Source organism: Mycolicibacterium arcueilense (assembly GCF_058536225.1).
In genome coordinates this window covers 1,636,278-1,749,886 of the sequence record NZ_JBZTYL010000007.1, presented here as the reverse complement: position 1 = coordinate 1,749,886, position 113,609 = coordinate 1,636,278, and the positions used below count along the sequence as shown (strand labels likewise).

The following is a 113,609-nucleotide window of genomic DNA, read 5'->3' as shown; positions in this document are numbered from 1 at the left end:
CGGCGATCTCGTCGAGGTCACTGTCGGCGGCGAGCGAGCCTACGACGGTCGCCCCACGACCCGAATGCAGACGGGCTATGCCGCCGGCGTTGAAGTTGATCTACCTGACGCCGAGGAGTCGGTGTCTGTCGAGGTACGTCTTCCTGAGCGCGGCATAGTCGCCCGCCACGAGGTGAGCACCCGACATGAGACATGGATCGGCCTGAACCTGGAGGGCGATGTCGTGCGGGTACGTGAACAGCCCAATCAGTTCGGATACGTCTGAATCGATCACCGGCCGGTGGTGCCGTCGATCAGTTCGCGAAGGATATCCGCGTGACCGGCATGGCGGCCGGTCTCTTCGATCATGTGAGTCAGGGCCCAGCGGACGCTGGCCGAGGGGCGCCCGGGCCGGGATCTCGGAAGCGGTGCCGCGAGATCGGTGCAGTCGTCGAGCACCTCATTGGCCCGCTCGACGGCGTTCCGGTAGCGGGCGACGATGTCGGCGGCGCGGTCCGACCGTTCGACAGCGAACGTCGCCTGCCAGTCAGTGACGTCGTCCCCGAGAAAAATCCACCGTTCGACGTAGGTCAGATGATTCAGGAGGCCGAGCAGCGTGGTCCCCGACGGCACCGGCGACGTACGCGCCATCGGTTCCGGCGCGCCGTCGACCTTCGCAGCGATCGACGCGCGCAGATAGTCGAGAAACCCCCGCAATACCTCGGATTCGCTGTTCGCGGTCCGTGGCGGCGGATTGTCGTGCCTGCGGCGCTGGCTTGTATCCACCATGCCCAGTATCTGCACGGCGGCGCCCGATGGCACGGATCTTGCCGTTCCGGCAAGCGAGGAACGAACTTCCTCGCATGCGGGCAGTTCGGGAACTTTTCACCGCAGGCACGGAGAAACCTCTTTACCCGTCCCACTTACGCGCATAAGCTCACGGTGGTTTGTCCGCGGCCTCGCGCGCAGACCGACAGTTTTCGTAATCGACGTGCCAGGCCTGCCCCGCAGAGCGACTCGGCGAAAGGACGGACCAAGTGAGCAGCTCCATCCCGGTGTTCAACCCCTCCAACGAGGAGCAGATCGCGGAGGTCCCCGATTCGGATCAGATCGCAGTCGACGCCGCGGTGGCCCGGGCACGAGAGACGTTCGAATCAGGGGTGTGGCGCAAGCTGCCCGCGGCCCACCGGGCCGAGGTACTTTTCCGCGCCGCCGAGATCATCAAGGCGCGCACCGAGGAGCTCGCGGAGATCGAGGCGCGGGACAACGGTATGAACGCGATGGCTGCGCAGCAGATCATCAAGGTCGCCAACGAGATGCTGATCTACTACGCAGGTTGGGTTGGCAAGATCCACGGCGAGTCGGCCAATCTCATCTCCGACGGCCTGCTCGGCCACTTCGAGGAGTATCACACCTTTACCCAGCTCGAGCCGGTCGGCGTCGTCGGCCTCATCATCCCTTGGAACGGACCGTTTTTCGTCGCCATGCTCAAGGTTGCCCCGGCCCTGGCGGCCGGATGCAGCGCAGTGCTCAAGCCGGCTGAGGAGACCCCGCTGTCCGCGCTGAAGCTCGAAGAGATCTTCCGCGAGGCAGGATTGCCCGACGGTGTGCTCAATGTCATCACTGGGTACGGCGAGACCACCGGCGCGGCGCTCACCGCGCACCCGGACGTAGACAAGATCGCGTTCACCGGGTCGACGGAGGTTGGGCGTCTGATCGTCAAGGCCGCCGCAGGCAACCTCAAGCGCCTGACGCTGGAACTCGGTGGGAAATCGCCGCTGATCATGTTCGACGACGCCAATCTCGACAAGGCGATCATGGGTGCCGGCATGGGGTTGCTCGCCGGTTCCGGCCAGAACTGTTCCTGCACATCCCGTATCTATGTCCAACGCAAGATCTACGACCAGGTCGTAGAAGGGCTGGCGGGCTTTGCGCAGATGCTGCCGATGGGCGGCTACGAGGACCCCACGTCGGTTCTCGGCCCGCTGATCAGCGAGAAGCAGCGCAAGCGCGTGGAGGGCATCGTCAGCGACGGTGTGGCAGGCGGCGCCGAGGTGATCACAGGCGGCAAGCCGATGGATCGCAAGGGCTACTTCTACGAGGCGACCATCGTCACCAACACCACCCCCGACATGCGGCTGATCACTGAGGAGATCTTCGGCCCGGTCGGCTCGGTGATCCCCTTCGACGAAGAAGAAGAGGCGATCTCCGCCGCCAACGACACCGAGTACGGCCTGGCCGGCGCGATCTGGACCGAGAACCTCAGCCGCGCCCATCGCGTCGCGAATTCCCTTCGGGGTGGCCAGATCTGGGTGAACTCCGCGTTGGCGGCGGACCCCTCCATGCCGATCTGTGGCCACAAGCAGTCCGGTTGGGGCGGTGAGCGCGGCAAGAAGGGACTAGAGGCCTACTTCAACACCAAGTCGGTCTACATCGGACTATGACCGCTCAGCCAGCGAGCGCCTGACGCGCGTACGCCCGCACATCGGCGTCACTGTCGTCCAACGCCACGGTCAGCGCCTGACGCGCCGTCTCCGAATCCGCCCACCGGCTCAGGCTCAGCACCGCGGCCTTGCGGACATCGAGATGCTGATCGTCCAGCGCCCGCGACAGGGTGGGTACCGCCACCTCCGGCACGGCCCCGGCCAACGCCCGGGCCGCGCCCTGACGAATCTGCCAGGCCGACTCGGTGAAGGCCTTCTCGACGCTGACCACGTCGTCGCCGGTGCAGCCGACCGCGCCGAGGGAGGCCAGGGCCGCCGCCCGGACGAGCGGATCCGGGTCGTCGAGTGCCACGCGCACCGCATCGGCACCGGCCCGCAGGGTCGCCAGGCCGCCCACCGCGGCGATCCGCACCTCCCGGTTCTCGTCGGTCGTGGCTGCCGCGACGCCGGTGTGGTCGTCGACCGACACCAGAGCGCGCACGGCTTCGATCCGAACCCGGTGATCGATGTCGGTCGACGCAGCCCGGTACGCCTCGGCGCTACCGGCGCGCCGGGAACTCAGCAGGTACACCGTCACGGCACGGACCACCGGGTCTGCGGACTCGAGTCGGTCGACGAAGGCGCCCGGGTCCGGCAGGACCTCGACGAGTTCACGGACCGCGTCGGCGGTCTCGCGCCGCACCCCGGCGTCGTCGTCTGCCAGCGCGGCCACCAACGCAGGCTGGTACCCGTCGGGCAGATACTCGACGAGGGTGGCGACCGCGGTACGGCGCACGCCGGCGTCCGCGTCGGTCAGGTAGCCGCTCAGATCCTCCAGCGTGGGCTCCTCCAAGGCCAGCACCGCGGCGATGCGTGGCGACGGCGGCTGCCCGGAATCGGTGGTCCGGACGCGGGACCGCTCGACAGCCGGAGCCCGGCCGCCGTGCAGGTGTGGCTGTTCGACCGCCGTCACCGGGTCCTGCGAGGTCAGGTGGTCCAACTCGGGGACCGCGACGAAATACGGTGCCACCGGCCGCTTCACGAACTGCATGGAGCCGTCGTCGCCCTTGTACAGGTTCAGGTGGTAACGCCACTGCTGGTCGTCCCGCTCGGGCAGGTCTGCCCGCTCATGGTAAAGACCCCAACGCGATTCGGTCCGGGTCAACGACGAACGCGCCGCCATCTCCGCGCAGTCGCGGATGAAGGACACCTCGGCGGCACGCATCAACTCATGCGGCGTGCGGGCTCCGATCCCCTCGACCTCGGCCTCCATCCGCTCGAAGGTCTGCACCGCGATCGACAGCTTGGTCGCGGTCTTCGGCGGCGCCACATAGTCGTTGACGAACCGGCGCAGCTTGAACTCGACCTGCGGCTGCGGCGGACCGTCCGGGTGACGCAGCGGACGGTAGATGAGCTCATGAGCCTCGGCCACCTGATCGGCCGGAAGCTGACCCGGCACAGCCACTTCCGACAATGTGGAGGCCGCGTGCTCACCGGCCAGGTCGCCGTAGACGAAAGCGCCGATCATGTAGTTGTGCGGCACGCACGCCAGGTCGCCGGCAGCGTACAGGCCCGGGACAGTGGTGCGGGCATGCTCGTCCACCCATACGCCCGATGCGGAATGGCCTGAGCACAAACCTATCTCGGAGATGTGCATCTCGATGTCGTGGGTGCGATAGTCGTGCCCGCGGTTGGCGTGGAACGTTCCGCGGGTCGGCCGCTCGGTGGTGTGCAGGATGTTCTCCAGCGTGGTCAGCGTCTCGTCGGGCAGATGGCTGACCTTGAGGTAGATCGGTCCACGGGCCGATTCGATCTCCTCTTTCACCTCGGACATCATCTGGCCTGACCAGTAGTCGGAGTCGACGAACCGCTCCCCCAGCGCATTGACCTGGTAGCCGCCGAACGGGTTGGCCACATAGGCACAGGCCGGGCCGTTGTAGTCCTTGATCAACGGATTGACCTGGAAGCATTCGATTCCCGAAAGCTCGGCGCCGGCGTGGTAGGCCATCGCGTATCCGTCACCGGCATTGGTGGGATTCTCGTAGGTGCCGTACAGATATCCCGAGGCCGGCAGTCCGAGTCGGCCGCACGCTCCGGTGGACAGAATCACCGCCTTGGCCGCGACAGTGACGAATTCACCGGTGCGGGTGTTGAATGCGACCGCGCCGACCGCCCTGCCCCCGTCGGTGAGCACCCGCACCGGCATGAACCGGTTCTCGATGCGGATCTTCTCGCGCATCGACCGTTGCCGCAGCACTCGGTACAGGGCCTTCTTGACGTCCTTGCCCTCGGGCATCGGCAAGACGTAGGAGCCGGATCGGTGCACGCGCCGCACGGCATACTCGCCGTGCTCGTCCTTCTCGAACTTGACGCCGTACCGCTCGAGCCGCTGCACCATGGCGAAGCCACGGGTGGCGGTCTGATAAACGGTGCGCTGGTTGACGATTCCGTCGTTGGCCCGGGTGATCTCGGCGACGTAGTCCTCCGGCTCGGCCTTGCCGGGGATGACGGCGTTGTTGACGCCGTCCATCCCCATGGCCAACGCACCGGAGTGCCGCACGTGCGCCTTCTCCAACAGCAGCACCTGGGCACCGTTCTCGGCCGCGGTGAGTGCGGCCATGGTGCCGGCGGTGCCCCCGCCGATCACCAGTACGTCGCAGTCGATCCGGATCGCGTCATCGACATCGGGAATCTCGGTCAGTTCGGTCAAGGTTGCTCCAAAGCGGCAATGATCTCGGCGCGCAGCGCCGATCGTTCGGGATGGTCGGTCCGGGGCTGGCCCACCTCGATGAGGGCGCGCAACGGCTGGCCGGCACGACCGAGCACAGCGACCCGGTCACCGAGGATGAGTGCCTCGTCGACGTCGTGAGTGACGAACACGATCGTCGTCGGATGCGCCTTCCAGGTGTCGATCAGCAACCGCTGCATGGCTGCCCGGGTCTGCGTGTCCAGCGCGGCGAACGGCTCGTCCATCATCACCGCGCGGGGTGCGCCGGCCAGGCCTCTGGCGAGCTGGACCCGCTGCCGCATTCCGCCGGAGAGGTTCTTCGGCAGGAAATCGGCGAAACCGGACAGGCCGACTTCGGCGATCCAGCGATCAGCCCGCTCCCGACGATTGGTTTTCGGCTCCCCCCGCAACTGCAGGGCGAGTTCGATGTTGGACCGCACGGTGCGCCACGGCAGCAGGGCGCTGTCCTGGAACACCATTCCGCGGTCCCTCGAGGTGGTGGTGACCGGTTCGCCGTCGGCCAGCACCCGGCCTGCATCGGGCCGCAGCAGCCCGGTGAGCGCACGCAGGACCGTGGACTTACCGCATCCCGAGGGGCCGGTCAGCACCAGGATCTCGCCAGGCTCCACCGTGAGGCTCAGCTCCTCGATCACCGGGGCGCCGGTGTAGGACAACGTGATTCCGTCGAGCTGCAGGCGCAGTCCCGTGCCGGCAAGCGTTGTGGTCATCGCACGCTCTCCTCACCGCGTGGCAGCCAACGGGTGGCCCGACGGCCGATCAGCTCGACCGCCGCGGCGGTCAGGAAGCCGAGCACACCGATCGTGATGATGCCGACGAACACGTCGGGGTAGTTCAGCACCGTGTACGCCTGCCAGGTGCGGTAACCCACACCGAGGCGGCCCGAGATCATCTCGGCCGAGATGACACAGATCCAGGCCACGCCCATACCGACCGAGAGCCCGCCGAACAGTCCCGGCAGGATGCCGGGCAGCACCACCTGGCGGAGCACGTCGAGCCGACCACCACCCAGCGTGCGGACCGAGTCCTCCCAGATGGTCGGAAGCGCACGCACCGCATGCCGGACGCTGACCATGATCGGGAAGTAGGCCGCCAGGAACGTGATGAACACGATCCCCGCCTCATCGCTGGGAAACAACAGGATGGCCACCGGCACAATGGCAATCGCCGGGATCGGCCGGGCCAGTTCCGTGAGCGGACCGAAGATGTCGGCGAACAGGGCGGTGCGCCCCAGCAGGATTCCTGTGATCACCCCGATCACCGCGGCGATTCCGAATCCGGTGAGGATCCGGATCAGCGACTGGCCGAGGTCCAGCCAGTACTCCGGGGTGCCGAGCCGGTTCACCAGGGCCGCAGTGATTTCGGTGACCGTGGGCAGCGTGTCGAACCGCAGCCCGAACCGCACGTCGTTGGCTGTCAACAGCTGCCACAGCACGATGGCCCCCACCACCGACGTCAGGCGGATCAGACGATGCCGCCAGACTGACGGCGGGCGGCGGGTGCTACGGGCTTCCGGCGCGACCGGCGGGTCGCTGACTGCGGCCGGCGCGGCATCGGTGGTGGTCACACCGCACCTGCCAGCGCTTGCCGGTAATCGACGATCGCCGCGCCGGGATGCGCTGCGGCATAACGTTCGGCGCCTGCCTGGGTACCGAAGGGCAGGTAGCCTTCGGCGCCCGACTCCGGCAGGCGCACCCACACCGCCTTGTCGGCGAACCACCGCGTACCCAGTTCGGCGTCGGAGATGTAGGCGGCGCGGACCTTCTTGCCCTCGCCCTCTGCCTGTCGGATCGCCTTGAGCAGGCAGACCGGCGTCGCGGCCGCCGTAGTGGCATCAGACCCGTCGAGCCACAGTTCGCCCGCGGTGGCGGGATTGTCGACAGCGGTGTGGCACACCGGATCGGTGCCGCTCAACGCCGAGGGGTTGACGTTCGACCCCAGCGCCTTGTCGTAGTCCTGACCACGCGTCGCGAACGCCGCCCGCAACGGTGCATCCTGCACGAAACCGGTGACGTCGAGGTCGGCGAAGTTGTCGATCGACTTCAGGTAGGGCACATCGCCTTTGAGTGCGTCGACCAGCGACGGCTTGAGCGTGGTGTCGAACGAGGTTCCGCCCGGCCCGTTGTACAGGTAGACGACCTCCTGCGGCAGCCCACTGCCCTCGGCGACGAGGCGGGCCGCCTCCAAAGGCTTGCTGTTGAGGAAGTCGGTGGCATCCAGTTGTGCCTGCAGGAACGCGTCGAGCACCTCCGGGTGGTCGGCCGCATACGCCCGGCGCACCACCACTCCGTGCAAGGTCGGGTAGTTCAGCTCGGCTCCGTCGTAGAGCAGTTTGGCCTTGCCCTGCTGGACCAACAGCCCGGGCCAGGCGACGAACTGTGAGAGTGCCTGAACCTGACCTGATTCCAGCGAGGAGGCGCCGACCTGAGGCTGCTGGTTGAGCACCTCCACACCGGTCTTGGCGTCGACGCCGGCCTTGCCGAGGGCCTGCACCAACATGCCGTGGCCCGCCGATCCGACGCTGGCCGAGACCTTCTTGCCGGCCAGATCGGTCAACGACTTCGCCGGTGAATCCGGCGCCACCACAACCATGTTCAGCGCACCTTTCGGGTTGTACCCGGTGACCGAGACGATCTCGGTCTTGGCGCGTTCGTTGGCCTGCGTCTTGGACCCGTTGATGAGCATCGGGTAGTCACCCATGGACCCGATGTCGATCTTCTCGGCGACCATCTGCGCGGTGATCGGTGCTCCGGTGTCGTAGTCCTGCCACGTCACGTTGTACTTGGTGCCGGTGCGGGTGGTGATGTCGGCCAACCGACGCTCCAGGTATCCCTGGGCGCGCAACAACGTTCCGGCGGTCACCGTGTTGATGGTCTTGGACTGGTAGCCGACGACGACGTCGACGGTATCGGCCGACTTCGTCGCCGAGTCCAGGGAGCAACCGGCGGTCACGAGCGTGAGGCCGGCAGTGAGGGCGATCAGGGCTGTTTTCACATCGGGTCCTCTAGCGGATGAGATAGGGCATGTTGACGGTGACGGCGCCGGTGGGACAGCGAGCCGCGCAGGGCCCGCAGTACCAGCACTCGTCGACGTGCATGAAGGCCTTGCCGTTCTCGGGATTGATGGCCAGCGAATCCAGCGGACACACGTCGACGCACAATGTGCAGCCCTCGATACACAGGGATTCGTCGATGGTCACCGGGACATCGGCGCGCTGATTGACCAGTGTCATGCGTCTCTCCTAACAAGGTTGCCTCGCATGGTGATTCGGTCACCACGCATCCTGATGTACTCCAGGTCGACGGGTGTGCCGTCATCCAGACTGGTCAGCCGTTCCGACATCAACAGGGCCGATCCGGCGGGCACCTGCAACATCGCGGCCGTGTGTGCGTCAGCCGAAACCGCTTCCAGGGCAAGGCTTGCCCCGCCCAGACGGCGCCCGCTGACTCGTTCGATGAGCGCGAAGATATCGTTGCTCTCCAGCGGATGGTCGATCACCTGCTCACCGATCTCGGGAGCCAGGTAGGTCAGATCCAGCGACACCGGAAGGTCGGCGAGATAGCGCAGGCGCTCGATGAAGACGACCTGGGCACCGGGTTCGAGCGCCAGCTTGCGGGCCACTGCAGGCGGGGCCGACAGCCGCTGAACGGCCCTCACTTCGTTGCGAACGTCGCCGTAGTCCTTGAACGTTTCCTTCAGTCCTACCAACGCGTCGAGGCCGTGATCGTATTTTCTGGCCGCCACATGCGTGCCGACCTTGGTGCCCCGGTCGATCAGGCCCTCGTTCTTGAGGACGGCCAGGGCTTCACGAATGGTGTTGCGGGAAACGAAGAACTCGGCAGCCAGTTCCGCCTCGGACGGCAGCGCCCGGTCGTAGGTGCCTTCGTAGATCTGGTGGCGCAGAACGTCGGCCACCTGGCGGGCCTGATCGGCGCGCGCACGGCGACTCGGCAGCGATACGGGATGGACTTCGGGCTGCGACGACACGCACTCACGGTAAGCGGCGATTCAGGGGTGTCGCAGTGCGGCGAATCTGCCGTTTGCGCAGGTTAACTGATTGCGCCGCCAGCCGACGTCCGGTACCTGGCGAAACCGCCGTCGCGGCTCGCATTGCGCCACCTCGACCGCGAGGAGAATTTACAAATCGCGATGATTGAAACGTCGTTTGGGTCCGCTGGGCCTGTCTGAAAAAACTTTGGTCACTTTGGCCCCGTCCGCCCCAAACAGCGGTTTCTTGTCGGTCACTCGAACTAGTGTTCGAATCATGAAGGTCGGGTTCGCGCAGAACCGGGGCGCGGTACAGACCGCGCTGGCCGACCACCTGGCCGCGACCACGACGCTTGTCGATGTTGATTTCACTGGGTTCGACACTGCGGAGTTACTGGCTATCCAGTCCGAGCGCGAGCGGCAGGCTCGCGCGCAGGCGACGGTCGATCACCGCATCCAGTCGGCGCTGATGGCCCTGACCGGTCCACGGGAGATCGGTGGAAAGTCATGGACTGACGTCCTTGCCACCCGGATGCGGATCAGTCGCAAGGAAGCGTCACGCAGAGTGGCCGCGGCCGCCGACCTCGGGCCGCGATATGGCCTCACCGGCGAGGTGCTGGAGCCGATGCTGCCCGCATGCGCGGAGGCGCTGCGGTCAGGGTCGATCAACACCGAACACGTCACGATCATCAGCCATACGGTGGTGGAAGCGGAAAAGTACGTCGGCCCAGCCGAACTCGCCCAGATCGAGTCGGACCTGGTGGCCACGGCGACCCGTGACACTCCCGAAACCCTGAAGGCCGCTGCCGACAAACTGCTGTATCTGCTCAACCAGGACGGCGATAGTCCCGACGTCGCAGCCCACCTGCGTGGGCTGCGCATCGGCAAACAGGACGCCGACGGGTTGGTTCACGTCCAGGGTTGGCTGGACCCCGAGACCGCTGCCTACCTGACCACGGTCACCGGCGTTTGGGGCGCACCCGGCATCAACAACCCCAATGACCCTGAGCCACTCCACAACCCGTCACCCAACCCGCTCGACATTCCCGACGCCCCTGACGGCGAAGCCGCTGACGTTGAGGCCGGGCCCGAGACGACGGCTACCGAGGCCTCGCCAGCACAGCAACAGGCACAGCAGGAAGCAGCCTGCCGCGACACCCGGACCCAGGCTCAACGCAACCACGACGCACTCAAAGTGGCGCTGCGCGAACTACTGATGTCCAAACGGCTCGGCCAGCACGGCGGACTCCCGGTCACCGTGGTGGTCTCCACGACCCTGGCTGAATTGGAGGCCGGCGCCGGAATCGCCGTCACCGGGGCGGGCATCTGGATGCCGATGACAGAACTCATCCGATTGGCATCGCACAGCTTTCACTACCTCACCGTCTACGAACACCACACCGCAGAGCCCCTGTACATGGCCCGCACGAAACGGTTGGCCACCAAAGCCCAACGCCTTCTGCTCTACAACCGAGACCGCGGATGCACCCGCCCGGGTTGCACCGCCCCGGCGGACTACTGCGAGGCGCACCACGCCAAAGCCGACTGGCAACACGGCGGACGCACCGACGCCCCTGCCCTCGCCCTGACCTGCGGCCCTGACAACCGTCTGGTCGGGCTCGGCTGGACCACCAGCGTCGATCCAGATACCGGTCGCATTCACTGGCATCCCCCGCCCCTGATGGACACGGGGCAAGGCAACCTCAATCACCACTTCCACCCCGAGGAACTATTGGTTCCTCCGGAGCCCTAGCCGTGAACCAGCGTCCGGCTGACTGTCACCGGGATTCCGTTGAGTGCGCCGTTTCCGGACGGCTCGTCGATGAAGTCCGGAAGCGACAGGATGTTGGTGTTCACCCCGGGTGCGGCGTTGGCGACACCGAGCCGGGTGCCGGGCTGGCCGTGTCCCCAACCGTGCGGCATCGACACCACACCGGGTTTGATCGCGTCGGTCACCTCGACGGGCACGACGATCTTGCCTGCGGTCGACGCCACTTCTGCGTCATCGCCGTCGGCGATACCGCGCTCGGCCGCGTCGCGGCTGTGCATCAGCAGGGTGCACCGGTCTCGGCCCTTCATCAGCGAGCCGACGTTGTGCAGCCAGGAATTGTTGGACCGCAGATGCCGCCGGCTGACCAGCACCAGATCATCGGAGCCGCGATCCAGTCGCTCGGCCAGCCGGGGCAGGTCGTCGAGCAGGTACTGCGGCGCGATCCGGATCTTCTTGTCGGAGGTGCCGAGCACCTCGGGCACCCGTGGCACCATCGGGCCGAAGTTGATGCCGTCCGGATGAGCCTTGAGCTTCTCCAATGTCAGGCCGTCCGGGTTCTCGCCGTACCGGTCGCCGAACGCGGCGGTCCGCAGCGTCAGATCGAGCATGCGTTCCGGCCCGCCGTGCTCGTAGTGCTTGCGGACCTCGGCGCCGTCGAGCCCCTGGGTGAAGCACAGGTAGTCGAACCAACCGTCGTCGAGCGCGGCGACGTCGACGTCCTCGGCCGCAGTGCCGGTGCACAACCCGGTCAACCGGATGAGGATCTCCCATTCCTCGGGAGCGTCTGGGTCTTCGCGATGGAACACCGGCGGCGAGTAGCGCGCGAAGCTGTTGATCGCCGCGCCCAGCAGCAGATCGGCGGAATGGGGCTGCTCCAGTGCCGAGGAACCGGGCAGGATGACATCGGCGTGCTTGGTTGTCTCGTTGAGCCACAGATCCACCGAGATCATCGCATCGAGCTGCGGCAGCGCCTCGTCGAGCTTGTCGCCGCCCGGAGTGGACAGCACCGGGTTGCCGGCCACCGTGATCAGCGCCTTGAGTTGCCCTTCGCCGGGAGTGACGATCTCTTCGAGCATGCACGACACCGGCACCTGCCCCATCACCTCTTTGGCCCCGCGTACGCGGGTGCGGTACCGGCCGAAGTTCGGCGCCCCGTCCTCCAGGCCCGGGATCGGCTGGCTGGTGACGGTCCACGCGGTCGGAGTGGCGAACATCGAGCCGCCCGGGGTGTCGAAGTGGCCGGTGACGATGTTGACCACATCCACCAGCCAGCTGGCCAGGCTGCCGAACTCCTGGTTGCAGGTACCGATCCGGCCGTAGACCACCGCGCGCGGTGTGCCGGCCAGTTCCCGGGCCAGACCGCGAATCCGCTCTGCAGCGATACCCGTTGCGGCAGAGACTCTTTCGGGTGACCATGCGGCCACCACCTGTTGCAGCGTCGATACCCCGTCGAGGTGACGCTCCAGGTCGCCGAGGTTGACCAGGCCCTCGTCGAACACGGTGTGGACGATTCCGAGCAGCAGTGCCGCATCGGTGCCGGGCGTGATCGGCAGCCACTCATCGGCCTTGGCGGCAGTGGCGGTGCGCACCGGGTCGATGACGATCACCTTGCCGCGCTTGCGAATACCGCCGATGATGCCCATCACGTCAGGCGCGGCCAGCAACGATCCCTGTGACGCCGCGGGGTTGGCGCCCATGACCACCAGCAGATCGGTGCGCTGGATGTCCGGGGTCGGGAATGCCCACCAGCTGCCGTACATCAGATGCGACGACAGATTCTTCGGCCACTGGTCGATGGTCCCGGGCGAGTAGGTGATCGGCATCCCGGACAGGCCCAGCAGGACCGCCGAGTAGCGCGACAGCGAGAACGAGTGCGCCAGTGGGTTGCCGGTGTAGGCCGCGACCGCGCCGATGCCGTACTTCTCGATCACGGGCGCGAGCAGTTCGGTGCAGCGGCGGAACGCGGTGTCCCAGTCGACCTCGTGCCATTCGCCGTCGACCTTGATCATGGGCCGGCGGATCCGGTCAGGGTCGTCGTGCAGCGCGGCCAGCGACGCGCCTTTCGGGCAGATGTGCCCCGCGCTCCACTGGTCGGCCTTGTTGGGCCGAACGCTCGCCACCTTGCCGTCGGCGACCTGAATCTCCAAGCCGCACATCGCCTCACACAGCGGGCAGGCGTGGAGATGCAGGCCGTCCTCGCCGATATCCGCGATACTTCTCGGCTCGTGTCCCATCAGCGGCCTCCGATGTTGTTACGTGTGACCACACACGTAACAACATCGTGGCACCGAACGACACCGGTATCCCGTTGTTCGGGACAGGTACTACTGGTCGGGGCGATCCTGAGCCGCGCCCTGCACGGCCGCGGCGGCAGCCCGGATCTGCGGGGTCACCAGCATCACCTGGCCCAGAACACCGTTGACGAAGCCAGGTGACTCATCGGTGGACAGCTCTTTGGCGAGCTCGACGGCTTCGTCGACGGCCACCGGCTCGGGAACGTCCTCGGCGTGCAGCAGCTCCCAGACGGCCACCCGCAGGATGGCCCGGTCCACGGCGGGCAGTCGCTCCAACGTCCATCCCTGCAGGTGCGCCGAGATGAGATCGTCGATGTGCGCGGAGTGCTCGGTGACGCCGCGCGCCACCGACACCGTGTAGGGGTTGAGCGGGGTGACGTCGGGCTGGTCCTCGGCCAGCGCGGCACGGCCGTCGGCCACCGCCTCCGGCGTCAGACCGCGGGCCTCGGCCTCGAACAACAGGTCGACGGCGCGCTTGCGGGCCTGGTGACGGCCCCGGTCGCCACGGCGATCAGGCATGCTCAGCCATTCACGCGGCCGAGGTAGCTGCCGTCGCGGGTATCGACCTTCAGCTTGTCGCCGGTGTTGATGAACAGCGGAACCTGGATCTCGGCACCGGTCTCCATGGTGGCGGGCTTGGTGCCTGCGCTCGAGCGGTCACCCTGCAGGCCCGGCTCGGTGTGGGACACCTCGAGCTCGACCGACACCGGAAGCTCCAGGTACAGCGGAACACCATCGTGGAACGCGATCTGCACGGGCAGGCTCTCCAGCAGGAAGTCGGCCAACCGGCCGACGAGCGCCTCGGACAGCGGATGCTGGTTGAAGTCTTCGGAATCCATGAAGACGAAGTCGCTGCCGTCGCGGTACAGGTAGGTGGCGTCGCGCCGGTCCACGGTGGCCGTCTCCACCTTGACGCCGGCGTTGTACGTCTTGTCGACGACCTTGCCGGACACCACGTTCTTCAGCTTCGTCCGCACGAAGGCCGGGCCCTTGCCCGGCTTGACGTGCTGGAATTCGACGATCTGCCACAGCTGTCCGTCGATCTGCAGGACGAGCCCGTTCTTGAAGTCGGCAGTCGATGCCATGAGGGTGTAGCTCCTAAGCTTTTGTCACAAAATGGCCAGTTCCTTGGGGAACCGGGTAAGCAGGTCGGGTGCCGACTCTCCGACGACCAGGGTGTCCTCGATCCGGACACCGCCGCGATCGGGCAAGTAGACACCAGGCTCAACGGTGACCGCAGAGCCAGCAAGCAGTGTACCGGCGGCAGCGGCATTGATTCCGGGCGCTTCGTGGATCTGCAGTCCGACGCCGTGCCCGAGTCCGTGCCCGAAGTTGTCGCCGTAGCCGGCATCGGCGATGACCTGGCGTGATGCCGCATCCACCGAGCTCAGCGAAACCCCAGGAGCAAGTGCCTCGCGGCCGGCCCGCTGCGCGGTGGCCACCAGCTCATAGATGTCGCGCTGCCAGTCCGCGGCTGGGCCCAGGACGAACGTGCGCGTCATATCGGAGTGGTAGCCGGCGACGAGCGCACCGAAATCGATCTTCACGAAGTCGCCCGCAGCCAGCACCGCATCCGTGGGACGGTGGTGCGGGATGGCGGAATTCACGCCCGCCGCCACGATCGTCTCGAACGACGGGCCATCGGCGCCGTGATCGAGCATCAGGGCCTCCAGCTCATTGCGCACCTCGCGCTCGGTGCGGCCGGGACGCAGGCCACCACGCTCCAGTAGGTCCATCAGCGCCGCGTCGGCGGCCTCGCAGGCCAACCGCAGCATCGCAATCTCGCCGGCGTCCTTGACCTCACGCAGCGCCTCCACGGTGCCCGCCGCGCGGATCCACTCGACCGTGTCGCCGGCCGCCTTCTTCAGGGCCGCGTAAGCATCCACCGTCACCACATGGCTCTCGAAACCCAGCCGCAGGGCGCCGGCGCGGGCGGCGCGCCCGGCCAGGTGCGACCCACACGCCCGCTCGATGACCACCTCGGCGTCCGGTGACTGCTGCGCGGCCTGCGTGCGGTAGCGGCCATCGGTGGCCAGCACCGGCACGACATCCTCGGCGAGTATCAGCAGGGCCGCGTTCGAACCGGTGAATCCGGACAGATAACGCACGTTGACCAGGTCAGTTACCAACATCGCGTCCAGACCCGAATCGGCCAGTCGACGCCGCAGCCGGTCCCTGCGCTGGGAAATAGTCACGGTCTGTGACGCTACTCGCTACAGTGTGCCCCCATGAGCAAGTGGTTACTGCGCGGAGTGGTGTTCGCAACAGCGATGGTCATCGTGCGCTTACTGCAAGGAGCACTGATCAACGCCTCGCCGGGTAATGCCACCTGGTGGAGCCTCGCGCTGGTCACGGTGTTCGGAATCGGAGTGCTGATCTGGGGCCTTCTCGACGGCCAGAGTGATGCCCGCGCCAATCCGGATCCGGACCGTCGCGCCGACATGGCGATGACCTGGCTGATCGCCGGCCTGTTCGCCGGCGTCGTCAGCGGCGCCGTGGCGTGGTTCATCGGGCTCTTCTACAAGAGCCTCTACACCGACGCGCTGCTCAACGAGGTGACCACGTTCGCAGCGTTCACCGCCCTGCTGACGTTCCTGCTCGGCGTGGCAGGTGTGACGGTGGGCCGCTGGCTGGTTGACCGCAAGGCGCCGCCGCAGCCCCGCCAGCGTCACCACGGCCTGGCCGCAGACGACCGCGCCGACACCGATGTGTTCGCCGCCGTGAGCGCCAACGGCGCCGCCGAGAGCACCGACGACACCACCCAGGCCATCGAGTACCCCGAGCAGCCCAAGCAGTAGCCGGTCCGCTGCCCGCAAGGGCAGAACGAGAATTCAGTCGCGAGTGGCGCGGGCGATCAGGCCCGCGCCACTTCTGCGTATGCGGCCGCCAACAGTGACGGATCCGGGCCTTCCAGCCGGCCCGGCTTGGCCAGCCCGTCGAGCACGACGAACCGCAGCACTCCCGAGCGGTTCTTCTTGTCGCCCGCCATGTAGTCCATCAGCTGGGGCAGGGCGTCGCCGTCGTAGCTGACGGGCAACCCGAGTGCGGTCAGCACCGAGCGGTGCCGCTCGGCGGTCTTGTCGTCGAGACGGCCGGCCAACCGGCCCAATTCGGCCGCGAACACCAAACCCACCGACACGGCGGCACCGTGACGCCACTTGTACCGCTCACGACGCTCGATGGCGTGTGCAAGGGTGTGGCCGTAGTTGAGGATCTCGCGCAACTGCGATTCGCGTTCGTCCGCAGCAACCACCTCGGCCTTGACCGTGATGGCCCGACGGATCAGTTCGGGCAGGACGGTGCCGGCTGGATCCAGCGCTGCTTCCGGATCGGCCTCGATCAGATCGAGGATCACCGGGTCGGCGATGAAACCGGCCTTCACGATCTCTGCCATTCCGGCGATGATCTCGTTGCGCGGCAAGGTTTCCAGCGTCGCGAGGTCCACCAGGACCGCCGCCGGCTGGTGGAACGCGCCGACGAGGTTCTTGCCGGCGTCGGTGTTGATCCCGGTCTTGCCGCCCACCGCCGCGTCGACCATGCCGAGCAGCGTGGTGGGCACGTGCACGATGTCGACACCGCGCAGCCAGGTGGCCGCAGCAAAGCCCGCGACGTCAGTGGCCGCTCCCCCGCCGAGGCTGACGACGGCGTCCTTACGACCAATACCGATGCGCCCCAGCACTTCCCAGATGTAGCCTACGACCGGCAGCTCCTTGCCCGCCTCGGCATCCGGAATCTCGATGCGGTGCGCATCAATTCCCTTGTCTGCCAAGTGTTGCCGGACAGCTTCGGCGGTCTGGGTCAACACCGGCTGATGCAGGATCGCCACCTTGTGACGGCCCTCGAGCGTGTTTCCCAACTCGCCGAGCAGACCGGTTCCGATGATGACCGGGTAGGGCCGGTCCACCAGTACCTCGACGATTACCGGGTCAGTCATCATGTCGCTCCGCGTTGCGAGCGGCCAGGGCCGCGGGGGTGGGTATGGCTGCAGATTCAGTATTGGAAGAAGTGGCCGGAGGCTTGCCGCCGGTGGCCTCGGAACCGGACGAGGACTGTGCGGATGCCGCACCACGCCGCCACGGCGGACGACGCCTGCGCCGCTTCGCGGTCCGTGCCGAGGGCTGGGACTGCTTCTCGGGCTGTTTCTGGACCGGCGGGTTTTCCAGGCGCGTGACGATGGTGCGCACCACCGCCCCTGGGTTGCGCCGGTTGGTGTTGATCCGCATGGTCGCGACCCGACGGTAGAGCGGCACCCGCTCGGACATCAGGGCGCGGTACTTCTCGGCCCGGTCGGGGCCGGCCAGCAGCGGGCGGACGGTGGAACCACCGGTTCGACGTACCCCCTCCGCGGCGCTGATCTCCAGGTACACGACGGTGTGCCCGGCCAGGGCCGCTCGCACTCCCGAGGTGGTCACCGCGCCGCCGCCCAGGGACAGCACACCATCGTGGGTGGCCAGCGCCGAGCGGATGACCTCTTCCTCGATCCGGCGGAACTCTGCCTCGCCGTCGGTGGCGAAGATGTCGGCGATGGTGCGGCCGGTGGTCTCCTCGATTGCGGCGTCGGTGTCGAGCATCGTGAGGTTCAGCGCCTTGGCCAGCCGGCGGCCGATGGTCGACTTGCCCGAACCTGGCAGGCCGATCAGTACCGCCTTCGGGGCCATCAGCCCAGGGCCTGCGCCGCCGGCTCGCGCTCGGCGACGGCCCGCAGGTAGGCGTCGATGTTGGCGCGGGTCTCGGTCAACGAGTCCCCACCGAACTTCTCCAGCACGGCGCGGGCCACCACAAGCGCGACCATCGTCTCCACCACCACACCGGCGGCCGGCACCGCGCACACGTCGGAACGCTGGTGAATGGCGACGGCCTCTTCACCGGTGGCCATGTCGACGGTGGCCAGTGCCCGCGGGACGGTCGAGATCGGCTTCATCGCTGCGCGTACCCGCAGCGCCTGGCCGTTGGTCATGCCGCCTTCCAGGCCTCCGGCCCGGTTGGTCGAGCGCAAGACCCCGTCGGGGCCGGGGTACATCTCGTCGTGGGCGACGCTGCCTCGCCGGCGCGCAGTCTCGAAGCCGTCGCCGATCTCGACGCCCTTGATCGCCTGGATGCCCATGACTGCGGCGGCCAGTTGACTGTCGAGTCGGTTGTCACCACTGGTGAACGAGCCCAACCCGATCGGCAGACCCGAAACGACGACCTCGACGACGCCGCCGAGGGTGTCGCCGTCCTTCTTGGCGTCCTCGATCTCGGCGATCATCGCGGCCTCGGCGTCCTTGTCGAAGGCTCTGACCGGGCTGTCGTCGATCGCGTCCAGGTCGGAGAACTGCGGCGGCGGTCCGTCGTAGGGCTGTGACGCGCCGATCGAGATGACGTGCGAGACGACTTCCACGCCGAGCGCGGCCCGCAGGAACGCGCGAGCGACGGTGCCTGCCGCCACGCGCGCCGCGGTCTCGCGGGCGCTGGCGCGCTCCAGCACGGGGCGGGCATCCTCGAAGCCGTACTTGAGCATGCCTGCGTAGTCGGCATGGCCCGGTCGCGGACGGGTCAGCGGGGCATTGCGCGCCACGTCGAGTTCAGCGGGATCGACCGGGTCCGGAGACATCACGGTCTCCCATTTGGGCCATTCGGTGTTGCCGATCTCGATGGCGATCGGCCCGCCCAGGGTGGTGCCGTGACGCACCCCGGCCAGCATGGTGACCTGATCCTGTTCGAACTTCATCCGGGCGCCCCGGCCATAGCCGAGGCGACGGCGCTTGAGCTGCGCCCCGATCTCCTCGGAGGTGATGGGCACGCCGGCAACCATCCCTTCGAGCATGGCCACCAGGGCGCGGCCGTGGGATTCACCAGCTGTGGTCCATCGCAACACGGCTGTCATTCTCCCACGTCGGGGTTTGCCTGCTGAAATCCGTGGTCACTCGTGACGCGACCTACCGCTGTTGCGGCTGCTGTGATCCGTTTTGGTGCTGGCCGTACTGGTGCCACCACTGCGCGTAGGCCTGCGCCTGTTCGACTTCCTTGCGCAGCGTGGACCGCGCACCTGCGTTGCTCAGCAACGACAGCCAGTTCATGAAGAGGATCGACAGGAAGCTCCACCAACCCAGGACGAGATTGTGCCGCTGGGCGCTGGTCAACGCGGCCTCGCACCGTTCGGCGGTTCCGGTCACCACACGGGTCTGGTTGAACCACAAGACCAGCAGACCGGTGTGCCGAGTCGTCTCCACTCGGAACACCGGAACCGCGGGCGGCGGCGGATACTGCGGCGCGGCCTGCTGCCAGTGTGGTTGTGACATGCGACCCCCCGGGACGACTGATTACCGGTGATGAGCGTAACTACGGATTTCGCCGGTCATTCGCACCAATTCGGCCGCCGGCTACGCCAGCACCAGGGCGACCGCGACGGCACTCGCCGTGCACATCGACGGTCCGTGCGGCACGGTCCGTTTACCGCGTACGGCCGCACCGAGGGCCAGGACCGAGGTGAGCAGAGGTGCAGCCAGCGCGGCGAGCAGCCACACATCGATACCGAACGCACCGGTCAGCGCGCCCAGTCCGATCGCGAGTTTGACGTCTCCCCCGCCCAGCGACCGGGGCGTCACCAAATGCGCGACCAGGTACAGCACAGACAACGCCAACGCCCCGGTCAGCGCGGCACCACCGCGCCCGGCCGCTGCCGCCACAATCAGGATCAGCACCGCGCCCGGCAGCGTCAGCCAGTTCGGCAGCCGGCGTTCGGCAATGTCGTAGCCACTGAGCGCCAGCAGCCAGGAACCCGCGATGACGGTTACCCCCACCCCCATCCACCGAGGCTAAGGCGCCGACAATGCGTCTCTCATCACCTCTTTGGGAGCGGGCATCCCGGTGAACTGTTCCACCTGGGCGAAGGCCTGGTTCAGCAGCATCTGCAGCCCGTTGATCGCCTCGCCACCCGCGGCGGCGACGGCCTTGGCCAGTGGCGTCGGCCACGGATCGTAGATCGCATCGAGTAGGCGCGGCACCCGAGCCAGCGTGTCCGCGTAGACCGCGGCCGCGTCGGCCGGGATGGTGCTGACTGCCGAGTCCGCGCCGGCCACTGCATCGGTCAGAGCCGCACTGCCAATGTCGCACCAACTGCTGTGCGCCCCACAGCGACCGGCCAGATCCACCAGCCTCGAGGCCTTGGTCTCGTCGCGCGCCACGATGGTGATCTGCTGCACGCCGAGTTCGGCCAGGGCGACCACTGCGGCCGGGGCAGTGCCACCGGAGCCGATGACCAACGCCGAATCGCCGGCCGTGCCGAGCGCTCCGGTGACCCCGTCGACATCGGTGTTGTCGGCGCGCCAGCCACCGGTCGGCGTCCGGACCAGGGTGTTGGCCGATCCCACCAGCTGGGCGCGGTCGGTGCGTTGATCGGCGAATTCCAGGGCGGCGAACTTGCCGGGCATGGTGACCGACAGCCCGACCCATTCCGGGCCGAGCGCGCCGACGAGGCCCGGCAGTTGTTCGGCGGTGCACTCGACGCGCTCGTAGGACCACGACGACAACCCCAGCGCCCGGTAGGCGGCCAGGTGCAGCTGCGGCGAGCGCGAATGGGTGATCGGCGAGCCGAGTACTGCAGCTTTCCGGGCGCTACCTGGCACTGTCGAGGACACCGTTGTGCTGCGCCTGTTCGATGTTGGCCAGGTGCTCGTCGTAGTCACGGGTGAAGAGCGTCGTGCCCTGCAGGTCGATGGTCACGAAGTACAACCAGTCCCCTGCCGCCGGATGCTCGGCCGCGGCCAGGGCGTCAGTGCCCGGCGAACAGATCGGGGTCTGCGGAAGCCCTTGACTCATATAGGTATTCCACGGTGTGGTCTTGGCCCGGTCGTCATCGGTGGTCGCCACTTCCTGGCGGTCCAGCGGGTAGTTCACGGTCGAGTCGAACTCCAGCTTGCGGTGTTCGGCCAGCCGGTTGTAGATCACCCGGGCAACCTTGTCGAAGTCCTGCGGCTTGGCTTCGCGTTGCACCAGGGATCCGACGGTGAGGATCTGATACGGCGACATCTGCATCGCCGCAGCGGTGTCGAGCAGTCCGCTCTGGGTGTAGACCGTCGCGCTGCCGCCGATCAGGGTGGAGAGAATGTCCTGCGGCGTCCCCGCGGGGTCGACATTCCAGGTGCCGGGTGCGATCAGCCCCTCCAGCCGCCGGTGATCGTTGGGCATCGCCGCGACCGGAGCCACCGCCCATTCGGGTACCGCCAAGGCGGCCGCCGGTGCCGATTGCGCAGCTGCCCGAATCTCATCGACCGGCACACACCGCTTCTCGCCGTCGAGTTCGACGCAGGAGGCCTGGGAGATCAGAGTAAAAATGCCTTCAGTGACGGCCTTGGTCTTGACATCGGCGGTGTCGTCGAGCTGGCGCCCCTCCGGGATGGTCAGTTTGCCCACCCGGCTCTCCGGATCGGCCAGGCGTTCAACGGCATTGGCCGCCGGGATCTCGGTGCGCAGCTTGTAGAAGCCGGGTTGAATGGCGGAGATCGCCTCATTCTTGTGGGCTGCCTCGACGAACGCCTTGACCGTGGCGACCACTTTCTTGTCCTGCAGGGTCTTGGCGATGGCTGTCGTGGAATCGCCGTCGTGGACCTGGATGACGACATCGGCGACACCGTCGCCCGCATAGTCGCCGGAGCTGCCGGACATGCCGTGCCACAGCTTGGACCCCAGGAACACCGCACCGATCACCACCATGATGAGCACGGCGAGTGAGAAGCCTCTGGTGGTGCGTCGCTTCCGGTCCTTGCGGGCTTTGCGGGCCCGCTCGGCCTTGCTCAGCCCGCGGCGCGGTGGTCCGACCACCTCGGGCTTGGCCTTGTCGGCACCCCACTTCTCAGCCATCCATGCCCTCTCCGCGCGCAGCCAGAGCCGCACGCCGCTGATCCAGCCAGGTCTGCAGAATGCCAACCGCAGCGGCCTGGTCGATCATCGCTTTCTGTCCCTTTGCCCGAACCCCCGCTTCGCGCAACGACCGTTGCGCCGACACAGTAGTGAGCCGCTCGTCAGCCAACCGCACCGGTATCGGAGCGATCCGGCGAGCCAGCAGATCCGCGAGTTCGATGGCGTCGACGGCTGAACTGCCGGCCCGGTCGGCGAGCGTGCGCGGCAGCCCGACGACGACCTCGACGGCCTCGTACTCGCCGATCAGCGCCACCAGTCTGCGCAGATGCTTGCCCGACCGGTCCCGCTTGTCCCGCTGAACGGTCTCGACCGGGGTCGCCAGTATCCCGTCGGGATCGCAACTGGCCACACCGATCCGCACGGTGCCGACGTCGACGCCGATGCGCCGGCCACGTCCGGGGTCATCGTCCCCTGGGCGGTCCGGTAGCCGGTCGTCGACCGTGTCGGACACGACGCTAGCCCCGGCCGATCTCGGCGCGCAGCGCGGCCAATGCCGCGTCGATACCCGCCGCCCCCTTACCGGAACCTTGTGCCATGTCCGCCTTGCCGCCCCCGCGGCCGTTGACCGCAGCGCCGAACTGCTTCACGAGTTCGTTGGCGCGCAGGCCGAGATCCTGAGCAGCCGGGTTGACCGCCACCACGAACGGCACCGCGTCGTCCTCGCCCTCGGCGATCAGCGCAACCACGCCCGGGTCCGAGCCGAGCTTGCCCTTGATGTCACCGACCAGGCTGCGCAGGTCACCGGCCGACATGCCGCCGGCCATGCGTTGTGCCACCACCCGGACCTTGCCGATGGTCTCGGCGCCCGCGGCGGCATTGGCCGCCGCGGCCCTGGCGTTGGCCAACCGGGCCTTGTCGAGTTCCTTCTCGGCGGCCTTGAGACGTTCCACCAGGTTCGCGACGCGGGCCGGCACCTCGTCGGAGGGCACCTTGAGCGACGAGGCCAGTCCGGCCATCAGGGCGCGTTCCTTGGCCAGGTGGCGGAAGGACTCCAGCCCGACGTACGCCTCGACCCGGCGTACACCCGAGCCGACCGACGATTCACCGAGGATGGTCACCGGTCCGATCTGGGCCGAGTTGTGTACGTGCGTACCACCGCAGAGTTCCAGCGAGAACGGACCGCCGATCTCGACCACCCGGACCTGGTCCGGGTAGTTCTCGCCGAACATCGCCATCGCGCCCATCGCCTTGGCCTTGTCGAGCGCGGTGACGAAGGTATTCACCTGGAAGTCGGCCTCGACGGCCTCGTTCGTGACTTCCTCGATCTGCGACCGCTGATCGTCGGTGAGCGCACCCTGCCAGTTGAAGTCGAACCGCAGGTAGCCGGGCCGGTTCAGCGAACCGGCCTGAACGGCGGTGGGGCCCAACACCTGTCGCAGCGCCGCGTGCACCATGTGAGTGCCGGAGTGTCCCTGCGTGGCACCGCGACGCCACTTCGGATCAACTGCGGCGGTGACGGTGTCACCCTCGACGAACTCTCCGGACTCCACGTTGATCCGGTGCGCCCACAGGGTTTTGGCGATCTTCTGCACGTCCGTGACGGCGGCCTTCGCAGCGCCCGAGGCGCCCGTGCCGGTGATCGCACCCTCGTCGGCGATCTGGCCGCCGGCCTCGGCATAGAACGGGGTGCGGTCCAGGATGAGTTCGACGCGCTCGGCGTCGACGTCCTCGTGCGTCACCACCGGCACCCGCTTGCCGTCCACGAAGATGCCGAGAATTCGTGCCTCGGTGGACAATTCGTCGAATCCGGTGAACTCGGTGGGCCCGGTGTCGACCAGCTCGCGGTAGGCGGAGAGATCGGTGTGGGCCTGTTTGCGCGCGGCGGCGTCGGCCTTGGCGCGCTGACGCTGCTCGGCCATCAACGACCGGAAGCCCTGCTCGTCGACGGACAGGCCTGCCTCGGCGGCCATCTCGAGGGTGAGGTCGATCGGGAAGCCGTAGGTGTCGTGCAAGGTGAATGCGTCGGTGCCGGAGAGCACCGACGCTCCCGACTTCTTGGTCGCCGCGGCGGCGTCGTCGAACAGTCGCGAGCCCGCGGCCAGGGTGCGGTTGAACGCCGTCTCCTCTGCCACCGCGATGCGGTTGATCCGCTCGAAGTCGGTGACCAGTTCCGGGTAGGACGGGCCCATCTCGTCGCGCACGGTCGTCATGAGCCGGCTCATGATCGGCTCCTCGACGCCGAGCAGCTTGGCGGCACGGATGATGCGGCGTAGCAACCTTCGCAGCACGTAGCCACGACCCTCGTTGCCGGGGCTGACACCGTCGCCGATGATGATTGCCGCGGTGCGGCTGTGATCACCGATGATGCGGTACCGGACGTCGTCCTCGTGACTGCCCGCGCCGTAACCGCGCGGGGCGATCCCGGCGACCAGATCGATCACCGGACGCACCAGGTCCGTCTCGTAGACGTTGTCCACGCCCTGCAACAGGCAGGCGATGCGCTCGACGCCCATACCGGTGTCGATGTTCTTGCGCGGCAGCGGCCCGAGGATCTCGAAGTCGTCCTTCGAGGTGCCCTCGCCGCGCTCGTTCTGCATGAACACGAGATTCCAGATCTCGATGTAGCGGTCCTCGTTGGCCTCCGGCCCGCCCTCGATGCCGTATTCGGGCCCGCGGTCGTAGTAGATCTCCGAACACGGTCCGCACGGCCCCGGGATGCCCATCGACCAGTAGTTGTCGGCCATGCCGCGGCGCTGGATGCGCTCGAGCGGCAGCCCGGCGACTTCCTGCCACAGTTGGATCGCCTCGTCGTCGTCCAGATAGACCGTTGCCCACAGCTTTTCCGGGTCGAACCCGTAGCCGCCCTCGCTGACCGGGTTGGTCAGCAGGGTCCAGGCCAGCTCGATGGCGCCCTTCTTGAAGTAGTCGCCGAACGAGAAGTTGCCGGCCATCTGGAAGAACGTGTTGTGCCGGGTGGTGATGCCCACCTCGTCGATGTCCGGGGTCCGGATGCACTTCTGCACGCTGGTGGCGCGGTCCCACGGCGGGGTGCGGGCACCGAGGAAGTAGGGCACGAACTGCACCATGCCGGCGTTGACGAACAGCAGGTTGGGGTCGTCGAGGATCACCGAGGCACTGGGCACCTCCGTGTGGCCTGCCTTCACGAAATGATCGAGGAAGCGCTTCCTGATCTCGTGTGTCTGCACGTTGCTCGTGTCCTCGTGTTCGTGGGTGGCTGGGGTTGCGCAGGCAACTACCAGTTAGACCGCTTTACATTACCGTTCTGCGCGTTCACCCCGAAAAGGCGACGAACGTCACGCCCCCAGGAAGCTCAGCCGCACCTGGCGTTGCGGGTTGTCGCGGTTCAGATCGACCAGCACCACGCTCTGCCAGGTTCCCAGCAGCGGGCGGCCTGCCTGGACCGGCAGCGTCACCGACGGTGACACCAGCGCAGGCAGCACATGATCTGCGCCATGGCCGAACGAGCCGTGACTGTGCCGGTAGCGGTCATCGCGCGGCAACAACCGTTCCAGGGTATCGAGCAGGTCGTCATCCGAGCCGGCACCTGTCTCGATGACGGCCACCCCCGCGGTCGCGTGCGGCACGAACACATTGCACAGGCCGTCACGGTGCGCACCGCAGAACTGCCGTACCGCGTCGGTGAGGTCGACGATGCGACGCCGCGAGGTGTCCACGTCGATCACGTCGGTGTCCATCTGCCCAGCCTACGAGGCACTCGCCGGCCCATTGCCACCTGCGACGCAGCGGAGGATGGTGGTAGTGGAACCGGTGGCGCCACCGGGGCGCCGCCCTGGCAGGAAGGGGTGGATCGTGTTCGCACGTTCAACCACGATCGCGGCGCGCACCAAGGCGATCGACGCCGGCATCACCCATATCCGCGACGAGGTGATGCCGGCCCTCGACGATGTCGACGGCTGCGTCGGCCTGTCCCTGATGGTGGACCGGGAATCAGGCCAGTGTGTCCTCACGACGGCGTGGCGGTCCGAAGAGGCCATGCATGCCAGCGCCGCCGCGGTAGCGCCGATGCGCCATCGGGTGGTGGAGACGTTCGCCGGCACCGCCACGGTCGACGAATGGGAGATTGCGGTGGTTCACCGCGAGCAGTACTCCGGGCCGGGCGCCTGTGTGCGGGCGACATGGCTGCGAACCCGCCCCGAACTGTTCGACCGGGCGGTGGACTTCTACCGGAGCTCGGTGTTGCCTGCGATGGAAGACCTCGAGGGCTTCTGCAGCGCCAGTCTCATGCTTGACCGCGGCTCGGGCCGGGCAGTGTCCTCGGCCACCTTCGACAGTGCCGACGCGATGGACCACAACCGCGATCAGGCCAGGGCGTTGCGCACGGCCCGGCTGCGCGACCTCAGCGCCGATCAGATCGATGTCGGCGAGTTCGAACTCGTGCTGGCTCACCTTCGGGTACCCGAGATGGCCTGACCGAGAACGCGTCCAGAATTGACGGCACCGTTTGGGCGGTGATCGCCCGGGGTATCTCCCCTCCAGCCCAACACAGCTCTGGAGGAGAAATGACCATCACCGGCATCATCAGCGCGATCTTGATCGGCATTGTCGTCGGCCTGATCGGCCGGCTGATCGTCCCCGGCAGACAACCCATCGGCATTCTGCTGACGATCCTGGTCGGCATCGTGTCGGCGTTCATCGGCAGCGCCATCGCCCGTGCACTCGGCATCCCGACGATGACCAACGGCATCGACTGGCTCGAATTGCTCGTCCAGGTCATCGTGGCCACCATCGGCGTGGCACTGGTATCCGCGTTCGTGGGACGCAGAAGGACCGGCATCCTGGGAACGCGACGGTCCGGCCTGCTGCGCTGACCGTCCAGCCCGCACCACGGTCCCGGTTGAATGTTCAACCGGGACCGTGGTTTTCGGTTGCCCCAGCGGTGTCAGCGTCTGCGGCGGATGATGGCCCGCAGCCTGTCCACCCGGGTGACCAGCTCGCGTTCGAAACCACGCCCGGTCGGCTGGTAATAGTCCGTCCCCACCAGCTCGTCGGGTGGATACTGTTGCGGCACAACACCGTCGGGATGATCGTGGGCGTATTTGTAGCCCACGGCGTTGCCGAGCTTCTGTGCCCCCGAGTAGTGGCCGTCCCGCAAGTGCGGAGGCACCAGCCCGGCCTTTCCGGCCCTGATGTCGTTCATCGCCGCACCCAGCGCCGTGGTCACCGCGTTGGACTTGGGCGCGGTGGCCAGGTGCACCGTGGCATGCGCCAGCGTCAGCTGCGCCTCGGGCATGCCGATCAGTTGCACGGTCTGGGCCGCGGCGACGGCGGTCTGCAAGGCGGTCGGGTCGGCCATCCCGATGTCCTCGCTGGCGAGGATCATCAGCCGGCGTGCCACGAAGCGTGGATCCTCCCCCGCCACCAGCATCCGGGCCAGGTAGTGCAACGCCGCGTCGACGTCGGATCCGCGCACCGATTTGATGAAGGCACTGACGACGTCGTAGTGCTGATCCCCGTCGCGGTCGTACCGCACCGCAGCCTTGTCCAACGACTGCTCGATGGTCTCGACGGTCACCCGCTCCCCCGGCTCGGCGGCCACTTCCAGCGCGGTCAGCGCGCGCCGCGCATCACCGGCGGAGAGCTGCACCATGAGGTCGACTGCCTCATCGGTGACCTCGACCGCACCATTCAGACCCCGCGGGTCGGTGATCGCGCGGCGCAGCACGATCTCGACATCCTGCGGGGTCAGCGGTTGCAACTGCAGGATCAGTGACCGCGACAACAGTGGCGCCACCACCGAGAACGACGGGTTCTCCGTGGTGGCCGCCACCAACAGCACGACCCGGTTCTCCACGGCCGCCAGCAGCGCGTCCTGCTGGGTCTTGGAGAAGCGGTGCACCTCGTCGATGAACAGCACGGTCTGTTCGCCGTGGACGGCCGCGCGCCGGGCAACGTCGATCACGGCGCGGACCTCTTTGACCCCGGCGCTGAGCGCCGAGAGTGCCTCGAACCGGCGGCCGGTGGCCTGCGAGATCAGCGAGGCCAGGGTGGTCTTGCCGGTGCCCGGCGGGCCGTAGAGGATGACCGACGCCGCGCCCGACCCCTCCACCAGCCGGCGCAATGGCGATCCGGCCTGCAACAGGTGCGATTGGCCGACGACCTCGTCGAGGCCGGCCGGGCGCATCCGCACCGCAAGCGGAGCCGAGGCAGGGGCCGGCACACCCGGGCCCGCGGGTGCGGGCTCACCGGGCACGTCGAACAAACTGTCGGACACGCCTTCTGCTTACCACGCCGACGCGACGGGCTACGCCGGCGCGGTCACGAAATCGATGAGTTCCTCGACCCGGCCGATCAGTGCGGGCTCCAGGTCGTTCCAGTCGCGCACCTGCCCGCGGATCCGCTGCCAGGCCCGGGCGATGTCGGCCTGGTCCCGGTGTGGCCAGCCCAGCGCCTCGCAGATGCCGTGCTTCCACTCCACACTGCGCGGGATCGTCGGCCAGGCCTTCATCCCGAGCCGGGCCGGTTTGACGGACTGCCAGATGTCGACGAACGGATGCCCGACCACCAGGGTGTGCTCACCGCCGGGACCTCTCCGCACCGCCTCGGCGATGCGCGCCTCCTTGGACCCGGCGACCAGGTGATCGACCAGCACGCCCAGCCGCCGGCCCGGCCCGGGCGCGAACTCCGCCACGATGTCGGTCAGGTCATCGACGCCGCCCAGATACTCGACGACGACGCCCTCGATGCGCAGATCGGCTCCCCACACCTGCTCGACGAGCTCGGCATCGTGCCGGCCTTCCACGTAGATGCGGCTGGCCAGCGCGACGCGGGCCTTGGCGTTCGGCAACGCCACCGAGCCCGACGCCGTACGAGCGGGTGCGGTGGTCCGCTTGGGCACCACAAGGCTCACCGGCTTGCCGTCGATCAGGAAGCCCGGGCCCATCGGAAACGTCCGCACCTTGCCCCTGCGGTCCTCGAGCTCCACCCGACCGCCCTCGATCCGCACGACAGCACCGACGTAACCACTCTGGGCGTCCTCGACGACCAGTCCCTTCTCCGCGGGCTGCTCGGTCGATCGAGTCAGCTTCGGGGTGTGCGGGTTTCGGGACAGGATGTCGGAACCGTAGCGATCAGTCACGCGGCGATCCTAGAAACGTCCGCGGCGACAGCGGGGTTGCGACATACCATCGTGATCGTGCTGTTAACTCGCACGCTCGCTGCGGCATCGGCGCTGATGTTGATGGCTTCGGCGAGCGCGTGCAGTCCGCGAACCGAACCCGACTGCGGGGTCGCGGGAATGACGGTGTGCCCCAAGCCGAGCGATCATGATCTGCCGAACGTCGCGGGCATGCTGACCTGGAATCAATCGGAACGGGTGGTCGGGTTCCGCAACGACTACCGGGCCTACCCCGGTGACCTGTTCCGCCACGGCGACCCGTTCCCGCTGCCCATGGCCGATCGCCGACTGACCGACGCGTCCTACACGATCGGCGGCGTCACCCACGATCTCGACGACTACCTGAACCGGCAGAGTGTCACCGGGATGCTGGTGCTCAAGGACGGCAAGATCGCCTATGAGCACTACGGCGCCGGAAACGCCCCTTCCACGCTGTGGACCTCGCGGTCGGTCGGCAAGTCCGTGGTGTCCACGCTCGTGGGTATCGCGGTGAAAGAAGGCAAGATCGCGTCCCTCGACGAACCCGTGACCAAGTACGAGCCCGATTTCGTCGGCACCGCATTCGACGGCGTCACCGTGCGCCAGCTCATCACGCACACTTCGGGGGTCGCGTGGAACGAGGACTACAACCACCCGAATTCGGATTTCGCCAAACTCACGGCGTGCGAGGCGGCCGACGACACCTACCGGTGCGTGTACTCACTGGTCCACGGGCTCGAACGGAAACCCGGCGTCACACCGGGCGAGGTCTGGTCGTACACCACGGGCGGCGCCTGGTTGCTCGGTGACCTGCTGGAGAAGGCCACCGGCACCAATCTCGCCACGTATCTGCAGGACAAGATCTGGAAACCATTCGGCATGGCCGATGACGGGGTCTGGCATTCCTACGAGCTCGGGCGTCATGACATGGGCGGGCACGGGTTCAACGCCACGTTGACCGACTGGGGACGCTTGGGTCTGTTCGTGATGCGTGACGGTGAACTGCGCGACGGCACGCGGACGCTGCCCGACGGTTGGGTGCGCGACGCACGGACCTGGACGACGGCGCGCGGGTCGGTGACGCCGAGTCATCCTGAGGGCACGTACGGGTACCAGTGGTGGAACAACAGCATCGCGGCCGATGCGGGTGACGTGCGGCCGCCCCGAACTCCCGGCATGGACGAAAATCTCTGGGCACTCGGCATATTCGGACAGGTGATCATGGTCGATCAACGGCAGAACCTCGTGATCGTGCAATGGTCGACCTGGCCGCAGGCCGAACCCGCGTTCAATACCCTGCCGCTGGAGACGTCGCTGATGTTCGGCGCGATCGCAGCCGAACTCAACCGGCCGTGACCTCGTCGATGACGGTGTGAACGAACCGCATCTTCTCCAGGACGGCGGGTGCCAGCACGAACGGGTACAGATCGTCATGGCCCATCGACCGGTTCACCATGTTCAGTGACCACGCCAGCGGCAGCCACATCTCGATGATGGTGTCGAACGCGGCCGGGCCCAACAGACGCCGGCCGAAGATACCGCCGGCCGGAGCGAAACCGAAAGCCGCTGCGGTGTCAAGGGTGTCGCGGATGTGCAGATAGTGGGCGAAGGTTTCGGCCCAGTCCTCGGCAGGGTGCATCGTCGCGTAGGACGACACGAAGTCGTCCTCCCAGCCTGACGGCGGCCCGTCCTCGTAGTGCCGGTCCAAGGCGGCCTGATAGTCGGTGTCCGGGTCTCCGAACAGTTCGGCGAATCGCGCAGCGTAGTCGGGCGACGGCGCCACCAGGCGGTAGAAGTAGTAGTGCCCGATCTCGTGGCGGAAATGGCCGAGCAGCGTCCGGTACGGCTCGTCCATGGCGATCCGCAACTGCTCGCGGTGCACATCGTCGCCCTCGGCCAGGTCCAGGGTGATGACGCCGTTGTGGTGGCCGGTGAACACCTTCTCGAATTCACTGGAGAGCAGGTCGAAGGCCAATCCGAATTCAGGATCCTCGTCGCGGCCGACGATCGGCAGCTTCAGTTCGTGCAGTTCGGCGATCAGCCGACGCTTGGCCTGCTCGGCCTCGGCGAATGACGCCATGGCTGCGGTATCGGCATCTGCGGGACGGGTCCTGGTCAGCCTGCACGACGCACACAACGGATCCTCGCCGATCCGTACCAGCCAATTACATTCGGCCAGATGCAGATTCGCGCACAGCCGGTACTGCTTCTCGTCGACGGCGCCGGCGTGACCGCCCTGTTCGGTATCGGTGATCACCAGCAGCGCCATGTCACCGAGCGAGAAACCGAGTGCACTGCGGCATGACAGGCACAGCGAGTTCTCGAACGCCAGACGCTGGCCGCAGTTCGGACAGTTGAAATCACGCATGCAGCAACCGCTCTCGATCCGGCGGGAACGGCGCCACGTCTACCGACACCTCGATCACGCTGCTGAGGGAATCCGTGTAGATGATGCCGCGGAGCGGGGGGATGTCGGCGTAGTCGCGGCCGAATCCGGTCACGATGTAACGCTCGTCGACCATCTGGTCGTTGGTGGGATCCATTCCCAGCCAGACGTTCTGCGGCGTCCACACCGACGCCCAGGCGTGGGTGGCGTCCACTCCGATCATGCGTTCCTTGCCGGGCGGCGGATCGGTGGCCAGGTAACCCGAGACATAGCTGGCGGCCAGGCCGTTGGCCCGCAGGCAGGCGATGGCCAGACGGGCGAAGTCCTGGCAGACGCCCTCACGAGCCTCCAGCACCTCGGCCACCTGGGTGGACACCGTCGTCGAACCCGACCGGTAGGTGAAGTCGGAGTAGATCCGTGACGTCAGTTCACGAAGCACCTCGATCAACGGTCGTCCGGGCACGAAACTGGGCGCGGCGTACTCCCGCACCGCGTCGGTGATCTCCGGCGGTGAGAGGTCCAGGGTGAACTCCGCGGCCAGCGCCCCATCACCGCCGACCGGGCGGGCCAGCTCCCACGGCGCCCCGGCAGACGCACCTGAATAATGTTCGGGCGCAAACGGGTCCACCTCCACCACGGATTCACCGGTGATACTCAAGGTGCGGTGGCGTTCGGTCACGTGAAAAAACGAGCTGACATTGCCGTAGGCGTCGCGGCTGGTGGAACTGTCCGCCGCCGCCGGCTCGATCGTCAGGTGGTGGGACAGGCAGCGCTGCCAAGGCAGATCACGTGGCGTGAGGAAACCGCGTCCGTAGGAACTGGTGACATCGTCGGAATAGCGATACACGGTGCGGTGGATGATCTCGTAACAGCGGGTTCCCGCCGCGCCGGCAGGTCCGGTCATGGCATCACCCGCCGCTCGTCGGGCCCCCACAGCGGTTGCATCCCACCGGGAACCGACAGGTGCGCCGCGGTGATGACAGCCGAGAGATCGCGCAGGCCGGCGTGCACTCCGTCGAGTAGACCGGCCAGTTCCGCTCGGGTGCCGTCCTCGCTGACCTCCTCGAGGTCTGCCGGGTCCAGGCGGCGCAGTCGGGTGGCAAGTTCGTCGATCAGTCGTTCCGGGCGCGACGACCCCGACGCTCCGGGCAGTGGCCTGAGGTCGGATCGGATGCGTTCCAACTGGTAGATCAACGACCTGGGATTCTCGGCGTCGAACAACAGCAGTTCAGCGATCGCGGCGACGCTGATCAGCCCGGGATTCCGCCGCCGATAGATCACCGACGATTCACAGACCACCAGGGCCGACTCGGCCACGGCGCGTTCGGCTGCCGCACTGCGCACCGCCGTCAAGGTGGCGCGCAGCAGCGCGGTCAGCGCCAGCCCGCGCTCGATGCGCTTGCCGAGATCCATCACCGTCCAGCCGACGTCCTGCACCATCGATTCCGCGGCCACCCCGGACAACGCCAACATCCCGGCCAGGGTCTGGCTGTGCGCGGTGGCGAGGTATCCCTCTGCGACATTGGGCGACTGGGGCGGAACGGCCGACGGCCGCAGCACCGCGCGTTCGACACCGGCCAGCACCATCCAGGTGTCGTTGGACATCTGGTCGCGTACCGCCCGGGCGGCCAACCCGAGCCGTTCCACCGACTGGGCGAGCGATCCCGACCGATGCCGGTCCGCGGTGGCCGACCACACCGTGGTCGGGGCGATCGCGATCATCTCGTGGGCATCGGCGGCGTCACCGGTGTCGGTTCCCGTGATCGACCCGACCGCAGCGAGCAGCACCGGAACACACTGGCTTTCATCGAGATCCAGTCGATAGCGGTACTCGTGGTAGCGCTCCCGGGTGACGGTGAGCAGCCGGGCCATGCCCTCCGCTCGTTCGGCATACCGGCCCATCCAGAACAGGTCGGCGAGCACACGGGGCGAGCTGACCGCCCCGGTCGGACTGGGCACGGCAATCGCGGAGACCAGCTCGACCGAGACCGGCGGGATGCGCTCGGCCGTGACGCGCTGCGGCGCGTTCACCCAAACATCCTTGGCAGCAAGGGTGTTCATCCGGTAGGCGGCGTTCCCGGGAGCGACCACGTAGCCCAGCCCACCGATCATCGGCGCATATCCGCCACGCTGGGCCACGGTGAACAACCGCATTCCGACATTTCCTGCCGACAACCCCTTGGACCGGTAATTGGTTGGCGCGGTGGAGAACTGGGGCAGATCCTGCCCCACCCACCGAGTCGGGTCGGCTTCGATGTGGGTGGCCAGCTCGGCGCGCTCCGCGGCCGCAAGCGTCGGCCCGACAATCGTGGCACCGCCGCTCACCGGCCGGATCAGCAACGACGACAGCTTGGTGAGCAGATGGGAGCGCTCGATGTCGATACCGCCCCAGTACATCGGAGCCGTCGCCAACTGTGGCTTCTCGTCGAGCAACAGCTCGGCCAGCTGCGGCAGAAACCGTGCCAGGCCGGGACTTTCGAGAATTCCGCTGCCCAGGGTATTGACCACCGTCACCGAACCGCGACGCAACGCCTCGACCAGCCCCACCACGCCGAGCCGGGAATCGGGACGAAGATCCAGCGGATCCACATATTCGGCGTCGACTCGGCGCAACACCACGTCGACACGTTTGAGCGTGCCCAGCGACCGCATCCACACCGTGCCGTCGCGGACCACCAGATCGGCACTCTCCACCAGCGGGAAGCCGAGCACCCCAGCCAGGTAGGCCTGGTCGAAGGCGGTCTCGGAATGGATCCCGGGACTGAGCACCACGACCACGGGCTCTTCCGCAGCTTCGGGGGCCGCGTCGAGCAGCGCCAGGCGCAACGCCTGCGCCCACGGCGAGGTGGGGCGCGGACCTACCCGCTCGTAGAGGTCGGGGGCAGCGTGCGCGACGACGCGGCGATCCGCCAGGGCGTAGCCGGCGCCTGAGGGCGCCTGTGTCCAGTCCGCATTCACCATGAAGGCGCCGTCGTCGCCGCGGCTGACGTCGCAGCCGTGGAGGAACAGCTGATGGCGTCCGGGCACCACGATGCCGCGCGCGGCCCGCACATATCCGGGATGGGCGAACAACAACGGCGCCGGCAGCACCCCACTGGTGATCGAGCGGCGGGCGCCGTACAGATCGGTCAATACCGCATCGAGTAGCCGGGACCGCTGCACCAGACCTGATTCCAGGCAGTCCCAGTCCGGCGCCGAGAGCACCAGGGGCAGGGCGTCGAGATGCCAGGGGCCCGGCACCGCGGTGCCGTCGTCATCGGTGACCACCTCCCCCAGGTGATCCATCTGGATGTAGGTGATGCCGTCGTTGTCGACAAGGCCGCGCACCGTGGCACGCAGCCGGTCCAGGCCGTCACGGCCACGCTCGCCGACGCCTGCGGCCAACTCGCGCCAGGCCGGGCGGACATTGCCCGAGGCGTCGATCAACTCGTCGTAGCCGGCACCGACGCCGTCGTCGCGCACCTCGAACAACGCACGCTGGGCCCGGGAACGTCGGTAGGCGGCCAGCACACCGTCGACGTCCATCCCGTCGGCGGCGCCACTCGCACCGGTGTCCAGGGCAACACCGGTGGCCTGAGCGGACTCCGGTGAGCCGTTCGCGCGAAGAACCATCAGTGAAGAACGGTACGCACCCTCCGATGATCCGGGCTTGCTTGGCGCACCGAGGCGCCCAGATGCGGCCGGATTTGCCCGGCGCTGGTTGAATTCAGCGGTGAGGTAACCGAGCGAAGGGATGTGGCCGCCGGCGATGTGGAGCACCGTGCTGGTGATGGCCGTCGTGGCGGCAGTCGATCCGCTCAGAATCGGGGTCGTGGCCTTCATGCTGTCCCGGTCACGGCCGGTGCGGTTGCTGCTCCCGTTCTTCGTGTTCGCCTTCACCGCCAACGTCGCGGTGGGCGCCGCGGTGGTGTTCGTGTTCAAGAACGTCGCCGGCGACGGTGGGAGCAGCATGCCCCCGGGCCTGGAGATCGGCATCGGTGTCGTGGCGCTGGCTATCGGCGTCCTGTCCCTCACGGGCGTGCTCGAACGCCTGGTCACGAGGGTGCGCACGCGCGGGACAGCCCCCGCCGCAGCCTCGGCGGACTCGGTGCCGGGTCTGTCGAAACTGCCGGACGGGATGCAGGCCGCGCTGCGGGGCGAGGCGCCGTGGGCCGCCGGACTGCTGGGCCTGATCAACGGTTTCCCCACCCCGTACTACCTGGCCGCGATGGCTGCCGCCCTGACCTCGGGCGCCGCGGTGACCGAGCAGATGGCCGCGATGGTCGTGTTCAATCTGGTCGGTTTCCTCGCGGCGATCATCCCGATCATCAGTTTCTGGGTGGCTCCGGCCGCCACGAGGTCCGGCGTCGAGCGGATCTATGAGTGGATGGGAATTCACCATCGGCTGGTGGTGGCCGTGATCGCCGGCGCGGTCGGCGTGTACTTCCTGGCCACGGGCATCAGCCACCTGTGACGACGCGGTCCCGTCAGCGGGTCGCGAATCTGCGGTAGATCGCCAGCATCACGACGCCCGCCATGGTGATGCCCACCAGGTTCACGCCCAACTGCAGTACCGACCGGGCCGCGATGTCCCATTCCCCGACCGTCGCGGCGACCACCGCGAAACCGGCGGCAGGAACCGTCGTCACCGATATGAAGACACCCACCAGCGCCGCGGATTTCGCCGACACGAGCGACAACATCCCGGCCGCGCCGGCGAGCAGGGCCACCACCAACGAGAACGGGCCCACCTGGAAGATGAAGTCCACCTGCTGCAGGTCCCGAAAGCTGGTCAACGACACCCATCCCAGGGCTTCAAAGCCCAAGGTGGCAAGGGCGGTAACGGTCATCGCGAAGGGGAAGCCGATCAACAGCGCCGCGCCCGCGCGACGGGCCAGCGACATCCGCCGCTGCACCAGCGCGACTGCGAGTGCCGCCAGAGGCCCGAACTCGGGCCCGACAACCATGGCACCGACCACGGTGACCGCGGAGTCGGTGATGACGCCGATCGCGGCGAGCAGGCACGCGATGCACAGGAACATAAGGTACGTCGCATTGAGGCTGGACTCCTCGCGGGTACGCGACACCAGCTCGTCCCAGATCACCGCATCGGCGCCGTCGCCCTCGGTGGCATCCTCGGCATGAAAGGCCGACGCGGACAGGACGGTGTCGAGAGGCTCGAGCGTGATGGCCCCCAAGTGCGGCACATCAAGGGATTTCAGCCGCTCCACGACATCGTTGGCTGCTTCCCGGACCAGAATGGCCGTGATCTCGTCACCGGCCGGATCCCTCGCATCCCCGGCGTGCACCACCACATTCGTGACGCCGGCTTCCCGGTCGAGGACGTTCAGGATCGGCTGACGCAGATCGGTGGGCGCGATGACGCGTAAGTGCAGCACGGGCCGAGAGTAGCGCTCTCAATCCCACCAGAAGACCCACAGCGGATGCGCCAGCATGCGCGCCAGCGCATCGAGCGAACCGGCCTCGGTGTTGACTGTGTCGTCGCAATACAGATAAGCCTCCAGGGCGACGGTGAGCGCCTCTTGCCGGCTGCGCGGTGGCTGATTGGCCACCAACACCAGGAACTCGGCATCGAGGGCCAACAACTCGGTCCCGTAGTGGGCGGACCAGCGGCGCAGGATCGCCGCGTGTTCGGCACCGAGGACGTCCGAATTGATCGCGCCCGACCACTGCAGCAGTCCGGGAACCAGCCAATCCGCGGGGGTGGGAATCAACGCCAGTCGGGTGTACTTCCCGCGAGAGTCGAAGTCGGCGAACTGCTGCCGCCAGTCCCCCGGGTCGCCGGCATCGAAACCGGACGGATAACGCGGGATGTCGTACTCGGCGGTGCGGATTTCGAACTCGCGTTCCAGCCATCGAGCGCCGTCGAGTTCAGCTGCCAATACCGGTGTTTCGTCGGCCACACCGTCCATCCCGATCCGATGCCAGGCCATGTCGGTGAGCAGCACGGGCCACAATCCCGTCACCGGAAACCGCGTGCGAACGGCAAGCCACGCCTCCGTGGCAGGAACACCCGCCGGCACCGGGACCGTCCACATCGGTGCCCGGTGGGCCAGCAGGTCGTCGTGGCGTTTCAGTTCGCCCAGCACGACCCCGGCCGCAGCAAGAGCAGCGCCGGGATCCCGTGGTGGGGCTACCGCCGGCGGTGGCGCGGTCACCGGATCTGGCGCGAACGGCGGCGCCTCCAGCTCCGGCACCTCCGGCACGGGTGCCGGCGTGGGCAGGAACGGAGGATCGCCGGCAGCTGAGGGCGCCGCCGTAGGCCGACCGGTCAGCAACTGCGCGAGTCCGATCAGGTCCGCGGCCACGGCAGTGACGGTGACTCCCTGGCCGCCGTCCTGGACCGCCCATACCGGGTTGGCACCCGGCCCCTGCTTCAGAAACGCCACCCCGTAGACCGGCACCACCCTGGGTTCCTGGGCGAATTTGGCACTGGCCAGCTTCAGCGCGGCGTCGCCACCCGGGTTGTCGCCCCAGGCGGGGTGCCACAGCCCACCCTCGCGTACGGCATGCAGCAACTCACGCACCGGCCGGCCGATGTGCGCCCGAAGGGTCACGTCGTCGGCGTTGCGCCAGTCGGGCCAGCCGTCCCCCACCGGCAGCCCGGCGGACAGGAAGTCGCGGTGATCATCGTTGAGCCACAGGGAGAATCGCGATTCGAGCGTATTCAGTTCGGCCGCGGTGAGCCCCGGCTCGATACGCCACTGACCGTGTTCGGCCAGGATCTCGACCGCACGTGCGCCTACGGTCACGACGTGGGACGTTCGAAGCGCACGACGAGTTCGTCGGCCGGCACCGGGTGCCCTACGTCGCAGCGGATCTCGACGCCGGCCAGTGCTCCGCATCCGTCGTGTGCGAGGCGCAGGCCCGTGTCACCGAGATGCTTGCGGCCCCACTCGAACATCGCCCACACCACCGGCATGAAGTCGGTTCCGGAGTCGGTGAGCACATACTCGTCGCGTTCCCGCTGACCCGGCTCCCGATACGGCCGCTTCGCCAGTAGTCCGGCGGCCACGAGGTCGGACAACCGCGCCGATGTCGCGGCCTTGGTGATCCCGACTCGGCGGGCAAAATCGTCGAACCTGGTGGTGCCGTAGAAGGCCTCGCGCATGATCAACATCGCCGACTTGGTGCCCGCGAACGCCATCGTCCGCTCGATCGGGCAGTGCCCCACCGCCGACCAGGCGTCACGGTCGGCCAGCTTGCCCTGCAGCATTCCCACGGAATCAAACCCCATCTCTGAGTTGTTCTAACTATACCCAGGTGCTATATCTGGGTACTCATCACAATACTCAGCGTGGAGCATCAGGAGGCCAAGATGACCGGATATGCAGACCGGGACGCAGTCATCGTCGGAGCGGTCCGGACCCCGATCGGCAAAGGCAAAGCCAACGGCGCACTGCACGGCGTGCTGCCTGCGGACCTGCTGGCGCACAGCCTGCGTGAGCTGATCACCCGCACCGGCGTCGACCCGGCACTGGTCGACGACGTGATCGCCGGCGCAGTCACGCAGGTGGGCGACCAGGCGGTGAACATCGCGCGCAACGCACTACTGGGCGCAGGCTTCCCCGAAACCGTTCCGGGGACCACGGTCGACCGCCAGTGCGGCAGCAGCCAGCAGGCGATCAGCTTCGCCGCCCAGGGGGTGCTCGCCGGCGCCTACGACATCGTGATCGCCGCAGGCGTGGAGTCCATGTCGCGGGTACCGATGGGCAGTTCGGTACTGCCGGGCAGCGATGCGTTCGGCCTGGACTTTGCGAAGCGCTACTCCGAAGGCCTGGTACCGCAAGGGATCAGTGCCGAGCTCATCGCTGCCAAATGGGGATTCTCCCGCGCTCAGCTCGACGAGTTCTCGGCAGGCAGCCACGAAAAGGCCGCCCGAGCTACCAAGGACGGACTGTTCGAGGCCGAACTCGCCCCGGTCGCCGGGCTGAGCACCGACGAGATCATCCGGCCGGGAACGACCGTGGAGACCTTGTCCGGTCTGAAGCCCGCGTTCTACAACGAGGCCTACGCCGCGCGCTTCCCCCAGATCAACTGGGAGATCACCCCGGGTAACTCGTCACCACTGTCGGACGGCAGCGCCGCGGTGATGATCACCAGCGGTGCCACGGCCCGGAAGCTCGGACTCAAGCCGCTGGCTCGTATCCACACCACGACCGTGGTGGGATCGGACCCGCTGTACATGTTGACCGGTGTCATCCCCGCCACCGAAAAGGTCTTGGCGCGTGCGGGTTTGACGCTCGCGGACATCGATCTGTTCGAGGTCAACGAGGCGTTCGCTCCGGTGGTGCTGGCCTGGGCTGCGGAACTGGGTGGGGCCACAGGCTCCGATCTGCTCTCCAAGACAAACGTCAACGGCGGGGCCATCGCGATCGGACACCCGCTCGGTGCAAGCGGAGCCCGCATCATGACCACCCTGGTCAACGCGCTCGAACAGCGCGGCGGCCGGTACGGCCTGCAAACGATGTGTGAGGGCGGCGGTATGGCGAACGCCACCATCATCGAGCGGCTGGGCTGATCTCCGCCTAAACCGCATTCCGGCAGAGAAAGTGCGAGTATCCGCCTGCTGGAATGCGGTTTCGGCGAGATGTGACTAGGCGCGGACCAGCTCGAAAAGCGGGATGGCCCGGGCAGTTTTCGACTGGTACTCGGCGAACACGGGGGCGCGCTCGACGATCTTGGGGTAGGCGGCGTCGCGCTCGTCGGCGGGCAACTCCCGCGAGACGACGTCGTAGGCCTCGGAGCCGACTTCGATCCGGGCCTGCGGGTTCGCCCGCAGGTTGTGCACCCATGCCGGGTCCTTGGGCCCACCCGCGTAGGAACCGACGATCAGCATCGAGCCGTCGACGTCCAGATAGGCCAGCGGCGACAGCCGGGGCTGACCGGATTTGGCTCCGGTGGTGTGCAACAGCAGCAGCGTGCCACCCTCGAAGGGACCGCCTACCTTGCCACCATTGGCCCGGAATTCCTCGACGACGTTGCGGTTGAAGTTGTCGAGGGCCGCCACGTCGGCGACCAGTTCGGTCTTGTCGAAATCAGGATCGATATCGCTCATGCCTTCTTGAGCTCCTCGGGCTTGGCGTCTATTCCCGATTCCTTGCGCTGCTGCGGGGTGATCGGCGCCGGGGCGTCGGTCAGCGGGTCGACGCCGCCGCCGGACTTGGGGAACGCGATCACCTCACGGATCGAGTCGACCCCGGCCAGCAGCGCGGTGATACGGTCCCAGCCGAACGCCAGACCACCGTGCGGCGGTGCGCCAAAGGCGAAGGCGTCCAACAGGAATCCGAACTTGTCCTGAGCCTCGGCATGGTCGATGCCCATCATCGCGAACACCCGCTCCTGGATGTCGCGTCGGTGGATACGGATCGAGCCGCCACCGATCTCGTTGCCGTTGCAGACGATGTCGTAGGCATCGGACAGCGCGCTGCCGGGATCGGTGTCGAAGGTGTCCTCCGATTCGACCTTCGGCGCGGTGAATGCGTGGTGCACGGCCGTCCAGGCACCCGAGCCAACGGCCACGTCGCCCGAGGCGGTCGCCACGTCGGCAGGCTCGAACATCGGGAAGTCCACCACCCAGGTGAACGCCCAGGCTGCCGGGTCGATCAGGTCCAGGCGCTTGGCGATCTCGATGCGGGTGGCGCCCAGCAGCGCGCGCGCCGTGCGGGCCGGGCCCGCCGCGAAGAACACGCAGTCACCGGGCTTGGCACCGACGTGGGCGGCCAGACCGTCGCGCTCGGCGTCGGTGAGGTTCTTGGCCACGGGACCGCCCAGCGTGCCGTCCTCGCCCACGAGTACATAGGCCAGGCCCTTGTGGCCGCGCTGCTTGGCGAACTCCTGCCAGCCGTCGAGGGTGCGACGCGGCTGTGACGCTCCGCCCTCCATCACGACCGCGCCCACATACGGGGCCTGGAACACCCGGAACGGGGTGTCCTTGAAGTACTCGGTGCACTCGATGAGTTCGACGCCGAACCGCAGGTCCGGCTTGTCGGAGCCGAACCGACGCATCGCCTCGTCGTAGCTGATCCGCGGCAATGGCAGCGGCAGTTCGTAGCCGATGGTCGACCAGACCGCCCGCAGGACCTGCTCGGCGATTCCCATCACATCGTCGGCGTCGACGAAGCTGAGCTCCATGTCCAGCTGGGTGAACTCCGGCTGGCGGTCCGCGCGGAAGTCCTCGTCACGGTAGCAGCGCGCGATCTGGTAGTAGCGCTCCATGCCCGCGACCATGAGCAGCTGCTTGAACAGCTGCGGGCTCTGCGGCAGCGCGTAGAACGAGCCGGGTTGCAACCGCGCGGGCACCAGGAAGTCGCGCGCGCCCTCCGGAGTGGAGCGGGTCAGGGTCGGGGTCTCGATCTCGACGAAGTCATGCTCGGCCAGCACGTTGCGAGCGGCGGCGTTCACCTTGGAGCGCAACCGGATTGCGTTACCCGGGCCCTCGCGGCGCAGATCCAGGTAGCGGTACTTGAGCCGGGCTTCCTCGCCCGCGGTCTCGTCGAGCTGGAACGGCAGCGGGGCGCTCTCCCCCAGCACTGTCAGCGACGTCGCGTTGACCTCGATCTGCCCGGTGGCGATCTCGGGGTTCTCGTTGCCCTCCGGACGTACCTCGACGACGCCGGTGACGGCGATGCAGAACTCGGCGCGCAACCGGTGGGCGGCGGCGAGCACGTCGCCTTCGCGGAACACCACCTGCGACACGCCGGATGCGTCGCGCAGATCGATGAAGATGACGCCGCCGTGGTCACGGCGGCGCGCCACCCAACCCGCCAGTGTCACGGTCTGACCGGCATCGGTGGCCCGCAACGAACCGGCGGCATGACTGCGCAGCACGAAAACTCCTGAGTGTTGAGTCGAGAAAGACTGGTGGTGACGACTGACCAGTCTAGAGAGTGGCCTGCGACGGTAACTTGGCGACATGACCTCCCCCATCGCAGTTATCGGACCGGGGGCCATCGGGTCCACCGTCGCCGCCCTGCTGCATGCCGCGGGCCGGGCGGTCCTGCTGTGCGGCCGGACCCCGCGCGACGGCATCGAAGTCCGGCCCGACGATGGGGACCCCATCCGGGTACCTGGGCCGGTGCACACCGATCCCGACAGTGTGGAGGGCCCACTGGACGTGGTCTTTCTTGCCGTCAAGGACACCCAGAACGCCCAGGCTGCAGCGTGGCTGGACCGGCTGTGCGACGAGAAGACCGTGGTGTGCGCGCTGCAGAACGGCGTGGAACAGGTCGAGCGCGTGAGCGGGATCAGCCGGCACACCGACAAGTCCCACGTGGTGCCCGCGGCGGTGTGGATCTCCTCGGAGACACAATCCGGCGGTTGGGTGCGGTTGCGCAGCGAGGCCCGGTTGGTGCTGCCCGACACTCCGGCGGCCGAGGTCGTCGCCGAGGCAGTGCGCGACACCGCGATCACCGTCGAACACGATCCCGATTTCCGCAGCGCTGCCTGGCGCAAGCTGCTGGTCAATGCCGTGGTGGGGTTCATGGTGCTGGCCGACCGGCGGGCGGGCATGTTCCGCCGGGACGACGTGGCCGCGCTGGCGCGGCGCTATCTGACCGAATGCCTGGCCGTGGCCCGGGCCGACGGCGCCGGCCTGGGTGACGAGGTCGTCGACGAGATCGTCTCCATGTTGGCCGCCGCGCCCGAGGACCTGACCACCTCGATGCTGACCGACCACCAGGCCGGCCGACCGCTGGAGTGGGATGTCCGCAACGGCGTCATCGTCCGCAAGGCGGCCGCGCACGGCCTGCCCACCCCGATCAGTGACGTGGTGGTCCCGCTGCTGGCGGCGGCCGGCGACGGGCCGGGCTGACCCGCCAGTAGACACTCTCCCCTAGGGTGTCTACCCATGGCCCGGACCTACCAGTGCGAACGCGTCGAGTTGGACTTCATCGACCGTGCGCCGTTCCGCTTCGTCAGCACCGTCGACCTCGCCATCACTCCCGAGCAACTGTTCGAGGTGCTCAGCGACGCGTCCTCATGGCCGCACTGGGCCACCGTGATCACCAATGTGGAATGGACCAGCCCAGAACCCCGCGGCGTCGGCACCACCCGCACCGTCACGATGCGCGGGCACATCACCGGAGATGAGGAATTCCTGGCCTGGGAACCCTTCTCCCACATGGCTTTCCGGTTCAACACCAGCACCTCAAACGCGATCTCGGCCTTCGCCGAGGACTACCGCGTGGTGGAGACGGCCGACGGCTGCCACCTGACCTGGGTGATGGCCATGAAGCCCAGCGGCCTGGCCGGCCGGCTCGGGATGACCATGGGCCAGCCGGTGATGGCGTGGCTGTTCCAGCGCTTCCTGCACAACCTCCGCCGGTATACCGACGAGCGCTACGGCAAGTAGGCCGCTAACCGAGCCCGTCCCACACCTGGCGTCGCACCGCGTCGGGATCGGCCACGGTCTCGTCACGCGTGGACCGGATCACCCGGGTCAACCGGCGGTCGGTGTCGTACTCCGGCCAGTCGGCGACCTCGGCCCGGGCGAAGTCCAGCCAGGTACGTTGCATCCGCCGACCGACCGACGGCTGCACCCGGCGACCCAGCGGGTGCAGCTTGCGACCCAGATATGACCCGTAGCTGTGCTGGATGTGCACGATCTCGCTGCCGTGGGTGGCGCCAAGTCCCAGCACCTTGAGCGTCCACGTGGTGTGGTCGAACCGGTATACGTGAGTCGGCGCGTGTGCACTGTAGGCATCGGCGAACGCCCAGGTCGGTGCACCGAACATGACGTCGGAGCCAAATGCGATCAGCGCCCGGCGGCGCGGAAAACCGGGATACGCGGCCAGCACCCGATCGCGGTCGTCCGGGCCGTGGCGCCGCAGATAGTCCTCGACCCCTGCCAGCGTGGTCGGCAGCATCGGCGGCTTACCCCAGGCGAACATCGACGCCTCGTGGCTGTTGGTGCCGATGATCAACGGCACCGCGGACACCGCACCCGCGCGCGCCGCCTCGGTCGGATGCAACGGCAGTAGATCGACACCGTGGGTCAGCCCGTAGGCCAACGTCGGTGTCTGCTGGGCACTCTCGAGCTGCAGTTGCCCCGCGGCCCGGCGCAGTTGCCGCTGTGGCAGCACTTTGAGCTGCTCGGCCCCCACTCCGAGCAGTTGCATGAAGCGGCGCGACTGACGGGCCCGGTCTTCCCGGTCGGCGATCAGCGGTAACGCCGGACTCTGCGCGATCGCCCGGTCGAACAACCCGTCGGCCACCGGGCTGGCCAGCAGCGCCAACACCGATGTGGCACCGGCCGATTCACCGAACACCGTCACCTGCCGGGGATCGCCGCCGAATGCGGCGATGTTGTCGCGCACCCATTGCAGTGCGGCGATCTGGTCCCTCAGGCACAGATTGTCGTCGAATCCCTCACCGAGGTCACCGAGTTCGAATCCGCCGAACACGCCGAGCCGATAGGTCACGTTGACGACCACCACGTTGCCGTTCTCGGCCAGCCGCGAGCCGTTGTACAGCTGCAACTGGCCCGCACCGTAGACAAAGGCGCCGCCGGGGATCCACACCATCACCGGCAACGAGCCGCCCGTGTCCGGGGACCAGACGGTGACGGTCAGGCAAGCCTCGTCACGCACCTTGGGGTCGTCGCGACCGCCCCCGACGAACGAACGGCCTTGTGGCGGCAACGGGCCGTGCTCCACGGCGTCACGCACTCCGGTCCAGGGCACCACCGGCCGAGGTGCCAGGAAACGCAGTGCGCCGATGGGCTGCTGGGCGTACTCGACACCTCGCCACACGCTGACCCCGCCTTCACGGGTACCGCGTAGCCGCCCCAGCGAGGTGTGGGCAATGGTCGAATGTTCCGCAACGACGGACACGTCTGAATCGTAGTGTGAAAAGCTTAACGGGCTGTTGAGCACGCACCTACCGGCGAATGCGATGGAGTGACGGGATGACCTTCAACGAGGGTATGCAGATCGACACGAGCACCACCTCCAGTTCCGGCGGTGGCCGCGGCCCCGGCCGTGGCATCGCGATCGGTGGAGGTCTCGGTGGTCTGTTGATCGTTGTGCTCGCGATGTTCCTGGGTGTCGACCCGGGCACCGTGATGCCACAACAGCAGCAGCCGATAGACACCAGCAGCGCCGGGGGTGAGGGGTTCGACCTCAGCCAGTGCAAGACCGGCGCCGACGCCAACAGCAAGGTCGAATGCCGGGTGGTCGCCACCGGCAACTCCGTCGACGGCGTGTGGTCCCAGCTGCTGAAGGGATACACCCGTCCGCACGTCCGACTGTTCAAGGGGCAGGTCCAGACCGGGTGCGGTCCGGCCACCAGTGACGTCGGCCCGTTCTACTGCCCCGTCGACAAGACGGCGTACTTCGACACCGACTTCTTCCAGGTGCTCGTCGATCAGTTCGGTTCCAGCGGAGGGCCCCTCGCACAGGAGTACGTCGTCGCCCACGAGTTCGGCCACCACGTGCAGGACCTGCTGGGCGTTCTCGGTCGGGCCCAGCGGGACCCCGAGGGCGCCACCGGTGCGGGCGTGCGCACCGAACTGCAGGCCGACTGCTACGCCGGCGTCTGGGCGCATTACGCGTCGATCACCCGGCAGGAGGGCACCGATGTGCCGTTCCTGCAGCCACTGAGCGACAAGGACATCACCGACGCCCTGTCCGCGGCCTCCTCCGTCGGCGACGACCGCATCCAGAAGCAGGCTACCGGCCGGGTCAACCCCGAAGCGTGGACCCACGGTTCTTCCGAGCAGCGACAGAAGTGGTTCACCATCGGCTACCAGACCGGCGATCCGAACAAGTGCGACACCTTCGCCGCGAACAACCTTGGCTAGGGCCGCCACAGCCGTCGACGCGGTAGCCGAGCGCTACCTCGATACCTATGCGCAGCTTGATCCGTGCGCCGCAACGGAACTGGGCATCACCGGTCACGACGATGAGATGACCGACTACTCCCCGCAGGGAGTGGCAGCCCGCGCCGAAGCTGCCCGCGCAACGCTGCGGGAACTCGACGGGCTGGAGCCCGCCGATGATGTCGACGTGGTCACCGTGGCCGCGCTGCGCGAGCGCCTCGGCGCGGCCGTCGACGTGCACGACGCCGGCCTGGACCTCGGTGAACTCAACGTCATCGCCTCGCCGCTGCAAACCATGCGCGACGTGTTCGACCTGATGGCCACCGACACCGAGGACGACTGGGCGCTGATCGCTGCGAGGTTGGCGAAGGTGCCCGATCGTGCTGCCGGCTACGCGGACGCCCTTCGTGCCGCGACCCGCAGCAGTCACGGCCCGGCCCTTCGCCAGGTCACCCGAGGGGTCACCCAGGCCCGGCAGATCGCCCAGTTGTTCGCCGAGATGGCCACCGGCGCGGTACCGGAGAACCGGCGATTACAGGGGCAGCTACGGCAGCTCACCGAAGCCGCGGCCGACGCCTACCGGCGGCTGGGCGACGTGCTGCGGGAGGACATCGCGCCGCATGCGCGCCAGTCCGATGCCTGCGGGCGCGACACCTACCGGCTGATGTCACGGCAGTTCCTGGGTACTGCCGTCGACCTCGACGAGGCCTACGAATGGGGCTTGGGCCTGCTCGATGCCGTTGTGGCCGAACAGGAATCGATCGCCCAGCAGCTCTACCCCGGGGCCACCGTGGCCGAGACGCTGCGCCGGTTGGACGACGAACCGCGCTACGTCATCGCCGGCACCGATGCGCTGCAGGCCTGGATGCAGGATCTGTCCGACCGCGCGGTCCAGTCGCTGGCCGGCACCCACTTCGACATCGACGGGCCGCTTCGCACACTCGAGTGCCGGATCGCCCCGACCCAGACCGGCGGCATCTACTACACCGGGCCGTCGGAGGACTGGTCGCGGCCAGGACGCATGTGGTGGTCGGTTCCACCGGGCGTCGAGCGGTTCCACACCTGGCAGGAAACCACCACGGTGTTCCATGAAGGTGTTCCCGGCCATCATCTGCAGATCGGCCGCGCGGTGGCGCTGGCCGATCGGCTCAACCGGTGGCGCCGGCTTGGCTGCTGGGTGTCGGGCCACGGTGAGGGCTGGGCGTTGTACGCCGAGCGGTTGATGGCCGAGCTGGGCTGGCTCGACGATGCCGGCGACCGTATGGGAATGCTTGATGCACAACGGTTCCGAGCGGCTCGGGTGGTGCTCGACATCGGCGTGCACTGCGGCCTCACCGCTCCCGACGGTGAGGTGTGGGATGCCGAGCGGGCCTGGAACTTCCTGACCTCGCATTCGGCCATGGCCGAGGAGAACCTGCGCTTCGAGCTCGACCGCTACCTCGGCTGGCCGGGCCAGGCTCCGTCGTACGCCATCGGGCAACGGATCTGGCACGAACTCCGCGACGAGGCCTTGCGCCGGGGATCATCTCTGCGGGAATTCCACAGCCGCGCACTCGATCTGGGCGGGCTGCCGCTCGACGTCCTCAGATCGGCGTTGTCAGCCGGCTGACCGGCGACAACACTGGTGGCATGGAAGCCCTGGAGCCCGACACCAAGGACTGGACCTGGGTGCTGTCTCGCGTCTGCACGGAGTGCGGGTTCGACCCGGCATCGGTCCAACCCAGCGAGGTCGCCGCCATGATCCGCGACGATGCCGCACTGTGGGTGCCCCGACTGCACGGCACCGGGGTCGCTGTGCGGATCCGTCCGGACCGCTGGTCGATCCTGGAATACGGCTGCCACATCCGCGACGTGCACCGGGTCTTCGAGCACCGAGTGCAGTTGATGTTGACCGAGCAGGATCCTCAGTTCCCGAACTGGGATCAGGACGCCACCGCGATCGCCGACGATTATGGGTCGCAGGATCCGGGGAACGTCGCGACCGAGCTGTTCGAAGCGGCCGGGGTGGTCGCCGACACCTATGACCGCGTGCCGGCCGACGCCTGGTCGCGCCGCGGGTTGCGCAGCAATGGCAGCGAGTTCACCATCGCGACGATCGCGATCTATCACCTGCACGACATCGTCCACCACGCACACGACGTCGCCGGGATGTGATGTGGTTCACAGCCAAAGGCTGTCACGGTTCGGAGCCCCAGCGGTGTCTGAGAGTGTGACGACCAACGGCACAGGGGGATCATCTGAACGCCACCGAGGTATTCGCGGGGTACCGCCCGCTGCTCTTCACACTGGCCTACGAGATTCTGGGTAGCGCCGCAGACGCCGAAGATGTGGTGCAGGAAAGCTACCTGCGCTGGATCACGGCAGGCGACGTGACACATCCGCACGCATATCTCGTACAGGTCGTGACACGGCAGGCCCTCAATGCGCTGCGCACCAGCAAGCGCCGACGCGAGGACTACGTCGGCAATTGGCTACCCGAGCCGATCCAGACCGAGCCCGACGTGGGCGAGGACGCCGTCCTCGCCGAGTCCGTATCCATGGCAATGCTGCTTGTCCTGGAGACGCTCAGCCCCGACGAACGCGTGGTGTTCGTCTTGCACGAGGTGTTCGGCTACACCTATCCCGAGATCGCGCCCGTGGTGGGAAAGTCCGACACTGCCGTGCGCCAAATCGCCCACCGCGCACGCGAACACGTACAGGCCCGCAGACGCCGCTTCACGCCGGACAACCAGCTGGCACGGACCACGGTCACCCGGTTCCTGCGGGCCGCGCACACCGGTGACATCGATGGCCTCGTCGCGGTGATGGCCCCCGACATCGTGGCGCTGTCCGACGGCGGCGGACAGGTATCGGCTGCCCGTCGTCCGGTGGTCGGGCCACAACGCGTCGCGCACTTCATGGCCGGGCTTGCCCAGGGCGCGATGGCCGAGTTCGACATCTCGTTCGGAAGTTACAACTCGATGCCCGCCGTGTCGTTCCTCCGGGACGGAGCGCTGGACTCGATCCTGCTCATCGAGCTGACCGACGGACTCATCACTGCGCTCTACGCGATGCGCAATCCCGACAAGCTCCGCGACACCGCCACCACCCGCAGCCTGACCAGACAGCAGGAGAACTGATGCAGACCGTCACCGTCGAACGTTTCATCGGAGCACCGCAGGATGAGGTGTTCGAGTTCATGAGCAACGCAGCCAATTTCACGCGTTCTCCGTTGGTACTTCGACAGCGGCTGGCCGAACCCGGCCGGCAGGCCCCATATGGACAAGGAGCGGTACGCATCCTGCTCTGGACGATCGGCTGGTTCCGGGAACGCATCACCGCGTACGACGCGCCGCACTACTTCGACTACTCGGTCGAACGCAGCTTCCCACCCTCGGAGCACCGGCACGGACGGGTGAGCTTCACCGCGGTGGACGCCGGCACCCACGTCGTGTGGACCACGACGTTCCGGGTGAAGTTCCCACTCATCGGCGAAACGCTGACCCGTTGGATCGGTCGACCGATGCTGACCAGGGTGTTCAACGACGTGCTGGATGCCGCCGCGACTGATCTGGCCAAACGCTGACCACATTGAACAGATCTCGTTAATCTGTTCAAATGCGCGATACGGACCGGGCGGTGTCACCCGCACTGCTCGCCGCGACCGCTGCGACGCTCAGGCTTTTGGGCCCAAGGCAATTCAGTCTCACCGCAGTCGCCGAACACGCGGGCGTCTCCCGCGGCACCGTCCACAACGCCTTCGGCAGCCGAGACAATGCGATCAAGATCGCGCTCGACCACCTGGCCGGCGCCTTCATAGAGACCATCGCCGCCGAGGCCGGCCGCCACGAAGGCTTGGCCGACCAGGTCGCCGCCGCGGCCGTTGTCATCTGCGCCCACCGGCAGAACTCCGAGTCGGTCCCGCAACGCGGCATCAACGAAAGCGTCGTGGTGCTGTTGCTGCGCAACACCGGCGACGATCTGATGCAACGTTCGATCGACCTGTGGAAACCGTTCGTCCGCGCGGCCCAGGAACGCGGAGAGGTCGGACCCGGCGTCGCCCCGGCACGGGCCGGCGAATGGATCGTGCGCCTGCTACTCAGCTTCGAACTGCTCCCGCCCATCGGGGTGAACCTCGACAGTCCGCGAGCGGTCAAACGATTCGTGTCCGACCACATCGTCGTCGGCCTCACCGGAAGGCAACAATGACCCAACCCGACTACGAAGTCGCCGTCATCGGCGCCGGGCCCGGCGGCATCGCCACCGCGCACCTGTTGCAACAGAAGGGTATCCACAACTTCGTCATCATCGAGCGGGGCGACGACTTCGGCGGAACCTGGCGCGACAACCACTACCCCGGACTCGCAGTCGACATCCCCACCCTGTGGTACCAGCTGTCGTTCGCCCCGAATCCGAACTGGAGCAGGTTCTTCGCACCCGGCCCGGAAATCCATCGTTACCTGCAGGACACGGCAGCGGACCTCGGGCTCTACCAGCACCTACGGCCCAACTGTGAGGTGATCCGCCAGCAGTGGGACGACGAACTCGGTCTGTGGCGACTGCAGATCCGCGACGAGGCACCCGTGACGGCGCGTTTCGTGGTCAGTTCGGTCGGCGGCTATGTCAATGCCAAGCACACCGTCGACATCGAGGGTGTGGACGACTTCACCGGAACGATCCTGCGTCCCAACGCCTGGGACGACAGCTACGACACCAGGGGCAAGCGCATCGCCGTGATCGGCACCGGTTCCTCAGGAGTCCAGATCACCGCCGCCCTGTCCGCGGCAGCCGCCAATCTCGATGTCTACCAACGCACCCCGGCCTGGGTGCTACCAAAAGTCGACTTCGACTTCTCTCCGTGGATGCGCCGACTGATGCGCTTGCCCGGCGTCGTTCCGGCGGTGAACACAGTCGGTCGGCTGGCGATGGACATCTTCATGGTGGCACCCATCGTCCACGTCTTCTCCCGACTGCCGGACAACTGGCTACGCCGCCTGATGCCGCTCTACGATGGCTGGTCCCGGCTGCTGTACAGGTTGCTGCTGCGTGCGGTCGTCGACGACGCGGCCACCCGCCGAAAACTGGTGCCACACTACGGCATCCTGGCCAAACGGCCGGTGATCTCCAGTGCATTCCTGCCGGCACTGAACAACCCCAGCACCAACCTGATCACCACGCCGATCGACCGGATCACCGCGACCGGGATCCGCACCACCGACGGCGTCGATCATCCGGCCGACCTGCTGGTGCTGGCCACCGGCTACGAACTGTGGATCGACCCGGAAACCTACCGACCGGACACCATCCTGGGTCCCAACGGTTTCGACCTCGCCCAGTACTACCGCGCGCACGGTCTGCACACCTACGCCGGCACGGCCCACCCACGGCTGCCCAACCGCTGGGAGATCGTCGGCCCGCTCGGCTTCGTCGGATTCGCCTGGCTTGACTATGTCGAGACTGTCGCCGCACACGCCGTGCGGATCATCGACGAGACCCGGCACCGCGGTGCACAGGTCGCCACCGTCAGCCAGGACGCGTTCAACCTGTGGAACGAGCGGATGCGTCGCGACGGCCGGGTTGCGCACCTGTACTACACCGCGACATCGGGCCTGAACAGCTATTTCGTCAACTCCCAGTACGAGACTCCGTATTACCGGCCGCAGACGATCACCGGCTCCCGGCAGTTTGCCCGCCAGTCCCCCCTGTCCGACTACCAGTTCACCAATGTCCGCGTCACCGCACTACCCGAGGAGCAACCCGCATGACTTCCGACGAGCGCTTGCGCGAGGAGCCGACGGCCAACGCCTCACTCGCCGGGCGGGTCGCCTACGTCACGGGCGCCGCGCGCGGCCAGGGTCGCTCGCACTGCGTGCGACTGGCTCGAGCCGGAGCCGACATCGTCGCACTCGACGCCTGCGCACCCGTCGCCGCCCAGAACGGTTACGCCGCAGCCACCCCGGAGGATCTCGCAGAGACCGTGGCCCTCGTCGAGGGCGAGGGGCGCAAGGTCCTGGCCCGTGAGGTCGACGTGCGTGATGCCGAGGGCCAGAAGCGACTGGTGGCCGATGCGGTCGAACAGTTCGGCAGGCTCGACGTCGTCGTGGCCAATGCCGGTGTGCTCAATTGGGGCCGGCTGTGGGAGATTCCGGCGCAGCAGTGGCAGGACGCCATCGACGTCAACCTCACCGGGGTGTTCAACACGGTCCAGGCGGTGGTGCCGGCGATGATCGAGGCGGGCAACGGCGGTTCGATCATCACGATCAGTTCTGCGGCCGGCATCAAGGCGGTACCCGGCTGTGCGCACTACTGCGCCAGCAAGTTCGGTGTCGTCGGGCTCACCAATTCACTGGCCATCGAGCTGGGCGAGTTCGGGATCCGGGCGAATTCGATCCACCCCTACGGCACCGACACCCCGATGGGTAACGACGTATCGATGTACAAGGTGCTGCAGGACCATCCGAACTACATCCACAGCTTCTCCCCCGGCGCGTTGCCCACGGATTCACTCATCGCGCCCGACGACATCTCGGACATCGTGCTGTGGCTGGCCAGCGATGCGTCGTCGTTGGTCACCGCCGCCCAGATCCCGGCAGACAAGGGGTATCTGAAGATCTGAGCGGCGGTGCCGGTCCTACAGCCGCGAGTGCTCGGAGATGCTGGTATCGGTGGTACGCAGCGGACGGATCAGCGCGTCCTGGCTGAACGAGGCGATGAGTTCGCCTTGCTCGGTGTGCACCGCGCCGCGCACATACGACATTCCCGCGCCGACCTGGGTGCTCTCGTGGCTGTAGAGCAGCCACCCGTCCCACCGGACCGGCTCGTGGAAACTCACCGTGACCGTCATCGGCGCGGTCGAGACCGTGAGGTGGGCCTGCGCGGTACCGATACCCTCGTGCGCCCGCATCGTGGTCGAAATGCCCAGGTGCCCCGTGAAATATGCGATCAGCGCCTTGGCCAGGTCATCGCGGGCCGGGACGGGGTCGTAGTGCAGCCAGGCGTACAGCTCGGGCGGGCCGACCTCGTCGGGGCTGTTGACGTCGACGACGTCGACCAGACGCAGTTCGCGTCCGATCATCGGCATGTGAGAAAGGTTCGAGTCCGCCGGGCCGGCGACCTCGGGCCGCGGCAGATGATGGCGGATGACATCACCGGAGGGCACATCGGTGAACACCGTGATGGTGATGCAGCGCTTGCCGTTCTGTGACGCCGCGATCACCGCGGTGGCTGTCGACCGGCCTTCGCTGATCACATCGACGTCGAGCTCGACCGGTGGGCCCACCATCACGGCCCGGGCAAACACCGCATGTGCCGACCGAACCGACTTGTCCGGAAAGCGTTTCGCCGCCGCGACGATCGCGGCGCCCACGATCTGGGTGCCTTCGACCACCTGACGCTCGTCGACACCGGCGATGCCGGTCTGGACGGTGAAACGGTTCTCCCCCGCGGGTTCGGCATCGAACAGGTCCAGCAGCATCTGCAGCGTCCACTGCGTCGGTTCGACCTCTTGGGGTGCCTCGGATTCTGCGGTCATGACTTCCTCTCTTTCACGCGTTGATGACTGTCTCGGCGAATTCCGAAATGGTGTGGGGTGCGGCGAAATCGGCGAACCACACGTAGAAGCGTTCGACGCCCTGCGCGGACAGATCGGCGAAGTGGGCGGCGAGTTCGGCGGCGTCGCCGCACACCAGGCCGTCGCCGAGGTGCCCGAACAGCCGGGTGCTGCGTTCGGTCACTGCCGTGCGATCGGCGCCGCGGCCGACGAAGCCGACCATCTGTTGCAGGGAGGCTCGTGCCGAGCCCACTGTCGGTAGCAACGCGGGCAGCCGATCGAGCTGATGCGACGGAATGTTCCACCAGTCGGCGTGGGTCCGTACCAGTTCCATCATGCGCTTGCCGGTTCCGCCCAGCACCAACGGAATTGGATGGGACGGACGCGGGGCCTGCCCACGCTCACCATCGCCCCAATACTGGTGCAGCAGGTCCAGATTCTCGCCCAGCCTGCGAACCCGTGCTGCCGCGTCACCGCTTTCGATGTCGAACCGCTCGAACTCCTGGGGCCAGGACCCGGATCCGAGACCGAGTTCGAAGCGCCCGCCACTGGCCTCTGACAGTGTCACGGCCTGCTTGGCCAACACCGACGGATGACGGAATGCATCGCACAACACCAGATGGCCGATCCGCAGCCGTTCGGTGCGCGCCGCCACCCAGGTCGCGACAGTCATTGCCTCCCAGATGTTTTGGTGAGTGGCACCGGGAGCTTCCAGATGGTCGATGAAGGCAATGCCGTCGAAGCCGCTGGCCTCGGCCACCTGGGCACGTTCGACGACGTCGTCGACAGCCAGCCGTACCTGGGGTAGGAACAGAGACCACTCGCTCAATCGCAACCTGCCTATTGCTTCTACAGAAACGGTAACGTCATTCTCGCAAGTGCAGCATGACGGAGGTGATGGCGCAATGGCTAGGCTGGCCGGACGACCGCCCGAAGGCGCGCGCGCCGAGGCACAGGCGGACCGGGCCCGCCGGTTCATGAAATCGGCGTTGGCGATCCTGGGCGAAACCGGACGCACCGACTTCACGGTGCTGGAGGTGGTGGAACGCTCCAAGACCTCGTTGCGATCCTTCTACCAGCATTTTTCCACTAAGGATGAGCTGCTGCTGGCCCTCATCGACAAGATCATGGCGGAGTCCACGCTGCGCTGGCGCGGCGACACCGACGGGCTGGCCGGCCCCGACGCACTCCGGTCGCTGATCGAGCGCATCACCGTCCCGGCGTCGTCGAGCACCCAGGACAGCATCAACCGCGGCCTGACCTTCTACAACGACCATCTCGCCGAGTCGCTGCCGCGTGAATATGCGCGGGTACTGGCCCCACTGCACGAGCTCATCGGCGACATCCTGCGGCGCGGAATGGATTCGGGGGCATTCCGGTCCGACATCGACGTTCAGAGCACCGCCGCCCTGATCATGCAGTCGGTCCTGGGCGCGATGCGGCTGCGTTCACTGGGAGTCGAACTCAACGGCGCGCCGATCGACGGTGAGCACATCTACGAGTTCTGTGTACGCGGCCTGCTGACCCCTCAGCACCCTGGCTGACCAGCAACTTTCCCATCCATTGAGCGATCGCCCGAATGGGCTCGTCGGCGTCGATGATCCCGTGGTAACGTCATTACCAGTTTCGGAAATCACACTCTTCCAGGAGGCGAACATGCCCTCACGCGAGCTTCCCTACCCGGTGTTCGACGCCGACAATCACTTCTACGAGCCCAAAGAGGCGCTCACCCAGTTCCTGCCCGACAATCGCAAGGGCGTCATCGACTACATCGATGTGCACGGCCGCACGAAGATCGTGGTGCGCAACCAGATCAGCGATTACATCCCCAACCCCACGTTCGAGGTGGTCGCGCGGCCGGGCGCCCAGGAGGAGTACTTCCGGCACGGCAGCGGCGGCAAGAGCTATCGCGAGGTGATGGGCAAGCCGATGAAGGCCATCCCCGCCTTCCGCAACCCCGAAGCGCGCCTTGAGGTCCTGGACAGCCTGGGCCTGGACTACACGATCATGTTCCCGACCCTTGCCAGCCTGGTCGAGGAGCGCCTCAAGGACGACCCCGACCTGATCCTCGACATCATTCACGCGCTGAACGAGTGGATGTACGAGACCTGGCAGTTCAACTACTCCGACCGCATCTTCTCGACGCCGGTCATCAACCTCGGCGTCGTCGACCGCGCCCTCGAAGAACTCGAGTGGTGCCTGGAACGCGGCGCCAAGACCGTGCTGGTCCGCCCGGCGCCGGTACCCGGTTACCGCGGTAGCCGCTCGATGGGCCTTCCGGAGTTCGACCCGTTTTGGGACGCCTGCGTGAAAGCGGGCATCCCGGTGTGCATGCACGCTTCGGACAGCGGGTACGCGCAGTACCTCAACGACTGGGAGCCGGCCGACGAGTTCCTCCCGTTCAAGCCGACGTCGTTCCGGATGGTGGCGATGGGCAAGCGTCCGATCGAGGACACCATGGCCGCGCTGGTCTGCCACGGCGCACTGACCCGCAATCCGGACCTGCGAATCCTGTCGGTGGAGAACGGCGCCTCGTGGGTGCCGTACCTGTTCTACCAATTCAAAGACGTCTACTCGAAGATGCCGCAGGAGTTCCCCGAGGATCCGATCGAGGCGTTCAAGCGCTGCGTGTACGTCGCCCCGTTCTGGGAGGACGACTTCAAGAAGATGGCCGACCTGTGCGGCATCGACCGCATCATCTTCGGATCCGACTGGCCGCACCCCGAGGGCCTGGCCGATCCGATCAACCTGGTCGATGATCTGGTTGCACACGGCCTCGACGACGAGGGCGTCCGAAAGGTCATGGGCGGCAACCTGGTCGACCTGTTCAAGGTCGAGAACAAGAAGGTATACCGACCCGATGTTCCCGCACTCGTACTGAACTGATCCAGTCCCTCCACACCTACGAAGCTGGGCCGACTACATGACAGATGTGGCAAATCCCGAACAGATGCTGTTCACCTCCACCGCACAGGCCTTCCTGGAGAAGGAGGTGCCGCTGAGCCGCGTGCGTGAACTCCATGCCGAGGGCATCGCCTTCGACACCGGATGGTGGGGGCGCGCAGCCGAATTGGGTTGGGCCAGCCTGCTGGTGCCCGAGGAACTGGGCGGCGGGAGTCCGTCGGGAGACGGTGTGGCCGACCTGGCGTTGCTTGCCGAGCAGGCCGGCCACACCGTGGCTCCCGGTCCGCTGCATCCGATCAGTATCGTGCTGGCCGGCCTCGTCGAATCACCGGACGGACACGAGGAACTCATCGAATCACTGGTTGCCGGCGAGACCGTGGCATCGTGGGCGGCCTACGAACCCAAGCGGCCGTTCGGAGCCCTTCAATCCGCCACCGGCGTCGGCACCACGGTCACCCGTACCGAGTCGGGCTACCGCATCGACGGTGTCAAGGACCGAGTCGAAGCCGGCGACCAGGCCGACACGGTTCTGGTGGTTGCCGCCTGCGACGGGCAGATCAGGCAGTTCCTGGTGCCGACCGACGCGGCCGGCGTGACTGTCAGCCCCCAGAAGTCGGTGGACCTGGTCAAGCGTTATGCCCGAGTGCAATTCGATGGCGTCGAGATCGACGCGTCCGCCGTGGTGGGGACTGCCGAGGAGACCCCGGCCATCATCGAACGCCAGCGCCAGGTCGCCCTGGTGCTGCAGTGCGCCGAGATCGTCGGAATCCTCGACGCGGTACTGACGATGACCAACCAGTGGCTCACCGACCGGCACAGCTTCGGCCGTCCACTGGCGTCGTATCAGGCTCTCAAACATCGCGCCGCCGACATGAAGATGTGGTTCGAAGCAGCGCGCGCCACCACCACCGGAGCCGTGGCGGCCGTGGCCGAACGCTCCCCCGAAGCATCGAAGCTCGTCAGCGTCGCGAAAGCCTATGTGGCCGAACGCGCTCCCGTGATGCTGCAGGACTGCGTGCAGTTGCACGGCGGCATCGGGGTGACCTGGGAGCATGATCTGCACCTGTACCTGCGGCGGGTTGCGCTCTACCGGGCGCTCTACGGTTCACCCGAAGACCACCACCGTGCCGTGTACGCGTTGAGCCGCAAGACCCACGCAGCCGAGGAGATCGGGGCATGACCGACACCGTGAGCACCACAGCAACAACAGAGTCCGTCGAGCAGTTCGCGTTGCGCGCCCGGACCTGGCTGGCCGAGAACATGCCGCCCATCGATCCCGGCAACCCCCCGTTCGCAGTGCGGGCCGAAACCGAATCGTGGGAGCGGGCAAAGGAACTGCAGAAGCGCCTCTACGAAGGCGGCTTCGCCGGCATCTGCTTCCCGCGCGAGTACGGCGGCCTTGGGCTCGATTACGCATACCAGAACGCATTCAACGACGAATGCCGGAACTACGAGATGCCGTTGATCCTCAACACCCCGTCGTTCACCATCTGCGGCGCAACCATTCTCGACATGGGCAGCGAAGACCAGAAACGTGAGCGCATCTCGGCCGCAATCCGTGGCGATGAGGTCCTGTGTCAGCTGCTGTCCGAACCCAGTGGCGGGTCGGATCTCGCCGGCGTGATCACCCGAGCCGAGCTCAAGGGTGATACCTGGATCATCAACGGCGCCAAGACCTGGAGCACCAGCGCATTTGCCGCCGACTACGGGTTGATGCTGGCCCGCACCGACTGGACCGTGCCCAAACACGAGGGCCTGACCATGTTCCTGGTGCCGCTCAACGCGCCGGGTATCACGATGCGGCGCATCACCGAAGTGAACGGCAACGAAGAATTCTGTGAGGAGTTCTTCGACAATCTCGAGCTGCCGGCAGACGCCGTGGTCGGCGACGTCAACGACGGCTGGACCGTCGCCTCGCGTCAGCTGCACCACGAACGTCGCGCGGTCGGTGGCGGTTCCGAGTTCGCCAGTGGGACCGGGGCCGAGAACGCGAACGAGATGCCGCCGGACCACGTCGGGCTGGCCGAGGCCACCGGACAGGGCGACGACGCCCGGGTGCAGGACCTGGCGGGGCGCGCGCTCGTGCGGCGCATCGTCAAGAAGCAGCTCATCGATCACGTCGGCAAGGCGATCGGAAACGGCTCGCTGCCACCGAATGCGGGCACGTTGATCCGGCTGTTCCATGCCGAGACCACCGAACTCGAGGTGGACACCGCGCTGGCCATCGCCGGTACGGCCGGCGTCGTCGACGAGGGTTCTGACGATGCACCGGAGTTGGCCGGGCTGATGGAGATCGGAGTGCGCTACCTGTCCCGGCAGACCGGGTCGCTGGGCGGCGGCAGTTCGGAGATGGCGCGCAACGTCATCGGCGAGCGGATCCTCGGCTTCCCGCGCGAACTCGCGGCCGACCGCGGCGTGCCGTTCAACCAGGTCAAACGCAACAAGAGCTGAGTGCCCTTCGGCGCTGAGGCGCGGACGTACCGACAGGTGTGCCGCGTACGGTGGGGACCAGACAACGCAGGGGGGCCCGATGCCGACCATTCACTTGGAACGAGTGATCGCAGCGCCGCCAGAGCAGGTCTTCGACTGGATGGCCGACCCCGCGGCACTGGCCACCGCACCGCTGGTACTCCGATCGGGCTGGACAGCGGGATCGTCGGGACCCGCCGTGGGGGCCGTACGCGCGGTGACCGGAGCCGGCATGTGGTTCCGGGAAGAGATCACCGCCTACGACCGCCCGAACAGTTACTCGTATCTGATCATCGGGTCATTCCCACCGTTCGACCACGACGGCGGCACACTGACTTTCACACCCCGCGACGGCGGGACGCATATCGACTGGACGACCAGCTACACCCACCCCGCCCGCGCCGGCGGTAAAGCGATGGAGGCCGTCAGCTCACGACTGCTGCCGTGGAACTTCCGCGCCATCCTCGCCAACTGTGCCAAGGCGCTGGAGCACTAGGCACAAGGTCAACCAGATCAACGGCAGTCGTATGGCTTACATCGACGAGGGTGACGGCACCGCCGCGTCAGCCATCGTGTTCCAGCACGGCAACCCCACGTCGTCGTACTTGTGGCGCAACGTGATGCCGGTGACGTGGGCAGACTGGCCCGACCCGGTACGGGAGGTGTTTCAGGGCTTCCGCTCCCAACCCGGCGCCATCATGCGGGGCCGGGTCCGCGAGTTCGCCCGGACCTGGCCGAATCAGACCGAAGTAACTGTTGCCGGTACGCATTTCGTTCAGGAGGACAGCCCCGACGAGATCGGGACGGCGGTCGCCGACTTCGTGCGCGGCCTCGCCCGCTAGAAGAGTGCCGGTTGCATCGGCACTGCGGGTTCGCGCACGGCACCGACGCGGGCGGCGGGTGCCGGCCCCGTCAATCCGTGCCGGGCCACCAGGGGTTTCACCCGGGCACGAAGCATGTCGCGATAGTCCGGTGGCAGATAGGCGCCGCGCCGGTACAACCGTTGGTAATCGGCGAGCAGTTCCGGATGTTCGCGCTGCAACCAGGACATGAACCAGCCGCGTGTCGTCCCCCTCAGATGCAGACCGAACACGGTCACGCCGCTGGCCCCTGCCGCGGCGATGCGACTGAGCAAAGCGTCGAGTTGGTCAGCCGAATCTGTGAGATACGGCAGCACCGGTGCGACCATCACATGGCACCGCAGCCCCGCGTCGCGTATCGCCGTGATCAGGCCCAGCCTCGCTTCGGGCGTAGGCGTTCCGGGTTCGACCGTGCGGTGCAGTTCCGCATCACCTACGGCCAGCGACACCGCGACGCTCACCTCGACGCGACGCGACGCCTCGGCGACCTGCGGCAGGTCGCGGCGAAGCAGCGTGCCCTTGGTCAGTATGGAGAACGGCGTTCCTGAATCAGACAGCGCTGCAATGATTCCCGGCATCAGGGCGTACCGGCCTTCGGCGCGCTGATACGGGTCGGTATTGGTACCGAGTGCAACCGTCTCGCGGGCCCAGGACCGGCGCCGCAACTCACGGGCCAGCACCTCGGCGACGTTGGTCTTCACCACCACCTGGGTGTCGAAGTCTGAGCCGCTGTCGAACTCGAGATACTCATGGGTGGGACGGGCGAAGCAGTACCGGCAGGCGTGGCTGCAGCCGCGGTAGCCGTTGACGGTGTACCGGAAAGGCAGCATCGATGCCGCGGGCACCTTGTTCAGCGCCGACTTGCACAGCACCTCATGAAACGTGATGCCCTCGAACTGCGGTGTACGCACGCTGCGGACGAAACCCAGCCGCTGCAGACCCGGCAGCGCACCGTCGTCAGCGTCCAGCGCCTGGTCGTCCCACCGCATACCGACATCGAACAATTGTTCGATATAAATGTCAAGGTAATTCCATGAGTGTCGATCCCGATGAGGACTGGGTGCGCCGATGCCGCGGTTTCGGGTACGGCATCGGCGCGCGCCGTGGGCGCTTGCCCAGTCCATCGCGCATCAGAATCGGAAGCGGAACCGCCCGATGCGCATTCCAATATCGAACAATAGTTCGAATGATGAGTCAAGCCCGATCTCAATCCCTGGGATCCCGGGCGACGTCGCATCTGCGAAGGTAGCGGGTATGTCTGATCAGCAGGACACGCTCACTGCCGAGTGGGAGACGCATCGACCCGCGGTCTTCGGTGTGGCGTACCGGTTGCTGGGCAGTGTCGCCGATGCCGAGGACGTGGCCCAGGAGGTGTGGCTACGGGCAACGGGCGCAGATCTGGCCGAGGTGAAGGATCTACGGGCATGGCTGGTCACGGTTTCCGCGCGGCTGTCATACGACATCCTCAAGAGTGCCCGGGCCCGCCGCGAAGCCTACGTCGGGCCGTGGCTTCCCGAGCCGCTGCTGACCGGGCCCGACGCGTCGGAGCCGGTCCTCGTCGACGAGTCGGTCAGCTCGGCGATGCTGCTGATCATGGACGAGCTGAGCCCGCCGGAGCGCGTGGCCTTCGTCCTGCACGACGTTTTCGGTATCGAGTTCGACCGGATCGCCGAAATGCTGGAGTTGTCCGCGGCTGCCGCCCGCCAGTCGGCTTCGCGGGCGCGGCGGCGGGTGGACAAGGCGAAACAGTCCGCGCCGCAGGCGTCGAACGCCGAACGCCGAAGGGTGCTGACAACCTTCCGCGCCGCCTACGAAGCCGGTGATATGGCGAGTCTGGTCCGGCTTCTGCATCCGGGTGCGGTCTATGTCACCGACGGCGGCGGCAAGGTCTCGGCGGCCCGCAAGCCCATTCGCGGCGGTGAGCGTATCGCCATGGTGATGGAGCGAGTAGGGCGGCAGTGGCGCCCCGACCGCATCGATTTCATCGAGGTCGGCGGCGAGCCCGCGCTGGTGTTCTATCAGCAGGACGGCGTGTACTCCGTCGACACGGTGCAGATCACGGACGGTTTGATCACCGCCTACCGCCGGGTCATCAACCCGGACAAACTCGCTCACCTCTGACTGTCACATCTGGCGGTGCTATCTCGTCTCCCTGGTGAGAGTGGACAACGATCCGAAAGGACTCGTGATGCAAGCCATCACCGTTTCCGACCGTGACGGCGGTATCGCCGAAATGACCCTGGCGGACATACCGCACCCGCACACGGCCGAGAACGACGTCATCGTGCGGGTGCACGCCGCGGGCTTCACACCTGGAGAGCTCGACTGGCCGGCCACCTGGACCGATCGGGCCGGCCGCGACCGAACCCCCAGCGTGCCCGGACACGAGCTTTCGGGTGTCGTGGCCGAGTTGGGGTTCGGTACAACGGGTTTGACCGTCGGTCAGCGGGTGTTCGGGCTCGCCGACTGGACCCGCAACGGCACGCTCGCGGAATACGTTGCGGTAGAAGCCCGTAACCTGGCGCCGCTGCCGGCAGATGTCGACCACGTGGTGGCTGCCGCACTGCCGATATCCGGATTGACCGCGTGGCAGGGCCTGTTCGACCACGGCCGGCTCGCCACCGGGCAGACGGTGCTGATCCACGGCGCCGCGGGTGGAGTCGGGTCCATCGCGGTGCAGCTCGCTCGTGAGGTAGGCGCACACGTCATCGGTACCGGCCGCGCGGCGGACCGGGACCGGGCGCTGGCGCTCGGTGCCCACACCTTCGTCGACCTTGCCGCTGAAAAGCTGGAGGAGGCAGGCGAAGTCGATGTGGTGTTCGATGTGATCGGCGGAGACATTCTCGCCCGCTCAGCCGCTCTGGTGCGGGCCGGAGGCACCCTCGTCACCATCGCCGAACCACCAGAAGTCCGCCCCGAGGACGGACGGGCGGTCTTCTTCGTCGTCGAACCCGATCGGGTCCGGTTGGCCGACCTCATCGCGCGAGTGCGGGACGGACGACTCACCCCGGTCGTCGGTGCCGTGCGGCCGTTGGCCGAGGCAGCGGACGCGTTCGCGCCAGGCAAGCGCATCCCCGGCAAGACGATCATCCAGGTGACCGAAGACTGACAAGGAGCAGAACATGACGGGAATGCGTATCGCGGGAGGGATTCTGGCCGTCGCCGCCCTGACCGGCGCCACGGCGTGCACGTCTGCGAGCCAGGCGGCCCCCACCACGACACCGACACCTGCTGCCACATCGGAAGCCTCTTCGGAGACCCTGACCCCGTTGATCGAGCAGGCCCTTCCGAACGTGCCGGGAAAGACGTTCACCTCGACGGTCGTCAGCTTCCCGCCCGGGGCCCGCGCCGTGCCACACCGCCACGGCGAGGCCTTCGTGTACGCCTACGTCCTCGAGGGATCCGTGCGCAGTGCGGTCGACGACAACCCGGTGACCACCTACCGCGCCGGCGAGAACTGGGTCGAGCAACCGGGTGCCCACCACCCCGTCACCGAGAACGCCAGCGACACGGATCCGGCCAAACTACTGGTTGTCTTCGTCTCCAACACCGGAGACCGCCTCAAGGTCGATGACCACCAGTAGCAGTCCCGCACCGACGAATCGAAGGAATCAATGGTGAGCTCACCGCGCGTCAACGTCGGCACCCAGCATCCGGCCGCCTACAAGGCGATGTTCGCTCTGTCGGGAGAGGTGGAGCAATGCGCGGCAGACGCCGGCCTCGACCCGCTCCTCATCGAGCTGGTCAAGATCCGCACATCCCAGATCAACGGGTGCGCGTTCTGTCTGCGTATGCACACCCGAGACGCCCTCGCCAAGGGCGAGAGCCCGGATCGGATCGCCGTGCTACCCGCATGGGAAGAAACCGGCTACTTCTCCGAGACCGACCGCGCCGCTCTCGCTCTGGCCGAAGCGGTCACCCGGATATCGGGTACGCACGTCAGCGATGAGCAATACGCCACCGCTGCCTCCGCACTCACCGCTGACCAGATCTCGGCGGTCATCTGGCTGGCCACCGTGATGAATGCCTTCAACCGCATCGCGATCTCCAGCCGGTACCGCGTCGCCGGCTGAATCGGATGGGGCGGGTCAGATCACCACACCCGCGAGCGGGTCAAATTACCACTGACCGAGCTGGCAGCGCGGGCTGTACGGATGATCGTTCTGGACGGCGATCTGGCCGTCGACGGAGATCTCGCAGTGCGCGTTGGGCTGAGCCTGGCCCCCGTGCGTCGTGCTCGCGACCGTGAAGACAGCCCACTGCGGATCGGCGAGCGTGGTCTCGAACACCCAGGGCGTGTCGGGACCGACGTTCACCGTCGCCTTCTGCAGGTACTTGTACGCATCGGCGTTGTAGGCGTCTTTGCTCGCAGGCTGCGTCGTCAGGTAGTAGAGGTCGAATTCGTACGGCGCGCCGGAGGTGAGCGTGTACTTCACCTGATGGCCCTGGCCGGACGGGTCCGCATACGACGTTGCGTTGGAGACCGCCATACCCGCAGCCGCCAGTACGAGCGCCGCACCGACCGTGGTTGTCGCTTTTCGCATATTCGTCACATACGTCATATCCGAGCACGGTACCGCCTTGTTACACCTGTGACAGGACCGGTGGTGCATCATCATTGCGCCGACAACGTCCGAAATCTGTTCACGCTGGGAACATGGCTGTCATCGGGAGGTAACAAGCCGCTCTTAATTTTTCCCGCATGACACAAGACCTCGGCAGTAAGCCGGCGGACGAAACTGTCGAGCCCGGCCTCGACACCATGAATGCCACCAGGGAAACCCTGGAGGACTACACGCTGCGGTTCGCGCCGCGCAGCTACCGGAAATGGTCGACGCGGGTGGTGGGGATCTCCGCACTCGGCGGCATCGCCTACCTGGCCGACTTCGCGATCGGCGCCAACATCGGCATCTCGTACGGCACCACCAACGCGCTGTGGGGCATCCTGATCTTCGCGGTCGTCGTCGTCCTCACCGGATTCCCGGTCGCCTACTATTCCGCGCGCTACAACATCGACCTCGACCTCGTCACGCGCGGTAGCGGATTCGGCTACTACGGCTCCGTCGTCACCAATGTCATCTTCGCGACGTTCACCTTCATCTTCTTCGCACTCGAAGGTTCGATCATGGCGCAGGGCCTCAAGCTGGGCCTTCACATCCCGCTGTCGCTGGGCTATGCAGTGTCCACACTGGTTATCTTCCCGCTGGTCATCTACGGCATGAAAGCGCTTTCCACACTCCAGGTCTGGACGACTCCGCTGTGGCTGGTCCTGATGGTGGCACCGTTCGTCTATCTCGTGGTGAGCCACCCGGAGTCGGTCGGTCAGTTCTTCGCCTATCAGGGCGAGAACGGCGTCAAGGGCTTCGATCTCGGCTCGACGCTGTTGGCCGCCGGCGTGTGCTTGTCACTCATCGCCCAGATCGCCGAACAGAACGACTATCTGCGGTTCATGCCGCCGCTGACTCCGGAGAACAAGCGCAGCTGGTGGACCTGGATGATCCTGGCCGGGCCGGGTTGGGTGTTCTTCGGCGCCGTCAAGCAGGTCGTCGGGCTCTTCCTCGCGGTCTATCTGATCGCCAACGTCGCCGACAGTGCCGGAATCGCCAACCAGCCAGTGCACCAGTTCCTGGAGATCTACGAGAACTTCCTGCCCGGTTGGCTTGCGATGACTCTGGCCGTGGTGCTCGTGGTGATCAGTCAGGTCAAGATCAACGTCACCAATGCGTACTCCGGTTCGCTGGCGTGGACGAACGCCTTCACCCGCGTCACCAAGCACTACCCTGGGCGGCTCGTGTTCCTCGGGCTGAACCTGTTGATCGCACTGATCCTGATGGAAGCCAACATGTTCGACTTCCTCAACACGATCCTGGGCTTCTATGCCAACTGCGGCATGGCGTGGGTGGTCGTGGTCGCCAGCGACATCGTGTTCAACAAGTACCTGCTCAAACTGTCCCCGAAAGAACCCGAGTTCCGGCGCGGGATGCTGTATGCGTTCAACCCCGTCGGTTTCGGCTCGATGCTGATCGCTGCCGGGCTGTCGGTGATCGCGTTCTTCGGCGGACTCGGCGAGGCCATCCGGCCCTACTCGCCATTGGTCGCCATCGGCCTCGCGCTGGTGCTGCCGCCGATCATCGCCGTCGCCACGAAGGGGAAATACTACCTGCGCCGCACCGACGACGGCATCGACCTGCCGATGTTCGACGAGTTCGGCAACCCCTCCGGTGCGCACCTCAAATGCCATGTCTGCCATCACGATTACGAGCGTCCGGACATGCTCAAGTGTGAGACACACGATGCCTACGTGTGCTCGCTCTGCGTGAGCACCGACAAGGTCGCCGACCACGTGCTGCCGGCCGCACGGTAAGGCTCGACCCACGTACGTTCACGTCCCGGCGGCCCGCTATCGATCGGATAGCGGGCCGTCGGGCTCGCAAGACTAGCCGGCGAGGCGGGAAAGAACCTCGGCGACAACGGAATCGGCGGGTACATCGACCTGCTCGCCGGTCGAGAGGTCCTTGAGACCGACGGTGCCGGCCTCGATGTCGCGGTCGCCGGCCACCAACGCGTACTTCGCACCGGAGCGGTCGGCCGCCTTCATCGCGCCCTTGAGCCCGCGGTCTCCGTAAGCCAGGTCGACGCGCACCCCGTCGGCACGCAGCCGCGCGGCGAGCTTGGCCAGCTCGAGCTTGGCGGCATCGCCCAGCGGCACACCGAACACCTCGACGCCACCGACGCCGGCCACCGTCTTGCCCTCGGCCTGCAGGGCGAGCAGGGTGCGGTCGACGCCGAGGCCGAAGCCGATCCCCGAGACGTCCTGACCGCCGAGCTGACTCATCAGCCCGTCATAGCGGCCACCGCCACCGATGCCGGACTGTGCGCCGAGACCGTCGTGCACGAACTCGAAGGTGGTCTTGGTGTAGTAGTCCAGCCCGCGCACCATCCGCGGGTTGATCACGTACGGCACGCCGAGCGCGTCGAGGTGCGCCTGCACCACCTCGAAGTGGGCCTTGGCGCTGTCGGAGAGGTGGTCGAGCATCAGCGGCGCGTCCGCGGTCATCTCCCGCACCTGGGGCCGCTTGTCGTCGAGCACGCGCAGTGGGTTGATCTCCGCGCGCCGCCGGGTCTCCTCGTCGAGGTCGAGCTTGAACAGGAACTCCTGCAGCAGTTCCCGGTACGCGGGCCGGCAGGTGTCATCGCCCAGCGAGGTGAGCTCAAGACGGAAACCGTCCAGACCCAGCGACCGGAACCCGGCGTCGGCGATCGCGATCACCTCGGCGTCCAGTGCCGGGTCGTCCACCCCGATGGCCTCCACGCCGACCTGCTGCAGCTGCCGGTAGCGGCCGGCCTGCGGACGTTCGTAGCGGAAGAACGGACCCGCGTAGCAGAGCTTGACCGGCAGGGCGCCCCGGTCCAGGCGGTGCTGGATCACGGCGCGGATCACCCCGGCGGTGCCCTCGGGGCGCAGGGTCACCGAGCGGTCGCCGCGGTCGGCGAACGTGTACATCTCCTTGGACACCACATCGGTGGACTCACCGACCCCACGGGCGAACAGCGCGGTGTCCTCGAAGATCGGCAGCTCGATGTCGCCGTAGCCGGCCCGGCGTGCCGAAGCCAGCAGACCGTCCCGGACCGCCACGAACTGTGCCGACTCGGGCGGTAGGTAGTCGGGCACGCCCTTGGGCGCCTGGAATGCAGAAGTCACAGAGTCAAACCTTCGAGAAACGGGTTGGTACGGCGTTCATGCCCAATGGTTGTGCGCGGGCCGTGCCCTGGTAATACCACGGTGTCGTCGTCAAGTGCCAACAGCTTTGTCACGATCGAGTCGAGCAGGTCACGTCCGCTGCCGCCGGGCAGGTCGGTACGGCCCACCGAGGACCGGAACAGCGTATCCCCCGTGAAGACGGTTCCGTCCACCCGGAACGCCACCGATCCCCTGGTGTGGCCCGGGGTGTGATCCACCGTCACGGAGACACCGCCGAAATCGAGCGTCTCGCCGTCGCGGTCCAGCTCGACGAGCTGTTTGGGCTCGGACAACAGCACCCCGAACGCGAGCCGGGCCAGCCCTCCCAACATCGCCGGGCCGAAACCCTTGATCGGATCGGTCAGCATGAAGCGGTCTTCGGGGTGGATGTAGGCGGGACAGCCATAGGTATCGGCGACCTTCTGAGCCGACCAGATGTGATCGATGTGACCGTGGGTCAGCAGAACCGCCGCCGGAGTCAGGCGGTTGTCGTCGAGAATCCGGCGCAGCCGGTCCATCGCCCGCTGACCCGGGTCGACGACGATCGCGTCGGACCCTGGCCGCTCGGCCAGGACGTAGCAGTTGCATGCCAGCATCCCGGCCGGAAATCCGGTAATGAACACGGCCCCAGTTTCCCACGCGACCACTTGCCCGATGTGCCGCGACCTGCGGTCCCCGCGGGTCGCAGAACCGGTATGCAGGTTCGCCTGGCACACTCGGTGCCAACCTCAACCGCCTACAAGGAGGACTGCCGCGGTGCCGACCAACGAACAACGGCGTGCGACGGCCAAGCGCAAGCTGGAGCGCCAGCTGGAGCGTCGGGCCGCCCAGGAACGCAAACGACGCATCCTGGCCATCTCAGGAAGCGCGGTCGCGGCCCTCGTGATCATCGGCGCGGTCGTGGCCACCTTCGTCTTCACCAGCAAGGACTCGGGCAGTACCACCGCCTCGGCGGATACCACCACCGCGACGTCGGGCGCACCGGCCCAACCCGCCGCCAACGGCCAGCTACCTGCCTTCGCCGCCCCCGCCGACCTCGGCGCCAACTGCCAGTACCCGGCCGCAGCTGCGGCCAGCAAGCCGGCCACCCCGCCGCACACCGGCAAGGTTCCCACCGACCCGGCCACGGTCAGCGTCAGCATGGTCACCACCCAGGGCAACATCGGGCTGCAGCTCGACAACGGCAAGGCACCCTGCACGGTCAACAGCTTCGCGAGCCTGGCCGGGCAGAACTACTTCAACGACACCCCCTGCCACCGGCTGACCTCGGGCGGCCTTTCGGTGCTGCAGTGCGGTGATCCGACCGGCCAGGGCACCGGCGGCCCCGGCTACAAGTTCGCCGACGAGTACCCGACCAACCAGTACCAGCCGGACAACCCGGCGCTGCAGCAGCCGGTGGTGTACCCCCGCGGCACCTTGGCCATGGCCAACGCCGGTCCGAACACCAATGGCAGCCAGTTCTTCCTGGTCTACCAGGACTCGCAGCTGCCCCCGAACTACACGGTCTTCGGCAAGATCGATGACACCGGCCTGGCCACCCTCGACAAGATCGCCGCAGCCGGCGTCGCGGGGGGCGGACCGGACGGAAAGCCGGCACTCGATGTCCAGCTGAAGTCCGTGGCTCTGGACTAGGTACCCGTTGACCGCTCCGCCCCCTTACGGCGGTTACCAGCCCGGCTATCCCCCGCCTGCCCGCACCAACGGGATGGCGGTCGCCGCACTGGTGTCCTCGGTGCTCTTCGCACCGCTGGGCATCATCTTCGGGCACATCTCACTGTCGCAGCTCAAACGCAGCGGCGAGCACGGTCGCGGTATCGCGATCACCGGCCTGGTCATCGGGTACGTGATGACGGCGCTGGCCCTCGTGGCCGTGGTGTTGACGGTGGTGTTCGCCGTCATCGTCGTCAAGGCAGCAGAGAACATGCCACGCCAGGACCGCTACACGGCCTCCCCGGGTGCCGGCCAGGAGCTGCCTGCCTTCACGCCGTCGCAGAATCTCGGTGCCAACTGCCAGTACCCGGCCACCACCGAACCCGCCGCCAAGCGGGCCACTCCGCCACGCACCGGCGCTGTGCCGACCCAACCCGCCACGGTGCCCGCAGGCATCGTCACCGACCGCGGCAGCATCGGGCTCAAGCTGGCCAACGACCGGGCACCGTGCACGGTGAACAACTTCGCCAGCCTGGCCGGGCAGGGATTCTTCGACGGCACCCAGTGCCACCGGCTGACCACCGGCGACCTCGCGACACTGCAGTGCGGCGACCCGTCCGCCGCCGGCACCGGTGGGCCCGGGTACCGGTTCCCCAACGAGTACCCGACCAACCAGTACCGGCTCTCCGACCCTGCCGTGCAGCGACCCGTCGTCTACCCGCGCGGCACCGTCGCCATGGCCAACTCCGGACCCGGCACCAACGGCAGCCAGTTCTTCCTCGTCTACGAGGATTCTCTGCTGCCACCGACGTACACGGTGTTCGGCACCGTCGACAAGACCGGACTGGCCACGCTCGACGCGATCGCCGCGGACGGGGTTGCCGACGGCAGCCACGACGGCCGGCCCGCCACCCCGTTGACGATCAAATCGGCGAGTATGGACTGACCAGGCGGCGCTAGGCCGCACTGGTGACGCGGTAGACGTCGTACACGCCTTCCACGTTGCGCACCACGCTCAGCAGGTGGCCGAGGTGCTTGGGATCGCCCATCTCGAAGGTGAATCGGCTGATCGCCACCCGGTCGTTGGACGTGGTCACCGACGCCGAGAGGATGTTGACCTTCTCGTCGGCCAGCACCCGCGTCACGTCGGACAGCAGGCGGTGCCGGTCGAGCGCCTCGACCTGGATCGCCACCAGGAACACCGACGACGGGGACGGCGCCCAGTTCACCTCGATGATGCGTTCCGACTGTTGTTGCAGGGACGCCGCATTCGTGCAATCGGTGCGGTGCACGCTGACGCCGCCACCGCGGGTCACGAAGCCCATGATGGTGTCGCCGGGGACCGGGGTACAGCACTTGGCGAGCTTGGTCAGGGTTCCCGGCGCTCCCGGCACCGCGACACCGGTGTCGTCGGTGCTGCGCTGGCGCACCGGCATGGTCAACGGGGTGGACCGCTCGGCGAGTTCGTCCTCGGCCGCGTCGTCACCGCCGAACTGGGCGAGCAGACGCTGCACGACGTGGCGCGCCGAGACGTGGCCCTCACCGACCGCGGTGTAGAGCGCGGACACGTCCGTGTACCGCAGCTCCCGGGCCAGTGCACCCATGGAGTCGGCATTGATCAAGCGCTGCAACGGAAGTCCGCCCCGGCGGACCTCCCGCGCGATGGCGTCCTTGCCGGACTCCAAGGCTTCTTCGCGGCGTTCCTTGGCGAACCACTGGCGGATCTTGGCCTTGGCCCGTGGCGACACCACGAAGGTCTGCCAGTCGCGTGACGGCCCGGCGTTGGGTGCCTTCGAGGTGAACACCTCGACGACCTCGCCGTTCTCCAGCTTGCGTTCCAGCGCGACCAGCCGGCCGTTGACCCGGGCCCCGATACAGCGGTGCCCCACCTCGGTGTGCACCGCGTAGGCGAAGTCGACCGGGGTCGATCCGGTCGGCAGGTTGATCACGTCACCCTTGGGGGTGAAGACGAAGATCTCTTTGACCGCAAGGTCGTAACGCAACGACTCGAGGAACTCACCGGGGTCGGCCGCCTCCCGCTGCCAGTCGAGCAGCTGGCGCATCCAGGCCATGTCGTCGATCTCGGTGGCTGCATGGCTGTGCGGAACACCGTTGCGGCCCTTGGCCTCTTTGTAGCGCCAGTGCGCCGCGATGCCGTACTCGGCGGTGCGGTGCATGTCACGGGTGCGGATCTGCACCTCCAGCGGCTTGCCCTCGGGCCCCACGACCGTGGTGTGCAGGGACTGGTAGACGCCGTAGCGAGGCTGGGCGATGTAGTCCTTGAACCGGCCCGCCATCGGCTGCCACAGCGAGTGCACGACGCCGACGGCCGCATAGCAGTCCCGGATCTCGTCGCACAGGATCCGTACGCCGACCAGGTCGTGGATGTCGTCGAAGTCGCGGCCCTTGACGATCATCTTCTGGTAGATCGACCAGTAGTGCTTGGGCCTGCCCTCGACGACAGCGTTGATCTTCATCGCGCTCAGTGCCACGCCGATCTCGGCGCGCACCTTCGCCAGGTAGGTGTCGCGTGACGGCGCCCGATCGGCGACCAGCCGCACGATCTCCTCGTACTTCTTCGGGTGCAGGATGGCGAAGGACAGATCCTCAAGCTCCCACTTGACCGTCGCCATGCCGAGCCGATGTGCCAGCGGCGCAATCACTTCCAGCGTCTCGCGGGCCTTGCGGGCCTGCTTCTCCGGCGGCAGGAACCGCATGGTGCGCATGTTGTGCAGCCGGTCGGCCACCTTGATCACCAGCACCCGCGGATCGCGGGCCATCGCGATGATCATCTTGCGGATCGTCTCGCCCTCGGCGGCCGAGCCCAGCACCACCTTGTCCAGCTTGGTGACGCCGTCGACCAGGTGCCCCACCTCGGCCCCGAACTCGGCGGTCAGGGCCTCCAGGGTGTAGCCGGTGTCCTCCACCGTGTCGTGCAACAGGGCGGCCACCAGCGTGGTGGTGTCCATACCGAGCTCGGCCAGGATGTTGGCCACCGCCAGCGGATGGGTGATGTAGGGATCACCCGACTTGCGCAGCTGGTCGGCGTGGCGCTGATCGGCCACGTCGTAGGCCCGCTGCAGCAACTGCAGATCGGCCTTGGGGTAGATCTCGCGGTGCACCGCGACGAGGGGCTCCAGAACCGGGTTGACCGCGCTGCGCTGCGCCGTCATCCGGCGGGCCAACCGCGCGCGCACCCGCCGTGAGGCGCTGGTCTTCGTGGCGTCGGGTCCCGTGGCGCCCGGCAACGCCGGGGGCGACTGCACCGCCTGGCCCACCGTCGCGTCCGTACCCGTATCGCCGGCCATCGTCACCTCCCGATCTTCGCCCAGAATCCGAGGATATCCCTCACACCGTGTGCAGGCTGGTGACCCGTAGCGGTGCCACCACGTCCCGGCCGCCCAGGGCCGCCAATTCCAGCACCACAGCGGCGCTCAGGACGTTCGCACCGCCGGCCTCGAGCAGTCGCATCGCCGCGGCCAGCGTCCCGCCGGTGGCCAGGACATCGTCGATGATCACAACGTTGCGCCCGGCGATATCAATCCCGTCGGCCGGGATCTCCAGCGTCGCACTGCCGTACTCCAGCTGATACGTCACGCTGTGCACCGGAGGCGGCAGTTTCCCGCCCTTGCGTACCGCCAGGACACCGGTACCGAGCCGGGTCGCCACCGCGGCGCCCAGCAGGAAACCGCGCGCGTCCAGGCCTGCGACCAGATCGGCGTCGGCCGCGGTGGCGGCCAGGGCGTCGGTCACCGCGCCAAGGCCCTCGGCGTCAGCCAGCAACGGGGTCAGGTCCTTGAACTGCACGCCGGGCTCGGGAAAGTCGGGAACCTCCCGGATCAGCTTCCTGACCAGCCCGGAAACATCCGTGCTCACGTGGACAACTTCCAGCGGTCCATGTTCCAACCCGCTCCCCACCGCGTCGGATTGCTGCTCACGGCATACATCTTGTTCGATGTCAGCACCGTGCGCTGCTGGCGGTACAGCGGCAGGGTCGGCATGTCGTTCCACAGGATCGGCGCGCCCTCCCCCGCCAGCCGGGCCAGTTCCTTCGGATCGCTCGTGACGGCCTGCGCATCGATGATGCCGTCGATCCGCTCGTTGAAATAGGCCGGCAGGTTGTTGCCGTTGCCGGAGTGGAATGCGTAGGCGTCGATCGCCGAAGAGCCCGAGGAACCGCTGCCCGCGGCACCGCCCGTGCTGGCCAGCAGACCGTCGATCTCGTTGTTGCGCAACGCCACCGGCCCCGCTGTCGCCGATCCGGCGTCCTGCACGGTGATGCCCGCCGCGGCGCACGATTTCGCGATCGCGCCGACGGTCGCGGCCAGTCTGGCGTTGGGCGTCTGATACCCGATGCGAATGGTCAGCGGCTTGTTGTTCAGTGCCGCGCGAGCCGCACCCGGGTTGGCTACGGCGAATTGCGCAGCCTCGCCGACATTCTCGGCCGCACTGAACGCATCGTCGCTGACCGGGCTGAGTCGCGAGTTGATGATCGGCGTCGCGGCGTTGCGGGCGATCACGTCACGCGGGGTGCACAGCGCGACGGCCCGGCGCGCCGGCGGGCCGGCCAGCGGACCACCCGGCGCGAAGATCAGCTGCTCGATACCGGCCGACGGGCTTTCGGTGCTGACGTAGTCGTCGGGAAGGTTGAGCAGGCCCGAGGATCCGGACTCGATGTCGACGACGTCGAAGGATCCCTGGTTGACCCGCTCCTGGATGTCGGCCCCGCGCGGCCATACCGCGATCCGGTTGGTGACGGGCGGAGTGCCCCACCACTTGTCGTTGGCGACCAGGACCACCACGCCGTCTTTGGACACCGAGTCGATCCGGTAGGGACCCGACGAGGGGAACCGTTTGAGGTCGAGATCCGGCTTGAGATCCCAGCTGGTGTTCCACGCCTTGGCGATCCGGTCGATGACCGGCTGGTCACCGTTCTGCAGCGCGGTGGCCACGCCGCCGTCGCCCAGGTCGAGTTCGTCGGCGAGGACGTGTGCGGGCATCAGCGAGGTGGCCGCGAACAGTTGGCCGTAGTCGAGGAATCCGCGGTCCTGGGCGAAGGACACCCGGGCCCGCTTCTGGCCGGGCGCGCAGTCCACTGAGGAGATGTCGCGGTAACCCGCCTGGCTGGCGGCGTCGAACACCGGGAACCGGCCGGACTGCGCACCCCAGGTCAACACCAGGTCGTCACAGGTGATCGGCTTGCCGTCGGAGTAGACCGCCTTGTCGCTGATCACGTAGTCGAGCACCAACGGGGCGCGACCCACCACCGACACCGAGCCGAAGTCGTTGTCGGCGACCACCTGTCCTTCCGGACCGTGATAGGCGAACCCGGTCAGTGCCCGGGCGAATGCCTGCGGTCCGGCGGACGCGGCACCGGCCACCGTGTTGGTGTTGTAGGTGGTCAGTGTTCCGTCGACGGCGTAGTCGATCTCGTCGGCCGAACTGCCCGAACATGCCGCCAGGCCCATCCCGGCGACCACGGACAGCGTGGCCACTGTCGCTACTGTCCGTGTTCGGGCCACGGCCCGCCACTGAACCATCTGGCGTTACCGCCGGGTGTTCCGCTTGCCCGACGGACGTCCGGTCCGGGTGCCCGGACGCGCGCCCGGCGCCGGCTTGGCCGGTGCGGGCTCGCTGACGATCGACGCCGACACCGTCCCAGCACCGGTGTCGTCGGCCTCGGTGGCGTCGGAGGCCGCGGCGGTGTCATTGGTAGCCGTCGCCGCCTTGTTGCCCTTCTCCCGGCGGTTGAGCACCCGCTTGGTGTGCTTACGCACCAGTTCGGTGCGTTCGCGCAACGACACCAGCAGCGGCGTGGCGAAGTAGATCGACGAGTAGGTACCGACGATGACACCGACCAGCTGGACCAGTGCCAGGTCCATCAGGGTTCCGACGCCCAGGAGCCACACCGCGACCACCATCAGCGCCACGATCGGCAACACCGAGATCAAGCTGGTGTTGATCGAACGCATGAAGGTCTGGTTGACCGCCAGGTTGGCCTGCTCGGCGAAGGTCCGGCGAGTGGTGTGTTCGAAGCCGTGGGTGTTCTCCTCCACCTTGTCGAACACGATCACCGTGTCGTACAGCGAGAAGCCCAGAATCGTGAGCAGACCGATCACCGTGGCCGGGGTGACCTCGAAGCCGACCAGCGAATAGACGCCGGCCGTCACGACCAGGTCGAACACCAGGGTGGCCATCGCGGCCATCGCCATATAGCGCTCATAGCGCCAGGCGATGTAGATCGAGGCCAGCACGATGAACACCACGAGCGCGATCAGCGCCTTCTGGGTGATCTGGCCGCCCCAGGTCTCGGACACCGCCGAGTCGCTGATCACCTGCTTGCTGGGCTGGCCGTCGGTGCCCTTCGGGTGGAACGCGTCGAACAGCGCGTTGCGCAGCTTTTCGGTCTCGTCGTTGGACAGGGTCTCCGAACGGATCTGGACCGTCGCCGAAGCTCCGCTACCGACCAGCACGACCGACTCCGGAGTCCGGTTCAGGGTCTTGTTGAAGACATCCTCGACCTGTTGCACCGTCACGATGCCTTCGGAACCGGCCGAGGGCATCGACACCTTGGTGCCGCCCTCGAAGTCGATGCCGAACGTGAACCCACGCAGCACCATGCTGGCGATACAGATCGCGACGATGACGCCGGAAACCGCGTACCAGAGCCTGCGGCGGCCGATGACCTCGAAGGCACCGGTGCCGGTGTAGAGCCGGACGAAAAAGCTGTGCTTGGGCAGGGCCGCAGACGTGGCCTCGATGCTCGGCGTCTCCACCGAGGTGTCCTTCACGTCCTCAGCGGTGGTGTCGTTCTTTGCTGCCATGTGCCTATCCCCGTCCCGCGGTCGCATGCGAAGCCTCCCGGCGTTCCCGCGCGATCTGCTGCACCGCGCCGAGACCGTTGAGGGCAGGTTTTGCCATCGTCGGGGACTTGGACGCCAGGTACACCAGCGGCCAGGTCACCAGGAACACCACCACGATGTCCAGGATCGTGGTCAATCCCAGTGTGAATGCGAAGCCCTTGACCTGTCCGATCGCCAGGAAGTACAGCACCGCGGCGGCCAGGAAGGTCACGGCGTTGCCGGACACGATCGTCTTGCGGGCACGCGCCCAGCCTCGGGGCACCGCCGACCGGAACGACCGGCCCTCGCGGATCTCGTCCTTTATTCGTTCGAAGAACACCACGAAGGAGTCCGCGGTGGTGCCTATACCGATGATCAGACCGGCGATACCGGCCAGGTCGAGCGTGTAACCGATGTATCTGCCGAGCAGCACGAGGATGGCGAAAACCATTGCGCCGGCAGCGACCAGCGACAGAGCCACCAACAGGCCGAGCACCCGGTAGTACAGCAGCGAGTACAGCAGCACCGCCGCCAGACCGACCGCGCCCGCGATCAGACCGGCCCGCATCGAGGACAGGCCCAAGGTTGCCGAAACGGTCTCCGCTTCCGACGACTCGAACGACAGCGGCAGCGACCCGTACTTCAGCACGTTGGCGAGTTCCTTCGCCGTGTCCGCGTTGAACTGACCGGTGATCTGCGTGTTGCCGCCGGGGATGGCTTCCCGGATCTCGGGTGCGCTGACCACCTGCGAGTCGAGGGTGAACGCCGTCTGCGTACCCACGTTCGCCGCGGTGAAGTCGGCCCAGGTCTTGGCTCCGCCGCTCTTGAAGGTCACGTCGACGACGTACTGGGCCTGCTGCTGGTTCAGACCTGAGGTGGCGTCCGCGATCTCTTCACCACTCATGATCGAGGGACTCAGCAGGTAGACGGTCTGGCCGTCGGTGGAGCACGTCACGAGCGGCAACTTGGGATCGTCGTTGCCGGCCAGAATGTCGTCCTTGTCGCAGTTCTGGGCGCGTTCCATGATCGCCTGGATCTGCATCATCGGGTTGGTGCTCTGACGGATCGTCTTCGCAAGCGTGATCAACGCGGCCCGAGTCTGTGCCTCGTCGGCTTTCGCCGGAGCGCCTGGCGGCGCGGGTTGCGGCGCCGGCGGCACCGGCGGCACTCCGGGAGCCGGAGCCGGGGCGGGTTCCGGAGCCGGTGCCGGAGTGGGCTCCGGCGCCGGGTCCAACGGGTACGGGCGCGGTTGCGGGGCCGGCTCGGGCTCACTCACGGGCGGCGCCGCGGGCTGCTCGGCCGGTGCCCCCGGGATCTGCCCGGGGATCGCACCAGGAAGGCCGGGCACGGCACCCGGGGCAGCGGGAGCACCCGGAGCCGCGGGAGCGCCCGGCGCTGCGGGGGCACCCGGAGCACCCGGTGCCCCACCCTGCGCGAGTTGCTTGATCTGCTGCACCGGTATGGCGCGAGCGACGGGCCGGATGTACAGCCGGGCGGTCTGACCCAGGTTGCGGGCCTCGGTGCCGTCGTTGCCGGGAACGGTGATCACCAGGTTGTCGCCGTCGATGACGACCTCTGAGCCCGAGACGCCGAGACCGTCGACGCGGGCACTGATGATTTGTTGGGCCTGGTTGAGTGCCTCTCTGGTCGGCGTCGAGCCGTCCGGGGTGCGCGCTGTCAGCGTCACCCGGGTACCGCCCTGCAGGTCAATGCCGAGTTTCGGCTTGGCCTGCTTGTCGCCGGTGAGGAACACCAGCAGATATACGCCGATCAGAAGGACCAGGAAAAGTGTCAGGTAGCGCGCAGGATGCACCGGCGCCGAAGACGATGCCACGTTTCTAGGGTCTCCTCGAGATCAGTTCGTCAGCACCGCAAAGGGTACGTGCTTGTCCTGGGTGCTCTGCGGTCAGTCTTTCTTGAGGCCGTCGGTGTCGGTGACACCGGTGCTCTCGGTCAGTTCGGTCGCCGCCGCCGGGACGTCGGTGCCGGCCTCGTCGTCGGTGTCCTCCTCGATGCGGTCGCGCACGGCGAGCTTCATCCAGGTGGTGACGACGCCGGGGGCGATCTCCAGGTCGACATTGTCATCGGTGATGCCGGTGATCGTGGCCTGCAGGCCCGAGGTGGTGTGCACGCGATCGCCGATCTGCAGCGAGTTGTGCAGGTCGATGGTCGCCTGCATGGCCTTGCGCTGACGACGCGACGCGAAGAACATAAACGCGCCCATGACGATCAGCAGGGGCAGGAAAATGACGAGATCCATGTCAACTATGTCTTTCGTGTCGGGTCAGATGTCAGGGCGACCGAGGCCACGATACCGCCGCCGACCCGGGCCACCCCATTCGCCGCCGACTGACGGCCCAGACGACTAGGCTCGATACGCGTTCTTTCCTTCGCCGCCGTTCCGTTTTCAGGAGGCAGTGTTGAGTCATCCCGAGCAGAGTCGCCATCTGGCCACCACCATTCCCGGACCCAAATCTGAGGCGTTGATCGGCCGAAAAACGGCGGCGGTGGCGCGCGGCGTGGGCAACACCATGCCCGTCTATGCGGCCCGAGCCGGGGGCGGCATCGTCGAGGACGTCGACGGCAACCGGCTCATCGATCTGGGCTCGGGCATTGCTGTCACCACCATCGGCAACTCGTCGCCGCGCGTGGTCGAGGCGGTGGCCGCACAGGCCGCCGAGTTCACCCACACGTGCTTCATGGTGACGCCGTATGAGCAATACGTCGCGGTCTGCGAGCACCTCAACCGGCTGACGCCGGTCCGCGGCGAGAAGCGTTCGGCCTTGTTCAACTCCGGTTCGGAGGCCGTGGAGAACGCGGTCAAGATCGCCCGGTCCTACACCCACAAGTCTGCCGTCGTCGCCTTCGACCACGCTTATCACGGACGCACCAACCTCACGATGGCGCTGACCGCCAAGTCCATGCCCTACAAGCACGGCTTCGGCCCGTTCGCCCCCGAGATCTACCGTGCGCCGCTGTCCTATCCCTTCCGCGATGCCGAGTTCGGCAAGGAGCTGGCCACCGACGGCGCGCTCGCGGCCAAGCGGGCCATCGACGTGATGGAGAAGCAGATCGGGGCGGACAACCTGGCCGCGGTCATCATCGAACCCATCCAGGGCGAGGGCGGGTTCATCGTCCCGGCCGACGGGTTCCTCCCAGCGCTGCTGGGGTGGTGCCGCGACAACAACGTGGTGTTCATCGCCGACGAGGTGCAGACCGGGTTCGCCCGGACCGGCGCGATGTTCGCGTGCGAGCACGAGGGCATCGATCCCGATCTCATCTGCACCGCCAAGGGCATCGCCGACGGTCTGCCCCTTTCCGGAGTGACCGGCCGCGCCGAGATCATGGACGCGCCGCACGTGTCCGGACTGGGTGGCACCTACGGCGGTAATCCGATCGCGTGTGCGGCGGCGCTGGCCACCATCGAGACCATCGAGGCCGACGGTCTGGTGGCCCGCGCCCAGCACATCGAACTGCTGATGAAGAACCGGCTGGGCCGGTTGCAGGCCGAGGACGACCGGATCGGCGACGTGCGCGGCCGTGGCGCGATGATCGCCGTCGAACTGGTCAAGGCAGGCACGACCACACCCGACCCGGATCTCACCAAGGCGCTGTGCGCCGGTGCCCATGCGGCCGGGGTGATCGTGCTGTCCTGCGGTACCTACGGCAACGTGTTGCGCTTCCTGCCGCCGCTGACGATCAGCGACGAACTGCTCGTCGAGGGACTCGACGTGCTCGAGCTGATCCTGCGGGACCTCTGACGCACTAGTGCGCGTGGGTGTGACGTCCACCGAAGAATCCACCCCAGGTCCGATGTCTGGGCGCGGGGGCTTCGGTCGGCGACGCGTCTGCGACTGCGACGGGTTCGGCCGACGCCGCCGTGGCGACAGGGCGTTGGGCATATTCGACATCGCGCACGCTGCGGACCGACAATCGGCCGACCGCCATGGCCCCCAGCAACACGATCAGTGCGCCCAGCCCGGAGAAGTAGGCCAACTCCAGCGACACCCGCTTGGCGTCGGTCACCGCAATCGGCATCCCGGCGTCGCCGATACCCAGCGGCCCGGCGAGCGCCCGGCCGATCACGAACCACGCTCCACCCAGTACGGCCAGCCATCCGCCGAAATGAGCCGTGGCCCGGTTACCCGAAACCAGAAGGAGCAGACCGCCCAGCGCTGTGACAGCACCCGGAAGCACCTCCAACCAGCCGCGCGCCGACGTCCACACCCAGGCTTGATCCGGGGTGTAGGCAAAGTCGAAGTACGGTCCGACGAACGGGATCAGACCACCCCAGATTCCCAGTAGAACCAGCAGAAGTCCGCTGGCGGCACCGCGGCTGCGCCGCATGCGTAGCCGACCACCGCGGGTATCGAATTCGGTCATGATGCCTCCTTTGACACCCGGGTGGGTACCCCGAACTCAAGCGGGAATAACGCTCCTAGGGTGAAGGCATGCGTCTCGTCGGAAGGTTATTGCGCGACACGTTGGCCGACGCCTGGGAACGTTGGGGCCAGCGGTGTGCCGAGCTCACCGCGACACAGTGGCGAACCACCACCCGGTGTGAGGCCTGGGATGTGCAGTCGCTGGTTGCCCATGTCTGCCCGGAGGCATCGACGTTCAGCGCACTCGCCGGGGCGCGGGCGGACGGCCCGCCCGCAGTGACCGACGCTGCCGAGTTGCTGCGCATCTTCAACCAGCCCGACGGCGTCGCCAACACCACGGCCGACCGCATCGCCGCACAGGCCGTGCATGAGGCCTCGACAGTGCGTCCTGCGGCAGCATCGGCACGATTCCTCGACGCCGCGGACCGGCTGCGCCGGATGCCCGAAATGACCCGGGCAGGCGAGACGGTGATCCGCTATCCGGTTGTCGGCAGCACCACACTCGGGGTGGTTGCCGAGGTCGCACTGTTGGAAGCCACCGTGCATCTACTCGACCTGGCCGACGCTGTCGGCGGAGTGGCGCCATCGGCGGCGGCCCTGGCTGCGACCCGCGACCTGCTGATCGCGGTCCCGGATCCCGCGACGGCGGTGGAGGCGCTCGCCGGCCGGACGCCTCCCCAGACCGCGGTTCCGGTAATCCGCTGATTCGGTTAGCAGCCCGCCCTCGGGATATTCGCAGGAACGACCAGACTCACAGCACATTGACAGCTGAGAAGCTGGTTTTCCGGAAATAAGTTTAGCTTCACTAACGTAGTAGTCGGGTGGTGCAACGTCGCGCCGGTGACTATTTCCGCTATCTGTAAAGAGGGTTTTTGATGTCGTTTGATACTCGCGAGGAGCAACTGGCGATCCGCATCGCCGATCTGACCGCTACCGATCCACAGTTCGCCGCCGCGATACCGAGCGACACCGTCACCGCCGCCGTAGACGTCCCCGGCCTCCTTCTGCCCGAGATCGTCCAGACCCTCCTGCAGGGTTACGCCGATCGGCCCGCGCTCGGGGAACGCGCGCAGGAATTCGTCGCCGACCCGGCCACCGGTCGGACCACCGCCCGCCTGCTCCCCCGGTTCGACACCATCACCTACGGACAACTGTGGGACCGGGTGCGCGCCTTCGGTGCGGCCTTGCACGATTCCGGCGTCAAGGCGGGCGACCGGGTCGCCGTCCTGGGTTTCACCAGCGCTGACTACACCGTGATCGACACGGCTCTCGGCCAGATCGGCGCGGTGTCGGTGCCCCTGCAGACCAGCTCCTCACCCGAGTCGCTGGCGCCCATCGTGACCGAGACCGAACCGACTGTGATCGCCGCGAGTGTCGACCACGTCGCCGATGCCGTCGAACTGGCGCTCACCGCCCACGCTCCGGCTCGGGTGGTCGTCTTCGACCACCACGCCGAGATCGACGACCACCGCGACGCCGTGACATCGGCCGCCGAGCGGCTGGCCGGCGCCGGCGTCGCCGTCGAGACCCTGGCCGACCTGCTGGCCCGCGGCGCCGACCTTCCCTCTCCCGAGACGCCCAAGGCTGACGGCACCGACCCGCTCGCGCTGCTGATCTACACCTCGGGCAGCACCGGCGCCCCCAAGGGCGCGATGTACCTGCAGAGCTCGGTCGGCAAATTCTGGCGGCGCAACAGCAAGGCGTGGCTCGGACCGGTCAGCTCGGCGATCAACCTCAGCTTCATGCCGATGAGCCATGTGATGGGCCGCGGCATCCTGTACGCCTCGCTCGCCGCCGGCGGCACCTGCTACTTCGCGGCCCGCAGCGACCTGTCGACGCTTCTGGAGGACCTCGCCCTGGTGCGGCCCACCGAACTGAATTTCGTTCCGCGCGTGTGGGAGATGATCCACAGCGAGTTCCAGAGTCGGGTGGACCACCGTCTGGCCGAGGGTGGCGCGGACCGTGAGGCCGTCGAGGCCGAGGTGCTGGCCGAGGTGCGGGACAACGTCCTCGGCGGACGCTTCGTCGCCGCCATGACCGGCTCGGCACCCATCTCCGCCGAGCTCAAGACCTGGACCGAGGACATGCTCGGCATCCACCTGCTCGAGGGTTACGGCTCGACCGAGGCCGGCATGGCGCTGTTCGACGGGGTCGCCCAGCGCCCGCCGGTGATCGACTACAAGCTCGTCGACGTCCCCGATCTGGGCTACTTCGGCACCGATCAGCCGTACCCCCGCGGCGAGTTGCTGCTCAAGACCGAGAACCTGTTCCCCGGCTACTACAAGCGCCCCGAGGTCACCGCGTCCGTGTTCGACGAGGACGGTTTCTACCGGACCGGCGACGTGGTCGCCGAGATCGGTCCGGACCAGCTGCGCTACGTCGACCGCCGCAATAACGTGCTCAAGCTCGCCCAGGGTGAGTTCGTCACACTCGCCAAGCTGGAGGCGGTGTTCGGCAACAGCCCACTGGTGCAACAGATCTACGTCTACGGCAACAGCGCGCAGCCCTACCTGCTGGCCGTGGTGGTGCCCACCGACGCAAGCGTGTCCAAGGAAGCAATCAGCGAATCCCTGCAAGAGGTTGCCCGCGAAGCCGATCTGCAGAGTTACGAGGTTCCGCGCGACTTCATCCTCGAGACAACGCCTTTCAGCCTGGAGAACGGTCTGCTGACCGGCATCCGCAAGCTGGCCTGGCCGAAGTTGAAGGCACACTACGGCGAGCGCCTCGAGCAGCTCTACACCGAACTTGCCGAGACGCAGGCCGGTGAACTTCGGGCACTGCGCTCCTTGAGTGCCGACGCCCCCGTGCTGGAGACCGTGAGCCGGGCCGCAGGCGCCCTGCTCGGCGCTTCGGCGTCAGACCTGGCGCCGGACGCCCACTTCACCGATCTGGGCGGAGACTCGTTGTCCGCGTTGACCTTCGGCAATCTGCTGCGGGAGATCTTCGATGTGGACGTGCCGGTCGGCGTGATCGTCAGCCCGGCCACCGATCTGACCGGGATCGCCGCCTACATCGAAACGCAGCGCAACGGGTCCCAGCGCCCGACCTATGCGTCGGTGCACGGCAGGCACGCCGCCGAAGTGAGTGCCTCCGATCTCACGCTGGACAAGTTCCTCGACGCCGCAACCCTGGCCGCCGCCCCGGGTCTGCCCAAGGCTCCGGCCGAGGTCCGCACCGTGCTGCTGACCGGCGCCACCGGCTTCCTCGGGCGCTACCTGGCCCTGGAGTGGCTGGAGCGCATGGACCTGGTCGACGGCAAGGTCATCGCGCTGGTGCGAGCCAAGTCCGACGAGGAGGCCTGGGCCCGGCTCGACGCCACCTTCGATAGCGGCGACGCGAAACTCCTTGCGCACTACCAGGAATTGGCCGCCGACCACCTCGAGGTGATCGCCGGTGACAAGGGCGAGGAGAACCTCGGCCTTGACCAGCAGACCTGGCAGCGACTCGCCGACGACGTCGACCTGATCGTCGATCCAGCTGCACTGGTCAACCACGTGCTGCCCTACAGCGAGCTGTTCGGACCCAATGCGCTGGGGACTGCCGAGCTGATCAAGATCGCGCTCACCACGAAGATCAAGCCGTACACGTACGTGTCGACCATCGGCGTGGGCGATCAGATCGAGCCCGGGAAGTTCGTCGAGAACGTCGATGTCCGCCAGATGAGCGCGGTCCGCGCGATCAACGACGGCTACGCCAACGGGTACGGCAACAGCAAGTGGGCCGGCGAGGTCCTGTTGCGCGAGGCCAACGATCTCTGCGGGCTGCCGGTGGCGGTGTTCCGTTGCGACATGATCCTGGCCGATACGACGTACTCGGGTCAGCTGAACCTGCCGGACATGTTCACCCGGATGATGTTCAGCCTCGTCGCCAGCGGTATCGCACCGAAGTCTTTTTACGAACTGGACACCGACGGCAACCGCCAGCGCTCGCACTACGACGGTCTGCCGGTGGAGTTCATCGCCGAGTCGATCTCAACCCTGGGCGGGCAGTCCGTGGAGAGCTTCGAGACCTACCACGTGATGAACCCCTACGACGACGGCCTCGGCATGGACGAGTTCACCGACTGGCTGATCGAGGCGGGCTACGCGATCGAGCGGATCGCTGACTACGGGCAGTGGATCCAGCGCTTCGAGAGCACCCTGCGCGCCCTGCCGGACAAGCAGCGTCAGGCCTCCCTGCTGCCGCTGCTACACAACTACCAGAAGCCCGAGCGGCCGATGTTGGGCGCCCTGGCCCCGACGGACCACTTCCGGGCCGCCGTGCAGGACGCCAAGATCGGGCCGGACAAGGACATCCCTCACGTCAGCCCGGCGGTGATCGTCAAGTACATCACCAACCTGCAGCAGCTCGGCCTGCTCTAGTCCCCCGTGCGCCCGTCCCACATCGCGGTGGGGCGGGCGCACGTCGGCGTGACGCATCTCGCAGCCGTCGGACTGGCATCTCGAAATATAATTAGTTTTACTAACGTAGTAATTAGTAGGCGCGGCAAACGTGCCGACCATAGTTATTTTGATTTGCTCAGGGGACTGATATGACCACCGAAACACGCGAGGACCGGCTGCAACGCCGCATCGCACGCCTGTATGACACCGACGCCCAGTTTGCCGACGCCCGCCCCAGCGACGCCGTCAACGCCGCCGTCGCCCAGCCTGAGCTGCGGTTACCCGCCGTCGTCAAAGGCATCTTCGCCGGATACGCCGACCGCCCCGCCCTCGGGCAGCGCGCCGTCGAGTTCGTCACCGACGCCGCTGGCCGCACGTCGGCCCAGCTGCTCCCCCGTTTTGAAACCATCACCTACCGCCAGTTGGGCGACCGCGTCCAAGCGGTGACCAACGCCTGGCACAACCACCCCGTGAAGCCCGGCGACCGCGTCGCCATCCTCGGCTTCACGAGCGTGGACTACACCACCATCGATACCGCGCTGATCGAGCTCGGCGCCGTGTCCGTGCCACTGCAGACCAGCGCCCCGGTCACCACCCTGCGCCCCATCGTCGCCGAGACCGAACCGGCCGTGATCGCGGCGAGCATCGATTTCCTCGACGACGCAGTCGAATTGGTGCGCTCCGGACCCGCGCCCCGGCGCCTGGTGGTCTTCGACTACCGGCCCCAGGTCGACGAGCAGCGCGAATCCTTCGAGGCCGCCAAGTCCGCGCTCACCGGCACCGATGTTGTCGTCGAGCCGCTGGCCGACGTCCTGGACCGTGGCCGGTCGCTGGCCGACGCGCCGCTGTACGTCTCTGGCCACGCCGACCCGCTGGCCATGCTGATCTACACCTCCGGCAGCACCGGCACCCCCAAGGGCGCCATGTACCCGGAGAGCAAGGTCGCCAACATGTGGCAGATCGCCACCAAGGCCACTTGGGACGAAAACCAGGCCGCCCTGCCCGCGATCACCCTCAACTTCATGCCGATGAGCCACGTCATGGGCCGCGGCATCCTGATCGGCACGCTGAGCTCGGGCGGCACCGCCTATTTCGCCGCGCGCAGCGACCTGTCGACCTTCCTGGACGATCTCGCCCTGGTGCGGCCCACGCAGCTCAGCTTCGTGCCGCGGATCTGGGACATGCTGTTCCAGGAGTACCAGAGCCGTCGCGACCGCTCCGCGGGCGACGAGTCCGCCGTCGAAGACCGGGTGCTCGCCGAGGTCCGTGAGGACCTTCTGGGCGGGCGGTTCGTCTCCGCGATGACCGGCTCCGCGCCGATCTCGGCCGAGATGAAGACGTGGGTCGAGCGCCTGCTCGACATGCACCTGTTGGAGGGCTACGGCTCGACCGAGGCCGGCTCGGTCTTCGTCGACGGGTACATCCAGCGTCCGCCGGTGATCGACTACAAGCTGGTCGACGTCCCAGATCTGGGCTACTTCCGCACCGACCAGCCCCATCCGCGCGGTGAGCTCCTGGTGAAGTCCGAGCAGATGTTCCCCGGCTACTACAAGCGTCCGGAGATCACTGCCGAGATGTTCGACGAGGACGGCTATTACCGCACCGGCGACATCGTGGCCGAACTCGGCCCCGATCACGTCGAGTACCTCGACCGGCGCAACAACGTCCTGAAGCTTTCGCAGGGCGAGTTCGTCACCGTGTCCAAGCTGGAGGCGGTCTTCGGGGACAGCCCGCTGGTGCGCCAGATCTTCATCTACGGCAACAGCGCCCGCTCGTATCTGCTGGCCGTCGTGGTGCCCACCGATCCCACCGCCTCGAAGCAGGCGATCGGCGATTCGCTTCAGGAAGCGGCCCGCACCGCCGGGTTGCAAAGTTACGAGGTTCCTCGGGATTTTCTTGTAGAGACCACACCGTTCAGCCTGGAGAACGGTCTGCTGACCGGTATCCGCAAGCTGGCCCGTCCCAACCTGAAGAGTCACTACGGCGAGCGTTTGGAGGAGCTGTACACCGAACTGGCCGAAGGACAGGCCAATGAGCTGAGCGAGCTGCGGCGCAACGGCGCTCAGGCTCCCGTGCTCGACACCGTGAGCCGGGCCGCCGGGGCCCTGTTGGGTGCCGCGACAACCGATCTCGCACCCGAAGCCCACTTCACCGATCTGGGCGGGGATTCGCTGTCCGCGTTGACCTTCGGAAACCTGCTCCAGGAGATCTTCGACGTCGAGGTGCCCGTGTCGGCCATCGTCAGCCCGGCATCGGACCTTCGGACCATCGCCGAGTACATCGAGGCTCAGCGCTCCGGTACCAATTTGCGGCCGACCTTCACCTCGGTGCACGGTCGCAACGCGACCGAGGTCCACGCGTCCGATCTGACACTGGACAAGTTCATCGACGCCGCGACGTTGGCCGCCGCACCGGGCCTGCCCGGTCCGGTCAGCGAGATCCGCACCGTACTACTCACCGGCGCAACCGGTTTCCTGGGTCGTTACCTCGCCCTGGAGTGGCTGGAGCACATGGATCTGGTCGACGGCAAGGTCATCTGCCTGGTGCGCGCCAAGTCTGACGAGGAAGCCCGCGCGCGCCTCGACAAGACGTTCGACAGCGGGGACCCGAAACTGCTTGCCCACTATCAGGATCTGGCCGCCGACCATCTCGAAGTGATCGCCGGCGACAAGGGCGAGGCCGACCTGGGTCTCGACCCGGCGACCTGGCAGCGCCTGGCCGACACCGTCGACTTCATCGTCGACCCGGCCGCGCTGGTCAACCACGTGCTGCCCTACAGCGAACTGTTCGGCCCCAACGCACTTGGCACTGCCGAGCTCATCCGGATCGCGCTCACCACGCGGATCAAGCCGTTCGCGTACGTGTCGACGATCGGCGTGGGCGGCGGCATCGCGCCAGGGCAGTTCGTGGAGGATGCCGATATCCGCGAGATCAGCGCGACCCGAAGCGTCGACGACGGCTACGCCAACGGGTACGGCAACAGCAAGTGGGCCGGTGAGGTCCTGCTGCGGGAAGCCCACGATCTGGCCGGCCTGCCGGTGACGGTGTTCCGCTGCGACATGATCCTGGCCGACACCACCTATGCCGGACAGTTGAACCTTCCGGACATGTTCACCCGCATGATGTTCAGCCTCGTCGCGACCGGTGTCGCGCCGAAGTCCTTCAACCAGCTCGACGCGGACGGCAACCGCCAGCGCTCGCACTACGACGGCCTGCCCGTCGAGTTCATCGCCGAGGCCATCTCCACCCTGGGCGCCCATGTCCAGGACGGCTTCGAGACCTACCACGTGATGAACCCGCACGATGACGGCCTCGGCATGGACGAGTTCGTCGACTGGCTCGTCGAGGCCGGCTACCCGATCCAGCGTGTCGAGGACTACCAAGAGTGGTTGTCCCGCTTCGAGACCACGTTGCGGGCGTTGCCCGACAAGCAACGTCAGGCCTCGCTGCTGCCGCTGCTGCACAACTACCAGCAGCCCGGCATGCCGGTGCACGGCGCGATGGCACCGACCGATGTGTTCCGTGCCGCCGTGCAGGACGCGAAGATCGGCCCGGACAAGGACATCCCGCATGTCACCCGCGAGGTCATCGTGAAGTACATCAGCGATCTGAAGCTGCTCGGATTGCTGTAAATAGACTTCCCCACAAGGGAAGAATCCCCTGAGCGGCCGCGGTCCTTATCCAGGACCGCGGCCAATCAGTATCTAGGGCGGCCGCGGAAGCTGTGTCGCGTCAGCGATCAGCTCGGTCCGCATTCGCATGAATCGCGTCGCGACAGAATGCCGCCAAGCCCGGAAGCGCGAAGGATTCGTCGTACTTTGCGACGTATGCTGGGTCGCTCACGTACAGGTCTCCCAACTTGCGGTGGAACTCGCTCGGGCAGTCATAGAACCAGCGGTTCACGTGGAGCCGATGCCGCTCGGCTGCATCCATTGCCGCGTCGGAGTCGGCGGGTAGTCCGTTGCGGAACGCGTCGGACAGGGCCTGCTCGACGGCTTCTCCTTCGGCTTTGATCTGGATCCACTCGTCCTTGCCGTAAGCCTTCGTTCGACGCTGCGACTCCTTCCACTCCGCCGTCTCGCCCCACTTCTGTTCGACCTCCGCCTGATAGTCGTCGAAGTCCTCGCCGAAGAGTTCGCGCATATCGTCATCGGTCATGGGGGTGTTCGTCATTGCCTTCTCCAATGCCTGGTCGATGGCCTCGACGAGGTCCTTCATCTCGTCGAGGCGGGTCATGACGCGTTCGCGCTGACGGACCAGGTGACTGACCTCATCACCCTCGTCCAGCAGCATCGCGATCTCATCAAGAGTGAACTCGAGCCGGCGGTAGACGATGATCTGGGACAATCGCGTCAGGTCTGACGATGTGTACACCCGGTATCCCGAGGCGCCACGCCGGGTCGGGGTCAACAACCCGATCTCGTCGTAGTGATGAAGTGTCCTGACCGTGATGCCAAATCGCTCGGCCACCTGGCCCACGGTGAGCTCGCCCACCGGCAACTCCTGCGTCATGTTGAACAGACTGGTGCCTCACGCCGCGTGAGGGTCAAATGCTCATGCTCCGGCGGGGTGCCTCTGGTGCCGGCCTAGACCAGGCCGATCACCAGCAACACGACAGCGATCAGCGGGAAGGCACCTTGGGTTACCGCGGCGCGCGCCTTGTCCGGCGAGCTGGTGAGCAGCACGACGGCCGCCGCCAGCATCGACCCGACGCCGGCGAACACCAGCGCGGCACCAACCGCGTTGTGCCCCAAGCCAACCGCGACGATCCCGATCACCGTGACGATCGCGAGGAACAGGTTGTAGAAGCCCTGGTTGAAGGCGAGCTCCTTGGTGGCCTGCGCCTCCTCCTCGCTGATGCCGAAGGTGGCGCGGGTACGCGGTGAAGTCCAGGTCAGCGACTCCATCACAAAGATGTAGATATGCAGGACCGCGGCGAGCGCGGCGAACACCAGACCGGCGATGACCATGCGGTCTATTCAAACAGGCCGGGCTGCCCCAGTCCGGTAACCGGCGGTTGCATACCCAGATGAGTCCACGCCAGCGGCGTGGCCACCCGGCCCCGCGGGGTGCGGGCCACCATCCCGGCGCGCACCAGGAAGGGTTCGCAGACTTCCTCGACGGTGGTGGCCTCCTCGCCTACGGCCACCGCCAGCGTCGACACCCCGACCGGGCCACCGCCGAAACTACGGGTGAGCGCCGACAGCACGGCCCGGTCCAGGCGATCCAGCCCGAGCTCGTCGACGTCGTAGACCTCCAGCGCAGCCTTCGCGATGTCGCGGGTGATCACTCCGTCGGCGCGAACCTCGGCGTAGTCCCGGACCCGGCGCAGCAGCCTGTTGGCGATACGCGGTGTACCGCGGGAGCGCCGGGCGATCTCGGTGCCGGCCTCGCGACCCAACTCGATGCCGAGGATGCCGGCCGACCGGGCCAGTACCCGCTCGAGTTCGACCGGCTCGTAGAAGTCCATGTGCGCGGTGAACCCGAAGCGGTCCCGCAGGGGGCCGGTCAGCGCCCCGGACCGGGTGGTGGCCCCCACCAACGTGAAGGGTGCGACCTCGAGCGGGATCGACGTGGCACCAGGGCCTTTACCCACCACCACGTCGACGCGGAAGTCCTCCATCGCCAGGTACAGCATTTCCTCGGCCGGCCGGGCGATGCGGTGGATCTCGTCGATGAACAGCACGTCGTGCTCGACGAGGTTGGACAGCATCGCCGCCAGGTCACCGGCGCGCTCCAGCGCGGGGCCCGAGGTGAGCCGCAGCGAGGAGCCCAGCTCAGCCGCGATGATCATCGCCAGCGAGGTCTTGCCCAGCCCGGGCGGACCGGACAGCAGGATGTGATCCGGTGTGCCACCGCGATTCTTGGCGCCCTCGAGGACCAGCTGTAGCTGCTCCCGTACCCGCGGCTGACCGATGAACTCTCCGAGGGAGCGCGGGCGCAGGCTGGCGTCGACGTCGCCCTCACCAACCGTCAGCGCCGGCGAGACCTCCCGCTCATCAGGTTCCTCGGTGTCGTCGAAACGGCCCATTACTTCTTACCCAACATGGACAGCGCGGCCCGCAGCGCGGACGCCGTGGTGGCCTCGGGATCGTTGGCCAGCACCTTGTCGGTGGCCTCCTCGGCCTGTTTGGCGGCAAAGCCAAGTCCGACAAGGGCTTCCACCACCGGAGCCCGCACCGCGTGGCCGATCGCCCCACCGATGGCCCCCGGAGTGACCGGACCGATCTTGTCCCGCAGCTCCAGCACCATGCGTTCGGCGCCGCGCTTGCCGATACCGGGAACCCGGGTCAGCGCCGTCACATCGCCGTCGGCCAGCGCCTGCCGCAGGGCCTGGGGGTCATAGACAGCCAGTGTCGCCAACGCGATCTTGGGGCCGACGCCGGAGACGCCGAGCAGCGTCAGGAACAGGTCGCGGGCATCGCCATCGGCGAACCCGTACAGCGTCATCGAATCCTCGCGCACGATCATCGCGGTGATCAGCCGTGATTCGGTGCCACGGCGCAGGTTGGCCAGCGTCGAGGGCGTGGCCATCACCTTGTAGCCGACACCGGCGGCTTCGATCACGGCATGGTCGAGGGCGATGTCGATGACCTCGCCGCGCACCGAGGCGATCATGCCCGGGCCGCCTTCGCGGTGGCCTTCAACCTGGCCTGGTACTTGCGGCGTTGTTCGGCCGCCATGGCCTCGGCGGCGGCCATGCGCTCGATCATCGGGGCGCGCCAGCAGTGGCAGATGGCAAGGGCCAGCGCGTCGGCGGCGTCCGCTGGGGACGGCTTGGCTTGCAGCGCAAGAATTCTGGTGATCATCTCGGTGACCTGAGCCTTGTCGGCACGACCGTTTCCGGTGACCGCCGCCTTGACCTCTGAGGGGGTGTGAAAGTGCACCTCGATGTCGCGCCGGGCCGCGGCCAGGGCGATCACTCCGCCGGCCTGGGCGGTGCCCATCACGGTGGACACGTTCTGTTGGGCGAAGACGCGCTCGATCGCGATCACGTCGGGGCGGTGGGTGTCCATCCAGTACTCGGCGACGTTGCTGATCTCCAGCAGCCGCTTCTGCAGCGGTGCGTCGGCCGGGGTGCGGACCACATCCACATCGAGGGCGGTGACCTGCCGGCCCTTGCCGCTCTCGACCACGGACAGGCCGCAGCGCGTCAACCCGGGATCCACTCCCATCACCCGCACACGAACCCCTTCGTCAGAACACCTGTTCGATAGCCTAGCGGGCCGGGTCGGCGGGGCGTGGCAGGGACACGCCAGTCACCGGTAGTGCGAGACGTCGGCCCCGAGGATGCTCTGGCGGATCTGGTCGATTCGTCGCCCCGATGCCCGCCAACCCCTGACGCGTTCGGTGCCGACTTCCCGGCCGGCCCGCTCGATCACGATCGTCCACGACACCCCGAGGAACTTCGCCGCGAACCAGAACGGCCAGGCCAGGAGAACCAGCAGCCAGACAATGGCGAAGATCGCCCCGACCACACCGTCGGAGTCCCCCGACGTATCCGGGACGTACATCCACTTGCGTCGCACCGTCCAACCGACCCCGTGCGGGTCGGTCACCGCCCCGTTGACCAACTGCATGACCCCGTCCTCCTGCGCACCCACAAACGTTCGAGATCACCGTAACCGTGTGAACGAGGGGCGCCGTGCGGTCAATTCGCCGTATCGGTCAACACTCGCGCCCCCAGCGCGAGCCCCCGATACTGCGGGGCGAGTGCGCGGCCGGCAGCCAGCAGTGGTTCGACGTCACGCAGCGTGCGCGCCAGGATGAACGCGCCTTCGAGTGCGGCGACGATTGCCATCGTGACGTCACGCGCCATCGTCGGATCCACGCCGCGCTGGACGAAGTAGGCGGCGCCACCGTCGAGCCATGCGGTGAAAATCCCGGCCGCGACGACCCGCAACTCCTCGACCGTGTCGGAGGTTTCGGCCGCCACCGTGCCGACCGGGCACATGTTCGCGTAACCGCTGGCTGCCATGTCCTCCGCGGCTTGGCTGAACACCCCCTCGACCGCACGGCCCAGGTCGTCGTACTCGTCGACGATGGTCGGAATGAGCAGCCCGTAGGCGGTCCCCGCATCGACCAGGGCCTCGCGGGCGATCTGCAGCTTGCCGCCCCGGAAATGGTGATAGAGCGACCCGATCGGGGCGCCGGAGGCCGCGACGATGTCCTTCATGCCGACCGCCGCATAACCCTTGTGCCGCATCAGCTCGGCCGTGGCGGTCAGGATCGTCTCCCGCGTGGACCTTGCCATCTGAACCTCCTGCAGACACACTAGAGCATAAATTCTAGAATCAACGTTCTAATGCCAGGAAGGTCGCCATGAAATCAGTGGAACTGCCCGCGGGGACCATCGAATATCGCGAAGAGGGGGATCCGTCCGGCCCGCCGGTGGTGCTGCTGCACGGACTCTTGATGAACGACACGCAGTGGACGACGACGCTGCCGTTGCTACCCGAGGGGTTCCGATATCTGCTCCCGGTACTCCCGATGGGTGGACACCGCATCCCGATGCGCGAGGACGCGGATCTCAGGATGGACGGGATGCTCGGCATCGTCGCCGATTTCCTCGATGCCCTGGATCTGGCGGACGTCACGCTGATCGTCAGCGACTGGGGCGGACCGCTGTTCCTCACCGACACCGGACGCGACAAACGGGTGGCACGGCTGGTGATCTGCCCGTCGGAGGCGTTCGACAACTTCCCACCGGCGCCCTACGCCAAGGTTCTGTGGCTCGCCAGCCGCACCACCGGCACCGTCTCCTTCGCGCTGCGCCAGATGCGCATCGAGTGGCTGCGCCGGCAACCGATGCTGTGGGGCGAGATGTCGAAAAAGCCGATCCCCCAACATATTTTCGAGGGCTGGACCGACGCCGCACTGGCCGACCGGCGGATCCGCCGCGACCTGATCAGCTACTGCCGCAGCCGATTCGACAAGGCGGAGTTGATCCGGGCCACCAACGCACTCGCCGATTTCACCGGCCCGGCTCTGGTGTTGTGGAGCGACAACACCGTGATGCCACCCGCGCACGGGCGACGACTGGCCGACCTGCTGCCCGATGGGCAGCTACGCCAGATCGAGGACGCCCGGGTGCTGATCATGCTCGATCAACCCGAACGGACCGCCGAGGAGATCGGCCGCTTCCTGACCCGATGAGCGCGCCGCGGCTACCGTGTCGGTGGGAGGTACGGAAATGCGCGTGGTCATTGCGGGCGGACACGGAAAGATCGCCCTGATCCTCGAACGGCTGCTGGCCGCACGAGGGGACGAGGTAGTCGGGCTCATCCGCAACCCGGCCCAGTCGGCGGACCTGGAGGCGGCCGGGGCGACCCCGGTCGTGTTGGACCTGGAGAGTGCATCGGTCGACGACGTGGCCGACGCCGTGCGCGGCGCCGATGCCGTGGTGTTCGCGGCGGGCGCGGGGCCGGGCAGCGGCGCGGGCCGCAAACAGACGGTCGACCGGGATGCCGCGATTCTGCTGGCCGATGCCGCCGAGGCCGCGGGCGTGAGCCGCTACGTGATGGTGTCGGCGCTTGCGGCCGACGATCGCTCGCTCGACGAGAACTATGACGAAGTGTTCCGCGCCTATATGCGGGCCAAGTCCGAAGCCGATGCCGACGTGCGGGCCCGCGCGGGCCTACGCACCACGATCGTGCGGCCGGGCGGACTCACCGACGATGCCGGGACCGGGAATGTCACGGTCGCCGAATCCACCGGACGCGGCAGCATCCCCCGTGAGGACGTCGCGCAGGTGCTCCTCGCCGTGCTGCACGAGCCGGAGACCGCAGGCCGGACCTTCGAGGCGATTTCCGGGTCGACGCCCATCGACGCGGCGCTGCACTGACCGTCACCCGGTCAGCGGTCCACCCGCCGCACGCCAGTGGATCAGGCCACCGCTCATGTTGACGGCCTCGAAACCGTTCTCCACCAACAGGTTCGCCGCACCTGCCGACCGGATTCCGCCGGTACAGAAGGTGATGAGCAGGCGGTCGTCAGGGAGGTCCAGGCAACGCTCGGGCAGTTCCTCGAGCGGCATGTGCACCGCAGCCGGGATGTGGACCCGATTCCACTCGAACGCGCGGCGGACATCGATGACCAGTGCGCCCTCCTCGACGAGGCGGACCGCCTCGGCGGCGCTGACGGCCGGGGGCCGGCGAAGGTAGTGCCGGAAGCTCATAACCTTCAGGCTAACTGAAGGCTAGAGGGAACCCGACATGATCCGAGTCATATACGCGCGGAGCGCTTCGGTGAGTTCGGGGTGTTCGGCGGCGAACTGCGCATCGAGTGTGGTCACTACCTCGGCGGCCCGGTCCAACAGTGCCGCGCCTTTTGCCGTGACCTGCAGTGTCGACGCGGCACCGGCTTGCGCCGTCGCGTCGTCGACCAGGCCCGCCCCGACGAACGATGCCACCGCGGCGTGTGCACTCTGCACGGTGATGCGCGAACGTCGCGCGAGTTCACTGAACGAGATGCCCGGATTACCCCGAACATGCCCCAGCAGCCCGTACTTGCGGGTGGAGGTCCGAGGGGTTTCAGCGCGTCGGTGAACGCGGATTCCCAGACTCGGCTGACAGTGAGCAACCCGACGGTCGGGCTGAACGGGGGCGGCTCGGGCAGTGGCTACTCCTCGTCGAGCTGCGCAGCGACATCGTCGGGGATGTCGATGTTGGTGTACACGTCCTGCACGTCGTCGCTGTCCTCCAGCGCATCGACGAGCTTGAGCACCTTACGGGCGCCCTCGAGGTCGACGGGCACACTCACCGAGGGCTGGAAGCTGGCCTCGGCCGAGTCGTAGTCGATGCCGGCGTCCTGCAGCGCGGTGCGCACCGCAACCAGGTCGGTGGGCTCGGAGATGATCTCGAAGGCGTCGCCGAGGTCGTTGACCTCTTCGGCACCGGCCTCCAGGACGGCCATCAGCACGTCGTCCTCGGTCAGACCGTTCTTCTCCAGCGTTACCACGCCCTTGCGGGAGAAGAGGTAGGCCACCGAGCCCGGGTCCGCCATGTTGCCGCCGTTGCGGGTCATCGCGACCCGCACCTCGCCGGCCGCGCGGTTGCGGTTGTCGGTGAGGCACTCGATGAGCACCGCCACACCGTTGGGGCCGTAACCCTCGTAGGTGATGTTCTGCCAGTCGGCGCCACCCGCCTCTTCACCACCGCCGCGCTTGCGGGCGCGTTCGATGTTGTCGTTGGGCACCGAGCTCTTCTTCGCCTTCTGGATGGCGTCGTAGAGGGTGGGGTTACCGGACGGGTCTCCCCCGCCGACACGTGCCGCGACCTCGATGTTTTTGATCAGCTTGGCGAACATCTTGCCGCGCTTGGCATCGATGACGGCCTTCTTGTGCTTGGTGGTGGCCCACTTGGAATGGCCGCTCATGCAGGTACGCCCCTTTTCCGGTTAAAACTCCGGCCCTCCAGTCTACGTGGCCGGTCCCACCGCACTCGATACGACGCCTACAGTCCCTGCAGCAACGCGAACGTTCTCGCCGCCGCGGCAGTGCACAGCACCGGCCAGAACCAGATGTGCCAATGCCGCCAATGCCCGACCGCCATGCCGATCGGCGCGAGCACAACGGTCGCCCAGGTGAGCACAACCCAGACGAACAGGTTGCCGGCCTCATCGGCTTGATCGGGAAACGCCCCACTGAACCCCAACGGGAAGATCGCGGCGAACGTCAGCAACACGGCAGCCAGACCGTTCGCCGCCCAGACTGCCCAACTGATCACCGACTCGACCACACCTGGCCGCCGCCGGACTGACACTGGCGACGAGGCAGACATGGAGGCAGCGTACGCCGCTGAGGTGGCGCTACCCGGCACCAATTGGCAGCGCCGCGTTGGCGTCAGCGGTGAGAATGTCGTCGTCACCCATCCAGTGCACGAACCGGGCCAACGGGTACATCGCGTCGTGTGGCCCACCGACCACGTGACCATTGGCGGTGCCCACCCGGCACACCCGCTGACCACCCGCGCCGGCAAGCGCATCGCGCAGCTGGGCCTTGCGCTCATAGGGGTAGACACCGATGGTCTGGGTCGCGACGTTGACGTGGCGGATCGCGTCATCGAGCGAGGCCACCATGACCACGTTGGAGACCTTGTTCGACGGATGGAAGTCCACCGGCGTATCCGAAAGCAGCACCATTCCGCGCCCGTCGAAGCGGCCGAACACCTCGAGTTCGTCACCCATCGCGCCCATCACCTCGATCTCGTCGCGGATGTCGGTGGGCGGCAACGGCGCCACGGCCGACCCGAACAACCGGTCGGCGCCCAGTCGCGGCCAGAGCGCGGCGCAGAACCGCCTGGCCTCGGCCGGATCGGTGGTCTCCAGGAAGACGAATCGACTCGCCAGACACGCCTCCTGGTTGAACACGCAGGTGTCGGCGGCGACCCGCTCGGCCACCCCGGCCAGCACCTCATCGGAGGCGAACACCTCACGGCCGATCATCGAGATGGAGCTCTTGGGATCGAACGACACCAGCTGAATTCCCGGCCCCAGGTAGCGGATGACGTTGTTGATGGCCGGTCCACCGCCCCACGCCACGATCTTGTCGAAGTACTGCGGGCGGTAGATGGTGCGCTCGATCGCCTCGTCACCGCCGGCCCAGTACACCGCCGACATCGACTGCACCACAGGATGATCGGCGTCGATCTCGGCCATGGTCCGTAATACCGCAGCGGTGGTGAACGGGTCCGAGGACGGCATCTTGAACAGGTTGACCGCCTTGACCAGAGCGCCCTGGGCGATCGAGGCGATACAGCCCGCCGGGGCATTGCCGGCCAGCATGTGCACCATGCGGGGCGGGAAGGCCCGGATCGCGCCGGTGTTGCCGGCCGCATCCGTCCGGCTCACCCAGCCGTCGAGCACCGCCGGGTCGGCGAAGTTCGATTCGACCTGTGCCCACAGGCTGTCGCGGCGCAGCAACTCCGGAGCAGTGCGGTACAGGTTCTCCACCACCCGGCGCGGCAGCGGATTGGTCTCGGCCACCAGATCCAGGCAGCGCTGCAGGTACGGGTTGTCGTCGAGCGCCAGGCGCTCGCCGGTCTCGACGAGGAAGTCGACGATCTCGGCCAGCGGCACGTCCAGCAGTGGCGGCAGTTGCGTGCGGGGCGTGATCAGGGCATCCAGATCGATTGCCGGCGTGATGAAGTCGATGCCCAGGTCGCGGGAGGTGTGCCGGACCGCGTCACCCTCGACGAGCTCACCGCGAATCACGAACGGGGCGTTCAGCGGGCTCATGCCTCACCCCGCACGTAGGCGTCGATGGTGCCCGAGCAGGTGATCTTGTCGCCACCCAGATCGGCGTAGCGGGTGATGTCCGGCCCGACGGTCGGACCTTGATGCCCGCACTCGCAGGCTCCGAAGTCGGCGTCGATGCGGTCCCCGGAAATGACCCCGCCCCAGCGGCCGTCCAGTGACAGGTCGAAGAATGCGCCGCGCGCCTGCACCGGTCCGGATGCGATGTCGACGAGGTTCTCGCCCGGCTCGTCGAGTGGCAGCAGCAGCACCCATGGCGGCACGTGGTAGCGCCCGGCCCGGCATTTCGGGAATGGGGTGTTCAGTTCCTGCATCGTGTAGAAGTGGTACACCCGCTCGTCGGCGATGTTGAAGGTGTCGAAGATGAACTCCCGGTAGTCCGGTGGCAGCGCGGCGCCTTTGAGCCCGCCGGCCACCAGCAGCGCGGTGTCATCACGGAAGTCGTTGCCGGAGAATCCTTTTGCCCGGACCCCCTGAGCCACCTGGTACAGAGAGGCGAACATTCCGGTCAGCAAGAGTTGCCGTTCCCGACTGGTGATCAGCTCATCGACCGCACCGGCGGTGGCGGTATCCATCGCGCTCTGCCGGCCGGCACTGGTGGTTTCGAACGCGGCGATCTCCGAGGGGCCGGCCGTGCCGTCGGCAATGCGGCGGCGTAGGTCGATCATGCCCATGATGGAGCCGACCGAGATGGGGTCGACGGGCAGCTGATAGGTGTCGGCCTCGGTAGAGAACGCCTCGACGAGCGCGATCCGGGTGCGTTCGTTGCGCTCGACGTTGGTGCGCGGCCCCAGGCCGAACAGCTTGCGGGTGCCGTCGGCCGGTATGCCGGTGGCCCAGGTCAATCCGGTGACATTGGCCCGTGAGGCGACGTCGAGGTCGGACTCCGAGCAGGCGATCATGGCCGGCTTTCCGGTGGTGCCACTGGAGCAGGTCAGATAGCAGCCGACGGACTCCATCCGGGTCACGAAGTCGTCGAGACCGGCGACCCCGCCGACGTCGACTCCCGCCGGATCACACGTGGAGACGGTGCCCACCCATTTGGCCATTCGGTCCCATCGACCGTCGGTCAGCCAGTTCTGGGCGTAGCTCTTGTAGGCGCCGTGGGCGAACAGCAGCGGCACCAGATCCTGGATCTCGACCACCTTGGTGATGTCCGCAGACTGAGAGCGGTTGCGCAGCAACGGGATCTGATCGGCATGCACGGCAAACCGCTCGTTGACGGCGTCGATCTGCAGCTGCCGCACGTCGGCGGGTGCGATGTCGTAGCGATCCGGCGCGGTCTGCAGGGCGAGGAGTTGGTCGACTGCGGTCATGGCGACTCCTGACGGAATTGGGAGAACTCCCGATTAATAGCACCTAGTGCGTTTCATTACTGCTACTGTGACGCCGTGGACCGAATTCGTCAAGTGGGCCGCCCCACCCGGGAGCAGGCCGCGCAGCGCCACGTCGAGTTGCTCGACTGCGCGCTGGAAGTGTTTCTGGAGAATGGATTCGAGCGCGCCACCATCGACGGCATCGCGACCGCCGCCGGCATGGCCAAGCGCACCATCTACGGCCTCTACCCCGACAAGGCCGCTCTGTTCGAGGCCTCGGTGCAACGTGCGGTGGACCGGTGGCTGGTCCCGATCGAGACGCTACGCGCCGCGGAGACCGATGACCTGGAGGAAACCCTGCTCGCCATCGGCCGGATCCGGCTGGCGGGCATCACCAGCCCGGCCGGCGTCGCGTTGCAGCGCATCCTCAACGCGGAAGGCAATCGCTTCCCGCGCCTGTTCCGGCTCGTATATGACCAGGGCACCGTGCCGGCGCTGACCTTCATCGCCGAGGTCCTCGCCCGCCACGCCGAGGCCGGAATCATCGAGATCGACGACCCTGCCGTGGTGGGAGGTGCGTTCCTGAGCATGGTCGTCGGCGGACCCGCCACCGGCGCCCTCTGGGGCGTGACCTGGGATCCTGACGACCTGGAGAAACGCATGCGGATCTTGGTACGGCTGTTCCTCGACGGGGTACGACCGCGATGACCCAATCATTCATCGACGGCGCATCGGTGCCCTCGGCGCAGCAGTACGACAACATCGATCCCGCGACGGGCCGATCGATCGGGACGGTGGCACGCGGCGGCGCCGACGAGATCGACCGGGCGGTCACCGCGGCGCACCGGGTGTTCGGCGCGTGGCGCAAGACCGCGCCCGCACAGCGCTCCGACGCACTCGGTGCGATCGCCGACGTCATCGACGGCCACCGGGAGCGGCTGGCGCTGCTGGAATGTGAGGACACCGGCAAACCGCTGAGCCAGGCCCGCACGGACATCGCCGTGGCCGCACGGTATTTCCGTTTCTACGCCCATGCGATCGACAGCTACTACGGCCAGACCATCCCACTGACCGAGGATCTGCACGTCTACACCCGGCGCGAGCCGTTGGGGGTCACGGGCCACATCATCGCCTGGAACTACCCGATGCAGCTGCTGGCCCGTGCGGTGGCACCGGCGATCGCCGCGGGTAACACCGTGGTGCTCAAACCCGCCGATGAAACACCCCGCACCGCAGTCGAGTTCGCCCGCCTCGCCGTCGAGGTGGGACTGCCTGCCGGGATCGTCAACGTGGTCACCGGGATCGGCGCCGAGGCCGGCGCCGCACTGGCCGCACACCCCGGGGTGGATGCCATCGGATTCGTCGGGTCAACCCGCGTCGGCTCCGAGATCGCCCGCGCCGCCGCAGACCGGGTGGTTCCGGTGGTGCTGGAACTCGGCGGGAAATCCCCACAGATCGTCTTCGCCGATGCAGACCTGCCCCGCGCGGCCGACTTCATCACGAGGGCGATCCTGCAGAACGCCGGCCAGACGTGTTCGGCGGGATCGCGATTGCTCGTCGAGACGACCGTGCACGACGAGCTCCTTGAGCTGGTGCTCGACCGGTTCCGGCAGGTCAGCATCGGACCCGGGATCGCCGATCGCGATCTGGGTCCGCTGATCTCCCGAAAGCAGCAGCAGCGGGTGACCGATCTGGTGTCGGACAACGCCACCGGTGAGATCTTGTGCGGCGGCGCACCCCCGCAGGACCAGGAACTCGGCGACGGCGCCTACTTTGCCCCCACCGTGATCGACGGCGTCGATCCCGCCTCGCCGATCGCCCAGCAGGAGATCTTCGGCCCGGTACTGACCGTCAACAGCTTTCACGACGAACAGGAGGCGGTCGCGCTGGCCAACGGAACCGAGTACGGGTTGCTGGCTGCGTTGTGGACGCGGGACGTGTCCCGGGCCCACCGACTTGCCGCCGATGTGGTCGCCGGGCAGGTGTACGTCAACACCTACGGCGCCGGCGGCGGCGTCGAGCTCCCGTTCGGCGGCTTCAAGAAGTCCGGATACGGCCGCGAAAAAGGTTATGAGGCACTCGATGCCGTGACAGCCACCAAGACCGTCGTGGTGGCCCTGTGATCTGCCCGAGCTACTGAAAGGCACGCCATGGATCAAGACACGTATGACAAGGGACTGGCGATCCGCACCGCCGTCCTCGGCGAGGAGTACGTCCGCAAGGCGGCCGGGAACGTCGACGCCTTCTCCAAACCGCTGCAGGACCTGGTCACCGAATACTGTTGGGGCGCAGTGTGGGGCCGCGAAGGCCTGGAACTGAAGACCCGCAGCATGCTGAACCTCGCGATGATCGCGGTGCTGAACCGGCCCAACGAGTTGAGCACCCACATCCGGGGTGCGCTCACCAACGGTGTCACCCGCGAGGAGATCTGCGAGATCTTCCTGCAGGTCGGCATCTACGCGGGCATCCCGGCCGCGGTCGACAGCAACCGGGCGGCCCGCGCCGTGTTCGCCGAACTCGACGAGAGCCCGGCAGCCGATGAGTGAGCCGATCGGGTTCATCGGTCTGGGCAACATGGGGTGGCCCATGATGGAACGGCTGCTGGCGGCGGGATTTCCGGTGGTGGCCTTCGACGTGCGCGACGATGTCCTGGCCAGGGCTACCACACTGGGCGCTTCGCGGGCTGACTCGGTGCGCGACGTGGCCGACCGCACCGAGTCGGTACTCGCCAGCCTGCCGACCCCGCAGGTCTCCGAATCCGTGGTGGCCGATGTCGCGGCCGGGGCCCGGGTCCGGCACTTCGTCGACCTGTCCACGGTGGGCGGCGGGGCAGCACAACGCAATCACGCAGTACTCGCCGCACAGGGGATCGCCGCCCTGGACAGCCCGGTCAGCGGCGGGATGCACGGTGCGCAGGCCGGCACCCTGGCGGTGATGGTGTCCGGCGCGCGGGTCGAATTCGATGCGCTGTCCCCGGTTTTCGACGTGCTCGGTCGGGCGATCTTCGTCTCCGAACAGCCCGGCGCCGCGCAGACCATGAAGCTGATCAACAACCTGATGGCCGCCACCACCCTGGCCGCGACCGCCGAGGTGATGGTGATGGGCGTCAAGGCCGGGCTGAGTGCCGACGTGATGATCGACGTGCTGAACGCCGGATCGGGCGGGACACACGCCAGCCGCGACAAGTTCCCGCGTGCGGTACTCCCCCGCACCTTCGACTACGGGTTCGCCACCGGATTGATGGCCAAGGACGTGGGGCTGTACCTGGCTGAGGCCACGTCTCTGGGCCTGCCGGTCCAGATGGCCGAGACCGTGCAACGGATCTGGGAGCAGACGCTGCGAACCGAAGGCGCCGAATCCGACTTCACCTCCGTCATCAAACCGATGGAGCAGGCGGCGGGTGTCATCGTCGAGGGCGGCAACCGATGAGTATGCGTGGCAAGACCTGCGTGATCACCGGAGCCACGTCGGGGCTGGGCCGCGAGTCGGCCCGCGCCCTGGCGTCGGCCGGGGCTCATGTGGTGCTGGCGGCGCGCAATGCCGACGCGCTGGAGCAGACCCGCGACTCGATTCGGGCGGATCAGCCGGGGGCGCAGGTGTCGACCGTGGTCGTCGATCTCGCCTCACTGGCCAGTGTGCGCGAGGCCGCATCCCGGATCGCTGAACTCGCCCCGGTAATCGACGTGCTGATGAACAACGCCGGGGTGATGTTCACCCCGTTCGGCCGCACCCTCGATGGGTTCGAAACACAGTTCGGGACAAACCATCTGGGTCACTTCGCGCTGACAAACCTACTGCAGCCTCAGTTCGCCGCAGGCACCCGTATCGTCAATCTCTCCTCCGAGGGCCATCGTCTCGGCGACGTCGATCTGGACGATCCCAACTGGCGCCGCCGCGAATACGACAAGTTCGCCGCCTACGGCGCAGCCAAGACCGCCAACATCCTGCATGCCGTCGCACTCGACGACCGGCTTCGCGATCGGGGCATCCGCGCGTTCGCCGTGCATCCGGGAATGGTGGCCACCAACCTGGCCCGGCACATGTCTCGTGACGATGTGATCGCGGTCAGCGGCCGGGCTCGCTCGCACGCCATCGAGGTGTCCACGCCCGAGCAGGGTGCGGCCACCCAGGTGTGGGCATCCGTCAGCACCGACCTCGACGGCCGTGGCGGGCTGTACCTGGCGGACTGCGCCGTGCGCTCCGATGCCGAGCCCTATGCGACCGATCCCGATCGCGCCGAGAAGCTGTGGGAGGTTTCGGAATCGCTGTGCGCGGTGGCTACTTCTTGAGCGGAGCGCGCAGGTCGTACACCGTGTCCGACCCCACCTTGGTCGACGTGAAGTTCGCCTTCACCCAGTCGGAGATGTCGGTGTGGGAATTGTTGCCGAAGAACCCGCCGCCGTGGTCCTTGTTCTTGGGTTCCGGGAGGATGTAGTAGGTGATCTGCCGGTCGGCGACATAGGTCTGGAACTGCGCCAGCGTCGGCACCGGATCGCTTCCGGTGAAGCCACCGATCGCCATGACCGCTGTGCCCGTGGACAATTCGAGTCCGGATGCGGCCCCGGACCGGTTGATGGCCGCCGACCATTTGGTGGTGGTGGCCCGCAGCATCGCGTTGACCTCGGGATTGTCGGAATGCCAGCTGTGCCCGTGGCCGTCGTCGGGATCGGCCGGCCCGACACTCGGACCTCCTCCGGTGTGGGGCTGCCCCAGGGTGGCCACCGTGTAGGCGGTAGATCCGGCCAACCCTCCGATGATCGCCACCGCCAGGGCTGCCACCGCCGTTGCACGGGTACCCGTCCGCAGCGCCCAGAGCAGGGCCACGGTGGCCGCCACCGTCACCGCCAGGATCGACCAACGCAGCGGTGGCAGCCACGACGCATTGCGGGCCAGGATCCAGAAGCTCCACACCCCGGTGCCCAGAAGGATGGTGGCCAAACCGATCTGACCCAGCCGACCGTCGCGCCGGCGCCACATCTCGTGGATGCCGATCGCGAACATCGCCGCCACGGCCGGAGCCAGAGACAGGCAGTAGTAGGGGTGCACGTTGGTCTTCATGAAGCTCAGCACCAGACCGTCGATCAGCAGCCAGGTGCCGAACAGGATGGCCCCGGCCCGCACGATGTCGGTGCGTGGCGCCCGCCCGCGCGACACCAGCACCAGCACCATCGCGAGCAGGGCCGCGGGCACCAGCCAGCCGATCTCGAATCCGAATTCGCCGGTGAACAAGCGCGGCAGGCCCTGGGTCTGGTTGCCGAATCCGCCGAAACCGTGCTGTTGCCCGGCGGAGGCAACCGGATCGACGTCGACGTGCGTGCCGTAGTGGTTGTGACCGAGGACCCGGCCGAATCCGTTGTAGCCCAACACCAGATTCATGAAGTTGTTGTCGGTGGACCCTGCGAGGTAGGGCCTCGACGAGGCCGGCCACACGAGGGTGAGCAGCACGAACCAGCCCGACGACGCCAGGAACGCGGCCAGCGAGCCCAGCAGGTGCAACAGCCGGCGGCGGACCGTGACGGGTGCTGCCACCAGATAGACCAGTCCGATGGCAGGCATCACCATCAGCCCTTCGAGCATCTTGGCGAGGAACGCGAACCCGAGCGCGACACCGGCGAGCGCCATCCAGCGGGCGCCGTTCTGCTCCAGGGCCCGGACCGCACAGTAGGCGGCAGCCGTCATCAACAGGACCATCACAGCGTCGGGATTGTTGAACCGGAACATCAAGGCCGTCACCGGCATGAGCGCCAGTGCGGCGCCGGCCAGCAGCGCGGCACAGGGTCCACTGATCCGCCGCACCGCCCCGTAGAGCAGCGCGACCGAGCCGACGGCCATCAACGCTTCCGGAATCAGCATGCTGGCGCTACTGAACCCGAACAGCTGACCCGACAGCGCCATCACCCACTGCGACACCGGCGGCTTGTCCACGGTGATGAAGTTGCTCGGATCCAGCGACCCGAACAGCAACGCCTCCCAGTTGGTCGAACCGGCCTGAACCGCGGCGGCGTAGAACTCATTGCCCATCCCGTTGACGGTGATGTTCCACAGATATGCCGCGGCCGTGGCGATCAGCAGCGCCGCCAAGCCCAGGCGCTCACGATCGAATCGCGGAGCAGCCGGCGGGGTTTCCTGGGCGGGCTCGGCGCAGGCCTCGTCAAGCGTCGTCGTCACACGTCCATTAAGTCGGTGCCGGCTATGACTGAGCTATGCGGCCGCCGTGGGTTTGCTGGATCAGAGCGAATCGACGAACAGCTTGTGGATGCGACGGTCCCCGGTCATCTCGGGGTGGAACGACGTCGCCAGCATCGAGCCCTGGCGCACCGCGACGATGTGGTCCGCGGCGCGGGCCAATACCGTGACGTCGGGCCCGACCCGCTCGACCCACGGTGCCCGGATGAACACCGCGTGGACCGGGGTGTCGAGGCCTTCGAAGTCGATGTCGCCCTCGAACGAATCGACCTGACGGCCGAAAGCGTTGCGCCGCACCGTCATATCGATGCCGGCGAGCGGAACGGCCTCCCGCCCGGGCGTGCCGGCGTCGTTGATCTCACTGGCCAGCAGGATCATCCCGGCGCAGGAGCCGTAACAGGGCAATCCGGCGGCGATCCGCGCCCGCAGTGGCTCGAGCAGCTCGAACTCGCGCAACAGATGACTCATGGCGGTGGACTCCCCACCGGGGATCACCAGGGCGTCGACCGCGTCGAGTTCGGAAAGTCGCCGCACGGTGCCTGCTTGGGCACCCGCCTCACGCAGCGCAGCGAGATGCTCGCGGGTGTCCCCCTGCAGCGCGAGCACCCCGACCCGGGGGCTCACGAGCCCTCGGGGGGCGCGAAGTTGCGCTGGTAGCGGGTCAGGCCCTCCTGCATCACCGCGGCCACCATCTCGCCGTAGCGGTTGAAGATCTTGCCCTGGGTCAGCGAACGCCCGCCGCACGCCGAGGGTGACGACTGGTCGTAGAGCAGCCATTCGTCCGCGCGGAACGGCCGCATGAACCACATGGCGTGGTCGAGTGAGGCCACGTTCAGATGCTTGCGCACATCGAGGTGGTTGACCTGGGCCGAACCCAGCAGGGTCAGATCGCTCATATAGGCCAGCGCGCAGATGTGCAGCACGTGATCGTCGGGCAGCGGGTCGCGGTGGCGGAACCACACCTGCTGTTGCGACGCCTTGCCGGGCAGCCGGGCCACCTTGTCCCGGGGCACGATCCGGACGTCCCATTCGGCGAACTGCGCGAATCCGGCGTCGTCGAACGCTCCCCCGGACCGGAACCCGGGCAGGTCGTCGGGTCCGGGCGCCTCGGGCATCGCATCCTGATGTTCGATGCCGGTCTGGTCGGTCTGGAAGGACGCCGACATCGTGAAGATCGTCTCGCCGTGCTGGATCGCGCTGACCCGCCGGGTGCAGAACGATCCGCCGTCGCGGATGCGCTCGACGATGTACACCGACGGTGCCCGGGCATCGCCCGGTCGCAGGAAGTAGCCGTGCAGGGAATGCACCTGGAACGTCGGATCCACCGTGCGGACCGCGGACACGAGCGACTGGCCGGCCACGTGACCGCCGAAGGTGCGCTGCAGGAAGCCCGACTCCGGGCTGAACACCCCGCCGCGATAGATGTTGACCTCGAGCTGTTCCAGATCGAGGATCTCTTCAATCGCCATCCGCTACGGCCGTCTGCTCTTCGCGCAAGCGCTCATCGCCGTTTACCAGCCGCGCTCAGCGAGCCGGTGCGGCTGGGCGATCTCCTCGACGTTGATACCGACCATGGCCTCGCCCAGTCCGCGCGACACCTTGGCCAACACATCCGGATCGTCGTAGAACGTGGTGGCCTTCACGATCGCCGCGGCACGCTGCGCGGGGTTGCCCGACTTGAAGATGCCCGAACCCACGAACACACCCTCGGCCCCGAGCTGCATCATCATCGCCGCATCGGCCGGAGTGGCGATCCCACCGGCAGTGAACATCGTGACCGGCAGCTTGCCGGCCCGCGCCACCTCGGCCACCAGCTCGTACGGAGCCTGCAGCTCCTTGGCCGCCACGTACAGCTCGTCCTCGCTCATCGAGGTCAACCGACGGATCTCGCCGCCGATCTTGCGCATGTGGGTGGTGGCATTGGAGACATCCCCGGTGCCGGCTTCACCTTTGGAGCGGATCATCGCCGCACCCTCGGTGATGCGACGCAGCGCCTCGCCCAGGTTGGTCGCCCCGCACACGAACGGCACGGTGAAGCGCCACTTGTCGATGTGGTTGGCGTAATCGGCCGGGGTCAGCACCTCGGACTCGTCGATGTAATCCACACCCAGGCTCTGCAGGATCTGCGCTTCGACGAAGTGCCCGATGCGCGCCTTGGCCATCACCGGGATGGTGACCGCTTCGATGATCCCCTCGATCATGTCGGGGTCGCTCATCCGCGACACCCCGCCCTGGGCGCGGATGTCGGCCGGCACCCGCTCCAACGCCATGACGGCGACGGCTCCCGCGCCCTCGGCGATCTTGGCCTGTTCAGGGGTGACGACGTCCATGATGACGCCGCCCTTGAGCATCTCAGCCATCCCGCGCTTCACCCTCGCGGTACCGGTCTGGTTGCTCGAACCGTTCTGCGCTGCGATATCCATCGCAATCACCTCCACATTCCCACTGATTCAGTCTATTAAAGCCGCCAAATCCATTAAATCCGCAATCACCGGATGGCTTGCAGCTCCCGATGCGCGGTTCCACGCGTATTCGCCAGCGGCGCTGTCGGCTGTTCGGCCAGTTCATTGGCCTGAGCCAGCAGCTCACCCAGTTGAAGCGGATACACGGCCTCCCCGCCGGCAACCAACTCGGCGATCATTGTCTCATCGCACCAGCGGTGCCCGTGAATGTAGTGCCGCTCCAGCGTCGTGCGCCCCGTCGCCGAAGGCTCGAACCGGGTGGTCCGGTGGATGAAGAAGAACTCCTCGCTGCGGATCACCGAGGCGTTGAAGTCGATGACGGCGTCGCGCCGCCACACCGGCCCGACAAGCTCGGCCGGCGTCGCCTGCAGTCCGGTCTCCTCGGCGAGCTCACGGACCGCCGCGTCGGCCAGATCCTCGTCGGGGCGGACGGCACCGCCGACGGTGAACCACCACCGCGGCGCGGGTTTGTCCGGGGTGTCGATCGCGGGGTCGCTGCCGCGCAGCAGCAGGACCGCGCCGGTCTCGTCGAGCAGCACCACCCGCGCGGAGGTCCGACGACTCACCGGGTTCACCTCGGCCTGGGAGTCCGGGCGTTCGACGATCTCGAAATAGGTTGGCAATGGGGCGGTTCCGCCGAGCCGGAGCGCCCGCACCATCGGGCGCTCCCGCAACGCCAGGGTGTCGCGGACGGCGTCGTTGTGGAACCGCCGGGCCAGGAGCACCCGAGCTTCGGCGTCGGCCACTTCGGCGACGAGCGCCACCGGCAGCTCGGCAGGGTCGACCGCGGTCAGTGCGGCCGAGAGCTCGTTCTCGGCGGCCTCACGCGCCGGGCGCGGGGCGCGTTCGGCGGCGTCCGCCAGCTTCGCGAGCCGTCTGCCCTCGGGGGCCCCGGCGTAGGCATCGACCGCGACGGCGCGGGCCACGACGGCGCGCCGGGCCAGCGCGCCATCCAGCGCCTGCCACGACAGGTCGTAGCGCACGTGGAGCCGGTCGAGGCGGTTGGCGGTCTGATACGCCCATCCCCCGACGAGCAGCAGGACTACCAGCAGCGCCAGGGCCGCGATCACAATCCAGGTCGACATGGTTAGTCGCCCACCTGCACTTTCACCCCGGGGCTCGCCACGGTCTCGTACACCCGCATGATCTGTCCGGCCACCACCGACCAGTCGTAGCGCGCCACCCGCTCGGTGGCCGCGTCGATGTAGCGGTCGCGCAGCGCGTCGTCGCCGAGGACCTCGATCAGCGCATCGGCCAGGGCGTCGGCGTCGCCGACCGGCACCAGGCGGCCGGCCTGTCCGTGATCCAGAACGCGCGCGAAGGCGTCCAGTTCACTGGCCACCACGGCCGTTCGGGCCGCCATCGCCTCGACCAGCACGATGCCGAAACTCTCGCCACCGAGGTTGGGTGCGCAGTAGACGTCGGCGCTGCGCATGGCCGCGGCCTTGGCGTCATCGTCGACCTGGCCCAGGAAATGCAGGTGCCCGGCGAGCTCGCCGGCCTGTTCCCGCAGTGCCTCCTCATCGCCACGGCCGACGACCAGGATCTCGACGTCGGGGAACCGCCGCACCAGTTTCGGCAGAGCACCCAGCAGCACCGGCATGCCCTTTCGGGATTCGTCGAAGCGCCCGAGGAACAGCACGCTGCGGCCGGGCCGCGGATAGCCTTCGAGCCGCGGCGCATTCGCGAACGACGGCACATCGACACCGTTGGGGATCTCGACCGCGTCGGAGCCGAGCGCCTCCATCTGCCAGCGCCGGGCCAGGTCGGACACCGCGATACGGCCGACGATCTTCTCGTGGAACGGGCGCAGAATCCCCTGAAACACACTGAGCGTCAACGATTTTGTCGTCGAGGTGTGAAAGGTCGCCACGATCGGCCCCTCGGCGGCCTGTAGCGCCAGCATCGATAGGCTCGGCGCGTTGGGCTCGTGCAGGTGCAGTACGTCGAAGTCGCCTTCGGCGATCCACTTCTTGACCTTGCGGTGGGTGGCGGGTCCGAACCGCAAGCGAGCCACCGAGCCGTTGTACGGGATCGGGACGGCCTTGCCGCCCGACACCACATAATCGGGCAGCTTCACGTGCGGCGACGACGGCGCCAGGACGCTGACGTAGTGTCCGCCGGCGCGCATCACCTCGGCCAGTTGCAGCACATGGGATTGCACACCGCCCGGCACGTCGAACGAATACGGACAGACCATCCCGATACGCATGGTCAGGTACCTAACCGGGCACGACGTTCATCGGACAGATCGGCCAGCCACTGCGGCTGCAGCATGTGCCAGTCTTCGGGGTGGGCGGCGATGTTGGCCTCGAACCGGTTGGCCAACGCCTGGATCACCACGGACACCTCCCCGGACGAGGTGTCGAGTGCGTCGAAAATCTCGACCACGCAGTCGTCCCCGTCGTAGTGGACGTGCGCAGGAAACAGCGGGGCGCCCGTCTCGATCGCCAGCTTGGCCGGCCCGGCAGGCATCCGGGTGGGTTCACCGAAGAAGTCGACCTCCACCCCGTGGCGGGTGAGGTCCCGGTCGGCCATCAGGCAGACGAACATGTTGTTGCGCAACCGTTCCGAGAGCACCTCGAACGGTGGTCGCTCCCCGCCCGACAACGGGAACACCTCGAATCCGAGGCTCTCCCGGTAGTCGATGAACCGCCGGTACAGCGATTCGGGCTTGAGCCGTTCGGCGACGGTGGCGAAGGTGCCGTACTGCTGGGCCAACCACACGCCGGCCATGTCCCAGTTGCCGCTGTGCGGCAGCGCCAGTACACCGCCAAGGCCGGCGTCGTGGGCGGCCTTCAGCTTGTCCGCCCCGATGAACACCTCATCGACCCGCTTGGCCACGGCGATCAGGTCCATCGACGGCAACCGGAACGCTTCCCGCCAGTACCGGGCATACGAGGCCAGCGAGGCACGCATCAGCTCGTCCGGCACCTCGGCGGGGGCCACCCCGATGACCCGCGCCAGGTTCTTGCGCAGCTGCTTCGGCCCGCCGCCACGCGAGGCGTAGAGGGCACCCGCGTCGAACACGTTGCGCGCCACGATTTCCGGCATCGCGCGGACCAGCTGCCAACCTGCCGCATAACCCAGGTCGGTCACCTGCCCGGACAGCGGAATGTTCACGAGACTCCCGGGGGTTGCAGCGGGTCCATGGCGCCCTCCGACGTGCGCACCGCGTGCAGTCGCTGCGCCACGGTGATGATGCTGGCCACGGCCAGCAGCCACGCCGCGACCTGCAGCAGCCACGGCACATGCAGGAACGGCACGCCGGACAGCCCGGCGCCGACCAGCACGATCACCAGTCGCTCGGGACGCTCGATGATGCCGCCGTCGCCACGCAGACCACTGGCCTCGGCGCGCGCCTTGATGTAGGAGATCACCTGCGAGGTGACCAGGCAGATGAGAAGCGCGACGACCAGCGTCGCGCTGTGCAGGCCGAACGCCGCCCACCACAGCAGACCGGCGAACACCGCGCCGTCGGCTATCCGGTCACACGTCGCGTCGAGCACGGCACCGAACCGGGTGCCACCGCCGCGTTCCCGGGCCATCGCACCGTCGAGCATGTCGGCGAGCACGAAGACGAACACCGCGAATGCGCCCCACCACAACTGACCGATCGGGAAGAGGGTCAGCGCGGCGGTCACCGTGCCGGCGGTGCCGAGGATGGTGACGATGTCGGGGGTCAGGCCTGCCCGCAGCGCCGCCTTGGCCACCGGCCGCGACAGCTTGACGTAGGCCGCCCGGCTCATCAGGAAGAGATTGCTCACGGCTGGCGGGCCCATTCTCCTGCCAGCAGCTCCCGGGTCTCGCTCAGTAGCTGCGGAATGACCTTGGCGCCACCGATGATCGTGATGAAGTTGGCGTCTCCGCCCCAGCGCGGCACCACGTGCATGTGCAGGTGCTCGGCCAACGAACCCCCGGCCGAGGTGCCCAGGTTCAGGCCGACGTTGAATCCGTGCGGACGCGATACGGCCTTCATGACGCGAATCGCCTTCTGCGTGAACGCCATCAGCTCAGCGCTCTCGTCGACGGTGAGGTCCTCCAGCTCCGACACCCGCCGGTACGGCACCACCATGAGATGGCCCGGGTTGTACGGGTAGAGGTTGAGCACGGCGTACACCAATTCACCGCGGGCCACCATCAGCCCGTCCTCGTCGGACATCGCGGGGATGTCGGTGAACGGCTGCGACGAGCCGGCCGAGCCCACCTTCTGGTCGCTCTTGACCGCGTCGACGATGTAGCTCATCCGGTGCGGTGTCCACAGCCGCTGCAGGTGGTCGGGTTCACCCACGCCGTGATCGACGATCGACCGCTCGTCCCCCGTCATTCGCGTACCCGTCCGTTCTTCGCGCGAGCGCTCATCACAAGCCCACCGGTACCAGGTCCGCCGTCGGCACCGCATTGTTGCGGTCGGCGATCCACTTCACGATGGCCTCCACGGCTTCGTCGCGCGGCACGCCGTTGATCTGGGTGCGGTCACCGAACCGGAAGCTCACGGCGCCGGCCTCCAGATCTTTGTCGCCCGCGAGCAACATGAACGGCACCTTCTGGTTGGTGTGGTTGACGATCTTCTTCGCCATCCGGTCGTCGCTGCCGTCGACCTCGACCCGCACACCGCGCGACTTCAGCTGGGCGGCAACGTCGTACAGGTAGTCCACGTGGGCGTCGGCCACCGGGATGCCGACCACCTGCACCGGCGCCAGCCAGGCCGGGAACGCACCCGCGTAGTGCTCGGTGAGCACCCCGAAGAAGCGCTCGATGGAGCCGAACAGGGCGCGGTGGATCAACACCGGACGCTGACGCGTTCCGTCGGCAGCGGTGTACTCCAGCTCGAAGCGGTCGGGCATGTTGAAGTCCAGCTGGATCGTCGACATCTGCCAGTTGCGCCCCAGCGCGTCCTTGACCTGAACGGAGATCTTGGGGCCGTAGAACGCCGCGCCACCCGGATCCGGCACCAGGTCCAGGCCGGAGGCCTCGGCGACCGAGCGCAGGGTCTCGGTGGCCTCGTCCCACATCTCGTCGGAGCCCACGTACTTGTCGGGATCCTTGGTGGACAGCTCCAGGTAGTAGTCGTCCAGGCCGTAGTCGGAGAGCAGGTCGAGCACGAACTGCAGCAGCGAGGTCAGCTCGTCGCGCATCTGCTCACGCGTGGTGTAGATGTGCGCGTCGTCCTGGGTCATGCCGCGCACCCGGGTCAGCCCGTGCACCACGCCGGACTTCTCGTAGCGGTATACCGAGCCGAATTCGAAGAGC

Annotated in this window: 110 protein-coding genes and 1 pseudogene (2 of these 111 cut by a window edge); 43 read left to right on the top strand and 68 right to left on the bottom strand. The window is 67.1% G+C overall.

Annotated features, from left to right (window positions below):
* Positions 1-265 carry the 3' portion of a hypothetical protein gene (locus AC4LGL_RS12820; RefSeq protein WP_491839014.1) on the top strand. It extends 35 nt beyond the left edge of the window, so only the last 265 of its 300 coding nucleotides appear in the window; its start codon lies beyond the left edge, outside the window; its stop codon occupies positions 263-265.
* Positions 266-270: 5 nt separating this feature from the next.
* On the opposite strand, the gene AC4LGL_RS12815 is transcribed toward AC4LGL_RS12820, so the two are convergent.
* A complete protein-coding gene (locus AC4LGL_RS12815) occupies positions 271-768 on the bottom strand; it encodes a DinB family protein (RefSeq protein WP_491839013.1) in 498 nt (165 codons plus the stop codon).
* A gap of 248 nt (positions 769-1,016) precedes the next feature.
* Here AC4LGL_RS12815 and AC4LGL_RS12810 point away from each other — a divergent pair, with 248 nt between their 5' ends.
* On the top strand, positions 1,017-2,423 hold the full coding sequence (locus AC4LGL_RS12810) for an aldehyde dehydrogenase family protein (RefSeq protein ID WP_491839012.1): 1,407 nt from the start codon (positions 1,017-1,019) through the stop codon (positions 2,421-2,423).
* A 4-nt stretch (positions 2,424-2,427) separates the two neighbouring features.
* On the opposite strand, the gene AC4LGL_RS12805 is transcribed toward AC4LGL_RS12810, so the two are convergent.
* Genes AC4LGL_RS12805 through AC4LGL_RS12780 form a run of 6 tightly spaced genes read right to left on the bottom strand, consistent with a single transcriptional unit; the run spans position 2,428 to position 9,102 of the window.
* Positions 2,428-5,112 carry a fumarate reductase/succinate dehydrogenase flavoprotein subunit gene (locus tag AC4LGL_RS12805; RefSeq protein ID WP_491839011.1) on the bottom strand — a complete coding sequence of 895 codons (2,685 nt, stop codon included), beginning with the start codon at positions 5,110-5,112 and terminating at the stop codon, positions 2,428-2,430.
* Positions 5,109-5,858 (bottom strand): ABC transporter ATP-binding protein, encoded by a 750-nt coding sequence (locus tag AC4LGL_RS12800; RefSeq protein ID WP_491839010.1) that lies wholly within the window; start codon positions 5,856-5,858, stop codon positions 5,109-5,111. Before AC4LGL_RS12800 ends, AC4LGL_RS12805 begins: the two co-directional genes overlap by 4 nt.
* Complete coding sequence (locus AC4LGL_RS12795; RefSeq protein WP_491839009.1) at positions 5,855-6,715, bottom strand: ABC transporter permease; 861 nt, start codon at positions 6,713-6,715, stop codon at positions 5,855-5,857. Before AC4LGL_RS12795 ends, AC4LGL_RS12800 begins: the two co-directional genes overlap by 4 nt.
* Positions 6,712-8,142 carry an ABC transporter substrate-binding protein gene (locus AC4LGL_RS12790; RefSeq protein ID WP_491839008.1) on the bottom strand — a complete coding sequence of 477 codons (1,431 nt, stop codon included), beginning with the start codon at positions 8,140-8,142 and terminating at the stop codon, positions 6,712-6,714. Before AC4LGL_RS12790 ends, AC4LGL_RS12795 begins: the two co-directional genes overlap by 4 nt.
* Before the next feature lie 10 nt (positions 8,143-8,152).
* Complete coding sequence (locus AC4LGL_RS12785; protein WP_003880761.1) at positions 8,153-8,380, bottom strand: 4Fe-4S dicluster domain-containing protein; 228 nt, start codon at positions 8,378-8,380, stop codon at positions 8,153-8,155.
* Complete coding sequence (locus tag AC4LGL_RS12780) at positions 8,377-9,102, bottom strand: GntR family transcriptional regulator (RefSeq protein ID WP_491839355.1); 726 nt, start codon at positions 9,100-9,102, stop codon at positions 8,377-8,379. Before AC4LGL_RS12780 ends, AC4LGL_RS12785 begins: the two co-directional genes overlap by 4 nt.
* A 310-nt stretch (positions 9,103-9,412) precedes the next feature.
* On the opposite strand from AC4LGL_RS12780, the gene AC4LGL_RS12775 reads away from it, so the two are divergent.
* Positions 9,413-10,888 (top strand): HNH endonuclease signature motif containing protein, encoded by a 1,476-nt coding sequence (locus tag AC4LGL_RS12775; RefSeq protein ID WP_491839007.1) that lies wholly within the window; start codon positions 9,413-9,415, stop codon positions 10,886-10,888.
* Here AC4LGL_RS12775 and AC4LGL_RS12770 read toward each other — a convergent pair.
* The 4 genes from AC4LGL_RS12770 to AC4LGL_RS12755 form a co-directional block, all read right to left on the bottom strand.
* Positions 10,885-13,140 carry a molybdopterin-dependent oxidoreductase gene (locus AC4LGL_RS12770; RefSeq protein ID WP_491839006.1) on the bottom strand — a complete coding sequence of 752 codons (2,256 nt, stop codon included), beginning with the start codon at positions 13,138-13,140 and terminating at the stop codon, positions 10,885-10,887. The two genes, AC4LGL_RS12775 and AC4LGL_RS12770, sit on opposite strands and share 4 nt — an antisense overlap.
* A gap of 90 nt (positions 13,141-13,230) precedes the next feature.
* On the bottom strand, positions 13,231-13,719 hold the full coding sequence (gene nusB, locus AC4LGL_RS12765) for a transcription antitermination factor NusB (protein ID WP_491839005.1): 489 nt from the start codon (positions 13,717-13,719) through the stop codon (positions 13,231-13,233).
* Between the two features lie 2 nt (positions 13,720-13,721).
* On the bottom strand, positions 13,722-14,285 hold the full coding sequence (gene efp / locus AC4LGL_RS12760) for an elongation factor P (protein WP_029107488.1): 564 nt from the start codon (positions 14,283-14,285) through the stop codon (positions 13,722-13,724).
* A 24-nt stretch (positions 14,286-14,309) separates the two neighbouring features.
* A complete protein-coding gene (locus AC4LGL_RS12755; RefSeq protein WP_491839004.1) occupies positions 14,310-15,395 on the bottom strand; it encodes a M24 family metallopeptidase in 1,086 nt (361 codons plus the stop codon).
* A 33-nt stretch (positions 15,396-15,428) separates the two neighbouring features.
* Between AC4LGL_RS12755 and AC4LGL_RS12750 the strand changes: the two genes are divergently transcribed.
* Entirely contained in the window at positions 15,429-15,998 is a 570-nt protein-coding gene (locus AC4LGL_RS12750) for a B-4DMT family transporter (RefSeq protein ID WP_491839003.1), read from the top strand.
* 56 nt (positions 15,999-16,054) lie between these two features.
* Here AC4LGL_RS12750 and aroB read toward each other — a convergent pair whose 3' ends face one another.
* From aroB to AC4LGL_RS12700, 10 genes are all read right to left on the bottom strand, one after another.
* A complete protein-coding gene (aroB, locus tag AC4LGL_RS12745) occupies positions 16,055-17,134 on the bottom strand; it encodes a 3-dehydroquinate synthase (RefSeq protein ID WP_491839002.1) in 1,080 nt (359 codons plus the stop codon).
* Complete coding sequence (locus tag AC4LGL_RS12740; protein WP_491839001.1) at positions 17,127-17,858, bottom strand: shikimate kinase; 732 nt, start codon at positions 17,856-17,858, stop codon at positions 17,127-17,129. Before AC4LGL_RS12740 ends, aroB begins: the two co-directional genes overlap by 8 nt.
* Positions 17,858-19,057 carry a chorismate synthase gene (gene aroC, locus AC4LGL_RS12735; protein ID WP_491839354.1) on the bottom strand — a complete coding sequence of 400 codons (1,200 nt, stop codon included), beginning with the start codon at positions 19,055-19,057 and terminating at the stop codon, positions 17,858-17,860. Before aroC ends, AC4LGL_RS12740 begins: the two co-directional genes overlap by 1 nt.
* A gap of 61 nt (positions 19,058-19,118) precedes the next feature.
* Positions 19,119-19,481: a hypothetical protein gene (locus AC4LGL_RS12730; RefSeq protein ID WP_491839000.1), complete on the bottom strand. Its 363-nt coding sequence runs from the start codon at positions 19,479-19,481 to the stop codon at positions 19,119-19,121.
* 81 nt (positions 19,482-19,562) lie between these two features.
* A complete protein-coding gene (locus AC4LGL_RS12725) occupies positions 19,563-19,988 on the bottom strand; it encodes a prepilin peptidase (protein ID WP_491838999.1) in 426 nt (141 codons plus the stop codon).
* Positions 19,989-19,997: 9 nt separating this feature from the next.
* Positions 19,998-20,807, bottom strand: a complete 810-nt coding sequence (locus AC4LGL_RS12720; protein ID WP_491838998.1) for a shikimate dehydrogenase — start codon at positions 20,805-20,807, stop codon at positions 19,998-20,000.
* Positions 20,797-22,041 carry an endolytic transglycosylase MltG gene (locus AC4LGL_RS12715; RefSeq protein ID WP_491838997.1) on the bottom strand — a complete coding sequence of 415 codons (1,245 nt, stop codon included), beginning with the start codon at positions 22,039-22,041 and terminating at the stop codon, positions 20,797-20,799. Before AC4LGL_RS12715 ends, AC4LGL_RS12720 begins: the two co-directional genes overlap by 11 nt.
* Positions 22,034-22,552 (bottom strand): Holliday junction resolvase RuvX, encoded by a 519-nt coding sequence (ruvX, locus tag AC4LGL_RS12710; RefSeq protein WP_491838996.1) that lies wholly within the window; start codon positions 22,550-22,552, stop codon positions 22,034-22,036. The genes AC4LGL_RS12715 and ruvX overlap by 8 nt, the downstream gene beginning before the upstream one ends.
* A 4-nt stretch (positions 22,553-22,556) precedes the next feature.
* Positions 22,557-25,247 carry an alanine--tRNA ligase gene (gene alaS / locus AC4LGL_RS12705; RefSeq protein WP_491838995.1) on the bottom strand — a complete coding sequence of 897 codons (2,691 nt, stop codon included), beginning with the start codon at positions 25,245-25,247 and terminating at the stop codon, positions 22,557-22,559.
* Between the two features lie 108 nt (positions 25,248-25,355).
* On the bottom strand, positions 25,356-25,757 hold the full coding sequence (locus tag AC4LGL_RS12700; RefSeq protein WP_491838994.1) for a secondary thiamine-phosphate synthase enzyme YjbQ: 402 nt from the start codon (positions 25,755-25,757) through the stop codon (positions 25,356-25,358).
* Between the two features lie 115 nt (positions 25,758-25,872).
* Here AC4LGL_RS12700 and AC4LGL_RS12695 point away from each other — a divergent pair, with 115 nt between their 5' ends.
* A complete protein-coding gene (locus AC4LGL_RS12695) occupies positions 25,873-26,493 on the top strand; it encodes an antibiotic biosynthesis monooxygenase (RefSeq protein ID WP_491838993.1) in 621 nt (206 codons plus the stop codon).
* 89 nt (positions 26,494-26,582) lie between these two features.
* Entirely contained in the window at positions 26,583-26,891 is a 309-nt protein-coding gene (locus AC4LGL_RS12690; RefSeq protein WP_491838992.1) for a GlsB/YeaQ/YmgE family stress response membrane protein, read from the top strand.
* A 71-nt stretch (positions 26,892-26,962) separates the two neighbouring features.
* Here the strand turns inward: AC4LGL_RS12690 and AC4LGL_RS12685 are convergent, their stop codons facing one another.
* Entirely contained in the window at positions 26,963-28,294 is a 1,332-nt protein-coding gene (locus AC4LGL_RS12685) for a replication-associated recombination protein A (protein WP_491838991.1), read from the bottom strand.
* Positions 28,295-28,324: 30 nt separating this feature from the next.
* Positions 28,325-29,158 carry a DUF3097 domain-containing protein gene (locus AC4LGL_RS12680; RefSeq protein ID WP_491838990.1) on the bottom strand — a complete coding sequence of 278 codons (834 nt, stop codon included), beginning with the start codon at positions 29,156-29,158 and terminating at the stop codon, positions 28,325-28,327.
* A gap of 57 nt (positions 29,159-29,215) precedes the next feature.
* Between AC4LGL_RS12680 and AC4LGL_RS12675 the strand changes: the two genes are divergently transcribed.
* Complete coding sequence (locus AC4LGL_RS12675; RefSeq protein WP_491838989.1) at positions 29,216-30,532, top strand: serine hydrolase domain-containing protein; 1,317 nt, start codon at positions 29,216-29,218, stop codon at positions 30,530-30,532.
* On the opposite strand, the gene AC4LGL_RS12670 is transcribed toward AC4LGL_RS12675, so the two are convergent.
* The 3 genes from AC4LGL_RS12670 to AC4LGL_RS12660 are packed head-to-tail and all read right to left on the bottom strand — an operon-like array spanning position 30,519 to position 35,174.
* The gene (locus AC4LGL_RS12670) at positions 30,519-31,544 is read right to left on the bottom strand and encodes a zinc-binding metallopeptidase family protein (RefSeq protein ID WP_491838988.1); all 1,026 of its coding nucleotides are present in this window, start codon (positions 31,542-31,544) and stop codon (positions 30,519-30,521) included. The two genes, AC4LGL_RS12675 and AC4LGL_RS12670, sit on opposite strands and share 14 nt — an antisense overlap.
* Entirely contained in the window at positions 31,537-32,466 is a 930-nt protein-coding gene (locus AC4LGL_RS12665) for a transglutaminase family protein (RefSeq protein ID WP_491838987.1), read from the bottom strand. The genes AC4LGL_RS12670 and AC4LGL_RS12665 overlap by 8 nt, the downstream gene beginning before the upstream one ends.
* Entirely contained in the window at positions 32,463-35,174 is a 2,712-nt protein-coding gene (locus tag AC4LGL_RS12660) for a circularly permuted type 2 ATP-grasp protein (RefSeq protein ID WP_491838986.1), read from the bottom strand. Before AC4LGL_RS12660 ends, AC4LGL_RS12665 begins: the two co-directional genes overlap by 4 nt.
* A 136-nt stretch (positions 35,175-35,310) precedes the next feature.
* On the opposite strand from AC4LGL_RS12660, the gene AC4LGL_RS12655 reads away from it, so the two are divergent.
* A complete protein-coding gene (locus AC4LGL_RS12655; protein WP_491838985.1) occupies positions 35,311-36,015 on the top strand; it encodes a GAP family protein in 705 nt (234 codons plus the stop codon).
* Positions 36,016-36,028: 13 nt separating this feature from the next.
* On the opposite strand, the gene AC4LGL_RS12650 is transcribed toward AC4LGL_RS12655, so the two are convergent.
* From AC4LGL_RS12650 to AC4LGL_RS12640, 3 genes are read right to left on the bottom strand one after another with little or no spacing between them, the layout of a single operon-like run.
* Positions 36,029-36,940, bottom strand: coding sequence for a DUF389 domain-containing protein (locus AC4LGL_RS12650; protein ID WP_491838984.1), 912 nt, complete (start codon positions 36,938-36,940; stop codon positions 36,029-36,031).
* An 18-nt stretch (positions 36,941-36,958) separates the two neighbouring features.
* The gene (locus tag AC4LGL_RS12645; protein ID WP_491838983.1) at positions 36,959-38,314 is read right to left on the bottom strand and encodes a DUF4253 domain-containing protein; all 1,356 of its coding nucleotides are present in this window, start codon (positions 38,312-38,314) and stop codon (positions 36,959-36,961) included.
* A complete protein-coding gene (locus tag AC4LGL_RS12640) occupies positions 38,311-38,799 on the bottom strand; it encodes a winged helix-turn-helix transcriptional regulator (RefSeq protein ID WP_491838982.1) in 489 nt (162 codons plus the stop codon). The genes AC4LGL_RS12645 and AC4LGL_RS12640 overlap by 4 nt, the downstream gene beginning before the upstream one ends.
* An 81-nt stretch (positions 38,800-38,880) precedes the next feature.
* Here AC4LGL_RS12640 and AC4LGL_RS12635 point away from each other — a divergent pair, with 81 nt between their 5' ends.
* Positions 38,881-40,083, top strand: a complete 1,203-nt coding sequence (locus AC4LGL_RS12635; protein WP_491839353.1) for a thiolase family protein — start codon at positions 38,881-38,883, stop codon at positions 40,081-40,083.
* A 75-nt stretch (positions 40,084-40,158) separates the two neighbouring features.
* Here AC4LGL_RS12635 and AC4LGL_RS12630 read toward each other — a convergent pair whose 3' ends face one another.
* Positions 40,159-40,620 carry a nitroreductase family deazaflavin-dependent oxidoreductase gene (locus AC4LGL_RS12630; RefSeq protein WP_491838981.1) on the bottom strand — a complete coding sequence of 154 codons (462 nt, stop codon included), beginning with the start codon at positions 40,618-40,620 and terminating at the stop codon, positions 40,159-40,161.
* Positions 40,617-42,392, bottom strand: coding sequence for an aspartate--tRNA ligase (gene aspS, locus AC4LGL_RS12625; protein ID WP_491838980.1), 1,776 nt, complete (start codon positions 42,390-42,392; stop codon positions 40,617-40,619). Before aspS ends, AC4LGL_RS12630 begins: the two co-directional genes overlap by 4 nt.
* Positions 42,393-42,477: 85 nt before the next feature.
* Between aspS and AC4LGL_RS12620 the strand changes: the two genes are divergently transcribed.
* On the top strand, positions 42,478-43,374 hold the full coding sequence (locus AC4LGL_RS12620; protein WP_491838979.1) for an oxidoreductase: 897 nt from the start codon (positions 42,478-42,480) through the stop codon (positions 43,372-43,374).
* Positions 43,375-43,410: 36 nt separating this feature from the next.
* On the top strand, positions 43,411-43,914 hold the full coding sequence (locus tag AC4LGL_RS12615; RefSeq protein WP_491838978.1) for an SRPBCC family protein: 504 nt from the start codon (positions 43,411-43,413) through the stop codon (positions 43,912-43,914).
* Between the two features lie 4 nt (positions 43,915-43,918).
* On the opposite strand, the gene AC4LGL_RS12610 is transcribed toward AC4LGL_RS12615, so the two are convergent.
* Positions 43,919-45,394 carry a carboxylesterase/lipase family protein gene (locus AC4LGL_RS12610; protein WP_491838977.1) on the bottom strand — a complete coding sequence of 492 codons (1,476 nt, stop codon included), beginning with the start codon at positions 45,392-45,394 and terminating at the stop codon, positions 43,919-43,921.
* Positions 45,395-45,468: 74 nt separating this feature from the next.
* Here AC4LGL_RS12610 and ypfJ point away from each other — a divergent pair, with 74 nt between their 5' ends.
* From ypfJ to AC4LGL_RS12570, 8 genes are all read left to right on the top strand, one after another.
* On the top strand, positions 45,469-46,362 hold the full coding sequence (ypfJ, locus tag AC4LGL_RS12605) for a KPN_02809 family neutral zinc metallopeptidase (protein ID WP_491838976.1): 894 nt from the start codon (positions 45,469-45,471) through the stop codon (positions 46,360-46,362).
* Positions 46,355-47,989 carry a DUF885 domain-containing protein gene (locus tag AC4LGL_RS12600; protein ID WP_491838975.1) on the top strand — a complete coding sequence of 545 codons (1,635 nt, stop codon included), beginning with the start codon at positions 46,355-46,357 and terminating at the stop codon, positions 47,987-47,989. The genes ypfJ and AC4LGL_RS12600 overlap by 8 nt, the downstream gene beginning before the upstream one ends.
* Before the next feature lie 20 nt (positions 47,990-48,009).
* A complete protein-coding gene (locus AC4LGL_RS12595) occupies positions 48,010-48,534 on the top strand; it encodes a DinB family protein (RefSeq protein ID WP_491838974.1) in 525 nt (174 codons plus the stop codon).
* Between the two features lie 83 nt (positions 48,535-48,617).
* A complete protein-coding gene (locus AC4LGL_RS12590; RefSeq protein ID WP_491839352.1) occupies positions 48,618-49,499 on the top strand; it encodes an RNA polymerase sigma-70 factor in 882 nt (293 codons plus the stop codon).
* Positions 49,499-49,945: an SRPBCC family protein gene (locus AC4LGL_RS12585; RefSeq protein ID WP_491838973.1), complete on the top strand. Its 447-nt coding sequence runs from the start codon at positions 49,499-49,501 to the stop codon at positions 49,943-49,945. The genes AC4LGL_RS12590 and AC4LGL_RS12585 overlap by 1 nt, the downstream gene beginning before the upstream one ends.
* A 32-nt stretch (positions 49,946-49,977) precedes the next feature.
* The gene (locus tag AC4LGL_RS12580) at positions 49,978-50,568 is read left to right on the top strand and encodes a TetR/AcrR family transcriptional regulator (protein WP_491838972.1); all 591 of its coding nucleotides are present in this window, start codon (positions 49,978-49,980) and stop codon (positions 50,566-50,568) included.
* Positions 50,565-52,124 carry a flavin-containing monooxygenase gene (locus AC4LGL_RS12575; RefSeq protein WP_491838971.1) on the top strand — a complete coding sequence of 520 codons (1,560 nt, stop codon included), beginning with the start codon at positions 50,565-50,567 and terminating at the stop codon, positions 52,122-52,124. The genes AC4LGL_RS12580 and AC4LGL_RS12575 overlap by 4 nt, the downstream gene beginning before the upstream one ends.
* Positions 52,121-52,975, top strand: a complete 855-nt coding sequence (locus tag AC4LGL_RS12570; protein WP_491838970.1) for a mycofactocin-coupled SDR family oxidoreductase — start codon at positions 52,121-52,123, stop codon at positions 52,973-52,975. The genes AC4LGL_RS12575 and AC4LGL_RS12570 overlap by 4 nt, the downstream gene beginning before the upstream one ends.
* Positions 52,976-52,990: 15 nt before the next feature.
* Here the strand turns inward: AC4LGL_RS12570 and AC4LGL_RS12565 are convergent, their stop codons facing one another.
* Entirely contained in the window at positions 52,991-53,890 is a 900-nt protein-coding gene (locus AC4LGL_RS12565; RefSeq protein WP_491838969.1) for an acyl-CoA thioesterase, read from the bottom strand.
* A 13-nt stretch (positions 53,891-53,903) separates the two neighbouring features.
* Complete coding sequence (locus AC4LGL_RS12560; RefSeq protein WP_491838968.1) at positions 53,904-54,737, bottom strand: LLM class flavin-dependent oxidoreductase; 834 nt, start codon at positions 54,735-54,737, stop codon at positions 53,904-53,906.
* A 76-nt stretch (positions 54,738-54,813) separates the two neighbouring features.
* On the opposite strand from AC4LGL_RS12560, the gene AC4LGL_RS12555 reads away from it, so the two are divergent.
* From AC4LGL_RS12555 to AC4LGL_RS12530, 6 genes are all read left to right on the top strand, one after another.
* Complete coding sequence (locus AC4LGL_RS12555) at positions 54,814-55,452, top strand: TetR/AcrR family transcriptional regulator (RefSeq protein ID WP_491838967.1); 639 nt, start codon at positions 54,814-54,816, stop codon at positions 55,450-55,452.
* Positions 55,453-55,564: 112 nt separating this feature from the next.
* The gene (locus AC4LGL_RS12550) at positions 55,565-56,794 is read left to right on the top strand and encodes an amidohydrolase family protein (RefSeq protein WP_491838966.1); all 1,230 of its coding nucleotides are present in this window, start codon (positions 55,565-55,567) and stop codon (positions 56,792-56,794) included.
* Between the two features lie 37 nt (positions 56,795-56,831).
* Positions 56,832-57,992: an acyl-CoA dehydrogenase family protein gene (locus AC4LGL_RS12545; RefSeq protein WP_491838965.1), complete on the top strand. Its 1,161-nt coding sequence runs from the start codon at positions 56,832-56,834 to the stop codon at positions 57,990-57,992.
* Positions 57,989-59,263, top strand: coding sequence for an acyl-CoA dehydrogenase family protein (locus tag AC4LGL_RS12540; RefSeq protein WP_491838964.1), 1,275 nt, complete (start codon positions 57,989-57,991; stop codon positions 59,261-59,263). Before AC4LGL_RS12545 ends, AC4LGL_RS12540 begins: the two co-directional genes overlap by 4 nt.
* A gap of 79 nt (positions 59,264-59,342) precedes the next feature.
* On the top strand, positions 59,343-59,777 hold the full coding sequence (locus AC4LGL_RS12535) for an SRPBCC family protein (RefSeq protein WP_491838963.1): 435 nt from the start codon (positions 59,343-59,345) through the stop codon (positions 59,775-59,777).
* 31 nt (positions 59,778-59,808) lie between these two features.
* Positions 59,809-60,123 carry a hypothetical protein gene (locus tag AC4LGL_RS12530; protein WP_491838962.1) on the top strand — a complete coding sequence of 105 codons (315 nt, stop codon included), beginning with the start codon at positions 59,809-59,811 and terminating at the stop codon, positions 60,121-60,123.
* On the opposite strand, the gene AC4LGL_RS12525 is transcribed toward AC4LGL_RS12530, so the two are convergent.
* Complete coding sequence (locus tag AC4LGL_RS12525) at positions 60,120-61,130, bottom strand: Rv2578c family radical SAM protein (RefSeq protein WP_491838961.1); 1,011 nt, start codon at positions 61,128-61,130, stop codon at positions 60,120-60,122. The two genes, AC4LGL_RS12530 and AC4LGL_RS12525, sit on opposite strands and share 4 nt — an antisense overlap.
* 265 nt (positions 61,131-61,395) lie before the next feature.
* Here AC4LGL_RS12525 and sigJ point away from each other — a divergent pair, with 265 nt between their 5' ends.
* The 4 genes from sigJ to AC4LGL_RS12505 all read left to right on the top strand — a co-directional run bounded on the left by sigJ (position 61,396) and on the right by AC4LGL_RS12505 (position 64,214).
* Complete coding sequence (gene sigJ, locus AC4LGL_RS12520; RefSeq protein WP_491838960.1) at positions 61,396-62,262, top strand: RNA polymerase sigma factor SigJ; 867 nt, start codon at positions 61,396-61,398, stop codon at positions 62,260-62,262.
* A 67-nt stretch (positions 62,263-62,329) separates the two neighbouring features.
* Positions 62,330-63,250 (top strand): NADP-dependent oxidoreductase, encoded by a 921-nt coding sequence (locus AC4LGL_RS12515; protein WP_491838959.1) that lies wholly within the window; start codon positions 62,330-62,332, stop codon positions 63,248-63,250.
* A gap of 13 nt (positions 63,251-63,263) precedes the next feature.
* Positions 63,264-63,725 (top strand): cupin domain-containing protein, encoded by a 462-nt coding sequence (locus tag AC4LGL_RS12510; RefSeq protein ID WP_491838958.1) that lies wholly within the window; start codon positions 63,264-63,266, stop codon positions 63,723-63,725.
* Between the two features lie 87 nt (positions 63,726-63,812).
* On the top strand, positions 63,813-64,214 hold the full coding sequence (locus AC4LGL_RS12505) for a carboxymuconolactone decarboxylase family protein (protein ID WP_491839351.1): 402 nt from the start codon (positions 63,813-63,815) through the stop codon (positions 64,212-64,214).
* A gap of 45 nt (positions 64,215-64,259) precedes the next feature.
* Here AC4LGL_RS12505 and AC4LGL_RS12500 read toward each other — a convergent pair whose 3' ends face one another.
* Positions 64,260-64,685 carry an Rv2576c family protein gene (locus tag AC4LGL_RS12500; protein ID WP_174554256.1) on the bottom strand — a complete coding sequence of 142 codons (426 nt, stop codon included), beginning with the start codon at positions 64,683-64,685 and terminating at the stop codon, positions 64,260-64,262.
* A gap of 158 nt (positions 64,686-64,843) precedes the next feature.
* Here AC4LGL_RS12500 and AC4LGL_RS12495 point away from each other — a divergent pair, with 158 nt between their 5' ends.
* Complete coding sequence (locus tag AC4LGL_RS12495) at positions 64,844-66,505, top strand: purine-cytosine permease family protein (RefSeq protein WP_491838957.1); 1,662 nt, start codon at positions 64,844-64,846, stop codon at positions 66,503-66,505.
* Between the two features lie 72 nt (positions 66,506-66,577).
* Here the strand turns inward: AC4LGL_RS12495 and hisS are convergent, their stop codons facing one another.
* Both hisS and AC4LGL_RS12485 read right to left on the bottom strand, forming a co-directional pair.
* Positions 66,578-67,843: a histidine--tRNA ligase gene (gene hisS, locus AC4LGL_RS12490; protein WP_491838956.1), complete on the bottom strand. Its 1,266-nt coding sequence runs from the start codon at positions 67,841-67,843 to the stop codon at positions 66,578-66,580.
* Entirely contained in the window at positions 67,840-68,505 is a 666-nt protein-coding gene (locus AC4LGL_RS12485; protein WP_491838955.1) for an MBL fold metallo-hydrolase, read from the bottom strand. Before AC4LGL_RS12485 ends, hisS begins: the two co-directional genes overlap by 4 nt.
* Before the next feature lie 133 nt (positions 68,506-68,638).
* Between AC4LGL_RS12485 and AC4LGL_RS12480 the strand changes: the two genes are divergently transcribed.
* Both AC4LGL_RS12480 and AC4LGL_RS12475 read left to right on the top strand, forming a co-directional pair.
* A complete protein-coding gene (locus tag AC4LGL_RS12480; RefSeq protein ID WP_491838954.1) occupies positions 68,639-69,514 on the top strand; it encodes a peptidylprolyl isomerase in 876 nt (291 codons plus the stop codon).
* A gap of 7 nt (positions 69,515-69,521) precedes the next feature.
* Positions 69,522-70,478 carry a peptidylprolyl isomerase gene (locus AC4LGL_RS12475; protein WP_491838953.1) on the top strand — a complete coding sequence of 319 codons (957 nt, stop codon included), beginning with the start codon at positions 69,522-69,524 and terminating at the stop codon, positions 70,476-70,478.
* A gap of 10 nt (positions 70,479-70,488) precedes the next feature.
* On the opposite strand, the gene AC4LGL_RS12470 is transcribed toward AC4LGL_RS12475, so the two are convergent.
* From AC4LGL_RS12470 to yajC, 6 genes are all read right to left on the bottom strand, one after another.
* Positions 70,489-72,840 (bottom strand): RelA/SpoT family protein, encoded by a 2,352-nt coding sequence (locus AC4LGL_RS12470; RefSeq protein ID WP_491838952.1) that lies wholly within the window; start codon positions 72,838-72,840, stop codon positions 70,489-70,491.
* Between the two features lie 40 nt (positions 72,841-72,880).
* On the bottom strand, positions 72,881-73,408 hold the full coding sequence (locus tag AC4LGL_RS12465) for an adenine phosphoribosyltransferase (RefSeq protein ID WP_491838951.1): 528 nt from the start codon (positions 73,406-73,408) through the stop codon (positions 72,881-72,883).
* The gene (locus AC4LGL_RS12460) at positions 73,405-75,072 is read right to left on the bottom strand and encodes an ABC transporter substrate-binding protein (protein ID WP_491838950.1); all 1,668 of its coding nucleotides are present in this window, start codon (positions 75,070-75,072) and stop codon (positions 73,405-73,407) included. Before AC4LGL_RS12460 ends, AC4LGL_RS12465 begins: the two co-directional genes overlap by 4 nt.
* Before the next feature lie 6 nt (positions 75,073-75,078).
* Positions 75,079-76,356 (bottom strand): protein translocase subunit SecF, encoded by a 1,278-nt coding sequence (gene secF / locus AC4LGL_RS12455; RefSeq protein ID WP_491838949.1) that lies wholly within the window; start codon positions 76,354-76,356, stop codon positions 75,079-75,081.
* A 4-nt stretch (positions 76,357-76,360) separates the two neighbouring features.
* Entirely contained in the window at positions 76,361-78,208 is a 1,848-nt protein-coding gene (gene secD / locus AC4LGL_RS12450) for a protein translocase subunit SecD (RefSeq protein WP_491838948.1), read from the bottom strand.
* A 72-nt stretch (positions 78,209-78,280) separates the two neighbouring features.
* Complete coding sequence (gene yajC, locus AC4LGL_RS12445; protein ID WP_409552074.1) at positions 78,281-78,634, bottom strand: preprotein translocase subunit YajC; 354 nt, start codon at positions 78,632-78,634, stop codon at positions 78,281-78,283.
* 160 nt (positions 78,635-78,794) lie between these two features.
* Here yajC and gabT point away from each other — a divergent pair, with 160 nt between their 5' ends.
* Positions 78,795-80,135 carry a 4-aminobutyrate--2-oxoglutarate transaminase gene (gene gabT, locus AC4LGL_RS12440; RefSeq protein ID WP_491838947.1) on the top strand — a complete coding sequence of 447 codons (1,341 nt, stop codon included), beginning with the start codon at positions 78,795-78,797 and terminating at the stop codon, positions 80,133-80,135.
* A 4-nt stretch (positions 80,136-80,139) separates the two neighbouring features.
* Here the strand turns inward: gabT and AC4LGL_RS12435 are convergent, their stop codons facing one another.
* Entirely contained in the window at positions 80,140-80,757 is a 618-nt protein-coding gene (locus AC4LGL_RS12435; protein WP_491838946.1) for a hypothetical protein, read from the bottom strand.
* Positions 80,758-80,825: 68 nt separating this feature from the next.
* On the opposite strand from AC4LGL_RS12435, the gene AC4LGL_RS12430 reads away from it, so the two are divergent.
* The 3 genes from AC4LGL_RS12430 to car (AC4LGL_RS12420) all read left to right on the top strand — a co-directional run bounded on the left by AC4LGL_RS12430 (position 80,826) and on the right by car (AC4LGL_RS12420) (position 88,770).
* A complete protein-coding gene (locus AC4LGL_RS12430) occupies positions 80,826-81,461 on the top strand; it encodes a maleylpyruvate isomerase N-terminal domain-containing protein (protein WP_491838945.1) in 636 nt (211 codons plus the stop codon).
* A 170-nt stretch (positions 81,462-81,631) separates the two neighbouring features.
* Positions 81,632-85,117, top strand: coding sequence for a carboxylic acid reductase (car, locus tag AC4LGL_RS12425; RefSeq protein ID WP_491838944.1), 3,486 nt, complete (start codon positions 81,632-81,634; stop codon positions 85,115-85,117).
* 170 nt (positions 85,118-85,287) lie between these two features.
* The gene (car, locus tag AC4LGL_RS12420) at positions 85,288-88,770 is read left to right on the top strand and encodes a carboxylic acid reductase (protein WP_491838943.1); all 3,483 of its coding nucleotides are present in this window, start codon (positions 85,288-85,290) and stop codon (positions 88,768-88,770) included.
* 100 nt (positions 88,771-88,870) lie between these two features.
* Here car (AC4LGL_RS12420) and AC4LGL_RS12415 read toward each other — a convergent pair whose 3' ends face one another.
* The 7 genes from AC4LGL_RS12415 to AC4LGL_RS12385 all read right to left on the bottom strand — a co-directional run bounded on the left by AC4LGL_RS12415 (position 88,871) and on the right by AC4LGL_RS12385 (position 93,392).
* Entirely contained in the window at positions 88,871-89,650 is a 780-nt protein-coding gene (locus AC4LGL_RS12415) for a MerR family transcriptional regulator (RefSeq protein ID WP_491838942.1), read from the bottom strand.
* Positions 89,651-89,724: 74 nt separating this feature from the next.
* The gene (locus tag AC4LGL_RS12410; RefSeq protein WP_491838941.1) at positions 89,725-90,108 is read right to left on the bottom strand and encodes a DUF1304 domain-containing protein; all 384 of its coding nucleotides are present in this window, start codon (positions 90,106-90,108) and stop codon (positions 89,725-89,727) included.
* 5 nt (positions 90,109-90,113) lie between these two features.
* Complete coding sequence (gene ruvB / locus AC4LGL_RS12405) at positions 90,114-91,169, bottom strand: Holliday junction branch migration DNA helicase RuvB (RefSeq protein WP_491838940.1); 1,056 nt, start codon at positions 91,167-91,169, stop codon at positions 90,114-90,116.
* Complete coding sequence (ruvA, locus tag AC4LGL_RS12400) at positions 91,169-91,756, bottom strand: Holliday junction branch migration protein RuvA (protein WP_491838939.1); 588 nt, start codon at positions 91,754-91,756, stop codon at positions 91,169-91,171. Before ruvA ends, ruvB begins: the two co-directional genes overlap by 1 nt.
* Positions 91,753-92,322: a crossover junction endodeoxyribonuclease RuvC gene (ruvC, locus tag AC4LGL_RS12395; protein WP_064929840.1), complete on the bottom strand. Its 570-nt coding sequence runs from the start codon at positions 92,320-92,322 to the stop codon at positions 91,753-91,755. The genes ruvA and ruvC overlap by 4 nt, the downstream gene beginning before the upstream one ends.
* Positions 92,323-92,397: 75 nt before the next feature.
* Positions 92,398-92,718, bottom strand: a complete 321-nt coding sequence (locus AC4LGL_RS12390; protein WP_491838938.1) for a hypothetical protein — start codon at positions 92,716-92,718, stop codon at positions 92,398-92,400.
* 71 nt (positions 92,719-92,789) lie between these two features.
* Entirely contained in the window at positions 92,790-93,392 is a 603-nt protein-coding gene (locus AC4LGL_RS12385) for a TetR/AcrR family transcriptional regulator (RefSeq protein ID WP_491838937.1), read from the bottom strand.
* A 68-nt stretch (positions 93,393-93,460) separates the two neighbouring features.
* Here AC4LGL_RS12385 and AC4LGL_RS12380 point away from each other — a divergent pair, with 68 nt between their 5' ends.
* Together AC4LGL_RS12380 and AC4LGL_RS12375 are read left to right on the top strand one after the other, a co-directional pair.
* A complete protein-coding gene (locus tag AC4LGL_RS12380; RefSeq protein ID WP_491838936.1) occupies positions 93,461-94,294 on the top strand; it encodes an alpha/beta fold hydrolase in 834 nt (277 codons plus the stop codon).
* 37 nt (positions 94,295-94,331) lie between these two features.
* The gene (locus AC4LGL_RS12375) at positions 94,332-94,982 is read left to right on the top strand and encodes an SDR family oxidoreductase (RefSeq protein ID WP_491838935.1); all 651 of its coding nucleotides are present in this window, start codon (positions 94,332-94,334) and stop codon (positions 94,980-94,982) included.
* 3 nt (positions 94,983-94,985) lie between these two features.
* On the opposite strand, the gene AC4LGL_RS12370 is transcribed toward AC4LGL_RS12375, so the two are convergent.
* The 6 genes and pseudogenes from AC4LGL_RS12370 to AC4LGL_RS12345 form a co-directional block, all read right to left on the bottom strand.
* Positions 94,986-95,315 (bottom strand): rhodanese-like domain-containing protein, encoded by a 330-nt coding sequence (locus tag AC4LGL_RS12370; RefSeq protein ID WP_491838934.1) that lies wholly within the window; start codon positions 95,313-95,315, stop codon positions 94,986-94,988.
* Between the two features lie 21 nt (positions 95,316-95,336).
* Positions 95,337-95,755, bottom strand: a pseudogene (locus tag AC4LGL_RS12365) (MarR family winged helix-turn-helix transcriptional regulator).
* 3 nt (positions 95,756-95,758) lie between these two features.
* Entirely contained in the window at positions 95,759-96,514 is a 756-nt protein-coding gene (locus tag AC4LGL_RS12360) for a YebC/PmpR family DNA-binding transcriptional regulator (RefSeq protein WP_064886608.1), read from the bottom strand.
* A gap of 77 nt (positions 96,515-96,591) precedes the next feature.
* Entirely contained in the window at positions 96,592-96,918 is a 327-nt protein-coding gene (locus AC4LGL_RS12355; protein WP_491838933.1) for a hypothetical protein, read from the bottom strand.
* 28 nt (positions 96,919-96,946) lie between these two features.
* Complete coding sequence (locus tag AC4LGL_RS12350) at positions 96,947-98,374, bottom strand: acyl-CoA reductase (protein WP_491838932.1); 1,428 nt, start codon at positions 98,372-98,374, stop codon at positions 96,947-96,949.
* Complete coding sequence (locus tag AC4LGL_RS12345) at positions 98,371-99,708, bottom strand: long-chain-fatty-acid--protein ligase (RefSeq protein ID WP_491838931.1); 1,338 nt, start codon at positions 99,706-99,708, stop codon at positions 98,371-98,373. Before AC4LGL_RS12345 ends, AC4LGL_RS12350 begins: the two co-directional genes overlap by 4 nt.
* A 75-nt stretch (positions 99,709-99,783) precedes the next feature.
* Between AC4LGL_RS12345 and AC4LGL_RS12340 the strand changes: the two genes are divergently transcribed.
* From AC4LGL_RS12340 to AC4LGL_RS12320, 5 genes are read left to right on the top strand one after another with little or no spacing between them, the layout of a single operon-like run.
* On the top strand, positions 99,784-100,416 hold the full coding sequence (locus AC4LGL_RS12340; RefSeq protein WP_491838930.1) for a TetR/AcrR family transcriptional regulator: 633 nt from the start codon (positions 99,784-99,786) through the stop codon (positions 100,414-100,416).
* A complete protein-coding gene (locus AC4LGL_RS12335; protein WP_491838929.1) occupies positions 100,413-101,831 on the top strand; it encodes an aldehyde dehydrogenase family protein in 1,419 nt (472 codons plus the stop codon). The genes AC4LGL_RS12340 and AC4LGL_RS12335 overlap by 4 nt, the downstream gene beginning before the upstream one ends.
* 27 nt (positions 101,832-101,858) lie before the next feature.
* A complete protein-coding gene (locus AC4LGL_RS12330; RefSeq protein WP_491838928.1) occupies positions 101,859-102,254 on the top strand; it encodes a carboxymuconolactone decarboxylase family protein in 396 nt (131 codons plus the stop codon).
* Entirely contained in the window at positions 102,247-103,137 is an 891-nt protein-coding gene (locus AC4LGL_RS12325) for an NAD(P)-dependent oxidoreductase (RefSeq protein ID WP_491838927.1), read from the top strand. Before AC4LGL_RS12330 ends, AC4LGL_RS12325 begins: the two co-directional genes overlap by 8 nt.
* Positions 103,134-103,997 (top strand): SDR family NAD(P)-dependent oxidoreductase, encoded by an 864-nt coding sequence (locus AC4LGL_RS12320; protein WP_491838926.1) that lies wholly within the window; start codon positions 103,134-103,136, stop codon positions 103,995-103,997. Before AC4LGL_RS12325 ends, AC4LGL_RS12320 begins: the two co-directional genes overlap by 4 nt.
* On the opposite strand, the gene AC4LGL_RS12315 is transcribed toward AC4LGL_RS12320, so the two are convergent.
* The 10 genes from AC4LGL_RS12315 to thrS all read right to left on the bottom strand — a co-directional run.
* Complete coding sequence (locus AC4LGL_RS12315) at positions 103,987-105,876, bottom strand: glycosyltransferase family 39 protein (protein WP_491838925.1); 1,890 nt, start codon at positions 105,874-105,876, stop codon at positions 103,987-103,989. The two genes, AC4LGL_RS12320 and AC4LGL_RS12315, sit on opposite strands and share 11 nt — an antisense overlap.
* A 60-nt stretch (positions 105,877-105,936) precedes the next feature.
* Entirely contained in the window at positions 105,937-106,518 is a 582-nt protein-coding gene (pdxT, locus tag AC4LGL_RS12310) for a pyridoxal 5'-phosphate synthase glutaminase subunit PdxT (RefSeq protein ID WP_491838924.1), read from the bottom strand.
* Entirely contained in the window at positions 106,515-107,363 is an 849-nt protein-coding gene (tesB, locus tag AC4LGL_RS12305) for an acyl-CoA thioesterase II (protein ID WP_064929812.1), read from the bottom strand. Before tesB ends, pdxT begins: the two co-directional genes overlap by 4 nt.
* Before the next feature lie 42 nt (positions 107,364-107,405).
* Positions 107,406-108,317, bottom strand: coding sequence for a pyridoxal 5'-phosphate synthase lyase subunit PdxS (pdxS, locus tag AC4LGL_RS12300; protein ID WP_055120035.1), 912 nt, complete (start codon positions 108,315-108,317; stop codon positions 107,406-107,408).
* A 65-nt stretch (positions 108,318-108,382) separates the two neighbouring features.
* On the bottom strand, positions 108,383-109,441 hold the full coding sequence (locus AC4LGL_RS12295) for an NUDIX hydrolase (RefSeq protein WP_491838923.1): 1,059 nt from the start codon (positions 109,439-109,441) through the stop codon (positions 108,383-108,385).
* Positions 109,442-109,443: 2 nt separating this feature from the next.
* Positions 109,444-110,568, bottom strand: a complete 1,125-nt coding sequence (locus AC4LGL_RS12290; protein WP_491838922.1) for a glycosyltransferase family 4 protein — start codon at positions 110,566-110,568, stop codon at positions 109,444-109,446.
* A 2-nt stretch (positions 110,569-110,570) separates the two neighbouring features.
* Positions 110,571-111,410, bottom strand: a complete 840-nt coding sequence (locus tag AC4LGL_RS12285) for a phosphatidylinositol mannoside acyltransferase (RefSeq protein ID WP_491839350.1) — start codon at positions 111,408-111,410, stop codon at positions 110,571-110,573.
* 65 nt (positions 111,411-111,475) lie between these two features.
* The gene (gene pgsA, locus AC4LGL_RS12280) at positions 111,476-112,123 is read right to left on the bottom strand and encodes a phosphatidylinositol phosphate synthase (protein ID WP_491838921.1); all 648 of its coding nucleotides are present in this window, start codon (positions 112,121-112,123) and stop codon (positions 111,476-111,478) included.
* On the bottom strand, positions 112,120-112,683 hold the full coding sequence (locus tag AC4LGL_RS12275; protein WP_491838920.1) for an ATP adenylyltransferase: 564 nt from the start codon (positions 112,681-112,683) through the stop codon (positions 112,120-112,122). Before AC4LGL_RS12275 ends, pgsA begins: the two co-directional genes overlap by 4 nt.
* Positions 112,684-112,717: 34 nt before the next feature.
* Positions 112,718-113,609, bottom strand: partial view of a threonine--tRNA ligase gene (thrS, locus tag AC4LGL_RS12270; RefSeq protein WP_491838919.1) — the 3' end only. 1,163 nt of this gene lie beyond the right edge of the window; 892 of the gene's 2,055 nt are visible here — the last part of the coding sequence; its start codon lies off the right edge, out of view; its stop codon occupies positions 112,718-112,720.

What these genes read in the sequence shown, in the direction of transcription:
- AC4LGL_RS12545 (WP_491838965.1), top strand. Translation starts at nt 56,832, where the DNA reads ATGACAGATGTGGCAAATCCCGAACAGATGCTGTTCACCTCCACCGCA.
- AC4LGL_RS12770 (WP_491839006.1), bottom strand. Translation starts at nt 13,140, where the DNA reads ATGGGACACGAGCCGAGAAGTATCGCGGATATCGGCGAGGACGGCCTG.
- AC4LGL_RS12385 (WP_491838937.1), bottom strand. Translation starts at nt 93,392, where the DNA reads ATGGCAAGGTCCACGCGGGAGACGATCCTGACCGCCACGGCCGAGCTG.
- AC4LGL_RS12550 (WP_491838966.1), top strand. Translation starts at nt 55,565, where the DNA reads ATGCCCTCACGCGAGCTTCCCTACCCGGTGTTCGACGCCGACAATCAC.
- AC4LGL_RS12295 (WP_491838923.1), bottom strand. Translation starts at nt 109,441, where the DNA reads ATGTCGACCTGGATTGTGATCGCGGCCCTGGCGCTGCTGGTAGTCCTG.
- AC4LGL_RS12580 (WP_491838972.1), top strand. Translation starts at nt 49,978, where the DNA reads ATGCGCGATACGGACCGGGCGGTGTCACCCGCACTGCTCGCCGCGACC.
- AC4LGL_RS12630 (WP_491838981.1), bottom strand. Translation starts at nt 40,620, where the DNA reads ATGAGCGATATCGATCCTGATTTCGACAAGACCGAACTGGTCGCCGAC.
- secF (WP_491838949.1), bottom strand. Translation starts at nt 76,356, where the DNA reads ATGGCAGCAAAGAACGACACCACCGCTGAGGACGTGAAGGACACCTCG.
- AC4LGL_RS12530 (WP_491838962.1), top strand. Translation starts at nt 59,809, where the DNA reads ATGGCTTACATCGACGAGGGTGACGGCACCGCCGCGTCAGCCATCGTG.
- AC4LGL_RS12435 (WP_491838946.1), bottom strand. Translation starts at nt 80,757, where the DNA reads ATGACCGAATTCGATACCCGCGGTGGTCGGCTACGCATGCGGCGCAGC.
- AC4LGL_RS12690 (WP_491838992.1), top strand. Translation starts at nt 26,583, where the DNA reads ATGACCATCACCGGCATCATCAGCGCGATCTTGATCGGCATTGTCGTC.
- AC4LGL_RS12510 (WP_491838958.1), top strand. Translation starts at nt 63,264, where the DNA reads ATGACGGGAATGCGTATCGCGGGAGGGATTCTGGCCGTCGCCGCCCTG.
- AC4LGL_RS12740 (WP_491839001.1), bottom strand. Translation starts at nt 17,858, where the DNA reads ATGGCCCCGAAGGCGGTACTGATCGGCCTGCCAGGTTCGGGCAAGTCG.
- AC4LGL_RS12330 (WP_491838928.1), top strand. Translation starts at nt 101,859, where the DNA reads ATGGATCAAGACACGTATGACAAGGGACTGGCGATCCGCACCGCCGTC.
- AC4LGL_RS12370 (WP_491838934.1), bottom strand. Translation starts at nt 95,315, where the DNA reads ATGAGCTTCCGGCACTACCTTCGCCGGCCCCCGGCCGTCAGCGCCGCC.
- AC4LGL_RS12355 (WP_491838933.1), bottom strand. Translation starts at nt 96,918, where the DNA reads ATGTCTGCCTCGTCGCCAGTGTCAGTCCGGCGGCGGCCAGGTGTGGTC.
- AC4LGL_RS12375 (WP_491838935.1), top strand. Translation starts at nt 94,332, where the DNA reads ATGCGCGTGGTCATTGCGGGCGGACACGGAAAGATCGCCCTGATCCTC.
- AC4LGL_RS12380 (WP_491838936.1), top strand. Translation starts at nt 93,461, where the DNA reads ATGAAATCAGTGGAACTGCCCGCGGGGACCATCGAATATCGCGAAGAG.
- AC4LGL_RS12410 (WP_491838941.1), bottom strand. Translation starts at nt 90,108, where the DNA reads ATGGTCATCGCCGGTCTGGTGTTCGCCGCGCTCGCCGCGGTCCTGCAT.
- AC4LGL_RS12360 (WP_064886608.1), bottom strand. Translation starts at nt 96,514, where the DNA reads ATGAGCGGCCATTCCAAGTGGGCCACCACCAAGCACAAGAAGGCCGTC.
- AC4LGL_RS12390 (WP_491838938.1), bottom strand. Translation starts at nt 92,718, where the DNA reads ATGCAGTTGGTCAACGGGGCGGTGACCGACCCGCACGGGGTCGGTTGG.
- efp (WP_029107488.1), bottom strand. Translation starts at nt 14,285, where the DNA reads ATGGCATCGACTGCCGACTTCAAGAACGGGCTCGTCCTGCAGATCGAC.
- AC4LGL_RS12785 (WP_003880761.1), bottom strand. Translation starts at nt 8,380, where the DNA reads ATGACACTGGTCAATCAGCGCGCCGATGTCCCGGTGACCATCGACGAA.
- AC4LGL_RS12470 (WP_491838952.1), bottom strand. Translation starts at nt 72,840, where the DNA reads ATGGCCGGCGATACGGGTACGGACGCGACGGTGGGCCAGGCGGTGCAG.
- AC4LGL_RS12415 (WP_491838942.1), bottom strand. Translation starts at nt 89,650, where the DNA reads ATGACGCAGGAGTTGCCGGTGGGCGAGCTCACCGTGGGCCAGGTGGCC.
- AC4LGL_RS12505 (WP_491839351.1), top strand. Translation starts at nt 63,813, where the DNA reads ATGTTCGCTCTGTCGGGAGAGGTGGAGCAATGCGCGGCAGACGCCGGC.
- aroB (WP_491839002.1), bottom strand. Translation starts at nt 17,134, where the DNA reads ATGACTGACCCGGTAATCGTCGAGGTACTGGTGGACCGGCCCTACCCG.
- AC4LGL_RS12750 (WP_491839003.1), top strand. Translation starts at nt 15,429, where the DNA reads ATGAGCAAGTGGTTACTGCGCGGAGTGGTGTTCGCAACAGCGATGGTC.
- AC4LGL_RS12665 (WP_491838987.1), bottom strand. Translation starts at nt 32,466, where the DNA reads ATGACCGGACCTGCCGGCGCGGCGGGAACCCGCTGTTACGAGATCATC.
- AC4LGL_RS12585 (WP_491838973.1), top strand. Translation starts at nt 49,499, where the DNA reads ATGCAGACCGTCACCGTCGAACGTTTCATCGGAGCACCGCAGGATGAG.
- AC4LGL_RS12460 (WP_491838950.1), bottom strand. Translation starts at nt 75,072, where the DNA reads ATGGTTCAGTGGCGGGCCGTGGCCCGAACACGGACAGTAGCGACAGTG.
- AC4LGL_RS12275 (WP_491838920.1), bottom strand. Translation starts at nt 112,683, where the DNA reads ATGACGGGGGACGAGCGGTCGATCGTCGATCACGGCGTGGGTGAACCC.
- car (WP_491838944.1), top strand. Translation starts at nt 81,632, where the DNA reads ATGTCGTTTGATACTCGCGAGGAGCAACTGGCGATCCGCATCGCCGAT.
- AC4LGL_RS12800 (WP_491839010.1), bottom strand. Translation starts at nt 5,858, where the DNA reads ATGACCACAACGCTTGCCGGCACGGGACTGCGCCTGCAGCTCGACGGA.
- AC4LGL_RS12660 (WP_491838986.1), bottom strand. Translation starts at nt 35,174, where the DNA reads ATGGTTCTTCGCGCGAACGGCTCACCGGAGTCCGCTCAGGCCACCGGT.
- AC4LGL_RS12565 (WP_491838969.1), bottom strand. Translation starts at nt 53,890, where the DNA reads ATGACCGCAGAATCCGAGGCACCCCAAGAGGTCGAACCGACGCAGTGG.
- AC4LGL_RS12570 (WP_491838970.1), top strand. Translation starts at nt 52,121, where the DNA reads ATGACTTCCGACGAGCGCTTGCGCGAGGAGCCGACGGCCAACGCCTCA.
- AC4LGL_RS12595 (WP_491838974.1), top strand. Translation starts at nt 48,010, where the DNA reads ATGGAAGCCCTGGAGCCCGACACCAAGGACTGGACCTGGGTGCTGTCT.
- pdxS (WP_055120035.1), bottom strand. Translation starts at nt 108,317, where the DNA reads ATGGATATCGCAGCGCAGAACGGTTCGAGCAACCAGACCGGTACCGCG.
- AC4LGL_RS12555 (WP_491838967.1), top strand. Translation starts at nt 54,814, where the DNA reads ATGGCTAGGCTGGCCGGACGACCGCCCGAAGGCGCGCGCGCCGAGGCA.
- AC4LGL_RS12815 (WP_491839013.1), bottom strand. Translation starts at nt 768, where the DNA reads ATGGTGGATACAAGCCAGCGCCGCAGGCACGACAATCCGCCGCCACGG.
- AC4LGL_RS12715 (WP_491838997.1), bottom strand. Translation starts at nt 22,041, where the DNA reads ATGGCTGAGAAGTGGGGTGCCGACAAGGCCAAGCCCGAGGTGGTCGGA.
- AC4LGL_RS12535 (WP_491838963.1), top strand. Translation starts at nt 59,343, where the DNA reads ATGCCGACCATTCACTTGGAACGAGTGATCGCAGCGCCGCCAGAGCAG.
- AC4LGL_RS12430 (WP_491838945.1), top strand. Translation starts at nt 80,826, where the DNA reads ATGCGTCTCGTCGGAAGGTTATTGCGCGACACGTTGGCCGACGCCTGG.
- AC4LGL_RS12655 (WP_491838985.1), top strand. Translation starts at nt 35,311, where the DNA reads ATGTGGAGCACCGTGCTGGTGATGGCCGTCGTGGCGGCAGTCGATCCG.
- AC4LGL_RS12725 (WP_491838999.1), bottom strand. Translation starts at nt 19,988, where the DNA reads ATGGGGGTGGGGGTAACCGTCATCGCGGGTTCCTGGCTGCTGGCGCTC.
- AC4LGL_RS12345 (WP_491838931.1), bottom strand. Translation starts at nt 99,708, where the DNA reads ATGACCGCAGTCGACCAACTCCTCGCCCTGCAGACCGCGCCGGATCGC.
- AC4LGL_RS12730 (WP_491839000.1), bottom strand. Translation starts at nt 19,481, where the DNA reads ATGTCACAACCACACTGGCAGCAGGCCGCGCCGCAGTATCCGCCGCCG.
- AC4LGL_RS12775 (WP_491839007.1), top strand. Translation starts at nt 9,413, where the DNA reads ATGAAGGTCGGGTTCGCGCAGAACCGGGGCGCGGTACAGACCGCGCTG.
- AC4LGL_RS12620 (WP_491838979.1), top strand. Translation starts at nt 42,478, where the DNA reads ATGACCTCCCCCATCGCAGTTATCGGACCGGGGGCCATCGGGTCCACC.
- AC4LGL_RS12670 (WP_491838988.1), bottom strand. Translation starts at nt 31,544, where the DNA reads ATGCGTGATTTCAACTGTCCGAACTGCGGCCAGCGTCTGGCGTTCGAG.
- AC4LGL_RS12350 (WP_491838932.1), bottom strand. Translation starts at nt 98,374, where the DNA reads ATGAGCCCGCTGAACGCCCCGTTCGTGATTCGCGGTGAGCTCGTCGAG.
- AC4LGL_RS12575 (WP_491838971.1), top strand. Translation starts at nt 50,565, where the DNA reads ATGACCCAACCCGACTACGAAGTCGCCGTCATCGGCGCCGGGCCCGGC.
- AC4LGL_RS12320 (WP_491838926.1), top strand. Translation starts at nt 103,134, where the DNA reads ATGAGTATGCGTGGCAAGACCTGCGTGATCACCGGAGCCACGTCGGGG.
- AC4LGL_RS12285 (WP_491839350.1), bottom strand. Translation starts at nt 111,410, where the DNA reads ATGCCGGAAATCGTGGCGCGCAACGTGTTCGACGCGGGTGCCCTCTAC.
- sigJ (WP_491838960.1), top strand. Translation starts at nt 61,396, where the DNA reads ATGTCTGATCAGCAGGACACGCTCACTGCCGAGTGGGAGACGCATCGA.
- AC4LGL_RS12640 (WP_491838982.1), bottom strand. Translation starts at nt 38,799, where the DNA reads ATGGGGTTTGATTCCGTGGGAATGCTGCAGGGCAAGCTGGCCGACCGT.
- AC4LGL_RS12325 (WP_491838927.1), top strand. Translation starts at nt 102,247, where the DNA reads ATGAGTGAGCCGATCGGGTTCATCGGTCTGGGCAACATGGGGTGGCCC.
- AC4LGL_RS12635 (WP_491839353.1), top strand. Translation starts at nt 38,881, where the DNA reads ATGACCGGATATGCAGACCGGGACGCAGTCATCGTCGGAGCGGTCCGG.
- AC4LGL_RS12615 (WP_491838978.1), top strand. Translation starts at nt 43,411, where the DNA reads ATGGCCCGGACCTACCAGTGCGAACGCGTCGAGTTGGACTTCATCGAC.
- AC4LGL_RS12290 (WP_491838922.1), bottom strand. Translation starts at nt 110,568, where the DNA reads ATGCGTATCGGGATGGTCTGTCCGTATTCGTTCGACGTGCCGGGCGGT.
- AC4LGL_RS12515 (WP_491838959.1), top strand. Translation starts at nt 62,330, where the DNA reads ATGCAAGCCATCACCGTTTCCGACCGTGACGGCGGTATCGCCGAAATG.
- yajC (WP_409552074.1), bottom strand. Translation starts at nt 78,634, where the DNA reads ATGGATCTCGTCATTTTCCTGCCCCTGCTGATCGTCATGGGCGCGTTT.
- AC4LGL_RS12495 (WP_491838957.1), top strand. Translation starts at nt 64,844, where the DNA reads ATGACACAAGACCTCGGCAGTAAGCCGGCGGACGAAACTGTCGAGCCC.
- ruvB (WP_491838940.1), bottom strand. Translation starts at nt 91,169, where the DNA reads ATGGGCCGTTTCGACGACACCGAGGAACCTGATGAGCGGGAGGTCTCG.
- AC4LGL_RS12525 (WP_491838961.1), bottom strand. Translation starts at nt 61,130, where the DNA reads ATGCGGTGGGACGACCAGGCGCTGGACGCTGACGACGGTGCGCTGCCG.
- ruvA (WP_491838939.1), bottom strand. Translation starts at nt 91,756, where the DNA reads ATGATCGCCTCGGTGCGCGGCGAGGTCATCGACATCGCCCTCGACCAT.
- tesB (WP_064929812.1), bottom strand. Translation starts at nt 107,363, where the DNA reads ATGGCGATTGAAGAGATCCTCGATCTGGAACAGCTCGAGGTCAACATC.
- nusB (WP_491839005.1), bottom strand. Translation starts at nt 13,719, where the DNA reads ATGCCTGATCGCCGTGGCGACCGGGGCCGTCACCAGGCCCGCAAGCGC.
- ypfJ (WP_491838976.1), top strand. Translation starts at nt 45,469, where the DNA reads ATGACCTTCAACGAGGGTATGCAGATCGACACGAGCACCACCTCCAGT.
- AC4LGL_RS12500 (WP_174554256.1), bottom strand. Translation starts at nt 64,685, where the DNA reads ATGCGAAAAGCGACAACCACGGTCGGTGCGGCGCTCGTACTGGCGGCT.
- AC4LGL_RS12335 (WP_491838929.1), top strand. Translation starts at nt 100,413, where the DNA reads ATGACCCAATCATTCATCGACGGCGCATCGGTGCCCTCGGCGCAGCAG.
- AC4LGL_RS12540 (WP_491838964.1), top strand. Translation starts at nt 57,989, where the DNA reads ATGACCGACACCGTGAGCACCACAGCAACAACAGAGTCCGTCGAGCAG.
- AC4LGL_RS12700 (WP_491838994.1), bottom strand. Translation starts at nt 25,757, where the DNA reads ATGGACACCGACGTGATCGACGTGGACACCTCGCGGCGTCGCATCGTC.
- car (WP_491838943.1), top strand. Translation starts at nt 85,288, where the DNA reads ATGACCACCGAAACACGCGAGGACCGGCTGCAACGCCGCATCGCACGC.